95 protein-coding genes and 2 pseudogenes (1 of these 97 cut by a window edge) are annotated in these 115,343 nt (G+C 67.7%); 32 read left to right on the forward strand and 65 right to left on the reverse strand.

Going from position 1 to position 115,343, the window contains the following annotated elements:
• Positions 1-414: 414 nt before the first annotated feature.
• Together B9P64_RS17255 and B9P64_RS17260 are read right to left on the reverse strand one after the other, a co-directional pair.
• Positions 415-1,449: an AI-2E family transporter gene (locus B9P64_RS17255; protein ID WP_085317245.1), complete on the reverse strand. Its 1,035-nt coding sequence runs from the start codon at positions 1,447-1,449 to the stop codon at positions 415-417.
• Between the two features lie 112 nt (positions 1,450-1,561).
• Positions 1,562-2,560, reverse strand: a complete 999-nt coding sequence (locus B9P64_RS17260; protein ID WP_085317246.1) for a bacteriohemerythrin — start codon at positions 2,558-2,560, stop codon at positions 1,562-1,564.
• A gap of 188 nt (positions 2,561-2,748) precedes the next feature.
• Between B9P64_RS17260 and B9P64_RS17265 the strand changes: the two genes are divergently transcribed.
• Positions 2,749-4,011: an Hsp70 family protein gene (locus tag B9P64_RS17265; RefSeq protein WP_085317247.1), complete on the forward strand. Its 1,263-nt coding sequence runs from the start codon at positions 2,749-2,751 to the stop codon at positions 4,009-4,011.
• 158 nt (positions 4,012-4,169) lie between these two features.
• Here B9P64_RS17265 and B9P64_RS27055 read toward each other — a convergent pair whose 3' ends face one another.
• The 4 genes from B9P64_RS27055 to gntR all read right to left on the reverse strand — a co-directional run bounded on the left by B9P64_RS27055 (position 4,170) and on the right by gntR (position 7,884).
• Positions 4,170-4,661 (reverse strand): AlbA family DNA-binding domain-containing protein, encoded by a 492-nt coding sequence (locus tag B9P64_RS27055; RefSeq protein ID WP_217808703.1) that lies wholly within the window; start codon positions 4,659-4,661, stop codon positions 4,170-4,172.
• A gap of 194 nt (positions 4,662-4,855) precedes the next feature.
• A complete protein-coding gene (locus tag B9P64_RS17275; protein WP_085317248.1) occupies positions 4,856-6,172 on the reverse strand; it encodes an MFS transporter in 1,317 nt (438 codons plus the stop codon).
• Between the two features lie 66 nt (positions 6,173-6,238).
• Positions 6,239-6,754, reverse strand: coding sequence for a gluconokinase (locus B9P64_RS17280; protein ID WP_085317249.1), 516 nt, complete (start codon positions 6,752-6,754; stop codon positions 6,239-6,241).
• A gap of 110 nt (positions 6,755-6,864) precedes the next feature.
• On the reverse strand, positions 6,865-7,884 hold the full coding sequence (gene gntR, locus B9P64_RS28165; protein WP_085317250.1) for an HTH-type transcriptional regulator GntR: 1,020 nt from the start codon (positions 7,882-7,884) through the stop codon (positions 6,865-6,867).
• 86 nt (positions 7,885-7,970) lie between these two features.
• Between gntR and B9P64_RS28170 the strand changes: the two genes are divergently transcribed.
• Together B9P64_RS28170 and B9P64_RS28175 are read left to right on the forward strand one after the other, a co-directional pair.
• Positions 7,971-8,270, forward strand: coding sequence for a hypothetical protein (locus tag B9P64_RS28170; RefSeq protein ID WP_139826360.1), 300 nt, complete (start codon positions 7,971-7,973; stop codon positions 8,268-8,270).
• A gap of 173 nt (positions 8,271-8,443) precedes the next feature.
• Complete coding sequence (locus B9P64_RS28175; RefSeq protein ID WP_235840026.1) at positions 8,444-9,673, forward strand: 2Fe-2S iron-sulfur cluster-binding protein; 1,230 nt, start codon at positions 8,444-8,446, stop codon at positions 9,671-9,673.
• Between the two features lie 13 nt (positions 9,674-9,686).
• Here B9P64_RS28175 and B9P64_RS17295 read toward each other — a convergent pair whose 3' ends face one another.
• Positions 9,687-10,049 carry a hypothetical protein gene (locus B9P64_RS17295; protein ID WP_085317252.1) on the reverse strand — a complete coding sequence of 121 codons (363 nt, stop codon included), beginning with the start codon at positions 10,047-10,049 and terminating at the stop codon, positions 9,687-9,689.
• Between the two features lie 227 nt (positions 10,050-10,276).
• On the opposite strand from B9P64_RS17295, the gene ilvD reads away from it, so the two are divergent.
• Positions 10,277-12,133, forward strand: coding sequence for a dihydroxy-acid dehydratase (ilvD, locus tag B9P64_RS17300; protein ID WP_085317253.1), 1,857 nt, complete (start codon positions 10,277-10,279; stop codon positions 12,131-12,133).
• A gap of 117 nt (positions 12,134-12,250) precedes the next feature.
• The gene (locus tag B9P64_RS17305; protein ID WP_085317254.1) at positions 12,251-14,428 is read left to right on the forward strand and encodes a putative bifunctional diguanylate cyclase/phosphodiesterase; all 2,178 of its coding nucleotides are present in this window, start codon (positions 12,251-12,253) and stop codon (positions 14,426-14,428) included.
• Here B9P64_RS17305 and B9P64_RS17310 read toward each other — a convergent pair.
• The 6 genes from B9P64_RS17310 to B9P64_RS17335 all read right to left on the reverse strand — a co-directional run bounded on the left by B9P64_RS17310 (position 14,410) and on the right by B9P64_RS17335 (position 21,223).
• Entirely contained in the window at positions 14,410-15,255 is an 846-nt protein-coding gene (locus B9P64_RS17310) for a CPBP family intramembrane glutamic endopeptidase (RefSeq protein ID WP_085317255.1), read from the reverse strand. The two genes, B9P64_RS17305 and B9P64_RS17310, sit on opposite strands and share 19 nt — an antisense overlap.
• 21 nt (positions 15,256-15,276) lie before the next feature.
• A complete protein-coding gene (locus B9P64_RS17315) occupies positions 15,277-17,316 on the reverse strand; it encodes an acyltransferase family protein (protein ID WP_085317256.1) in 2,040 nt (679 codons plus the stop codon).
• A 262-nt stretch (positions 17,317-17,578) separates the two neighbouring features.
• Positions 17,579-17,890, reverse strand: coding sequence for a copper-binding protein (locus B9P64_RS17320; RefSeq protein ID WP_085317257.1), 312 nt, complete (start codon positions 17,888-17,890; stop codon positions 17,579-17,581).
• 14 nt (positions 17,891-17,904) lie between these two features.
• Entirely contained in the window at positions 17,905-19,278 is a 1,374-nt protein-coding gene (locus B9P64_RS17325) for a multicopper oxidase family protein (protein ID WP_085317258.1), read from the reverse strand.
• Positions 19,268-20,785, reverse strand: coding sequence for a TolC family protein (locus B9P64_RS17330; protein WP_139826362.1), 1,518 nt, complete (start codon positions 20,783-20,785; stop codon positions 19,268-19,270). Before B9P64_RS17330 ends, B9P64_RS17325 begins: the two co-directional genes overlap by 11 nt.
• Positions 20,786-20,848: 63 nt before the next feature.
• Positions 20,849-21,223: a hypothetical protein gene (locus tag B9P64_RS17335; RefSeq protein ID WP_085317259.1), complete on the reverse strand. Its 375-nt coding sequence runs from the start codon at positions 21,221-21,223 to the stop codon at positions 20,849-20,851.
• A 147-nt stretch (positions 21,224-21,370) separates the two neighbouring features.
• On the opposite strand from B9P64_RS17335, the gene egtD reads away from it, so the two are divergent.
• The 3 genes from egtD (at position 21,371) to B9P64_RS17350 (ending at position 26,514) form a co-directional block, all read left to right on the forward strand.
• Complete coding sequence (egtD, locus tag B9P64_RS17340) at positions 21,371-22,384, forward strand: L-histidine N(alpha)-methyltransferase (RefSeq protein WP_085317260.1); 1,014 nt, start codon at positions 21,371-21,373, stop codon at positions 22,382-22,384.
• Positions 22,381-23,586: an ergothioneine biosynthesis protein EgtB gene (gene egtB, locus B9P64_RS17345; RefSeq protein WP_085317261.1), complete on the forward strand. Its 1,206-nt coding sequence runs from the start codon at positions 22,381-22,383 to the stop codon at positions 23,584-23,586. The genes egtD and egtB overlap by 4 nt, the downstream gene beginning before the upstream one ends.
• A 519-nt stretch (positions 23,587-24,105) precedes the next feature.
• Positions 24,106-26,514 carry a hypothetical protein gene (locus tag B9P64_RS17350; protein ID WP_085317262.1) on the forward strand — a complete coding sequence of 803 codons (2,409 nt, stop codon included), beginning with the start codon at positions 24,106-24,108 and terminating at the stop codon, positions 26,512-26,514.
• A gap of 72 nt (positions 26,515-26,586) precedes the next feature.
• Here B9P64_RS17350 and B9P64_RS17355 read toward each other — a convergent pair whose 3' ends face one another.
• The 12 genes from B9P64_RS17355 to B9P64_RS17410 all read right to left on the reverse strand — a co-directional run bounded on the left by B9P64_RS17355 (position 26,587) and on the right by B9P64_RS17410 (position 40,624).
• A complete protein-coding gene (locus B9P64_RS17355; protein ID WP_085317263.1) occupies positions 26,587-28,026 on the reverse strand; it encodes a lipopolysaccharide biosynthesis protein in 1,440 nt (479 codons plus the stop codon).
• Positions 28,027-28,056: 30 nt separating this feature from the next.
• Positions 28,057-29,073 (reverse strand): NAD-dependent epimerase, encoded by a 1,017-nt coding sequence (locus tag B9P64_RS17360; protein WP_085317264.1) that lies wholly within the window; start codon positions 29,071-29,073, stop codon positions 28,057-28,059.
• The gene (locus B9P64_RS17365) at positions 29,070-30,413 is read right to left on the reverse strand and encodes a UDP-glucose dehydrogenase family protein (RefSeq protein ID WP_085317265.1); all 1,344 of its coding nucleotides are present in this window, start codon (positions 30,411-30,413) and stop codon (positions 29,070-29,072) included. Before B9P64_RS17365 ends, B9P64_RS17360 begins: the two co-directional genes overlap by 4 nt.
• 57 nt (positions 30,414-30,470) lie before the next feature.
• Positions 30,471-31,673, reverse strand: a complete 1,203-nt coding sequence (locus B9P64_RS17370; RefSeq protein WP_085317266.1) for a glycosyltransferase — start codon at positions 31,671-31,673, stop codon at positions 30,471-30,473.
• Positions 31,670-32,041, reverse strand: a complete 372-nt coding sequence (locus tag B9P64_RS24570; RefSeq protein ID WP_139826363.1) for a hypothetical protein — start codon at positions 32,039-32,041, stop codon at positions 31,670-31,672. The genes B9P64_RS17370 and B9P64_RS24570 overlap by 4 nt, the downstream gene beginning before the upstream one ends.
• On the reverse strand, positions 32,038-33,087 hold the full coding sequence (locus tag B9P64_RS17380; RefSeq protein WP_085317268.1) for a polysaccharide pyruvyl transferase family protein: 1,050 nt from the start codon (positions 33,085-33,087) through the stop codon (positions 32,038-32,040). Before B9P64_RS17380 ends, B9P64_RS24570 begins: the two co-directional genes overlap by 4 nt.
• A complete protein-coding gene (locus B9P64_RS17385) occupies positions 33,071-34,258 on the reverse strand; it encodes a glycosyltransferase family 4 protein (protein ID WP_085317269.1) in 1,188 nt (395 codons plus the stop codon). The genes B9P64_RS17380 and B9P64_RS17385 overlap by 17 nt, the downstream gene beginning before the upstream one ends.
• Positions 34,255-35,883, reverse strand: a complete 1,629-nt coding sequence (locus tag B9P64_RS17390; protein ID WP_085317270.1) for a hypothetical protein — start codon at positions 35,881-35,883, stop codon at positions 34,255-34,257. The genes B9P64_RS17385 and B9P64_RS17390 overlap by 4 nt, the downstream gene beginning before the upstream one ends.
• 93 nt (positions 35,884-35,976) lie before the next feature.
• Positions 35,977-36,918: a polysaccharide biosynthesis tyrosine autokinase gene (locus B9P64_RS17395; protein ID WP_085317271.1), complete on the reverse strand. Its 942-nt coding sequence runs from the start codon at positions 36,916-36,918 to the stop codon at positions 35,977-35,979.
• 39 nt (positions 36,919-36,957) lie between these two features.
• Positions 36,958-38,388, reverse strand: coding sequence for a chain length determinant protein EpsF (gene epsF, locus B9P64_RS17400; RefSeq protein ID WP_085317272.1), 1,431 nt, complete (start codon positions 38,386-38,388; stop codon positions 36,958-36,960).
• A gap of 10 nt (positions 38,389-38,398) precedes the next feature.
• Positions 38,399-39,226, reverse strand: a complete 828-nt coding sequence (gene epsE / locus B9P64_RS17405; protein ID WP_085317273.1) for a polysaccharide export protein EpsE — start codon at positions 39,224-39,226, stop codon at positions 38,399-38,401.
• 75 nt (positions 39,227-39,301) lie between these two features.
• Complete coding sequence (locus tag B9P64_RS17410; protein WP_176256865.1) at positions 39,302-40,624, reverse strand: undecaprenyl-phosphate glucose phosphotransferase; 1,323 nt, start codon at positions 40,622-40,624, stop codon at positions 39,302-39,304.
• A gap of 357 nt (positions 40,625-40,981) precedes the next feature.
• On the opposite strand from B9P64_RS17410, the gene B9P64_RS17415 reads away from it, so the two are divergent.
• Positions 40,982-42,292, forward strand: a complete 1,311-nt coding sequence (locus B9P64_RS17415; protein WP_085317275.1) for an outer membrane beta-barrel protein — start codon at positions 40,982-40,984, stop codon at positions 42,290-42,292.
• A 9-nt stretch (positions 42,293-42,301) separates the two neighbouring features.
• On the opposite strand, the gene B9P64_RS17420 is transcribed toward B9P64_RS17415, so the two are convergent.
• The 28 genes from B9P64_RS17420 to B9P64_RS17555 all read right to left on the reverse strand — a co-directional run bounded on the left by B9P64_RS17420 (position 42,302) and on the right by B9P64_RS17555 (position 72,543).
• Positions 42,302-43,426: an SLC13 family permease gene (locus B9P64_RS17420; protein ID WP_085317276.1), complete on the reverse strand. Its 1,125-nt coding sequence runs from the start codon at positions 43,424-43,426 to the stop codon at positions 42,302-42,304.
• Positions 43,426-45,465, reverse strand: coding sequence for a UvrD-helicase domain-containing protein (locus B9P64_RS17425; protein ID WP_085317277.1), 2,040 nt, complete (start codon positions 45,463-45,465; stop codon positions 43,426-43,428). The genes B9P64_RS17420 and B9P64_RS17425 overlap by 1 nt, the downstream gene beginning before the upstream one ends.
• A gap of 132 nt (positions 45,466-45,597) precedes the next feature.
• Positions 45,598-46,674: a hypothetical protein gene (locus B9P64_RS17430; protein WP_085317278.1), complete on the reverse strand. Its 1,077-nt coding sequence runs from the start codon at positions 46,672-46,674 to the stop codon at positions 45,598-45,600.
• 2 nt (positions 46,675-46,676) lie between these two features.
• On the reverse strand, positions 46,677-48,197 hold the full coding sequence (locus B9P64_RS17435) for an MBOAT family O-acyltransferase (RefSeq protein WP_085317279.1): 1,521 nt from the start codon (positions 48,195-48,197) through the stop codon (positions 46,677-46,679).
• A gap of 143 nt (positions 48,198-48,340) precedes the next feature.
• On the reverse strand, positions 48,341-50,599 hold the full coding sequence (gene priA, locus B9P64_RS17440) for a replication restart helicase PriA (protein WP_085317280.1): 2,259 nt from the start codon (positions 50,597-50,599) through the stop codon (positions 48,341-48,343).
• Between the two features lie 711 nt (positions 50,600-51,310).
• Positions 51,311-52,390 carry a uroporphyrinogen decarboxylase gene (gene hemE, locus B9P64_RS17445; protein ID WP_328589877.1) on the reverse strand — a complete coding sequence of 360 codons (1,080 nt, stop codon included), beginning with the start codon at positions 52,388-52,390 and terminating at the stop codon, positions 51,311-51,313.
• Between the two features lie 41 nt (positions 52,391-52,431).
• A complete protein-coding gene (locus B9P64_RS17450) occupies positions 52,432-53,016 on the reverse strand; it encodes an opioid growth factor receptor-related protein (protein WP_085317281.1) in 585 nt (194 codons plus the stop codon).
• Between the two features lie 108 nt (positions 53,017-53,124).
• Complete coding sequence (locus tag B9P64_RS17455; RefSeq protein WP_085317282.1) at positions 53,125-53,547, reverse strand: F0F1 ATP synthase subunit epsilon; 423 nt, start codon at positions 53,545-53,547, stop codon at positions 53,125-53,127.
• 24 nt (positions 53,548-53,571) lie between these two features.
• Positions 53,572-54,972: a F0F1 ATP synthase subunit beta gene (gene atpD / locus B9P64_RS17460; RefSeq protein WP_085317283.1), complete on the reverse strand. Its 1,401-nt coding sequence runs from the start codon at positions 54,970-54,972 to the stop codon at positions 53,572-53,574.
• A 50-nt stretch (positions 54,973-55,022) separates the two neighbouring features.
• A complete protein-coding gene (gene atpG / locus B9P64_RS17465) occupies positions 55,023-55,904 on the reverse strand; it encodes a F0F1 ATP synthase subunit gamma (RefSeq protein WP_085317284.1) in 882 nt (293 codons plus the stop codon).
• Between the two features lie 77 nt (positions 55,905-55,981).
• The gene (gene atpA / locus B9P64_RS17470; RefSeq protein WP_085317285.1) at positions 55,982-57,529 is read right to left on the reverse strand and encodes a F0F1 ATP synthase subunit alpha; all 1,548 of its coding nucleotides are present in this window, start codon (positions 57,527-57,529) and stop codon (positions 55,982-55,984) included.
• A gap of 43 nt (positions 57,530-57,572) precedes the next feature.
• Positions 57,573-58,106: a F0F1 ATP synthase subunit delta gene (locus B9P64_RS17475; protein ID WP_085317286.1), complete on the reverse strand. Its 534-nt coding sequence runs from the start codon at positions 58,104-58,106 to the stop codon at positions 57,573-57,575.
• Between the two features lie 36 nt (positions 58,107-58,142).
• Positions 58,143-58,613, reverse strand: coding sequence for a F0F1 ATP synthase subunit B (locus tag B9P64_RS17480; RefSeq protein ID WP_085317423.1), 471 nt, complete (start codon positions 58,611-58,613; stop codon positions 58,143-58,145).
• 116 nt (positions 58,614-58,729) lie between these two features.
• Complete coding sequence (gene atpE, locus B9P64_RS17485) at positions 58,730-58,972, reverse strand: F0F1 ATP synthase subunit C (protein WP_085317287.1); 243 nt, start codon at positions 58,970-58,972, stop codon at positions 58,730-58,732.
• A 65-nt stretch (positions 58,973-59,037) separates the two neighbouring features.
• Entirely contained in the window at positions 59,038-59,859 is an 822-nt protein-coding gene (gene atpB, locus B9P64_RS17490) for a F0F1 ATP synthase subunit A (RefSeq protein WP_085317288.1), read from the reverse strand.
• Positions 59,860-59,862: 3 nt separating this feature from the next.
• On the reverse strand, positions 59,863-60,207 hold the full coding sequence (locus B9P64_RS17495; RefSeq protein ID WP_235840027.1) for an ATP synthase subunit I: 345 nt from the start codon (positions 60,205-60,207) through the stop codon (positions 59,863-59,865).
• Between the two features lie 371 nt (positions 60,208-60,578).
• Complete coding sequence (locus B9P64_RS17500; protein WP_085317289.1) at positions 60,579-61,799, reverse strand: threonine ammonia-lyase; 1,221 nt, start codon at positions 61,797-61,799, stop codon at positions 60,579-60,581.
• Positions 61,800-61,801: 2 nt separating this feature from the next.
• Entirely contained in the window at positions 61,802-62,683 is an 882-nt protein-coding gene (locus B9P64_RS17505; RefSeq protein WP_085317290.1) for a ParB/RepB/Spo0J family partition protein, read from the reverse strand.
• Between the two features lie 20 nt (positions 62,684-62,703).
• Positions 62,704-63,252, reverse strand: a complete 549-nt coding sequence (locus B9P64_RS17510; protein ID WP_085317291.1) for an RBBP9/YdeN family alpha/beta hydrolase — start codon at positions 63,250-63,252, stop codon at positions 62,704-62,706.
• A gap of 13 nt (positions 63,253-63,265) precedes the next feature.
• Positions 63,266-64,036 (reverse strand): ParA family protein, encoded by a 771-nt coding sequence (locus tag B9P64_RS17515; protein WP_085317292.1) that lies wholly within the window; start codon positions 64,034-64,036, stop codon positions 63,266-63,268.
• Positions 64,037-64,107: 71 nt separating this feature from the next.
• Positions 64,108-64,842: a 16S rRNA (guanine(527)-N(7))-methyltransferase RsmG gene (gene rsmG, locus B9P64_RS17520; protein ID WP_085317293.1), complete on the reverse strand. Its 735-nt coding sequence runs from the start codon at positions 64,840-64,842 to the stop codon at positions 64,108-64,110.
• Positions 64,842-66,776 carry a tRNA uridine-5-carboxymethylaminomethyl(34) synthesis enzyme MnmG gene (mnmG, locus tag B9P64_RS17525; RefSeq protein ID WP_085317294.1) on the reverse strand — a complete coding sequence of 645 codons (1,935 nt, stop codon included), beginning with the start codon at positions 66,774-66,776 and terminating at the stop codon, positions 64,842-64,844. The genes rsmG and mnmG overlap by 1 nt, the downstream gene beginning before the upstream one ends.
• A 117-nt stretch (positions 66,777-66,893) precedes the next feature.
• Positions 66,894-67,679, reverse strand: coding sequence for a hypothetical protein (locus B9P64_RS17530; RefSeq protein ID WP_085317295.1), 786 nt, complete (start codon positions 67,677-67,679; stop codon positions 66,894-66,896).
• Between the two features lie 133 nt (positions 67,680-67,812).
• The gene (locus B9P64_RS17535; RefSeq protein ID WP_085317296.1) at positions 67,813-68,799 is read right to left on the reverse strand and encodes a branched-chain amino acid ABC transporter permease; all 987 of its coding nucleotides are present in this window, start codon (positions 68,797-68,799) and stop codon (positions 67,813-67,815) included.
• A 1-nt stretch (position 68,800) separates the two neighbouring features.
• On the reverse strand, positions 68,801-69,688 hold the full coding sequence (locus B9P64_RS17540; protein ID WP_085317297.1) for a branched-chain amino acid ABC transporter permease: 888 nt from the start codon (positions 69,686-69,688) through the stop codon (positions 68,801-68,803).
• A gap of 78 nt (positions 69,689-69,766) precedes the next feature.
• Positions 69,767-70,972 carry an ABC transporter substrate-binding protein gene (locus tag B9P64_RS17545; protein WP_085317298.1) on the reverse strand — a complete coding sequence of 402 codons (1,206 nt, stop codon included), beginning with the start codon at positions 70,970-70,972 and terminating at the stop codon, positions 69,767-69,769.
• A gap of 30 nt (positions 70,973-71,002) precedes the next feature.
• On the reverse strand, positions 71,003-71,758 hold the full coding sequence (locus B9P64_RS17550; protein ID WP_085317299.1) for an ABC transporter ATP-binding protein: 756 nt from the start codon (positions 71,756-71,758) through the stop codon (positions 71,003-71,005).
• Complete coding sequence (locus B9P64_RS17555; RefSeq protein WP_085317300.1) at positions 71,758-72,543, reverse strand: ABC transporter ATP-binding protein; 786 nt, start codon at positions 72,541-72,543, stop codon at positions 71,758-71,760. Before B9P64_RS17555 ends, B9P64_RS17550 begins: the two co-directional genes overlap by 1 nt.
• Positions 72,544-72,858: 315 nt before the next feature.
• Here B9P64_RS17555 and B9P64_RS17560 point away from each other — a divergent pair, with 315 nt between their 5' ends.
• Complete coding sequence (locus tag B9P64_RS17560) at positions 72,859-73,713, forward strand: IclR family transcriptional regulator (RefSeq protein ID WP_085317301.1); 855 nt, start codon at positions 72,859-72,861, stop codon at positions 73,711-73,713.
• Between the two features lie 12 nt (positions 73,714-73,725).
• On the opposite strand, the gene B9P64_RS17565 is transcribed toward B9P64_RS17560, so the two are convergent.
• Together B9P64_RS17565 and B9P64_RS17570 are read right to left on the reverse strand one after the other, a co-directional pair.
• On the reverse strand, positions 73,726-76,251 hold the full coding sequence (locus B9P64_RS17565; protein WP_085317302.1) for a PAS domain S-box protein: 2,526 nt from the start codon (positions 76,249-76,251) through the stop codon (positions 73,726-73,728).
• 8 nt (positions 76,252-76,259) lie between these two features.
• Positions 76,260-77,297 (reverse strand): D-2-hydroxyacid dehydrogenase family protein, encoded by a 1,038-nt coding sequence (locus B9P64_RS17570; protein ID WP_085317303.1) that lies wholly within the window; start codon positions 77,295-77,297, stop codon positions 76,260-76,262.
• 347 nt (positions 77,298-77,644) lie between these two features.
• Here B9P64_RS17570 and B9P64_RS17575 point away from each other — a divergent pair, with 347 nt between their 5' ends.
• The 4 genes from B9P64_RS17575 (at position 77,645) to fghA (ending at position 82,338) form a co-directional block, all read left to right on the forward strand.
• The gene (locus tag B9P64_RS17575) at positions 77,645-79,510 is read left to right on the forward strand and encodes a phosphoenolpyruvate carboxykinase (GTP) (protein ID WP_085317304.1); all 1,866 of its coding nucleotides are present in this window, start codon (positions 77,645-77,647) and stop codon (positions 79,508-79,510) included.
• Positions 79,511-79,639: 129 nt separating this feature from the next.
• Positions 79,640-80,269 carry an MOSC domain-containing protein gene (locus tag B9P64_RS17580; RefSeq protein ID WP_085317305.1) on the forward strand — a complete coding sequence of 210 codons (630 nt, stop codon included), beginning with the start codon at positions 79,640-79,642 and terminating at the stop codon, positions 80,267-80,269.
• A gap of 123 nt (positions 80,270-80,392) precedes the next feature.
• Positions 80,393-81,499 carry an S-(hydroxymethyl)glutathione dehydrogenase/class III alcohol dehydrogenase gene (locus B9P64_RS17585; protein WP_085317306.1) on the forward strand — a complete coding sequence of 369 codons (1,107 nt, stop codon included), beginning with the start codon at positions 80,393-80,395 and terminating at the stop codon, positions 81,497-81,499.
• Entirely contained in the window at positions 81,499-82,338 is an 840-nt protein-coding gene (gene fghA / locus B9P64_RS17590; RefSeq protein ID WP_085317307.1) for an S-formylglutathione hydrolase, read from the forward strand. The genes B9P64_RS17585 and fghA overlap by 1 nt, the downstream gene beginning before the upstream one ends.
• Before the next feature lie 28 nt (positions 82,339-82,366).
• Here the strand turns inward: fghA and mnmE are convergent, their stop codons facing one another.
• The 5 genes from mnmE to rpmH form a co-directional block, all read right to left on the reverse strand.
• Positions 82,367-83,794, reverse strand: a complete 1,428-nt coding sequence (gene mnmE / locus B9P64_RS17595) for a tRNA uridine-5-carboxymethylaminomethyl(34) synthesis GTPase MnmE (RefSeq protein WP_085317308.1) — start codon at positions 83,792-83,794, stop codon at positions 82,367-82,369.
• Between the two features lie 98 nt (positions 83,795-83,892).
• A complete protein-coding gene (yidC, locus tag B9P64_RS17600) occupies positions 83,893-85,560 on the reverse strand; it encodes a membrane protein insertase YidC (protein ID WP_085317309.1) in 1,668 nt (555 codons plus the stop codon).
• Between the two features lie 103 nt (positions 85,561-85,663).
• Entirely contained in the window at positions 85,664-85,942 is a 279-nt protein-coding gene (gene yidD / locus B9P64_RS17605; protein WP_085317310.1) for a membrane protein insertion efficiency factor YidD, read from the reverse strand.
• Positions 85,943-85,952: 10 nt separating this feature from the next.
• Positions 85,953-86,393 (reverse strand): ribonuclease P protein component, encoded by a 441-nt coding sequence (locus tag B9P64_RS17610; RefSeq protein ID WP_085317311.1) that lies wholly within the window; start codon positions 86,391-86,393, stop codon positions 85,953-85,955.
• A gap of 67 nt (positions 86,394-86,460) precedes the next feature.
• Positions 86,461-86,595, reverse strand: coding sequence for a 50S ribosomal protein L34 (rpmH, locus tag B9P64_RS17615; RefSeq protein WP_028312082.1), 135 nt, complete (start codon positions 86,593-86,595; stop codon positions 86,461-86,463).
• A 394-nt stretch (positions 86,596-86,989) separates the two neighbouring features.
• On the opposite strand from rpmH, the gene dnaA reads away from it, so the two are divergent.
• The 10 genes and pseudogenes from dnaA (at position 86,990) to B9P64_RS17665 (ending at position 101,426) form a co-directional block, all read left to right on the forward strand.
• Positions 86,990-88,477 (forward strand): chromosomal replication initiator protein DnaA, encoded by a 1,488-nt coding sequence (dnaA, locus tag B9P64_RS17620; protein WP_085317312.1) that lies wholly within the window; start codon positions 86,990-86,992, stop codon positions 88,475-88,477.
• 530 nt (positions 88,478-89,007) lie between these two features.
• Positions 89,008-90,111: a DNA polymerase III subunit beta gene (gene dnaN / locus B9P64_RS17625; RefSeq protein WP_085317313.1), complete on the forward strand. Its 1,104-nt coding sequence runs from the start codon at positions 89,008-89,010 to the stop codon at positions 90,109-90,111.
• An 82-nt stretch (positions 90,112-90,193) separates the two neighbouring features.
• The gene (gene gyrB, locus B9P64_RS17630; RefSeq protein WP_085317314.1) at positions 90,194-92,722 is read left to right on the forward strand and encodes a DNA topoisomerase (ATP-hydrolyzing) subunit B; all 2,529 of its coding nucleotides are present in this window, start codon (positions 90,194-90,196) and stop codon (positions 92,720-92,722) included.
• Positions 92,723-92,950: 228 nt separating this feature from the next.
• A complete protein-coding gene (locus tag B9P64_RS17635) occupies positions 92,951-93,727 on the forward strand; it encodes an ATPase (protein WP_085317315.1) in 777 nt (258 codons plus the stop codon).
• Positions 93,727-94,293, forward strand: coding sequence for a hypothetical protein (locus tag B9P64_RS17640; RefSeq protein ID WP_085317427.1), 567 nt, complete (start codon positions 93,727-93,729; stop codon positions 94,291-94,293). The genes B9P64_RS17635 and B9P64_RS17640 overlap by 1 nt, the downstream gene beginning before the upstream one ends.
• Before the next feature lie 2 nt (positions 94,294-94,295).
• Positions 94,296-97,679: a UvrD-helicase domain-containing protein gene (locus tag B9P64_RS17645; protein WP_085317316.1), complete on the forward strand. Its 3,384-nt coding sequence runs from the start codon at positions 94,296-94,298 to the stop codon at positions 97,677-97,679.
• An 85-nt stretch (positions 97,680-97,764) separates the two neighbouring features.
• Complete coding sequence (locus B9P64_RS17650; protein WP_085317317.1) at positions 97,765-98,505, forward strand: multiubiquitin domain-containing protein; 741 nt, start codon at positions 97,765-97,767, stop codon at positions 98,503-98,505.
• Positions 98,480-99,661, forward strand: a complete 1,182-nt coding sequence (locus B9P64_RS17655) for a ThiF family adenylyltransferase (RefSeq protein WP_085317318.1) — start codon at positions 98,480-98,482, stop codon at positions 99,659-99,661. The genes B9P64_RS17650 and B9P64_RS17655 overlap by 26 nt, the downstream gene beginning before the upstream one ends.
• Complete coding sequence (locus tag B9P64_RS17660; protein ID WP_085317319.1) at positions 99,658-100,128, forward strand: DUF6527 family protein; 471 nt, start codon at positions 99,658-99,660, stop codon at positions 100,126-100,128. The genes B9P64_RS17655 and B9P64_RS17660 overlap by 4 nt, the downstream gene beginning before the upstream one ends.
• Before the next feature lie 69 nt (positions 100,129-100,197).
• Positions 100,198-101,426 (forward strand): annotated as a pseudogene (locus tag B9P64_RS17665) (IS256 family transposase).
• A 432-nt stretch (positions 101,427-101,858) separates the two neighbouring features.
• On the opposite strand, the gene B9P64_RS17670 reads toward B9P64_RS17665, so the two are convergent.
• Complete coding sequence (locus B9P64_RS17670; RefSeq protein WP_085317320.1) at positions 101,859-102,056, reverse strand: hypothetical protein; 198 nt, start codon at positions 102,054-102,056, stop codon at positions 101,859-101,861.
• Between B9P64_RS17670 and B9P64_RS17675 the strand changes: the two genes are divergently transcribed.
• Positions 102,051-103,754, forward strand: a complete 1,704-nt coding sequence (locus tag B9P64_RS17675; protein ID WP_085317321.1) for a hybrid sensor histidine kinase/response regulator — start codon at positions 102,051-102,053, stop codon at positions 103,752-103,754. The genes B9P64_RS17670 and B9P64_RS17675 overlap by 6 nt on opposite strands.
• A 10-nt stretch (positions 103,755-103,764) precedes the next feature.
• On the opposite strand, the gene rtcR is transcribed toward B9P64_RS17675, so the two are convergent.
• A complete protein-coding gene (rtcR, locus tag B9P64_RS17680; RefSeq protein ID WP_085317322.1) occupies positions 103,765-105,474 on the reverse strand; it encodes an RNA repair transcriptional activator RtcR in 1,710 nt (569 codons plus the stop codon).
• 205 nt (positions 105,475-105,679) lie between these two features.
• On the opposite strand from rtcR, the gene B9P64_RS17685 reads away from it, so the two are divergent.
• The 3 genes from B9P64_RS17685 (at position 105,680) to rtcA (ending at position 109,773) form a co-directional block, all read left to right on the forward strand.
• Positions 105,680-107,254, forward strand: coding sequence for a vWA domain-containing protein (locus B9P64_RS17685; protein ID WP_085317323.1), 1,575 nt, complete (start codon positions 105,680-105,682; stop codon positions 107,252-107,254).
• 258 nt (positions 107,255-107,512) lie between these two features.
• Positions 107,513-108,736: an RtcB family protein gene (locus B9P64_RS17690; protein WP_085317324.1), complete on the forward strand. Its 1,224-nt coding sequence runs from the start codon at positions 107,513-107,515 to the stop codon at positions 108,734-108,736.
• 2 nt (positions 108,737-108,738) lie between these two features.
• Positions 108,739-109,773 (forward strand): RNA 3'-terminal phosphate cyclase, encoded by a 1,035-nt coding sequence (rtcA, locus tag B9P64_RS17695; RefSeq protein ID WP_176256866.1) that lies wholly within the window; start codon positions 108,739-108,741, stop codon positions 109,771-109,773.
• A gap of 477 nt (positions 109,774-110,250) precedes the next feature.
• Here rtcA and B9P64_RS17700 read toward each other — a convergent pair whose 3' ends face one another.
• Positions 110,251-110,859 (reverse strand): hypothetical protein, encoded by a 609-nt coding sequence (locus tag B9P64_RS17700; RefSeq protein WP_034411878.1) that lies wholly within the window; start codon positions 110,857-110,859, stop codon positions 110,251-110,253.
• 38 nt (positions 110,860-110,897) lie between these two features.
• Between B9P64_RS17700 and B9P64_RS17705 the strand changes: the two genes are divergently transcribed.
• Both B9P64_RS17705 and B9P64_RS17710 read left to right on the forward strand, forming a co-directional pair.
• On the forward strand, positions 110,898-111,227 hold the full coding sequence (locus tag B9P64_RS17705) for a hypothetical protein (protein ID WP_034411879.1): 330 nt from the start codon (positions 110,898-110,900) through the stop codon (positions 111,225-111,227).
• 168 nt (positions 111,228-111,395) lie between these two features.
• Positions 111,396-111,701 (forward strand): hypothetical protein, encoded by a 306-nt coding sequence (locus tag B9P64_RS17710; RefSeq protein WP_028312090.1) that lies wholly within the window; start codon positions 111,396-111,398, stop codon positions 111,699-111,701.
• A gap of 284 nt (positions 111,702-111,985) precedes the next feature.
• Here the strand turns inward: B9P64_RS17710 and B9P64_RS28180 are convergent, their stop codons facing one another.
• Both B9P64_RS28180 and B9P64_RS30645 read right to left on the reverse strand, forming a co-directional pair.
• The gene (locus B9P64_RS28180) at positions 111,986-112,381 is read right to left on the reverse strand and encodes an alpha/beta fold hydrolase (RefSeq protein WP_176256855.1); all 396 of its coding nucleotides are present in this window, start codon (positions 112,379-112,381) and stop codon (positions 111,986-111,988) included.
• A 40-nt stretch (positions 112,382-112,421) separates the two neighbouring features.
• Positions 112,422-113,129 (reverse strand): annotated as a pseudogene (locus B9P64_RS30645) (alpha/beta hydrolase family protein); the annotation flags it as partial.
• Between the two features lie 80 nt (positions 113,130-113,209).
• On the opposite strand from B9P64_RS30645, the gene B9P64_RS17720 reads away from it, so the two are divergent.
• The gene (locus B9P64_RS17720) at positions 113,210-113,419 is read left to right on the forward strand and encodes a DUF2788 domain-containing protein (RefSeq protein ID WP_085317325.1); all 210 of its coding nucleotides are present in this window, start codon (positions 113,210-113,212) and stop codon (positions 113,417-113,419) included.
• Positions 113,420-113,455: 36 nt separating this feature from the next.
• Positions 113,456-115,343, forward strand: partial view of a PAS domain S-box protein gene (locus B9P64_RS17725; RefSeq protein ID WP_085317326.1) — the 5' portion only. Its footprint extends 878 nt past the window's final position; only the first 1,888 of its 2,766 coding nucleotides appear in the window; its start codon is at positions 113,456-113,458; its stop codon lies beyond the right edge, outside the window.

A 115,343-nucleotide genomic window follows, 5' to 3' on the forward strand; every position in this document is an offset into this window, starting at 1 on the left:
CGGACGCCTGCTGCTTCAAGTGCTTCGCTTGCTCGGCTCGGCTCGGCTCGGCTCGGCTCGGCTCGGCAACCAGCCTGACAGCACCACCTCACCCAAGCCCCCACAACCCCGAGCGACGCGCCAGCGAGCCGCCAACTCTTCGCACCCTCAGCCGCGCAGCGGCCAGCCCGCTCGGAACCGAAAAGCGGCTGGGCGGGTGGCGGGCGGGGCGCTCATTCGTGAGCGCCGAGCGCAGGTGGCAGGCGCCGGTGAACGCCGCAGGCGTTCAGGTCCGCATGTCTGAAGCCCCGAAGGGGCTGAGTTGGCGGACCGGCCGGCGCCTGCTGCCGGAGCGAAGGGCAGCCGCCGCGTCCAGCGGCGGCCGCTCGCGTTTGAGCGCCCCGCCCGCCACCCGCCAAGCCGCAGCAACCTCGACTAAACGAGCCTGACCCGCACCAGCTCCGACTTCACAAACGCATACACGACCGGCGCCGCCACCAGCCCGCCAATCCCCCACACCGCCTCGAACGCCAGCATCGCCGCCAGCAGCTCCCAGGCATGCGCATGCACCCGCCCGCCGATGATCCGCGCGTTCAGGAAGTACTCCAGCTTGTGGATGAAGATCAGATAGCCGAGCGACGCCGCCGCCGTCACCGGGTGGTGCGTCAGCGCCACCAGCACGATGGCCGTGTTGCTGATGAGATTGCCCGCCACCGGGATCAGCCCGATCACGAAGGTGAAGACGATCAGCGTCTTGAGCAGCGGCAGCTGCACGCCGAACAGCGGCAGGATCGCCACCAGATAGATCGAGGTCAGCGTGGTGTTGATGGCCGAGATGCGGATCTGCGCAAAGATCACGTTGCGGAAGGCGCTGCCGAAGGCGCGCAGGCTGTGCTGGAGCGCGCTGGCCAGCGGCCCGCCGCGAAAGTCGCCCGAGGCTTCGCGCAGCGACACCATCGCGCCGACGATCATCCCGATCAGCAGATGCACCACCAGCATCCCGGCGCTGCGGCCGGCCAGTTGCAGCTCGGCGGCATGGCTGCGCAGCAGCTCGGCGCCGCGCTCGCGCAGCTCGTCGAGGCCGTCGGGCAGATAGCCGGCCCATTGCTCGGGCAGCGCGTCGCGTACCTGATCGAGCACCTCGGCGCTGCGCGAGATCACGTCGGCCATCGCCGGCCCGCGCGCAAACGCGATCAGCCCGAGCCCGGCCGCCACCAGCGCGCCGACCACCACCGTGGTCATGCCGCCGATCACGATCACCTTGCGCCGGCCGCGTCGCTGCTGCGGTCCGTGGCGCGCCAGCAGATGCACCAGCTCATGCACCAGACAGCCGGCAAACAGCGCCGCCAGCAGATGGAAATGCAGCACGAAGGCCAGTCCGGCCAGCGAAAGCCCGAAGCCGATGGCCTCGCAGCGCGTGAAACCGACCTTGCCGTCCGGCGACACTGCGGCTTGCTCGACAGGAATCATGAATGCGACCGAAAGCGCCTCGAAGGCAGGGCCGCCATGGTAGTGCCGCGGGCGGACAAGTCTGCCCAGGGCGAGGTGACGGATGTTGCCGAAGCTGTCGCCGGCGCGGCGCTCAGTGCGGCGTGAACAGCCGCGTGAGATCGCGCCTCAGCTTGATGCCGGCGAGCGCATACGGCCCGCCGTCGAGGCCGTGCTCCAGCACCTTGTCGCGCTGGCCGGCGCGCAGCATCAGCACCAGCTCGGTGGCCTGCCGATGCAGTTCGGCATTCCACATCAGCACATCCTCGTAGGCCGGATGGGTCACGAAGCGCTGGCGACCGTCGTTGGCCAGCCAGATGCCGAGCGCCGACATGTCGCTGCGGCCGACCACCGCCGGGTCGAGCTCGCCGTCGCGGCCTTCCTCGATGGCGGAGCGGAACTGCGCCTTCCAGCGCATCAGCAGCTCGACCGCGCGGGTCAGGTCCATCGCGCCGTCCTGCGGCTGGGCATGGGCGCCGCCGGGTCGCGTGACCGGCCCGGCCGCCGCCGTCGACGCGCCGGCGCGGGTCTGCGGCGCGGGCGCCGGCACCGGCGCCGGCTCGGCCGAGAACACCCGCTTGAGCCAGCCGCCAAAGCCCTTGGACGGCGCTGCCGGCTGGGTCTGGGTCGCCGTGCCGCCGAAGAAGCGCGCGAAGAAGCCGGCCCGGCTGCCGCGCACATCCTCGTGCAGATGGCGCTCGTACTCGCCGAAGTCGCGGTCGGCGCGCTGGATGTGGCTGACCAGCCAGTCGCTCAGGAAATTGACGATGTCGAGTTCGAGCGGAAAGCCGGCCTGGAGCCGCTGCTTCTCGATGCGCACCCGCGCCACGAAGTCGTCGTGCTTGGTCTTGTGCGACGGGAAATCGGGATAGCGCGCATGCAGCATGTAGCGCTCCTCGTCGGCAAAGTGCAGCACCGTGTAGTGCTCCAGCGCATCGACGATCTCGCGCACCTCGGCCGAGCTGGCGTGATGCAGGGCCGCCTCGTAGACCCGGTTCACCAGCTCGAACAGGCCGCGATGCTGCTCGTCCACCTCCGGAATGCCGACGCTGAACTCGTCGCTCCAGTGCACAAGGGCGTTGATGCTGTCCATGAAAAGCCTCGCGGAATCGAATGCGGCCGAGCATCCCGGCTTGCCGCCATATGGCGCTTGATACCGCGCAATCCGAGAAAGTCAGTCAAGTGACGGATTTCACGGAATTTGATGACAGGCGCGAGTGCCGACTTCTGCGGGCGCGCTGCTAGTCTTGCGCGCCCTCCCCTCCTCCTGACGACTGGCCCATGAGCTACTGCGCAATCGACTTCGGTACCTCCAACTCGGCGGTGGCGCTGCCTGCGGCCAATCCGGGGTCGGCGCAGCCCGGCCGGCTGGTGCCGCTGGAGAACGGCGCGGTCACGCTGCCGACCGCCGTCTTCTTCGATGCCGACAACCAGCGCATCGAATACGGCCGCGCGGCGGTCGCCGCCTACATCGACGGCATCGACGGCCGGCTCATGCGCTCGATGAAAAGCATCCTCGGCTCGGACCTGATCGACCGCACGACCGACATCGGCGGGGGGCGCGGCCTGCCTTACGTGGACATCATCGCCACCTTCCTGCGCCATCTGAAGGCCCGCGCCGAGAGCGCCGCCGGCCATGAAATCCGCAGCGCAGTGCTCGGCCGGCCGGCCTTCTTCGTCGACGACGATCCGGTGCGCGACCGCGCCGCGCAGGACGCGCTGGAGGGCGCGGCGCGCAGCGTGGGCTTTCGCGACATCGCGTTCCAGTTCGAGCCGATCGCCGCCGCCTTCGACCATGAATCGCGGCTCAGTCATGAGGAAGTGGTGCTGGTGGTCGACATCGGCGGCGGCACGTCCGACTTCTCGCTGGTGCGCGTGGGGCCGGGGCGTGCCAGTCGGCTCGACCGCTCGGACGACCTGCTCGGCCATCACGGCGTGCATGTGGCCGGCACCGATTTCGACCGCCGCGTGGCGCTGGCCAGCGTGCTGCGGCCGCTCGGCCACGGCAGCAACGGCCCCGACGGCAAGCCGGTGCCGAGCAGCGTGTATTTCGATCTGGCCACCTGGCACCTCATCAACACGCTCTACAGCCCGCGCCGGCTGGCCGACTTTGCCGGCACCAAGCATCTGTACGCCGACCGCGCCCAGCACGCCCGCCTGATGCGCGTGCTCGAAGACCAGCTCGGCCACGCCCTGCTCGGCATCGCCGAAGACGCCAAGATCGCGGTCGCTGCCGGCGGCGCAACCCAGATCGACCTGTCGCTGATCGAGCGCGAATTGAGCGTGGCCTTCGACGAAAGCCAGCTGGTGCAGGCGGTCGAAGGCGAGATTGCGCGGATCGTCGCGGCGGCGACCGAAACCGTGCGCATGGCCGGGCTGCGACCGGAGGATGTGGATGCGCTCTATTTCACCGGTGGCTCGACCGGATTGCGGCTGCTGGTGGATGGGATTTGCGCCGGGTTTCCGGCGGCCAAGGCGGTGACCGGCGACCGGTTTGCGAGCGTGGCGGTGGGCTTGGGGATTTATGCGGGGCGGGTGTTTTGACCGGGGTTTTTGACATCGACGACGCTTCAAGGTCAGTCACGTCAAAAAACTTCTTCTTTCATATCAATCGCTTGCCCGCGTACCGTTCAATTCGAATTGACAGGCGACGCCTGATTTGACGCCGTCGCGTCAAAAAACCGGCTGCTTTGACACCGGTATCAGCCGGCCAGAAAGTAGCGCGCGCTCCTGAGCCGGCCAGCGATGCGCACCGCACCGGCAGCCATCAGCTCGCTGAGTACAGAACGCAGTCGCCGACGCGGAATTTCCTCGCCGATGCGCCGGTGAACGTCGCCGATGGGCGAGCCCGGATAGCGCCCCAGGTCTTCCAGCACCAGCGCGCGCAGACGGTGATCCTCGATGCGCTTGAGCGTCGTCACTGCCGGAAAGTCGAGCGTGCGCAGCAGCTCGGGCTGCACCGCGACGTTGACCGTCAATTCGCCCAGACGCCGCCGCAATGCGTCGGGCAACTCCGGCGGAATGCGCTGCCCCTGCGGCGGCAGTTCTTCGCCGTCCCCGATGCCGATGAGCAACCGGCCGCCAAGCGCGTTGGCGAAGGCCACGCAGTCCTTGGCCAACTCGGACCAGTCGGCCGTCTTTCCGGTGACAGCGCGGAGCGACTTGCGATCTGGAAGCTGGCCTTCGAGGCTCACGCGGCGGCCTCGTCGGGCAGGGGAATGCAGGGAATGTCGAGCTGGCCGGACATGAGTTCGAAGGACGGAAGAGGGTTGACCGGGGAGTTGCTGATGTTGCCGTATCACCCTTTACCACGCCGCGCGCCAGTGGCCGCGCTTGCAGCCACCGATCCGCGTTGCCGCCGCGCAGGCCCGATTTGCCCGGCCCGCAATCACTCCCGCACCGGCTCCGGCACTGCCTCGATCCGCCCGAGCAGGAACGTGAATGCCGCCATCCCGATCAGCAGCACGATTCCCGCCACCAGAAACGCATTCGCGAATGAATTGGTCGAGCCGACGATATAGCCGGTGACGATGGGCGCCACGCCACCCATCAGATTGTTGGCGAAATTCATGATGCCGCCGACCGTGCCGGTGCCGCCTTTCGGCGCAATCAATGACGGCAATGACCAGCCGACCGGCGCGGCGGCCGCCAATCCCGACAGCGCAATTGAAATCCACACGATGGCAATCGTCGGATCGGTGGTGGTCGTGGCGCCGAATACCGCAAGGCCACAGGCCATTCCACCGAGCAGCACGCCTTTTCGCACCCGGGTTTCGTCATGGCCGCGCGCAATCAGATGGTCGATGAGCCAGCCGCCGACAATCAGATCGGCCACCGTCGCGCACATCCACGGAATCGCGGCATAGCCGGCCGATTTGAGAATGCTCATGTGCATGGTCTGCACCAGATAGCCGGGCAGCCAGGTGAGAAACAGATAAAAGGTATAGCCATAGGCGGCAAAGCCGATGGTCAAACCCCAGACCTTTTTCTGCCTGAGCAGATAGCCGAGCATTCCGACCGCGCTTTCGGCCGAAACGCCTTCGGGCGTGGCGCCACCATTCACGATGTAATCGCGTTCTTCTCGCGTGAGTTTCGGGTCGGCGCTCGGGTCGCGGTAAATGAGATAGAACGCGACGAAATAGGCAAAGCTGAGCACGGCGGTAATGCCGAAGCCCCAGCGCCAGCCCAGATGCACGACCGCCAAGGCAATCAGCGGCACGCCGATCACATTGGAGAACTTGGCGGCGGCATCGAACAGCGCAGTGGCCATGGCACGTTCGCGGCGCGGAAACCAGTAGCCGGTGGCTTTGGAGCTGACCGGAAAGCCGGGCGCCTCGGCCACGCCGAGGATGGCGCGCGCGGCGAGGATGCCGCCGAGCCCGCCGGCCAGCGCCGTGAGCGTGGAGGCCACGCCCCACAGGAAGGCGCCGATGCGGCCGATGCGCGTGACGCCGAAGCGGTCGAGCACGACGCCGGTCGGGATTTGCAGCAGCGCATAGGTCCAGAAGAAGCCGCTGAACAGCAGGCCGAGGTCGGACGCGTCGAGGCCGAATTCCTGCTGGATCTGCGGCGCGGCGACCGACAGGTTGATGCGGTCGAAATAGTTCACGAGCACGCCGATGCCGAGCAGGCCGCCGATGCGCCAGCGACGTCCGCCAGCCGGGCGGGCAGGCGCGCTCGCGCCGGTGAGGGTGGTGGTGTTCATGCGAGGTCTCCTCGGGCGGTGCCGCGTTCGGTACGGTCGGTATGTGAGCTGGAATGAGGTGCGGCGTCAGGCGGCGGCGCGCGCGGCGAGCCAGCCGAGCACCTCGTCGCGCAGCTGGTCGGGGCCGTGGCGCACATCGGCGGTGATGTGGGCTTCGTCGGTATCGGGCGGCTCCAGCGCGGCGAACTGGCTGTCGAGCAGGCTGAGCGGCATGTAGTGACCTTCGCGCAGCAGCATCCGCTCGGCGATGAGGGTGCGCGTGCCGGCGAGATGGACGAACACGAGGTCGGCGTCGCCCTGGCGCAGGCGGTCGCGGTAGGCACGCTTGAGCGCCGAGCAGCCGAGCACCATGCGCTCGCCGCGCGCGCGGCCGGCGGCCAGGCGGTCGGCCAGCGCGGCGAGCCAGCCGGCGCGGTCGGCATCGGTGAGCGCGATGCCGGCGCGCATGCGGGCCACGTTCTCGGGCGGATGAAAGCTGTCGCCTTCGAGCCAGGTGGCGCCGAGCGCGGTGGCGAGCGCCGCGCCCACGCTGCTCTTGCCGCAGCCGGCGACGCCCATCACGACCAGGTTGGGTGAGTTCATGTTTACGTTAACAATCCAAAGCCGCAAAAAAAGCGCAGCACCGAAGCTGCGCTTGTGGGAGCAGATGTTAGCGTTATCAAACGGTTTGCAATGACCGGGATTTCCCGAATTCAGGCGCTGTCGCGCAGCTTGAGCTCAAAGCCCAGATCGACGCAGGGCGCGGCCGGCGGCTGGCCGGCGATGAGGTCGAGCAGCATCCGCGCCGCCTCCAGCCCGACGCGTTCGCGCGGCGTGGCGACAGTGGTGAGCGCGGGCGCGGTCCAGGCTGCCGGTTGCAGATCGTTGAAGCCGGCAATCGCGAGCCGGCCGGGCACGTCGATGCCGCGCTGGCGCGCGCGGGCCAGCGCGCCGATGGCGAGGTCGTCGTTGCAGCAGAACACGGCGTCGCAGTCGGGCCGGGCGTCGAGGATGCGGTCGAGCATCGCGGCGCCGAGCGCCATGCTCGACGGCGCGGGATCGTCGAAGCGCAGGCCGGCGACGTCGAGGCCGGCGGCGGTGAGTGCGGCGAGCCAGCCGTCGGCGCGCTTGAGCGTGCGTTCGTCGAGCTGGGCGGCCATGAAGGCGATGCGCCGGCGGCCGCTGGCGACCAGGTGATCGGCCAGCGCGCGGCCGGCGGCCAGCTGCGAGAAGCCGACGCAATGCCGGCCGTCGTCGGCCAGGTCCATCAGGTGGACCGTCGGCAGGCCGTGGCGGTCGAGCCAGGCGCGGCAGTCGGGCGATTGCGCGAGGCCGCTCACCAGAATGCCGTCGGGCTTGAATTCGAGATGGCTGCGCAGCAGGCGCAATTCCTCGTCGGCCGAGTAATGGGTGTTGGCGATGAGGATCTGGTAGCCGGCCGGGCCGAGCACCGCGTCGATGCCGGCCAGCACATCGATGAACACGGTGTTGGTCAGCGACGGGATGAGCACCAGCACCGTCTGCGAGCGCGCCGCCGCCAGCAGCCGCGCCTGCCGGTTGGGCACGTAACCCATCTGCTCCACCGCTTGCAGGATGCGTTCGCGCAGCGCCTCGGCGACCAGCGCCGGCGTGTTGAGCGCGCGCGAGACGGTGATGGCGCTGACGCCGGTGGCTTGCGCCACCTCGGCGAGGGTGACGTGGGTGGCGGGACGCGGGCGCGGTTTGCGGGGCATGGGCGGCGGGGTGGCAAAGGGCGGCGCGATTCTGCCAGCGGGGTGGCCGGCTAGGATGCGCCGACCTTCCTCCTCCACCGCACGCCATGGCCTCGACCGACTACACCACTCTCGCCAGCTCGCTGCGCCCCGCCGACACCGCCGCCGAGCGCTGGGTGCGCCTGACCATCGGCAAGCGCGGGCCGCTCTACCGCGCCCATGTCCACGACAGCGGCGCCAGCGGCAAGCCCGAAGCCTCGGCGCTCGACCACACCTGGCAGCTCGCGCTGGTCAACATGCGCGACCGCGCCAGCGCGCGCGGCATCGCCACCGATGCCGAAGGCGCGGCGCTGCTCGCCGAAGCCATCGCCGAATGCGAGGCGGCGATGACGGCGCGCGGCGGCTGAGCCGGCGCGCCGGGTTGGCGGCGCACGCGTCGCGCCCACCGGCGACGATCCGCCCAAGCGCGAAATGCCGCACAAACTCCGCGCCCGGTGTTTGCGCTAACAGGCTGCGGACGCGGGCCCGGCTGCGCAGACTGGCGTCACATCCACAACGAGCGCACCTCCGCGCCGCCGCCATGCCGCTGCTCCGCACCGCCACTGCCGTCATCGAGACCCTGCCCGGCGAAACCGTGCTCGACGCCCTGCTGCGCCGGGGCGTCGCCCATCCCTTCTCCTGCCGTGGCGGAAGCTGCCGCAGCTGCCTGCAACGCGCCACCGCCGGCCAGCCCGGCGAGCGCGCCCAGCGCAATCTCGCGCCCGAACTGGCCGCGCTCGGCTACTTCCTGCCCTGCGTCTGCGTGCCCGAAACCGACCTCGCGCTCGCGCCGCCCGATCCGGCGCACTTCTGGATCGACGCGCTGCTGGCCGCCAAGGCGCCGCTCGCCGACGGCCGCTGCAAGCTGCAATTCGAGCCGCTGAGCGCCCTCGCCTGCCCGGTCGGCACACCGATCCGGCTGCGCAATGCCGACGGCCTCGACGGCCGCGCCCGCGCCGCCAGCGATCCGGCGCAGGACTTCTATCTGGAGCTGGTGCTCGACCGCGCCGACGACTTCGGCCGCTGGGCCATCGACGTGCTGGCCGAGGGCGAGTCGGTGCAATTGCAGGCGCTGCCGGGCGGCGATGGCCGCGCCGCCGACGCTGGCGCCTCCGATGCCGCAGCCGACGCCGCGCCGGCCCAGCCGCAGCCGCCGCACGGCCATCCCGCCCACTCCGCCAGCGCCGCGCCGCGCCATCCCGAGCCCGCGCCGCCGCCGCCCGACCCTGCGCTCTGGGCCGCGCTCGACGGCGGCCGCGTGGTGCGCGCGGTGCTCGAAGACTTCTACGACCGCGTCTATGCCGACGCGCTGCTCGCGCCCTTCTTCCACAAGTTCACCAGACAGCGGCTGGTCGAGAAGCAGTACTCCTTCCTGCACGAGCTCATCACCGGCGAGCGCGTGTACTTCGGCAACCGGCCGCGCAACTCGCATCACTGGATGGTGATTTCCGACGAGCTGTTCGACCACCGCGAGGCGCTGATGCTGGCGGTGCTGCGCGAGCACGGGCTGAGCGAGGCGCTGGTGCAGCGCTGGCATGCCATCGAGAACCACTACCGCGGCGAAATCGTGAAGCCCGCCGCCTGGCCGAAGAAGGTCGGCGAATTCGAGGCGCCACTCGACGGCTTTGGCGAGCTGCTGATGGAGGTGGGCTCGGTCTGCGACGGCTGCGGCGGCGAAGTGGCCGCCGGCGAGACGGTGCGCTATCACCTGCGCGAAGGCACCGTGTTCTGCGCGCGCTGCGGCGAGGGCGGGGCGTTGAAGGCGGCGTGAGGCGCCCCCGGCCTCACACCGCCGGCTTCATCTCGAACAGCTCGGGATGAATCTTGGGATACACGCGCAGCCAGGTCAGCGTGCCCGGCCCGAGCAGCCGCACCGCTTCCCACACCTCGGTCGTCTGCTCGTCGCCGTCGCCGGCATCGAGGGCGGCGAGCAGTCGCGCCCAGCCCGGCCAGTCGATCTTGGGCAGCGCGGCGCGCACTTCGGGCTCCAGGTTGCGCGCGGTCTCGGCCACCACGCGATACAGCCGGCGCACCTCGGCGCGGGTGAGGCGCGAGCGGCGGAACTCGGCCTCCTCGACGTTCTCGACCAGGATCAGGGCGTTCATGCAGCTATCGCGCATCAGCGACAGCATCGAGGCGGTAATCATCGGGCGGCTTCCTGTGGATTTCTGGACGGCCGCAAGAATAGGCCCGGCCGCCGCAGGGGCATGACGGGCGCTACGCCGCTGCAAGGCCCGCACACCACGCCGGGCAGCGCCGCCCGCCGCATGCGGGATACTCTCGGGTTCCCCGCGCGCCCTCGCGCGCGACCGGGCCGCCGCCGCGCCCAGCGCAAACCCGCCCGGCCCGAACCGCTCTTCACGGGATCCACGCCATGCCCCAATACCGCTCACGCACCTCGACCGCCGGCCGCAACATGGCCGGCGCCCGCGCGCTCTGGCGCGCCACCGGCATGAAGGATGACGACTTCACCAAGCCGATCATCGCCATCGCCAACAGCTTCACGCAGTTCGTGCCGGGCCATGTCCACCTCAAGGACCTGGGCCAACTGGTCGCGCGCGAGATCGAGGCGGCCGGCGGCGTGGCCAAGGAGTTCAACACCATCGCGGTCGACGACGGCATCGCCATGGGCCACAGCGGCATGCTGTATTCGCTGCCCTCGCGCGACCTGATCGCCGACTCGGTCGAGTACATGGTCAACGCCCACTGCGCCGACGCGCTCGTGTGCATCAGCAACTGCGACAAGATCACGCCCGGAATGCTGATGGCCGCGCTGCGGCTCAACATCCCCGCCGTGTTCGTCTCGGGCGGGCCGATGGAAGCCGGCAAGGTGCAGTGGGAAGCCAAGATCATCCCGGTCGACCTGATCGACGCGATGATCAAGGCCGGCGACGACAAGGTGAGCGACGCCGAAGTGGCCGAATACGAACGCTCGGCCTGCCCGACCTGCGGTTCGTGCTCGGGCATGTTCACCGCCAACTCCATGAACTGCCTGACCGAGGCGCTGGGCCTGTCGCTGCCCGGCAATGGCTCGATCGTCGCCACGCATGCCGACCGCCGCGAGCTGTTCCTGCAGGCCGGCCGCACCGCCGTCGAGATCGCACGCCGCTACTACGAGCAGGACGACGAATCGGTCCTGCCGCGCAACATCGCCAGCTTTGCCGCGTTTGAAAACGCCATGAGCCTCGACGTGTCGATGGGCGGCTCGACCAACACCGTGCTGCATCTGCTGGCCGCCGCGCGCGAGGCCGGCGTCGACTTCACGATGAAGGACATCGACCGCATCTCGCGCCGCGTGCCCTGCCTGAGCAAGGTGGCGCCGGCCAAGAGCGACGTGCACATGGAAGACGTGCATCGCGCCGGCGGGATCATGGCCATTCTCGGCGAGCTGGACCGCGCCGGGCTCATCAACCGTGACGTGCCGACCATCCACACGAAGACGCTCGGCGAGGCGATTGCCAAGTACGACATCGTCACCACCGCCGACGAGGCCGTGAAGCAGTTCTTCCGCGCCGCGCCGGGCGGCGTGCCGACCCAGGTGGCGTTCAGCCAGGAGCGGCGCTATCCCTCGCTCGACACCGACCGCACCAAGGGCGTCATCCGCGACAAGGCCAATGCCTTCAGCCAGGACGGCGGGCTGGCGGTGCTCTACGGCAACATCGCGCGCAACGGCTGCATCGTGAAGACGGCGGGCGTCGACGACAGCATCCTCAAGTTCACCGGCACGGCGCGCGTGTTCGAGAGCCAGGACGAGGCGGTCGAGGCCATCCTCGCCGACAAGATCAAGGCCGGCGACGTGGTCGTGATCCGCTACGAAGGCCCGAAGGGCGGCCCCGGCATGCAGGAGATGCTCTATCCCACGAGCTATCTGAAGTCGAAGGGCCTGGGCAAGGCCTGCGCGCTGCTGACCGACGGGCGCTTCTCGGGCGGCACCAGCGGGCTGTCGATCGGCCATGCCTCGCCCGAGGCGGCGATGGGCGGCGACATCGCGCTGGTGGTCAACGGCGACAGCATCGTCATCGACATCCCGAACCGCACGATCCATCTCAATGTCGGCGAGTCGCTGTTGTCGCAGCGCCGCTCGGCGCAGCTGGCGCGCGGCGACCGCGCCTTCAAGCCGCTGTACCGCGACCGTCAGGTGAGCGCGGCGCTGCAAGCCTATGCGGCGCTGACCACCAGCGCCGATACCGGCGCGGTGCGCGACGTGACGCAGATCCAGCAGCGCGGCTGAACCGGCGCGCGGCGCCGTCCGTCGGCGCCGCGCTCAGGTCCGGTCAAGCCCGCGCGCGCCGCGCCGTAACGCCGTTGCAGGCGTCCGATCGGCGCGCGCCGCGACCGGATCGCCCCGATGCATGGCAGTTACCACCCGCTACTCGTTCTTCTTTCGCTGATCGTGGCCACCGGCGCCGCCTACACGGCGCTGCTGCTGGCCGGCCGGCTGAGCGATGCCCGGCCGCGCCGCCAGGCGTTCTGGCTCGCCGGCGGCGCCACCACGCTCGGCACCGGCATCTGGTCGATGCACTTCATCGGCATGCTCGCCTTCGAGCTGCCGATCCCGGTCGGCTACGACCTGGGCCTGACCGCGCTGTCCTGGGCGCTGGCGGTCGCCGCGTCGGCACTGGCGCTGGGGCTCACGCTGCGCGACCGGCTGACGCCGCTGCGCGGTGCGCTCGGCGCGCTGGTCATCGGCGGCGGCATCGGCGCCATGCACTACATCGGCATGGCGGCGCTCCAGATGCAGCCAGCAATCCATTACCGGCCCGGGCTGTTCGCGCTGTCGGTGGGCATTGCGGTGGCGGCATCGGGCGCGGCGGTGGTGATCCTGCGCTGGCTGCAGCAGCGCCGGGCCGGCTCGCGCGCGGCACCGCTGGCCGGCGCGATGGCGCTCGGTCTGGCCATCACCGGCATGCACTACACGGCGATGGCGGCGGCCGAGTTCGCGCCCGGCGCGGTCTGCGGTGCGCTCGGCTCGCTGAGCGCCGACAACCTGCTGGCCACGGTGCTGACCGGCGTGATCGGCATGCTGGGCCTGGGCGCCACGGTGGCCGAGCTGGATGCGCATTCGCGCAACCGGGCCGAGGCGCATGCGCGCTCGCTGGCGCGCGCCAGCAGCCAGTTGCGCCGCATGGCCGTGCATGACGCGCTGACCGGCCTGCCCAACCGGCGCCGGCTGCTGCGCCGGCTCACCGCTGCCGCCGAACGGGCCCGGCGCGACGGCGGCCGGGTCGGGCTGCTGGTGCTCGGGCTCGACGGCTTCAAGGCCATCAACGATGCGCTCGGTCATGCCGGCGGCGACGAGCTGCTGCGCCGCGTGGCCGGCGAGCTGGCCGAGTGCCGGCCGGCCGGCAGCAAGCTGGCGCGGCTCGGCGGCGACGAGTTCGCGCTGCTCTATCCGCAGCCGCCCGCGCTGGCCGACGTGACCGCGCTGGCCGACCGGCTGATCGCCCAGGTCAACCTGCCGCGCAACATCGCCGGGCATGAGATCCGCATCTCGGCCTCGGTCGGCATTGCGCTGCTGCCCGACCATGCGGCCGACGCACGCCAGCTGCTGGTGCATGCCGATGCCGCGCTGCGCGCCGCCAAGCACGCCGACCGCAGCCGGCATTGCGTGTTCGATCCGTCGATCGCGCTGGCCACCGGCGACACGCTGCGCACCCATGCCGAGCTGATCGGCGCGCTCGGCCGCGGCGAGCTCGAACTCTTCCTGCAACCCAAGGTGACGGCCTGCGGCGCCCGCCCGGCCGGCGCCGAGGCGCTGCTGCGCTGGCGCCATCCGCGGCGCGGCGTGCTGGCGCCGGGCGAATTCCTGCCCATCGCCGAGCGCTTCGGCCTCATGAATCCGATCGGCGACTGGGTCATCGACGCCGGCTGCGCCCTGGCGGCCCGGCTGGCCCAGGCCGGCCGGCCCTGCCGCATCGCCATCAATCTGTCGCCGGTGCAGTTCAAGCAGCCCGACCTGGTGCAACGGCTCGGCGCGGCGCTGCTGCGCCACGGCATCGGCGGCGCCCAGCTGCTGATCGAGATCACCGAAAGCTCGGCCATCGAGAACCCGGCCGGCTTCGTCGAGCGGCTGGCCGAGCTGCGCGCGCTCGGCCTCGACGTGGCGCTGGACGACTTCGGCACCGGCTATTCGAGCCTGTCCTATCTGCGGCTGGTGCGGGCGCGCCAGCTCAAGCTCGACCGCTCCTTCGTGCACGACATCGCGCAGAGCGGCGAGAGCCGGATCATCGTCGGCGCCATCCTCCAGCTGGCCCATGCCATCGGCATGACCACCGTCGCCGAGGGCGTGGAGGATGAAGCCCAGGCGCGGCTGCTGGAACAGCTGGGCTGCGACGAATTGCAGGGCTATCTGTATTCGCGCCCGCTGCCCGAGGCCGAGTTCCTGCGCTGGCTCGACCGCCAGCACGAGCGACTCGCGGCCGGCCTGCCGACGCTGCAACTGCGCCCGACCCGCGCCGACGAGGCCGACGCGATGGTCGCGCTCAACGCCCAGAGCGCCCGCAGCGCTCAGCCGCGCGCCGGATAGGTCAGCAGCCCGAAGTGCGCGAGGTTGACCAGCAGATGCGCGAGCATCGCCGCCGCCAGCCCGCCGCGCCGCCAGGCCAGCCCGTAGCCCACGCCGGCCAGCCCGGCCAGCGCCACCAGCAGCGCGCCACCGGCCGCATGCGCCAGCCCGAAGACCAGCGCCGACAGCCCGAGCGCCAGCGTCGGCCGGCCGAACCGACGCTCCAGCCCGGCCAGCAGCCAGCCACGGAACACCGCCTCCTCGATCAGCACCGTGAAGGCGGCATTGCCGGCCAGCCAGAGCCAGGCCGCCTCGGGCCATTTGGGCGCCCAGCCGAGCGCGCCGGCCGCCACGCCCATGCCCAGGCAGACGGTCGCCGTGGCGGCACCCGCCAGCAGCCCGACCGCAAACCAGCCCGGCGCCGCCCGGCGCAGGCGCAGCGGCGCCCAGGCCAGCAGCAGCGCATGGGCCAGCAGGGGCGTGTCGAGATTGAAGTAGAGCGAGAACGGCAGCGCGTCGGGCGTGAAGCGCTGGGCGCCGAGCACGCGCAGATTGTCGAAGCCGGGCCAGCGATGCGTCATGAGCGCCGCCGCCAGCAGCACGAAGCCGAGCTGGGCGGCCGAGCGCAGCCCGGCGCCGGTCGCCTGCCAGCCGGCCGCGACGAGCGCCAGCAGCACCAGCGCCAGACCGGCCGGCGCATGCAGCCGCCCGGCCGCGGCCGCCAGCGCATAGCCCGCGACCGCCAGCGCCCAGCCCGCACCGCGCACGCCGACCGCGCGATGCAGCAGCGCCGGCGTGGCAGCGCCGAGCGCCAGCCACGGCGCCAGTGCCGACCATGCCGGCGTCATGCCGCGCCCGCCGGCCGCAACTCAGTGCAGCGCTGTTGCAACCGCCGCCGTCGCGGCGGCGGCCTGCGGCGGCTGACCGCCAGCCAGCGCCTGGCCCCACAGGTCGGCCAGCCAGATCGATCCGCGCCGGCCCAGATGGTTGTCGTCGGCATACAGCGACCAGCCATCCGCCGCCGTGATGCAGCGCTGTTCATCGCACAGCCGCGCGCCCACGTCGATCAGCTCGAAAGGCTTGACTGCACGCACCTTGGCCAGCACCTCGCGCGCCAGCGCCTGCCGCTTGTCGTGCTCGCTGCGCGGCAGATCGACCATCGGCGGCGTGCCGAACAGCGTCGACAGCGCCAGTGCGCGCGGGATGTCGTAGCGCTGCTCGGGGATGTGGGCGATGACGGTGATCTGCTTGTCGCCCATGGCATCGAGCGTGCGAAGCAGGCCGCGCTCGACCACATGGCGGTTCTCGGCATAGCTCGGCGTCACCGTCTGGTCGTCGCGCAGCAGCCAGGCCTGGTTGGAGGCGAACTGGCCGTAGCGCGTGCCAAGCACCGCCGCAGTCCAGCGCGCCACGATCAGCACATGATCGATCGATTGATGCGCGCGGATGAACTCGACCGCCGCCACCATGAAATCGGCGCACTTGGCGGTCGATCCATCCGAACGGACCGCGCCGATCATCGGATAGCAGCCGCTGTAGGTCAGCACATAGCCCTTGCGGCCGGCGGCGCGGGCAGCGGCGTCCACGCCGGGCGCGATCGCATCGCCAAAGCTGTCGCCGATCAGCACGAAACTGGGTTCGGCAGTGCCGGGCGCGCCGATTTCACAAAGATCGCCCGCCTTCACTCGCTCGACGGACGCGCGATCGCAAGTCAGGCGGTCGGGATTGGTGTCGAGCGCACCCGCGGCATAGTTGCGCGCCGCCGGCTCGAAGCGATCCGGGAAGCCGCGGCCGAGCTGACCTGCGATCGCGAACGCCACCCCCGCCACCATGAAGGCGGCGGTGCCCGCGAACATGCCGTTGCGGCCGATCGCAAAGCCGGCATTGGCCGAGCGGAACGGCGTCTCGATCCACTTCCACGAGGCCCACGAAAACGCCAGCACGACCGCCAGATAGACCGCAGATTCGGCCGCCGTCATCTCGCGGAACAGGATGTAGCGCGCCGCCACCAGCAGCGGCCAGTGCCACAGGTAGAGCGAGTAGGAGATGCGCCCCACGAAGGTCATGAAGGGCAGCGCCAGCAGCCCGCCCACGCGGCCGGTGCCGCCGGCGCCGGCATGCAGCAGCAGCGCCGCGCCCACGCAGGGCGGAATCGCGCGCTCGCCCGGGAAGGCATCGTGCGGCCCGTACAGGAAGACGCCGCCGGCGATCAGCGCCAGCCCCAGTGCCGACGCGATCTCGCGGCCGACCGCGCTGCGGATCGGCGGCACGATGCCGCGCGACAGCACGGCGCCGATCATCAGCTCCCACATGCGGCCGAACGGCAGGTAGAAGGCCGCATCCGCATCGGCACGCAGCTGCCAGATGGAGAAAGCCAGCGACGCCGCCGCAAGCACCAGGATGGCGGCGTTGAACTGCCGGCGCGCATAGCGCCACATCAGCCAGGCGAAGAACGGGAAGAAGACGTAGTACTGCTCCTCCACCGCCAGCGACCAGGTGTGCAGGAAGGGCTTGGTCTCCGAATCGGGATCGAAGTAGCCGCTCTTCACGAAGAAATAGATGTTGGACGAGAACAGCAGCGCCGCCGCCAGGCTCTGCCCGAGCGCCTTGAAATCGATCGGCGTGAAGAACAGCGCGAAGAACGCCACCGTGAAGGCGGCCATCGCGAACAGCGCCGGCTGGATGCGGCGGATCCGGCGCTCGTAGAAGGTGACGATGGAAAAGCTGCCGTTCTCGATCTCGGTGAAGATGATCTTGGAGATGAGGTAGCCCGAGATCACGAAGAACACGTCCACGCCCACATAGCCGCCCGGGAAACCCGAGATGCCGGCATGGAAGAGGACGACCGAGAGCACGGCCACGGCCCGCAAGCCGTCGATGTCGGGGCGGTATTTGACTGAGGAGGACATGGGTCGGGGGGCGCAGGAGGCTTTGGAGGTATCGCGGACCGGTCCGCCTGACGGCGACCGGTCCGCGCGCCCGTCAGGGACGCGGAAGTACCGGGCAAGCTATCCGAAGGCGTTTGGCCGTTTCAACGCACGGAATGCGCCGTTCCCCAACTTCTTAACGTTTACCCGCGACACCGGCCGCTGCACCGCAACATCGATGGTCGGTGCGCGCCCCACGGAAGCGACCGCCCGCCCACATCGGCAACGCGGCCGGCCCCGCCGCTCACCGCTCGATGGCCGTCACCACCAGCTCGCCGCCCGCCATGTCGGCGGCAAAGCGGACCTTGTCGCCGGGCTTGAGGCCGTCGAGCAGCGCCGGCGGGCGGGCCTTGAACACCATCGTCATCGCGTCCATGTCGAGATTGGGGATGCGTTCATGGCGCAGCGTGACGGTGCCGGCACGCAGGTCGAGCTTGCGCACCTCGCCGGCCACCAGCGGGCGCGGCGCGGGCGGCGTCTGCGCCACGGCCATGGCCGCCGGCAGCAGCGCCAAGGCGCAGATGAAATGCCTCTTCTTCGGATCGATGGCTCGCATGGAAGTCTCCTGGGTCAGTGCCGGTGTCCGCCGGCGGCGGGCTTGATGGCGTCGAGGGTGGCGGGAGCGGTCGGCGCGGGCGCCTCGACGCTGGCGGGCAGCGCGCCGGTCCATTCGCGCGCCACCGTGCCGGGCGGATGGCGATACCAGCCCGGATCGGCGTAACTGCCGCGCGGCTGGTCGTCGCGCACCTTGAGCACGGTGAACATGCCGCCCATCTCGATCGGGCCGAACGGGCCCTGGCCGCTCATCATCGGCAGGGTGTTGTCGGGCAGCGGCATGGCCATGCGCGGGTCTCCCATCTCGGCCATGCCGGCCTGGCCCATCGGCATGTAGTCGGGCATGAGCCGGCGCAGCTTGGCGAGCATGTCGCGCTGGTCCACGCCCACGGGCAGGTTCACCGCATGGCCCATCGCGTTCATGGTGTGGTGCGACTTGTGGCAGTGGAACGACCAGTCGCCGGGCAGGCTGGCGTCGAACTCGACGGCGCGCATGGCGCCGACCGGCAGGTCCACCGTCACCTCGGGCCAGCGCGCGCCCTTGGGCACCCAGCCGCCGTCGGTGCCGGCCACTTCGAGCACCGCGCCGTGCAGATGCATCGGGTGGTTGGTCATGGTCAGGTTGCCCATGCGGATGCGCACCCGCTCGCCGGTACGCGCCACCAGATGATCGATGCCGGGGAAGACGCGCGAATTCCAGGTCCACAGGCTGAAGTCGGTCATGGTCATCACGCGCGGCGTGGCGCTGCCCGGATCGATGTCGTAGGCCGACACCAGAAAGCAGTAGTCGCGGTCAACCCGCATCTGCCGTGCATCTTTGGGGTGGACCACGATGAAGCCCATCATGCCCATCGCCATCTGCACCATCTCGTCGGCATGCGGGTGGTACATGAAGGTGCCCGAGCGCGTCATGGTGAATTCGTAGACGAAGGTCTTGCCGGGCGCGATCTGCGGCTGGGTCAGGCCGCCGACGCCGTCCATGCCGTTGGGCAGCAGCACGCCGTGCCAGTGGATGGTGGTGTGCTCGGCGAGCTTGTTGGTGACGAAGATGCGCAGCCGGTCGCCCTCGACGCATTCGAGCGTGGGGCCGGGGCTCTGGCCGTTGTAGCCCCACAGGTTGGCGACCATGCCGGGCGCGATCTCGCGCGCGACGGGTTCGGCGACCAGATGGAATTCCTTCACGTTGCCGTTCATGCGGAAGGGCAGCGTCCAGCCGTTGAGCGTGACGACCGGGTTGTAGGGCCGGCCGGCCGTGGGCGCGAGCGGCGGTTGCGTGAGCGGCGAGGCTTGCGTGGGCGCCTCGGGCACGGCGGCCTGGGCCGCGCGGCTGACGGCGCCGGCGCCGAGCAGCGCCGCGCCGGCGAGGAAATGGCGGCGATCAGTGGGCATGGTTGTGCTCGGGGGCGGGTTGCGGGGCCTGGACGGAGGCGGCGGGCTGCGGCGCGACGGTGGCCGGCGCCGCGGCCAGCGGCAGCGGCCGGCCGATGGCGGCTTGCAGATCGGCCTCGGCGAGCCAGAAATCGCGCTCGGCCTCGATGGCGCCGGTCACCGCGTCGATCTGCTCGCGCGCATCGATGAGCAGGGTGAACACGTCGGCAAACATGGCGTTGTAGCGCAGCAGCTGCTCGTCGGAAATCTGGCGCCGCAGCGGGATGACCTCGTCGCGGTAGCGCGCCGCCAGCTGCCAGCCGGCGCGGTAGCGCGCATGCGCCTCGCGCACCTGGGAGCGGGCATCGACCACGGCCTGCGCGGTGCGCTGCACGCGCTGCCAGTAGCCGGCCTCGGCGCGCGCGCGGCGCGCATCGCCCTGGTCGAACAGCGGCAGCTCAAGGCTGATCTCGTAGCCGTCGGCGCGCGCCTCGCCGGGCTTGCTGCGGTTGGCATAGCCCAGCTCCGCGACATTGATCCAGCGCGTCGCGCGCGCCAGCCCCAGGTCGCGCGCGGCGGCTTCGGCATCAAGGCGGGCGGCCTGCACGTCGAGCCGGCTGTCGAGCGCGGTCTGCTCGGCATCGCGCAGGTCGAGCGCTACGGCGGGCAGCGGCGGCAGACGGTCGGGCAGGTGCGGCAGCGGCTCGGCGGCGGCGACTTGCGACGGTGCGGATGCGGCGTCGGCCACCGCTTGCGGCGGCTGGGTCGGGCCGCCCGTGCGCGGCGCCGGCGGCGTCACGTCGGTCAGCCCGATCAGCCGCGCCAGCCGTTCGCGCGTGGCGGTGGCGACCAGTTCGGCGCGTTGCAGCCGGGCGCGGGTGTCGGCCAGAAAGGCGTCTTCGCGCAACTGGGCCAGCCGGGGCCATTGGCCGGCCGCGACCATGCGCCGGCCCAGCTCGGCCGAGGCGGCGGCGGCATCGACCGCCTGGTGCGCATAGACCAGGGCCTGGCGCGCGGCCACCGCCTCGATCCAGGCGCGCCGGGTGTCGATGGCGAGCCGCACGGCGGCATCGGCCGCGACCAGCCGGGCCCGGTCGAAGCGGCGCTGCTCGATGTCGCGCCGCAGCCCGAGCGTGAGCAGGCCGACCAGGTCGAGCGTGACGCTGCGGTCGATGTCGGCGCCGGCGCCGTTGACCAGCCGCGAAAAGCCGAACGCGGGATTGCGCAGCCGGCCGGCCTGGGCGCGGTCGGCATCGGCCAGCAGCAGTTCGGCCAGATCGGCCTGAAGGCCGGGGTTGTGCGCGAGCGCCAGCGCAATCGCGCGTTCGGCGTCGAGCGGGTCGGCGCCGAGGTCGGGCGGCTCGGGCGGGTCGGTGCGCAAGGCGGGCAGCGGCTGGCCGGTGCGCGGCGCGATCTCGGCATCGAGGCCGGCCAGGGCGTCGCCGGCCTGGGGCGTGGCGCAGCCGGCGAGCGCGCCGGCCAACGCCAGCGCGGCCGCGCCGGGGCGCAGGGGAAAAAACGGGAACACGGGAAATCCTCCGGAAGATCGGTCGATGCCAGCGGCGCAAGGACGCTGGCGCGCGAGACGCAATCAGGCGGAGTGGCGGGGCGGCTTGCGCGGCGTGGCAAGCCAGGGGTCGGCATAGCCGGAAGGCGGCGGGGCGGCGGCCGCCGCATGACTGAACTGGCCGGCCGACACCGCGATGAAGCCCGGCGGCAGCACCGCCAGCCCGCAGCAGACGCCGGCAGCGCGCAAGCCCTGCGCATCGGCGGCGGACTTGCCGCCCTGCTCGACCGCCGCCGGACGGTGCGCGCGATGCGCATGCGGCGCCGGCTCGGCCGCTGCGGCCGCATGCGCCAGCGGCGCGGCGCCGGCCGGGCAATGCCGGCCAGCCAGCGCCAGCACCGCCTGGGCAGGCAGCGCGACGAGCAGCAGCAGCAGCAGGCAACGGCGCAGGAAGGTCATCGGTCGAGTATAGGTCGCGGCCGCGCGCCGGCGCCGGTGCGGCATCAAGCCGCGCCGCCGGTCGGCAAGTCGTCCTACAGCGCGTCATGTGCAGGCTGTCTAGTCTGGGTCGGAGGCCCATTCCAACCCGAGAGACGAGGCAGACCGATGCAGCCAACCGTACTGGCCCAGCGCGCGATCGCGCCGCTCATGCCGCCGCCGCGCCGCCCGGCCGAACGGCTGATCCAGCTCGGCGCGATCGACGACGCGGCGCTGGCCGACGAGCTCCAGGCCGGGCTCGAAGCGCGGCCGGCGCGCGTCTCGCCCAAGTTCCTCTACGACGAACTCGGCTCGCGGCTGTTCGACGCCATCACCCTGCTCGACGAGTACTACCCGACCCGCACCGAGGCGGCGATCTTCGCCAGCCAGCGCGCCGCCATCGCGCGCGCGGTCGGCGCCGGCTGCACCCTGATCGACCTGGGTGCCGGCGACTGCCGCAAGGCCGAATCGCTGTTTGCCGCGCTCGCGCCGCAGCAGTACGTGGCGCTCGACATCTCGGTCGACTACCTGGCCGGCGCGGTCGAGCGGCTGGCGCGCGAATGGCCGCGCATCGACGTGCTCGGCATCGGCCTCGACTTCAGCGCCGACTTCGCCCTGCCCGCCGACGTCTGCGGCGCCCGGCGCCTGTTCTTCTATCCGGGCTCGTCGATCGGCAATTTCGCGCCCGACGCCGCCGTCGCCCTGCTCGCCCGGCTGCGCGACCAGGCCGGCGCCGACGGCCAGCTGCTGCTCGGCGTCGATCTGCTCAAGCCGGTCGCCGAGCTCGAAGCCGCCTACGACGATGCGCTCGGCGTGACCGCCGCCTTCAACCGCAATCTGCTGCGCAATGCCAACCGCCGGCTCGGCGCCGACTTCCGCGCCGCCGACTGGCGCCATCTGGCGCGCTGGAATCCGACCCAGGCCTGCATCGACATGTACCTCGAAGCCCGCTACGACATTGAAGTGGTCTGGCGCGGCCGCAGCCATTTCTTTCCGCTCGGCAGCCGCATCCACACCGAGTCGAGCCACAAGTACTGCCCGGCGGAACTGCGCCGACTGCTGCGCGGCGCCGGCTGGCAGCTCGACCATCTGTGGCTCGATGCCGACGAGCGCTTTGCGCTGGCCCACGCCCGCGTCGCATGAGCCCGGCCGCGCTCGCCGAGCGCTATCGCGCGGTCCGCGCCGCCAGCGTCGCGCTGCTGCACGGGCTGTCGGCCGAGGATTGCGCCGCCCAGTCCATGCCCGACGCCAGCCCGGCCAAATGGCATCTCGCGCACACCACCTGGTTCTTCGAGACCTTCGTGCTCGAAGCCCACGAGCCCGGCTTCGCGCCCGCGCAGCCGGCGTTCCGCGCGCTGTTCAACTCCTACTACCAGGCCATCGGCACGCCGTTCGCGCGCGACCGGCGCGGTCTGCTCACCCGCCCGGCGTTCGACGAAGTGCTGGCCTGGCGCGCCGACGTGGATGCGCGCATCGCCCGGCTGCTCGGCGGCGCCGACTGCCACGCGCCGAGCGAGCTCGCGGCGCGGGTCGAACTCGGCCTTCAGCATGAACAGCAGCATCAGGAGCTGATCGTCACCGACGTCAAGCATCTGCTGGCGCAGAACCCGCTCGCGCCGGCCTGGCATGCGGCCCGCGCCAGCCGCCCACCGGCCGCCGCCGCGCCGCAGTGGATCGCCCGCCCCGCCGGTCTGGTCGAGATCGGCCATGCCGGCCCCGGCTTCGCCTTCGACAACGAAACCCCGCGCCACCGCGTCTTCCTCGACGCCCATGCGCTCGCCAGCCATTGCACGACCGCCGGCGACTATCTCGGCTTCGTGCGCGCCGGCGGCTACGACCAGCCGCAGTGGTGGCTCGCCGAAGGCTGGGACCGCGTTCGCCGCGACGGCTGGCGCCATCCGCTCTACTGGCTCGCGCCCGACGCCGGCCAGGCCGACTGGCGCGAATTCACCGTCGCCGGCATCGCGCCGCTCGACCTCGCCGCGCCGGTCGCCCATCTGTCCTATTACGAGGCCGACGCCTATGCACGCTGGGCCGGCGCCCGCCTGCCCACCGAAGCCGAATGGGAAGCCGCCGCCGCCAGCGCCGACCGCCGCTTCGCCGACCTGACCGGCACCGTCTGGCAATGGACCGCCTCGGCCTACTCGCCCTATCCCGGCTACCGCCCCGATCCCGGCGCGGTCGGCGAATACAACGGCAAGTTCATGGTCGGCCAGCAGGTTTTGCGCGGTGGCTCGTGGGCGACGCCCGCCGGCCATGCGCGAATTCCCTATCGCAATTTCTTCCCGCCCGGCGCGCGCTGGCAGATCGCCGGACTGCGTCTCGCACGCGACTGTCAAGGCTGATCGCGGCAGCGAGCACCCGCCACGCGGACCGGCGCGGGCCACCGTGCTCCGCCATCCGGTCCGGCTTTATCCGCCGCCGGTCGGCCCAAGCCCGGGAAGACCCGGAAGCGGGCAAGGCACAAATCGCCGCTTTACTAACTAGGGTAAACCCTAGTCATTACAGTTCATTTTTCTCACAATGCAGAAATGTGTCGCTTTTTAAGACCGGCAATGGTTTGTGCCTTGCAGCTTCGTTTCATGCCGACTAGCCACTGCAACAGTCACCCGGTTTGACTACGGGTGGAATTTATTCATTCCTCGCAAAACACCTAGCAGCGCCTAATCCTCATTCCTAATTCATTTGGGTTTTGCCATTCAGCACGCATTTCGCCCCCCTCGAATTCCAACTCTCTGCCCGTATAACTGCGCCCTGTTCCGATTCGCTCTTGGATGCCGCCCACCCGGCAACCGCCAGCAATACCGCGCGGCAATTGCAATTGAGCGCTCGCATATCGGCAGGATTTGGCAAGAGGAATTTCCATGTTCGAAAAGACCTTTCATCTGACGGCGGTTGCCGCTGCCTCCCTGTGCCTGATGGCACTCACCGCCTGCAGCGGCGGCTCCGGTTCCGACACCAGCGCGAGCGGCACGGCGGCCACGGCCCAGTCGGCCACCGAAGACACCACCTTCGCGCACAAGGTCGATCCGGCCGCCAACGACGTGAACACCGAGGATTCGCTGCCGAAGTTCGATGCCTCGGTCAAAGCCACCGCGGCCGCCACCGTCGACAGCACTTTTGCCGCCTACGGCGAACAATGGTTTTCGCTGCGCACGCAGAACCTGACCGTCGTGCCGGGCAGCGCGCTCGACCTGTCGGGCCCGCTGAGCGGCTACAACAGCAAGTCGATGTGCGCCAACTGGGTGCTGCCGACCGCGCCGATGCCCACCTCGGCGGCGGCCGCCACCGCCACGGTCGACGAGCTGCAACGGCGTGGCTTCAATTTCGTGCGTTTCCATCTTTTCGAATCGGGCCTGATGAAATCGAGCCCGACCGGCAATGCCGATATCGATCCGGTGAAACTCGACCGCTTCTTCCGGCTCGCGGCCGAATTGAGCAAGCGCGGCATCGGCTATAGCGCCGACGTGTTCTCCAGCTCGGGCGGCTACATGGCCGGCGGCGCCGATGCCGAATCGGCCTCGCCGTCGGGCGATGCGAAGACGCTCATCAACACCAGCGACCTGTTCCGCAACAACTGGAAAACGGTCGTCAACAAGGTTTTCAACACGACCAACCCGTATCTGGGCAAGCCGCTGCTGCAAGACAGCAGTCTCAAGCTGCTGATCGGCGTGAACGAGAACCCGATGGCCTTCATCGCCGGCTTCTCGGGCAGCTTCAACGCCGCCTACAAGCCGCTGTGGAACACCTGGCTGCAGAACAAGTACGGCAGCGACAGCGCCTGGCGCAGCGCCTGGGCCAAGGTGTCGATCGGCGGGGCCGAGAGCCTGTCCGGCGGCACGGTGAACATGCCGCCGTACTCGCCGTCGTCGAAGACCCAGCGCGAGGCCGACTTCGCCGCCTTCATCGCCGCGACCGAAACCTCCACCTCGAACTGGCAGCAGGCCTATCTGAAGGGCCTGGGCTACACCGGCAAGTTCAGCCAGTACAACGTGCGCAACAGCTGGATGGAAGTGGAGTCGCGCAATGCCGTCTCGGCCGTGACCTACAACACCTACAACGACCATCCCAGCTCGTATGGCCTGGGCGGCTCGATCAAGCACGCAAGCCTGTTCGACAACATGTTCGGCTACCTGTCCAAGGCGGCCATGCTCAACACCTACGCCAAGCCGACCTACCTAACCGAGGTGTCGGACGTGTACTGGAACAAGTACCGCCACGAGGCCGGCGCGGTCATCGGCGCGATGGCCGCGCACCAGGACTGGCAGGGCATCTGCAGCTTCGCCTCGCTGACCGACGCCACCACCTACGACACCAACGCCTACTGGGATCGCTATCGCGCGATGCAGACCTTCATGGTCTGGGGCGATCCGATCAACGTGGCCAACGACCGCATCGCGGCCATGCTGTTCCGCCGTGGCGACGTGTCGAAGGCGCGCTACAAGGTCGGCTATGTGGTGCGGCCCGATGAAATGAACGCCTACAAGTGGGGCGCCACCTGGCTCATGAGCTATGGCGGCCACTTCATCAAGCGCGCGCTGGTCAACGGCGTCGAGCTGATTCCGCCGAGCGTGACCGACGGCAACAAGAACTGGACCGGCCCCGCCGCCGACGCGCCGGCCGAAATCCGCGAGCCGAACCGCGTGACCGACGACCTGACGCCGACCGTGCGCGCCGCCTATGTCGGCAGCGCCGATCCGACCTGGTTCGAGATGGCCGCCCGCATCCGCGAGAGCGGCAAGATCGACTCGACCAACAAGACCAATGCGCCGAGCGGGATCATCCAGAGCGATACCAACCAGATCTACTACGACATCCCGAACCAGCTCATCGACGTGGCCACGCCGCGCTCGGAAGTGATCGTGATGGGCGAGCGCAGCGACGCGAAGCAGGACTTCATGAACGTGAGCCGCTCGACCCCGCATGTGACGGTGGCCGCCATGTCGCTCGACGGCGCCAACCTCACCGCGTCGAAGCGGATCCTGATGGTCCATCTGAGCAACGTGAAGGGCTCGGGCATGAAGTTCTCCGATGCCAACGAGCAGACCGTGACCAGCTGGGGCACCTTCCCGATGCTGGTGCGCGGCGCCAAGACCGACATCCAGCTCAAGCTGAGCCCGACCGCCGGCTGGAAGCTGTATGCGCTCGACCTGGCCGGCAACCGCCTGGGCCAGATGTGGACCGGCAACATCGGCGGCAAGCTCGGCGTGTCGCTCGACAACATGAACCAGTGGATCGGCCCGGTGTTCTATTACGAACTGGTCCGCGAATGATCGACGCCGGTCCGGGCCAGCCGGCCCGGGCCGCTGCGGCAAGCGAGCCCCGCCCTCACCGGCGGGGCTTTTTCATGGGCGGCGCAAGCGCATCCACAGCAGTTGCAGCCGCTGCCGGAACAGGCCCGCGCCGAGCAGCAGGCCCGTGGCGAAACCCGCGCTCAGCAGCAGCAGCTGCCAGAGCGGCACCAGGCCGCCGCCCAGACGCAGCAGCGGCAGCGACACCAGCAGACCGGCAAGCGCGCCGATCAGCCCGGGCAGCGCCAGCGCCAGCAGTTCGGCCCGGCGCGCGCCGAGGAGGGTGGCGGCGGTCGGCAGCGACACCGTCAGCGTCACCAGCCAGGGCCGCAGCGCGAAGCCGGCGGCCACGCCGGTAATGCCCCAGAAACTGCCCAGCCCCAGCAATGCAAAGCCCAGCAGCGTGCCGAGCGCGCTGTTGCGCAGCAGCCGGCGGCCGTCGCCCGTGACCACCGGCATCACGTACATGAAGTGCTGCAGGCCGAACGGCGCGCCGGCCAGCGCCAGGATCGCCAGCACGGTCGACGACTCGCCCCAGCGCGGCCCGAACAGCAGCGGCACCAGCACCGGCGCCATCAGCGCCAGCCCGATGAACACCGGAAAGGTGATGACGCAGCTCAGCTCGGTGAGCTGGTTGAACATGGCGCGCAGCTGCGCCGCGTCATGCTTGACGCGCGACAGATAGGGCACCGAGATCTGCTGGAGCGAGCCGCCGATGAGATCGTTGGCCACCACGAACAGCCGCTGCCCGATCGAGTAGATGCCGAGCGCCGCCGGCCCCATGAACTGGCCCACGATGATGGCGTCGGCGCGCACGTACAGCGCCTCGAGCAGGCGCGAGCCGACGATGCCGCGCGCAAAGATCAGCGGCTCGCGCAGCGACTCGCGCGAGAAGCGCACGAACGGATTCCAGCGCGCCACCGAGAAGGTGACGACGACGTCCATCACCGCCTCGACCAGGGTCTTGATGACCAGCGCCCAGCCGCCCCAGCCGATCCACGCCAGCCCCACGCCGACCGCGCCGCCGACCAGCATGGTGAGCATCGAGCGCAGCGCCAGCGCCTGGAAATCGAGCCGGCGCTTGAGCATGGCCTCGGGCACGCGCGCCAGCATCGCCACCGGCAGCACCAGCGACATCAGCGCCACCATGCGGTCGGCATCGGGCTGCTCGGGCAGCAGCGCCCGGCCGAGCGGCCCGGCAAGACAGAAGATGCCCAGGCCCAGCAGCGCCGCGACCGCGAACTGGCCCCAGAACACCGCCGACTGCTGCTGCGGCGTCGATTCGCGCGACTGCACCAGGTAGTCGCTGACGCCGAGGTCGCAGACCATTTGCAGCACCAGCAGCCAGGAGGCGATGAGCGTGACTTCGCCCACCTCGGCCGGGGTGAGCAGGCGCGCGAGCACGGCAAACACCACGAAGGACGTGGCGCGCGTGCCCCAGGTGCGCGCGGCGGCCCAGAAGGCGCCGTTCAGCAGGGAGCGGGAAGCGGTCATGGCGGGGATGAGCGGGCGCGCGGCGCGCGCTCAGACCCGGTAGTAGTCGCGATACCAGGCGGCGAAGCGGCGCACGCCTTCGGCCAGGCTCACGCGCGGCTGCACGCCGGTCCAGGCTTCGAGCGAGGCGGTGTCGGCGCAGGTGGCTTCCACGTCGCCGGGCTGCATCGGCAGCAGTTCCTTGATGGCCGGGCGGCCCAGTTCGGCTTCGAGCGCGCCGATGAAGTCCATCAGCTCGACCGGCTCGCTGCGGCCGATGTTGAACAGCCGGTACGGCGCCCAGGAGCTGGCCGAGCTGGGCGCGGCACGGTCGAAATCGGGATCGTGCGCGGGAATGCGGTCGAGCGCGCCGATCACGCCGGCGACGATGTCGTCGATGAAGGTGAAGTCGCGCCGCATGCGGCCGTGGTTGAACACCTTGATCGGCTCGCCGGCCAGGATGGCGCGCGCGAACAGGAACGGCGCCATGTCGGGCCGGCCCCAGGGGCCGTACACGGTGAAGAAGCGCAGGCCGGTGGTCGGCAGCGCATACAGATGGCTATAGCTGTGCGCCATCAGCTCGTTGGCCTTCTTGGTCGCGGCGTACAGGCTCACCGGATGGTCGACCGCGTCGGTGGTGGCAAACGGCATGCGCGTGTTGCCTCCGTAGACGCTGGAGCTGCTGGCATAGACCAGATGCTGCACGCCGCTGTGGCGGCAGCCTTCGAGCATGTTGAGAAAGCCGACCAGATTGGCCTGGCCGTAGGCGGCGGCGTTCTGCAGCGAGTAGCGCACGCCGGCCTGGGCCGCCAGATGCACGACGCGCTCGAAACCCTCGGCGGCAAACAGCGCGGCCAGTGCCGGCGTGTCGGCGATGTCGAGCCTTTCAAAGCGGAAGCGCTCGGCGCCGGGCGCGGCGGCCAGCGCATCGAGCCGCGCCTGCTTGAGCGCCGGGTCGTAGTAGTCGTTGAGGTTGTCGATGCCGACCACGGTGTCGCCGCGCGCCGCCAGGGTCTGGGCTACCTGCATGCCGATGAAGCCGGCCGCGCCGGTCACGAGTACCTTCATTCGGCGCTCGCCGGGCCGGTGCCGCGACCGATGCCCTCGTAGTCGAAGCCGAAGCCGCGCACGAGTTCGGGATCGAACAGGTTGCGGCCGTCGAGGATGACCGGCGCGCGCAGCCGCCGCTTGAGATCGTCGAAATCCGGGCTGCGGAATTCGAGCCATTCGGTCACGACGAGCAGCGCATCGGCGCCGTCGGCGGCGGCGAGCGGGCTGGCGGCGAACGTGAGGCCGGCGCGCTCGCCGAAGATGCGGCGCGCCTCGGTCATGGCGACCGGGTCGTAGGCGCTGACGGTGGCGCCGCGCGCGAGCAGATCCTCGATCACGACGCGACTGGTCGCTTCGCGCATGTCGTCGGTATTGGGCTTGAAGGCCAGACCCCAGACGGCGAAATGCTTGCCCGTCAGGTCTTCGCCGTGGCGGCGCACCACCTTCTGGCCCAGCACGCGCTTCTGCGCATCGTTGGCGCGCTCGACGGCGGCCAGCACTTCGAGCTGCTGGCCCTGGTCGGCGGCGGTGTGCACCAGCGCCTTCACATCCTTGGGAAAGCAGCTGCCGCCGTAGCCGGCGCCGGCGTACAGAAAGTGCGTGCCGATGCGCGGATCGGAGCCGATGCCGAGGCGCACGCGCTCGATGTCGGCGCCCATCTTCTCGGCCAGCAGCGCCAGCTCGTTCATGAACGAGATGCGGGTGGCGAGCATGGCGTTGGCCGCGTACTTGGTGAGTTCGGCGCTGCGCAGGTCCATGGTGATGAGCCGCTCGCGGTTGCGCTGGAACGGCGCGTAGAGCGCGCGCATGAGCAGGATGGCGCGCTCATCGTCGGCGCCGATCACGATGCGGTCGGGCCGCATGAAGTCGTCGACCGCCGCGCCTTCCTTGAGGAATTCGGGGTTCGACACGACGGCGAAATCGACCGGGTTGCCACGCTTGGCCAGTTCGTCGGCGAGCGCGGCGCGCACCTTGTCGGCGGTGCCGACCGGCACGGTGCTCTTGTCGACCACCACCTTGTAGTCGGTCATGAGGCGACCGATGCTGCGCGCCGCCGCGAGCACGTATTGCAGATCGGCCGAGCCGTCCTCGTCGGGCGGCGTGCCGACGGCGATGAATTGCAGCGTGCCGTGGGCGACCGCGCGGGCCACGTCGCTGGTGAAGCGCAGCCGGCCGGCCTTGACGTTGCGCGCCACCACCGCGTCGAGCCCGGGCTCGTGGATCGGAATGCCGCCGCCTTCGAGGATGCGGATCTTGTTTTCGTCGAGATCGAGGCAGAGCACGTCGTTGCCCATTTCGGCCAGGCAGGCGCCGGTGACGAGGCCGACATAGCCGGTGCCGATCATTGAAACTTTCATGGGGGCTCCCGAACGGTTGGGGTGGCGCTGCGGCGCGGCTGACGGGCCCGGCGGGCCTCAGTCGCGCGCCTGCACGGCGCGGGCGGGCTCGGCCTCGGCGCCGGCATGACCGGGCGCGAGATAGAGCCGCTGGATCTGGGCCAGGAAGGTCGGCGCGACGCGGTCCCAGCGGTAGCGCTCGCCGGCGTCGATGCATTGCGCGCGCATGGCGCCGAGCGCGGCGCGGTCGGCGGCCGCGCGCGCGATGGCTTCGGCCACGCCTTCGACGCTGTAGTCGCAATGGAAGCCGGTGCTGCCGTCGTCGACGTAATGCGTGAGCGTGCGGATGCGGTTGCAGATGACCGGCAGGCCGGCGACCAGGTACTCGAACAGCTTGGTCGGCGGATTGAACTCGAAGTGGGCATTGGGTTCGAGCAGGGTCACGCCGAGGTCGGCGCGCGCATAGGCGGCGAACACCTCGGCGCTCGACAGCAGGCCGTGCACTTCGAGCGCGTCGGCGCGGCCGGCGGCGGCGAAGGCGGCGCGCAGCGCGCCCTGGTCGGCCTCGGGCGCGCCCACGATCAGCAGCCGCACCGGCACGCCGGCGGCCAGCGCCGCGAGCACGCCGCCCACGATCTGTTCGCGGCCGCGCTCGCCGGTGAGCGTGCCGGCATAGCAGACGGTGACGGCGCCGTCGGGTGCCTGCGGCCGCAGCCGCGCCGGCAGATGGTCGACGCTGACGCCCATGTCGACCAGCTTGACCCGGCCCGGCCGCGCGCCCTGGGCGATCAGGTCTTCGGCCATGAAGCGGCTGATCGGCATCACCACCCGCGCCGAGCGCATGCCCCAGTAGGTCAGGCGCCGGAACGCGCCGGTGAACAGCCCCTTCACCGAGCCGCGCGCATGGCGCGAGAAATAGTGCGAGGGCATCTCGTTCCAGTAGATGGCGACCGGGCGCCGGCGCAGCCACAGCGCCGCCATCGACAGATGCGAGGTGAACAGGAACACCGGCGCCGGCCGCGCGCCGGCCAGATGCAGGCAGACCAGCAGGCAGTAGCGCACCAGCGACCAGTAGCTGCCGTCCGACACCGCCAGCACCTGCACCCGCGCATCGGCCGCCAGCCCGAGCCGCGGCGGATGCGCCGGGCTGCGCACCACCACATGCAGCTCGTAGTGCTGGGCCAGCAGTTCGAGCCGCTGACGGTAGATGGCAAGGCCGGGCTGGTAGTCGTAGAACCAGGTCACGACATGCAGCGGCGGCTTGGGCGGCACGGCGGTCATGCGGGCGCGCCCTCCGGGCGGCCGCGCATGGCGGCGGCGCAGGACAGGACGCGCGCCGGCAGCGGACGCGCGGCGGCAGCAGAGCAGGTCTTCACGGCAGCTCCCGGTTCGGCGATATGCGCATTGCCGTCATCGGCGCCGCACGCAATCCATTCCAGCCAGCGCGCCGCCGAATGAATGGCGGCCACGCGACTGGAATGAATCTGGAATTTCGCATGCGGCTTCGACATGGACTGCTGACTGTCATCGAATGGAACAATTGATCGAACTGCGTTCATCTGCGCCCCGGCAGTGCTGGCGCCACCAATCCCGGACTGAATTGCCAATTGCCCGGGCCGGCAAGTGGCCGAATGCAAGTCGAAACTCATCCGCGAATCGCGGCAAATTCGGACGCGGCGGGCGCCGATTGCGCCGGCGCCGTGGCCGCACCGCACCAGGTCACCGTGGCACTTTCATGCGTCCAGGCGTCGTAAAGCGCGCGCACCTTGCCGGTCGAGTTGTCGCCGATCGAATTGGGAATGCCGAGCAATACCGACAACACATGCGCATGCAGCCGATCGGTGAGCACGGTTTCGCCGCGCGACAGCAGCGCGATTCCGCGCCGCAGCCGGGCTCGGCTCAATCGCTCGTAAAGCCAGCCGAGCAACTGGTGATCGCCATCGAAAGCGCGAACGACACCGCCCATCAGATGGATTGTGCGCTGCCACAAGCGCTCTTCCCGATCTTCGTCCAGCCAATCGACCACCGGCACATCCGCGCCGACCGCCAGCGATTGATCGGCCCGTCTTTCCTTGTCGGAGCGCAGCAGCGCAATGCGCGGGCATTGCGCCGGCAGCCGCGGCAAGGGCCCGAGCATGAAGGCCAGATCGGGCACCAGCCAGGCCTCGATGCCGAATCGGCTGCGGAATTCATCGGCCGACGGCCGATCGCGCACCAGCAGTTGCACATTGGGCCGGCGCGCCAATACCTCGCGCGTGCGCTGGGCCAGGGCACCGGCCGGATCGTCGAAATGGGTGCTGACCGGCAACTGGATGATGATGTTGTCGGGAAAGGCCTCGAAGATATCGAGTCGGAAATGCTGGTGATGCACCCAGAGGCTGCCGAAATTGCCACCGCCATTGAGCAGAAAGGCGAGCCGGCGATCGCGCGCCAATTCGCTCAGGCGCGCCATGTCGGCATTGCGGCAATCGGAGTAGTAGCGCACCTTCAATCCGAGCCGGCGCACCAGCGCCAGGGCGCCGAGCCAGATGAGCGAATCGCCCACGTTCGAATTGTTGGGATAGTCGAGCAGCACCACCTCGCGCGCGCCCTGCAGCAGGCTGCGCACCCGCTCGAGCAGCTGGTCCTGCAATCGCGTCAGCAGCGCAATGTCGGCTGCGCGGTCGAAGCCTGCGGTATCAGGAAAGCTTGCCATGCTTGGCCGCCTTTCCCGCCGAATCGTCGATGGGCTGGCTGCGGCCCTGGATTGCACGGCCGGCAGCCGCTTCGACCGAAGCTTCGAATTGCGGTCGCACGCCGCTCCAGCGGTATTGGCGAGCTTCGATCATTGCCGCCTCGCTCATGGCGCCGAATTGCGCCCGATCGCGCCAGAGCCGCCGCACGGCATCGACCAGACCGTCGACGCCATACGGAAAGATCGCGCCCGAATAGCCTTCGCGCAGGTAATCGGTATGGGTGCGGATATCGCTCGCAATCACCGGCAATCCGGCCGCGAGATATTCGAACAGCTTGGTCGGCGGATTGAATTGCCAATGCGGCCGGTTTTCCCACAGGCACAAGCCGGCATCGGCTTCGTCGAGCCATTGCGGCACTTCGCGGCCCAGCACCCGGCCCTCGACGCGCACCACGTCGCCGATGCCAAGCTCGGCCACGCGCTCGCGGCAATAGTCGAGCTGCTCGGGCGAGGCGCCGACGATGGTCAGATGCGCCGGCACGCCTTCCTGCTTGAGTCGGGCGAAGGCGTCGAGCATCACGTCGCGGCCGCGCGCCGGCTGCACTGTGCCCACATAGATCACGCGCAGCCGATCGCCGATCTGGCGCACCCGGGCATGGGAATAGAAGGTTTCATCCACGCCCATCCATTCGACCCGGGTATGGCCGCCTCTCACGCCATGCGCGAGCAAATCGTCGCGCAGCGTATGGCTGATGGGCAGCACCACCGCCGCCCGATTCGAGGCGCGATACCAGAGCTTGAGCATCAGCGTGTAAATGCGCCGCTTGAGCCCGCGATTCTGGTCGCGCGGCACGATTTGCAGCGGATGCTCATTCCAGTAGAGCGCCGAGCGCGGCAATGCGGCCGACAAAAAACCGAAATGCGATCCGAGCAATACTGCCGCGTGGTAATCGAGCAGACGCACCCGCAGCCACAGCCGCCATTGATAGCGCAGCAGTCCGGGCAGATCGGCCTTTTCGGCCAGCAATATCTGGTCGAATTCCACGCCATCGAAATCGCTCGGATCGAGCGGCCGCCGCGTGAAAACCATCAGCCGGTAATTGTCGGCCAGCGCGCGCAAGCGGTACTTGAAGTCGAGCATGCCCTGACTTTCATAGAACCACGTCGCGACGACGCATAACGGTCGTGTCATTTCGACAGCTCGGCAGTCGCCGGCAGATGTGCATCGGCATGCGCGGCGGCAATGCCGCGAAAACCGCTGGAGGCGCGCACCGACTTGCGCCGGGTGCTGGGCATTTCAGGCAGGCCGCGCGCCACATGAATCGCATAGCCGATCGCGAAGTAATACAGCCATTGCGTCGGCGGATGCAGATAGACGTAGTTCTGATAAAAGTGGAACGGCACCCCGATGACCATGATGGCGAGCGCCACATGCACCTGGGCCCGGGTCTCGGGGCTCAATTGCGGATGGGCGCTGATCTTGAGGATTAGCGCAATCGTGGAAATCGGGATCAGGAAGAAGGTAATCATCCCGAGCAGCCCGAAATCCCAGAGCAGCGCCGCCGCCGTGGTCCAGTTGATGTTGAGCGGGTAATACTTGGCCGCCGCCTTGCCCATCGAAAAGGTTTCGGAAGCGCGGCTGGCAAAGATTCCATAACCGAGCCAGCGCCGCGGAATGTCGCCGCGCGCATCCTGATTCCAGAGTGCAATCACCGCGGCACGCGACAATTCGCCGGTATTGACCGACACCTGATCGGGATTGAAGGCATAGGTGAGCGACTTGGTCATGCCGTCCGATTCGCTCGCGCCAGTCACTTCCTGATTCTTGGACCAGTACATGGCCTGATAGGCAAAGATGATGGCGAGCGCAAAGCCGCCGGCCGCCACCAGCATGTAGACGAATCGGATCGGCTTCTTGCGCAGCGTGTCCCAGAAGGCGGCGGTCAGGCCCATCGGCAGAAAGGCGATTACCGCCTTCACTTCGCCGGCAAAGATGCAGGCGAGGCTGGTGCAAATGACGAGCGCGACAGCTGCAATGCGATGCACGCCCACGCGGTAGTAATTGGCCGCCAGATAGAGCGAGACCAGGCAATAGAGCACCAGGGTGGCATTCGAGCCGCCGCCAAACGGATCGCCGCCGAAGGTGCCGACGATGGAATCGAATTCGGAAGCGCCCTGAAGTCGCTGCGGCATGATGACGATGCGCTGGAATGCCACGAATGGCACCTGAATCAGCGAGCACCAGAACAATGCCTTCCAGGCCCAGGCGATGAATTTCTCACTCGCCATGCCGAGCGCCAGCACATACATCAGCGGCCAATAGCCGAAATAGGCCTTGATGCCGAGCAGCACCTGATCCATCGGCGCGCCGCCGACGACCGACGACACCAGCACCGTGACCGGAAACGCCGCCGCCACCAGCAGCACCACATTGGACAGCGTGGCGATCGGACCGCGACCGGGCCCGTCGCCGCTGCTGCCGCTGCGTTTGCGCTCGCGCGCGCCGGACAGCAGCTCGATGGGAATGCGCACGCCCAGCACCACGCCGAGGCCGGCGGCCGGCCAGTAGGCATTGGGGCCGAGCGGCGTGAAATAGACCAGCACGCCCGAGAGAAACACGCTGTAGATGAGCAGTGCGCGCATCAGCGCCTCGATCGGCAGCGCGAACGCGAACATGCCGAGGATGGCGGCGAGCACCAGCACGGCCGGCTTGATGCCGGCCACCGCCACGACCAGCCCGTAGGCGGCCGCGAGCATGAGGGCCACGGTGCAGATCACCGTGGTCAGGGTGTTGGGGAATTCGAAGGTCTTCTTCATGAGGCCGTCCGTTGCCGAGCCAGGGAACAAGCGGTGGCAACCGCCGGCGACGGGGACGCGCTGCGGGCCGGGCTCCGCGGCGCGTCCCGGCGATCAGAACTCGTTGAGCACCACGCCGACGATCTTGCAGCCGGTGTCGCGCAGGCTGGCGCTGAAATCGCGCAGCTGGGCGGCGGTCGTGCGGTCCTTGCGGGTCACGATGACCGCATGGCCGCAACGCGCCGCGATGGCGCGCGCATCCGAGCCAAAGGAGCCGGCCGGCGTGTCGAGCAGCACATACGAGAACTTGCTGACGAACTCGCGCAGCAGCAGCGAGAACGCGGGCCGCTCGATCAGTTCGAGCGGATTGGGCGGCGTGACGCCGACCGGCAGCAGCGCCAGGCTCGGAAAGCCGCGCACCTTGTGGATGACGTCGGCTTGCGTGCGGCCCGACAGCACGCCGGCCAGACCGATGCTCTTGGGGCTGGCGAACATCTCGTGCTGACGCGGCTTGCGGAAGTCGGCATCGACCAGGATGGTGCGGCGGCCGAGCTGGGCGAAGGCGATGGCCAGATTGCCGGCCACATAGCTGCGGCCCTCGCCCGGATTGGGGCTGACGATGGCGATCGGCACCTGCACCGACGGCTCGGACAGCGCGCCCGACAGCAGATGGCTGCGCACGCCGCGGATGGCTTCGGCGGCGGCCGTGAACGGCGCGGTCGCGCAGACCAGCTCGGGCGCGAGGCCCGAATCGGCGCTGCTGTCATACGGATAGTGGAACTGGCGCGCGAGCGCATAGCGCACCACGTCGGCCGAGGCATAGCCCAGCTCGATCGCGGCCTCGCCGAAGCGGATGCCGCGCGTGCGCTGGTGCGACAGGATCTCGTTGATCTGGTCGGTGCTCAGCGCGGCGACTTCCTTGAGGATTTCGCCAAGCGGCCGGTCGCGGATCTCGGGCTCGGCCGGGGCCTGCTCGGGCACGGCGTCGCGCGCCACGATGGTCTCGACGCCCTGCTGGCCGCCCTCGGCGGGCGTGGGTCGCGTGTGGATGTTCATGGGGTCTGAGTTCCTTGATCGTTTCGCGGGTGCTTGAGGTCAGCGGCCCAGCAGGCCCTTGCCCGATGCCCCGCCCGGCAGGGCGACGGCGGGCGAGCCCTGGAGGCGGGCGCTGGCCGGCGGCAGCACGCCGAGGATGGGCGCATCGACGAAGTCGGCGGCGTCGTAGACCGTGCGCACGCGGCGGTCCGACAGTTCGACCAGGATGGCCACGCACAGCGCCAGCAGCGCGCCGCCCACGACCGACACCAGGATGTTCAGGAACACCTTGGGCTTGGACGGGCGATCGGGAACGCTGGCGGCATTGAGCACGGTGGCATCGGTGATGCTGGCCTGGCTCTGGATGTTGCTTTCGGCGAAGCGTTGCAGCGCCATGTCGAAGACCTTCTGCGCGCTGTCGACTTCACGCGCCAGCACCGACAGGTCGTCGCGCTGACGGCCGAGTTCGAGCACCTTCTGGCGCTGGTTGTCGACGGCGCGGCGCATTTCGGCTTCGCGCTGTTCGCTGGCCTGGCTGGCGCTGCCCATGCTGCTCGACAGCGAGCGCAGTTCGCGTTCGAGGCTGTCGCGGGCGGCGGCCAGCTGGGCGGCGCGCAGCTGATAGGACGGATGGTTGGGGCCGTAGGCCTTGGCCACCTGATCCAGCTCGCTCTGGGCGCGGGCAACCTCGCCGCGCAGCTGGGTGATGATTCCGGAGGTGGCGATCTCGGGGATCGCGGCACCGGCACGGCCGCCCTGGGCCGCACGCGAACGCGCATCGGCCGACGAGCCCTGGGCCAGCGAGAGTTGCGACGACAGCTCGGCCAGCCGCGCGCTCTCGATGTCGAGCCGCGCATCCGAAGCGGCGATCTTGTTCTCCTGCTGATAGGCCGACAGCTTGGACTGGGCGCGTTCGAGGTCGCCGCGCAGCGTCTTGAGCTGCTCGTTGAAGAACTCGGCGCTCTGGCGCGCCGGCTGGGTGCGCATCTGCGTGGTGAAGCCGCGATAGGCGTCGGCGTAACCGTTGGCGATCGCCGCGGCGGTTTCGGGATCGGGCCAGGTCACGCTCACGGTGAGCAGCTGGCTGTCCTTGGCGGCGGCCACGTCGGTGCGCCGGCCGAGCAGATCGGCGGCGAAGTCTTCGGGCGAACGCACATCGGTCGCGTCGGCCAGTTCCTGCTTGATGAGCGGTTCTTCAAGCAGGTTGAGCTTGCGCACCACCTGGGTGGCGATGCGCTTGCTTTGCAGGATCTGGGCTTGCGTGGCCATGTAGGTGGCCGCCAGCGCCGGCGTGACCATGGCCACCGAGGCGCCCGCGCCGCCGCCGAGCACATCGGCGCCCTTGGGATCGACCACGAAGTTGACCGAGGCGGTGTACTGCTTCGGCATGATGAGCGACAGCACGGTGGTCACGCCGACGACGGTCGCGAACACCGCAACCGCGATGGTCCAGCGCGCGCGGATGACGGTGAGGAGTTGGAAAAAGTTCATGGCCTCGCTCTCAGAAGACGCTTTCGCGCACGTAGATCACGTCATCGGCCTGGATGACGGTGGTGGGGCCGACGCCGGGGACGTCGGTGGTGCGGCCATCGGCATCGCGGCGGGCAACCCGCACGCCGCGCTCGGTACCGCGCAGCGTGATGCCGCCGCCGGCCGAGATCGCCTGCTGCACGGTCATGTTGCGTTCGAGGCGGAAGGCGCCCGGACGGTTGACCTCGCCATAGATGTAGAACAGCGGCGCGCGGCGCACGTAGACCACGTCGCCGGCCACCAGCTTCACGTCCTGCACCGGATTGGCGCCCGGCAGATAGCGGGCTTCCAGGTCGTAACCGGTGTTCTTGGTCGTGCCGTTCTCGGTACGGCTCAGCACCACCACGTCGGCCCCGGCCGGCGTCACGCCGCCAGCCACCGCGACGATATCGGAGAGGCTGTAGTCGAGATCGAGCGGATAGCGGCCCGGACGATTCACATTTCCCAGCACCGACACCAGATGCGAGCGGTACTCGGTGACGTTGACCAGCACCTGCGGCGCCTTCACGTACTGACCGTCCTGGAGCTTCTTCGCGATCAGCGCCTCGACCTGGCGCGGCGTCAGGTCACGCACGCTGATCTCGCCGATCAGCGGGAAGTTGACGGTGTCGAGACCGCTCACCCGGGCGTCGATCGACAGGTCGGGGTTCTGGAACACCACGATGCGCAGCAGGTCGCCCGAGCCGAGCAGGAAGCGCTCGTCCGCATGGGTCTGGGCCTGGCTTGCCGTCCCGAAACCGATTGCCAGAACGAGGAGGAACAAGCTCACCAGCCGGCTGGTGAAATCGCGATTGCGCATGGAAATTTGCATGGGAAAGAGGAGTGGGTTGGACCTGCGATGGCGGAGCGCTCGTGGCAGCCCGCGACCGCAGCATCAATAGGCGTTGGTGCGGTTGGTGAACACGGCCAGCGTCTTCCAGACGATGAACAGATCGAAACCGAGCGACCAGCGCCGCAGGTATTCGAGGTCGTACTCGATCCGCGCCTGCATCTTGTCGAGGGTTTCGGTCTCGCCCCGGAAGCCATTGACCTGAGCCCAGCCCGTGATGCCGGGCTTGACCTTGTGCCGAATCATGTAGCCCTTGATGAGCTTTCGGTACTGCTCGTTGTGTGCAACCGCGTGCGGACGCGGTCCGACGATGCTCATCGTGCCGATCAGCACATTGAAGAATTGGGGCAGTTCGTCGAGCGACGTGCGGCGCAGGAAACCGCCGAACGGCGTGATGCGCTTGTCGTTGCGCTGCGCCTGCTTCACCTCGGCGCCGTTCTCGGTGACGGTCATGCTGCGGAACTTGAAGACCATGATCTCGCGCCCGTCCAGCCCGTAGCGGCGCTGGCGGAAGATGACCGGACCGCGGCTGCTGAGCTTCACGCCGATGGCGACCGTGAGCAGGATCGGGCTGATCATGAGAATGATCAGACTCGCCAGCACGATGTCGCTGATGCGCTTGATGATGCCGTTCAGCCCGACGAAGGGCGTCTCGCACACGGCCAGCACCGGCACGCCGTTGATGTCGTCGATGCGCGCCTGGATCAGGTCGAACATGAAGATGTCGGGCACGAAGTAGATGGACGCGGTGGTGTCCTTCATCTCGTCGAGCAGCGCCAGCAGGCGCGGCTGATGCGCCATCGGCAGCGCGATGAACACCGCCTCGATGGCGTTCTTCTTCACGTACTCGGCCACGGTGTCGATCGAGCCGAGCAGCGGGCCTTCCTCGAGCGGCGGCTGACGGTCGCCGGTGCGGTCGTCGAAGAAGCCCATGAACTGGAAGCCGAGCGTCGGCTCCTCGCGCAGGTTGCGCGCCAGCTTGCGACCTGAATCGTTGGCCGCGACGATCACCGACTTGCGGAAGCCGTCGATGGCGAGCAGCTGCGGCGTGAGGCGCGGAATGATGTTGTGCGCCGCATAGAGCGCCACCGGCGTGATCGCGAACCAGATCGCGAGCATCAGCGGATCGAAGTGCCAGATGAAGCGCGTGGCCCAGCCGAAGAACAGCATCAGCCCGAAGGTGACGCACCAGCTTGCGCAGACCGACACCATCAGGCCGCGCTTGATCTTGCGCATCGAGACCTCGCCCGGGAAAGTGAGCGAGAACGCGATCATTGCCAGCACCAGTTCGGCACCGCCGAAATGCCGGCCCGCCAGCAATGCCGAGATGAGCAGGCTCAGCACGACGATCGTCGGTTCGACCGACATCCGGACCAGGCCGATGAACGACGCTCGACCGCGCGAAAACGCGACTTGTGGGCTCTGAAGGATCATGGGTTCGTGGGGGCGTGCAGTTCGTTCACCATACTGGGATGGGCCTCTGGGCAACGCTTGAGGATGCACGACTAGTGCCATCCAGTTCAAACGTTCGGCCCCATGGGTTTCAAGGTCTGCCGCAGCCGACCATCAACCTGCAAGCATCCACCGTGCAACGGCTGTCGGGCTTTTCAATCGTCGATTGGAGCGACAGGCGTGTAAATTCGGGCGCCGAAACGCCGCCCGTCCCTCCCGGTGGGCGCTTACGGTCAACGAAAGCACAGCCTGATGAAATCTCGGGGACAGCCGATGAACTCGCCCTCCGTGCCGCGCGGCCTCGTCCGCCTGGCAATTGCCACCGCCGCGCTGGGACCAGGCTGGTGCATCACAGCCCAATCGCAGGCGCTGGTGCCGTTCGATGCGACGCCCGAACGCACCGGCATCACCTACTCGGCCGGGATGACCGTCTCGTCCGACAACAACATCCTCCGGCTGCCCGACGGCGTAACGCCGAACGATCGCAACTCGTCGCTCGGCGCCAAGCGCGCCGACATCACCTACGCGCCCTATCTCGACGTGAATGCGCGCGCCAACGTGAGCCGCCAGCGCTTCGTGGTCGATGCCAACGTGCGCTACAACGCCTACCGCGACTACACCCAGTTCAACAGCACGCTGGTCAACGGCAGCGCCACCTGGTTTTGGCAGCTGGGCAACGAGTTCGACGGCACGCTCATCTATGGCCGCGACGAGACCCAGACCGCCATCGCGAACCAGTCGCAATCGCTGTCGGCGCTGGTCGCCGGGCTCAACCAGCTCCAGACCGACCGGCTCGACTTCGTCGGCAACTACCGGCCGCGCCCCGACCGCCGGCTGACGCTGAGCGCCGGTCACCGCGAGTCGACCAACTCGTCGAGCTCGCTGCGCACCAACGACAACAAGATCTCCACCGTGGGCGTGCAGGCCGGTTACATCAACGGCCGCAACGACGACTTCTATCTGTACGGCACGCTGACCGACGGGCAATACCCGAACCGGGTCATCCTGGTGACCGCGCCGATCGACAACAGTTACACCCAGCGCGAATTCGGCGCCGGCCTCATCTACCGGCCCGGCGGCTTCACCGAAGCCCAGACCAGCATCGGCTGGGCCCGGCGCCATCACGATCAGGTGCCCGAGCGCGACTTCTGGGGCCCGGTCGCCTCGCTGACGCTGCGCTATCAGTTCACCGGCAAGCTGCGCGCCGAGCTGACCGGCGGGCGCAGCGTGAGCGGCACCGATGCCTACGACCGGGTCTATTCGCTGACCTCGTCGCTCGACGGCAAGCTGAGCTACAGCGTCACGCCCAAGGTCACCGCCAATGTCGAGAGCATGTGGCGCCGCGACGATTACCGCGGCGATCCCAACAGCATCCAGTCCAATCTCACCACCCGACCGGCGCGGCTCGACAACTCGCTCCAGCACACGCTGGGCCTGGACTGGCTGCCCTATGACCGCTGGCAGGTCGGCTTCCAGCTCCAGCGCGTCACGCGCAGCTCCAACCTGCTCAATACCGACGGCACGCCGCTGTACGACTACAAGGCCAATGTCGTGATGGTCACGACGCAGTACCGCTTCCGCTGATCGGCTGGCTCAGCCCAGCCCGGCCAGCCGGCACACCAGCGGCGCGAGCAGCAGCAGAAACGGCAGCGACCATGCGTGGAACAGCCAGCCGCTGCCGTGGCGGCCGGCCAGCCTGAGCGCGATCAGATTGGCCAGCGAGCCGGGCGCCAGCCCGAAGCCGCCCACGTTGACCGCGATTGCAAGCGTTTGCCAGTCGTCCGTCAGCCGGGCCAGCAGCAGCGCCGCCGGCACATTGCTGATGAACTGCGACGTGGCGATGCCGAGCCAGTAGAGCCGCGCCGGCGCTTCGACCCCGAGTCCGGCAACGGCAGCGCGCACCGGCTCCAGCCCGGCCAGCAGGCCCAGATCCACGAACATCAGCGCGAAGACCAGGATCAGCCCCCAGTCGGCGCGCGCCAGCAGGCGCCGCCGCAGGAGCGCGAACAGCCCGATCACCAGCGCGCAGGCCAGCGGCGCGCGATGCAGATGGGTGAGCAGCAGAAACGGCGGATAGAGCGCGAGCGCGCCGAACAGCAGCGGCCGGTCGAGCGCCGGCGCCGCGCGCCCCGCCGCGAGTGCCAGCCCCCTGCCCCTGAAAGCGATTGCGGCCAGCGCCAGCAGCAGCGCGCAGGCCAGTGCCACCATCGGCAGCATCGCGAGCATGTAGGCGCCGAAGCCCACGCCGCTGCGCTGCCACAGGAACAGATTCTGCGGATTGCCGATCGGCGTGAGCGCCGAGCCGGCATTGACCGCCAGCGCCTCGAACACCACCAGTCGCGCCACCGGCAACTGCGCCAGCCGGCCGAGCCCGAGCGTGAACGGCACCAGCACGAACAGCGCGACATCGTTGGTCAGCACGGTGGACAACAGCGCCGCCGCCGCGACCAGCCCGAGCGCCAGCGCACGCTCGGTCGGCAGCCGCGCAATCAGCCGCTGGCCGGCCAGATGCAGCCCCTGACTCAGCTCGACGCCCTTGGTCAGCACCAGCAAGCCCGCCAGCGCGGCCAGCGTGTCCCAGTCGATCAGCCCGGGCCAGCGCGCGACCGGCAGCGTGCTGAGCCAGCCGAGCGCCGGCAGCGCCGCGAGCAGCGTCAGCAGCACCGGATCGCGCAGCAGCCGGCCCGCACTGCGCGCCAGGGCGCTCGGCGGCCGCATCACTTGCCGAGCATCGCCTTGAGGTCGGCGAACATCGCGCGCGTGTCGCGCTTTTCCTCGGGCTTCTTCTGCTGCTGCGGCGCGTCCAGCCCCATCTCGGCGATGAAGCGGCTCGGCTCGCAATTGATCGCCGACGCCGCCTTGCCGCGTCCGCGCTTGCGCCGCCGGCACAGGCTCACATGCAGCGAGCGCTGGGCCCGCGTGATGCCCACGTACATCAGCCGGCGCTCTTCCTCGATGCGCGCGACGCCTTCGGGCTCTTCCTCGCCCGGATCGTCGGGCCGGGTGTGCGGCAGCAGCCCTTCCTCGACGCCGACGAGGAAGACATGCGGAAACTCCAGCCCCTTCGACGCATGCAGCGTGGACAGCTTGACCGCGTCGAGGTCCTTGTCCTTGCCGTCCATCATCGAGATCAGTGCAATCGTCTGCGCCACCTCGATCAGCGTGCGCGCCTGGTGGAATTCATCGGCGGCCGCGCGCTTCCTGATCCACTCGACGAACTCCATCACGTTGCTCCACTTGCCCTGGGCGGTGCGCTGGTCGTGCTGGTCGTACAGATAGGCCTCGTAGTCGATCGCCTTGAGCAGCTCCAGCACCAGCGCGCCGACCTGCTCGTCGCCGGTCTCGCGCTCGGCGCGATAGGTGATGCGGTTGATGAAGTCGCCGAACTCGCGGATGTCGTCGAGCTTGCGGCCGAGCCGCTCGTAGGCGCCGGGCAGATAGGCCGCCTCGAACATCGACACCTTGCGTTCGCCGGCATAGCTGCCGAGCGCTTCGAGCGTGGTCGGGCCGATGCCGCGCTTGGGCGTGGTGATCGCGCGGATGAAGGCCGGATCGTCGTCGCCATTGGCCAGCAGCCGCATGTAGGAGGTGAGGTCCTTGATCTCGGCGCGCTCGAAGAAGCTCTGCCCGCCCGACAGCACGTAAGGAATCTTCTCGTTGCGCAGCGCCTGCTCGATCACGCGCGCCTGATGGTTGGAGCGGTAGAGCACGGCGTAGTCGCGGAACTCGGCGCGGCGCTCGAACTTGTGGCCGATGAGGCGCAGCGCGATTTCCTTGGCTTCTTCCTCGTCGGTCTCGTAGACCTTGAGGCTGATCGCGTCGCCGATGCCGTGGTCGCTCCACAGCTTCTTTTCATACACCTTGGGGTTGTGCGAGATGACCGAATTGGCCGCCGCCAGGATGCGCTGGCTGGAGCGGTAGTTCTGCTCCAGCTTGATGACCTTGAGCTGCGCCCAGTCCTTTTCCAGTTGGTGGATGTTTTCGAGCGAGGCGCCGCGCCAGGCGTAGATGCTCTGGTCGTCGTCGCCCACCGCCGTGAAGGCGCCCGACGAGCCGGCGCGGCCGGCCAGCAGCTTCATCAGCGCGTACTGGCAGGCGTTGGTGTCCTGGTATTCGTCGACCAGCAGATAGCGCAGCCGGCCCTGCCAGTGCAGCAGCCGCGCATGGTTCTCGCTGAACAGCCGCACCGGCAGCCGGATCAGATCGTCGAAGTCGACCGCCTGATAGGCGCGCAGCGTGGCGTCGTAGCTGCGGTAGACGCGCGCCGCGATGATCTCGTCCTCGGTGCGCGCCAGCTCGTTGGCCGGCTCGGGGTCGACGAGGCCGTTCTTCCACAGCGAGATCTGGTTCTGGACGCTGCGGATCTGCTTCTTGTCGGTGGTGGCGAGCTGCTCTTGCAGGATGCCGTAGGCGTCGCTCGAATCGAGGATGGAGAAGCTGGGCTTGAGCCCGAGATGCTGGCCCTCGGCGCGCAGCAGCCGCACGCCGAGCGAGTGGAAGGTGCTCACCACCAGCCCGCGCGCCGACTTGCCTTCGGTCTTGAGCAGGCCGTCGGCGCGCTCCTTCATCTCGCTGGCGGCCTTGTTGGTGAAGGTCAGCGCGGCGATCTCGCGCGCCTCGTAGCCGCTGCCGATCAGGTGCGCGATCTTGGCCGTGATGACGCGCGTCTTGCCCGAGCCGGCACCCGCGAGCACCAGGCAGGGACGATCGATCGTGACGACAGCTTCTTGCTGCGGGGCATTGAGCGGGAAGGACATGGAGGCGCGCTTCTGGTTGGCACTCAGCCGCGGATGCGTCCCGGCGGGGCGCGCGACTGGCCGGGCGAGTCTAGCAAGCCGGGTTTGGCGCCCGCCGCCGAAAAAGCCGACCGGCGGCAGGCTGCGGCGCCGTCAGTGCCAGACGCCCCGGGCGCGCAGTTCGCGCTCGATTTCGCGCGCCACGATGCGATGGCCTTCCTCGTTCCAGTGCACATCGCGCGGCCAGAAGTCGAAGCGGCGCGGCTGGCTGGCGTATTCGGCGCGAAAGATCGATTCGAGCTCGATCACGCCAAAGCCGGCCGCTCGCGCTGCGGCGGCGAACTCGGGCAGACAAACGGTATCGGCGGCCGGCGACGGCTTTCCGCCCGGATAGAGCAGCGACCGCTGGCTGTCGAAGACGAGCACCACCTGGGCCGGCACCAATCCGGCCTCGCCCGGAAAGGTTTCGAGGAAATGCCGGTAAATCGGCCGGCATTCGTCGGGCGACATCGGCGCATAGGCGCCGACCACTGCCGCCGGCTCGTGATCGCCGGGCCGGCCGCCCTTGAACACCGGCGTCTGGCCCATCTTGAGATTGCCGCGCAAATAATTGAACAGCGAGGAATGCATGACCGCCGCCTTGACCGGCGAACGCCGCGCTTCGGGCGGCAGATATTGCGGTGGCAGCCATTCCTCGCCATTGCGGCGGTAATTCTCGAAGCCCGTGACCGGCAGCATCGATTCATAAATGTCGTTGCGCGACACCAATACCACTGCGCCCTGCGGCGAATAATGGCGCCGGGCTTCGGCCGCCATGCGGGTGTAAGTCGGCAATTGCGCGCCGCTGGCGCCCAGGTTGTAGATCGCCGGATTGTCGGCGCGCCGGCCGTTGAGCAGACCGTCGATGGTGCGGTCGTCCGGAATCATCATCGCCTGGATATAGCTGTCGCCGAGCAGCGCGACCATCGGCGTGCCGGGCTGGTATTCAAGCGCCGAATGAAAGCCCATGCGATTGATGCGCAGCCGATTGGCTTCGGACAAATCCCATTCGGTCGAATAGGTGGTGGTCACATCGGGTTCCAGACGCGGTCCGCGCCATTCGGGCGTGGCCAATGCACCCCAGGCCACGCGATTGACCGGCAAGGCCGAAAACACCGCCTCGCCCGCCAGCACGGCGGCAATCAGGCCGGCGCCAAGCGCAATTGAAATCTTGATCGCTGAGCGAAGCATGGTCAGAAGTTGAAATAGATGAATTCGGAAACGCCACGCGCGCTGGTGAGAAACACCGCAAAGGCGCACAGCGGCACGACGGCGCCGACAATGAAGGCGGCGCGCCAGCCCAGGCCGCGATTGAGCCCGGAGAAATGGCCGCGCACATATTCGGAAATGGCAATGCTGTTGGGCAGCGCAACGGCAATCAGCAGCAATGCCGCCGTGAGGCCGAGCTGGCGCAGCCCGCCCACCGCCGGCGCATCGACGCAGGCCTGCACATAGCCGCAGCGCAGATAGTCGGCGGCGCTGCCGAGGCCGTTGGCGCCAGCCATGCCCTTGAGGATTTCAAGCGCCACCTCGACCCGCGACGCCCGGAAGAAGACCCAGGCCACGACCACTGCCGCCATGGTCAGCGCCCAGGCGGCGACGGCGTAGGCGCGGCTGCGGAACAGCGGCGCGGCGCCCTTGAGCGGGCCGTCCTTGGCCGCGCGCCAGGCGTGGTTGAGCATGAGATAGGCGCCATGCAGACCGCCCCAGATGACGAAAGTCCAGGCCGCGCCGTGCCACAAGCCACCGAGCAGCATGGTGAGCATCAGATTGACGTAACGCCGCGCCTTGCCCCGGCGATTGCCGCCGAGCGCGATATAGAGGTAATCGCGCAGAAAGCTCGACAGCGAGATATGCCAGCGACGCCAGAAATCGACGATGTTGCGCGCCTTGTACGGCGAATCGAAATTGAACGGCAGCTTCACGCCAAACAAGAGCGAAATGCCGACCGCCATGTCGGAATAGCCGGAGAAATCGAAATACAGCTGGAGCGAATAAGCGATGGCGCCCATCCACGACACCAGCGCGCTGGGTGCAGCCGCATATTGCTGATCGAACAGCACTGCCGCATAGGGCTGAATGCCATCGGAGAGCAGCACTTTCTTGATGAGGCCGAGCGCCACCAGAATTGCGCCCGAGGCGATCACCTCGCCGCGCACGCGATAGGTTTCCTCCTTGGCGAACTGCGGCATCATTTCCGCGTGATGCAGGATCGGACCGGCAATCAGATGCGGGAAATAGGTGACGAACAGCAGGTATTCGAGAAAGCGGCATTCCTTCACCTTGCCGGCGGCGGCATCGACCAGAAATGCAATCTGGGTGAAGGTGAAAAATGAAATGCCGATCGGCAGCAGAATATGCGGCACCGGCAAACCGACTGAAAACACGTCGTTGACCGATTGCGCAAAGAAACCGGCGTACTTGAAGATCGACAGCAATACCAGATCGCCCGTGACGCCCAATGCCACCCAGCCACCGGCCGATCTACCCGCCCCGACCCGCGCCAGAATGCGCAGGCCGCAAAAGTAATTGAACAGGATCGAGCCGAGCAGGATGAATAGCGCGCTCGGCATCCAGTAAGCATAAAAGGCGAGCGAAGCGCCGACCAGCAGGCTGTTGACCAGCCAGGCGCGACGAAACCGTGCGAGCAATCTGAACAGCAGATAGACCGCCGGAAAGAACACAAAGGCGAATTCAGGCGAATTGAATAGCATTCAGATAGCGGAGTGAAAGCAGCAATACCAACGCCGAATAGAAGCGCAGCGTCCCCAATGAATCGTGGGAAATTCTTGCACAGGGCTTTGGAATTGTTGCGATGCAGTGCGAATGACCGGACAACCGGTATTGGCCGCCCGCGTCAGATGTCGATCGGATCGACTTCGAGATGCCAGCGCACCGTGGGCGTGCCGGCCCGGGACTGGCGGCCGACCAGCTGCTGACCGCCAAAGGCGGCGATCCAGCGCGGCAGAAAGGCTTGCAGCCGGGCGCGCTGGCCGGCCTCGACCAGCAGTTGGGCGCGCTCGACATTGGCGATGCGCACCACGCTCATCGGCACCGGATCGAACACGCCGATGCTGTCGTCGCCGAGCGACTGGGCGCAGTCGCGCGCGGCGGCCAGAAAGCCGACCGCATCGGCGAGGTTGCGGCTTTCGGCGCGCAGCACGGCGTGATGGGTGTAGGGCGGCAGTCCGGCGGCCTGGCGCTCGGCCAGCTGGTCGCGCGCGAAGGCGGCGTAGTCGTGCGCGACCAGCGCGGCATAGAGCGGATGGTCGGGCACGCCGGTCTGGACCAGCACGCGGGCGCGCGGCGTGGCGGCGCCGGCATCGGCGGGCTGTACCGCGCGGCCGGCGCGGCCGGCCACCTGCATCAGCTGCTGGAACAGCCGCTCGGGCGCGCGGAAGTCGTGGCTGTAGAGCGCGGCGTCGGCGCCGAGCGCAACCACCAGCGCCACGTTCTGGAAGTCGTGGCCCTTGGCGACCATCTGGGTGCCGAGCAGCACGTCGGCTTCGCCGGCATGCACCTGCTCGAACAGCGCTTCGGCGCTGCCCTTGCGCCGGGTCGAGTCGGCATCGATGCGCAGGATGCGGGCGTCGGGCAGGAGTTCGGCGAGCGATTCCTCGATGCGCTGGGTGCCGCGGCCGAAGGGACGCACGTCCTGGTTGCCGCAATCGGGGCAGGCGCGCGGCACGCGCTGCTCCAGCCCGCAGAGATGGCAGTGCAGCCGACGGTCGGCCTTGTGCCAGACCAGATGCGCCGAGCAGCGCTGGCAGCTGGCGGCCCAGCCGCAGGACGGACAGGACAGCACCGGCGCATAGCCGCGCCGGTTGAGGAAGACGAGGCTCTGGCGGTGGGCGGCCAGGCAGTCGGCGAGCGCGCGCTGCACGTCGGGGCTGAGGCCGCTGGCGGCTTCGTCGAGCAGGCGGAGGGGTGGCGCCTGGGGCCCGGCGGTGGCTTCGGTGGCTTCGGACGTTGGCGTTGGCGTTGGCGCTGGCGTTGGCGCGGGTGCTGGGGGCGCCACTAGCACGGCGCCAGCCGGACGCGCACCGCCGACGATGCAGATCTGCGGCAGCTCCGCGCCAGCGCGGGCGCGCAGCGGCAGGTCGAGCCGGCGATAGCGGCCGGCCTCGGCATTGGCCCAGGACTCGAACGACGGCGTGGCCGAGCCGAGCACCACCGGCGCGCCCAGCTGATGGCCGCGCCACACCGCCAGATCGCGCGCCGAGTAGCGCAGGCCGTCCTGCTGCTTGTAAGAGGCGTCGTGCTCCTCGTCGACCACGATCAGCCCGAGCCGCGGCATGGGCGTGAAGATGGCCAGCCGGGTGCCGAGCACGATGTCGGCGTCGCCGGCCGCAGCGGCCAGCCAGCCGCGCAGTCGGGGCAGCTCGGCCAGCCCGCTGTGCAGCGCGACGATGCGGCGGCCGGGCAGCGCCGCTTCCACCCGCGCCAGCAGTTGCGGCGTGAGATTGATCTCGGGCACCAGCAGCAACGCCTGACGCCCGAGCGCGAGCGCCTGCCGGGCCGCCGCGAGATAGACCTCGGTCTTGCCGCTGCCGGTGATGCCGTGCAACAGCAGCGGCGTGCCGGGCGCGCTCAGCCCGCCCGCGATCGCATCGACCGCCGCGCGCTGATGCGGATTGAGCCGGGCATCGGGATCGGTGGCTGACTCTGCTTTCTGCGGGCTTTCAGTCGAGGGCGAAGTCGGCTTGCCGCGTCGGCGTGGCGCTGCGGCGGGGGGCCGCAACAGCCGGTCGAGGCGCGGATTGCTCCAGGTGCCGTCCTCGCCCTGGCGGTACTGGGCCGCTGCGCGCAGCGATTGCGGCAGCGCCTGCAGGGCCGATTCGCCCTCGCCACGCTGGTAATAGCGCGCGGCAAATGCGATGAGCGCGAGCCAGTCCTCGGGCAGCGGCGGCAGCGCATCGATCACCGCCACGCAATCGCGCAGCCGGGCCGGATCGACGCTGGGCGTGTCGGCGAGCCCGAGCACCACGCCGACCACCTGACTGCGCCCGAACGGCAGCAGCACCAGCGATCCACGTGAAACATTCACGCCCGGCAGCGCGCGGTATTCGAAGCATTCGCGGCTGGGCAGATCGAGGCCGACGCGCAGGATGGTCATCCGCCGCCTCCGGCAGTTGCCGCGAGGCGCGGGACGATTCTGTGGATAACTCTGTGGAAGTGTCTGTGCGCTGGCCGCCGAAGCGATGGCAAATCAAGGGCTTGCGTCACCGCGCTCAAGTAAGGCGATGAATAAAACCCAAGCAAAACAATGGGTTGCAAGTCAAGCCGGCTTACATCGCGGTTTCCGGTCGGCCCGGCTGCGAAGTTGCGGAAATGTGCATAAGTCAAGTCCGGAACTGCCTGTCCCAGCCATGCCATTCGCCGGATGACCGGACGCTGCAAAACGCCAGACCGCCTTGACCTGGGTCTATCAGAGCGACACGAAAGCATGCTGGCGCGACCCAAAACCGGCGACCGACCGGCGCGCGGGCCGGCCGCAGCCGCACTGGCGTAACACGTCGTCACCAATCCACCAGCGCCGGACTGGACTGGCCGGCTTGACGCCGGCCGAGTGACCGCTCCAGACCTCGGGCCGCAGTGCCAGCGCATCAAAGCTGTGGATAACTTTGTGGACACAGCCGGCAGGCAAATCGAAAACGCCGTCAAATCAGTGGCTTGGCGCGGAAGTGCAAAACCGGTTTTTCGCACAATTGCAGAAGAATCAACGACTTGCGTCAGATTCCTCGCCCGGCGGCCGGAGCCGGGCGATGTCGGCACAAACTTGCGGAGATGTGCATAAGTCAAGTTCTGCAATTCGCATCTGGCGAAATCAGCTGCCGTTCGCCCGAATACGCCGACCGTAGTCGTGAACCGCATCGACCAGCGCCGTCACCGCTTCGGGCGGCGTGAATTGCGAGATTCCGTGACCGAGGTTGAACACATGGCCGACGCCGGGTTCGACGATGCCAAAGCTTTCGATCACCTTGGCCACCTCGCCGCGAATCTGGTCGGGGCTGGCGAACAGCGCATTCGGATCGAGATTGCCTTGCAGCGCGCAGCGGTCACCGATGCGGGCGCGCGCCTGACCGAGGTTCACGGTCCAGTCGAGCCCGACCGCATCGCAGCCGGTCGCCGCGATCTGCTCCAGCCACAGCCCGCCGCCCTTGGTGAAGACGATGGACGGGATGCGCCGGCCGTCCCATTCCACATGCAGCTTCTGCACGACGCGCTTCATGTAGGCGAGCGAGAAGCGCTGATACGCGCCCTCGGCCAGCACGCCGCCCCAGGTGTCGAAGATCATCACCGCCTGCGCGCCGGCCTCGATCTGCGCATTGAGATAGGCGGCGACCGCCTGCGCATTGATGTCGAGGATGCGGTGCAGCAGGTCGGGCCGCGAGTACAGCATCGTCTTGATGGTGCGGAAATCGTCCGAGCCGCCGCCCTCGACCATGTAGCAGGCGAGCGTGAACGGGCTGCCCGAAAAGCCGATCAGCGGCACGGCGGCATCGCCGCGCGCCGCCAGTGCGCCGCGAATTTCCTTCACCGCGTCGAACACGTATTGCAGCTTGGCCATGTCGGGCACTTCGAGTGCCGCCACGGCGGCCTCGTCGCGCAGCGGATGCGCGAAGCGCGGGCCTTCGCCCTCGGCGAACGACAGGCCGAGGCCCATCGCGTCGGGCACGGTGAGGATGTCGGAGAACAGGATCGCGGCGTCGAGCGCATAGCGGTCGAGCGGCTGCATCGTCACCTCGCAGGCCAGCGCCGGCGATTGCGCCAGCGCCATGAAGCTGCCGGCGCGGGCGCGCGTGGCGCGGTACTCGGGCAGATAGCGACCGGCCTGGCGCATGAGCCACACGGGCGTGGTGTCGGTCGGTTCGCGCAGCAGGGCTCGGAGAAAGCGGTCGTTCACGGCGGTCGGCGCCCAGGGCGCGGTGAGAGGTTGGCGGCCGGTCAGGCCGGCAGATCGGGCTGCACCGCAACGGCGCGCGCCCAGTAGCCACGGACATGTTCGTCGATATGCCGGCTGGCTTCGGCCGGCATGTCGGTCAGCGCCTGGTGAAAGGCTTGCGCCACCTTCGGATGCCCGGCCCAGACCAGCGCCGCGAGCATGCGCGAGATGCGCCGGAAATTGTGGTTGTACGGCGTGGCCCACTGCCCAGCCCGGCGCACGATCTCGGGTCCGCAACGCAATGCCGGCACGATCAGCGCCGGATCGAGTCGCGCCGCCAGATCGAGTCCGGCCAGCGCCACGAAATCGCCATCGGCGACGAAGCCGAAATAGCTCGTGATCTGCACGAAGCCTTGCAGCATTCCGCGCGTCAGGCCCGGGCGCTGGCGCAGCTCGGCGATGTCGGCGGCGGTCAGCGGCGGCGCCTCGAGATTGAACGCGCTCGGCTCCGGCAACGGAAAAAGCCATTGCACGAAGTCATGCACATGCTCGATGCGGTAGTCGTCATAGCCCAGGATTCGGCCGATGAGCCGACCCTTGTGATCGCCGCCGCTGCCGGCGTGATAGGCGATGAGCGCTGAATCCATGAACCGAGTGTAGAGCCGGGCGGCGCTGCTGCATCGCCGGAAACGACGACGGGCAGCCCGGAGGCCGCCCGTCGAAATCCGCCGGCAGCCGCGTGGGCTGCCCGGTCTTCAGTGACGCTTGTTGCGCAGCTTCTGGATGGCCGCCAACTGGGCCGCCATCACCGCGAACTCCGACTGCGCCTTCGCGTAGTCGATGTCGCTGGCCGCATTGGCCATGGCTTCTTCCGCGCGCTTCTTGGCGTCAGCCGCCTTCGCTTCGTCGAGGTCGTGGCCGCGGATCGCCGTATCGGCGAGCACGGTCACGACGCCCGGCTGCACTTCGAGAATGCCGCCAGCAACGAAGACGAACTCTTCCTCGTTGTTGTCGGCGCGCTCGATGCGCACCGCGCCCGGACGGATCCGGGTGATGAGCGGCGTGTGCTTCGGCAGGATGCCGAGCTCGCCGGCTTCACCGGGCAGCGCGACGAACTTCGCCTCGCCCGAGAAGATCAGCTGTTCGGCCGAAACGACGTCGACGTGAATCGTGGACATGAGCTAACCCTTAAGTTGGGACGCTCAGGACAGCGTCTTGGCCTTTTCGAAGGCTTCGTCGATCGAACCGACCATGTAGAAGGCCTGTTCGGGCAGGTGGTCGCACTCGCCGTTGACGATCATCTTGAAGCCGCGGATGGTTTCCTTCAGCGGGACGATCTTGCCCGGCGAGCCGGTGAAGACTTCGGCCACGTTGAACGGCTGCGACAGGAAGCGCTGGATCTTCCGGGCGCGGGCCACGGCCTGCTTGTCTTCGGGCGAGAGTTCGTCCATGCCCAGGATCGCGATGATGTCGCGCAGTTCCTTGTAGCGCTGGAGCGTGACCTGCACGCCGCGGGCGACCGCGTAGTGCTCTTCGCCGACGATCTGCGGATCGAGCTGGCGGCTGGTCGAGTCGAGCGGGTCGACGGCGGGGTAGATACCCAGCGCGGCGATGTCGCGCGACAGAACGACGGTGGCGTCCAGGTGCAGGAAGGTCGTGGCGGGCGACGGGTCGGTCAAGTCATCCGCCGGAACGTAGACGGCCTGGATCGAGGTGATCGAGCCGGTCTTCGTCGAGGTGATGCGCTCTTGCAGCTTGCCCATTTCTTCGGCCAGCGTCGGCTGATAGCCCACGGCAGACGGCATGCGGCCCAGCAGCGCCGACACTTCCGTACCGGCCAGCGTGTAGCGATAGATGTTGTCGACGAAGAACAGGATGTCCTTGCCTTCGTCGCGGAACTTCTCGGCCATCGTCAGGCCGGTCAGCGCCACGCGCAGACGGTTGCCCGGGGGTTCGTTCATCTGACCGAACACCATCGCGACCTTGTCGAGAACCTTCGACTCTTCCATCTCGTGATAGAAGTCGTTGCCCTCGCGAGTCCGCTCGCCCACACCGGCGAACACCGAGAAGCCGCCGTACGACTTCGCGATGTTGTTGATGAGTTCCATCATGTTCACGGTCTTGCCGACACCGGCGCCACCGAACAGACCGACCTTGCCGCCCTTGGCGAACGGGCAGATCAGATCGATAACCTTGATCCCGGTGGGCAGCAGTTCGACCGACGGCGACAGCTCGTCGAACTTGGGCGCCTTCTGGTGAATGGCGCGCACTTCGCCGCCCGGGATGGGGCCGGCCTGGTCGATCGGGCGACCCAGCACGTCCATGATCCGGCCGAGCGTGCCCGTGCCGACCGGCACGGTGATGCCGGCGCCGGTGGCGGCGACCTTCATGCCGCGCTGCAGGCCGTCAGACGAGCCGAGCGCGATGGTGCGGACGACGCCGTCACCCAATTGTTGTTGAACCTCGAAGGTCAGGCCCGGCTCGGCGAACTTGGAATCGTTCGCTTCGAGCGTCAGCGCTTCGTACACCTTCGGCATTGCATCACGCGGGAACTGGATGTCCACAACCGCGCCGATGCACTGGACGATCTGGCCCGTAGCCAATACAGCACTCATCGTCTTTCCTTTCCTTGGAATATTGAATCCGGTCCCGATCAGCCGATCGCAGCAGCGCCGCCGACAATTTCGGAGAGTTCTTTCGTGATCGCAGCCTGACGCGCCTTGTTGTAGGTGAGCTGGAGCTCGCCGATCACACTCTTCGCGTTGTCCGAGGCAGCCTTCATCGCGACCATGCGCGCCGATTGCTCGGACGCCATGTTCTCGGCCACGGCCTGATACACCAGCGCTTCGAGGTAGCGCACAAGCAATTCATCGACGACCGACTTGGCATCGGGTTCGTAGATGTAGTCCCAGCCGTAGGCAGCCTTTTCGGCTTCCGTCTGCGCGAACTTGTCCGACGTGAGCGGCAGCAGCTGCTCGATCACCGGCTCCTGCTTCATCGTGTTGATGAACTTCGTGTAGCAGAGGTAGACCGCGTCGATCTCGCCGCGCTCGTAGGCGTCGAGCTGGACCTTGATCGGACCGATCAGCTTTTCGAGGTGGGGCGTGTCGCCGAGCTGGGTCAGCTGCGACACGACCTTGCCGCCGACCCGGTTCAGGAAGCCCAGGCCCTTGTTGCCGATGGCCGTGAGCTGCACCTTGACGCCGGCCGCGTCGAACTCGCGCAGCTTGGCCAGGGTGATGCGCAGCACATTGGTGTTCAGGCCACCGCACAGGCCCTTGTCGGTCGTGACCACGATCACGCCCGCATTGCGGACGGTCTCGCGACGCACGAGGAAGGGATGCCTGTACTCGGGATTGGCCTCGCTCAGGTGCGCGGCGATGTTGCGCACCTTGTCCGCGTAGGGGCGGGCCGCACGCATGCGTTCCTGCGCCTTGCGCATCTTGGACGCGGCGACCATTTCCATCGCCTTGGTGATCTTGCGCGTGTTCTGGACGCTCTTGATCTTGGTACGGATTTCTTTGGAGCCCGCCATATCGAATCCCCGGGAGTGGCTTACACAATCAGTCGGTGCCGACCGCGCTGGTGCACGGCCGACGCTTCACGCGCTGATCAGTAGGCGCCGGTCTTCTTGAAATCCTTGACGGCCTCGTGCAGCGCCTTTTCGGAATCTGCGTCGAGGTTGTTCTTGGCTTCGACGGTCGACACCAACGCGGCGTACTTGCTCTTCACGAATTCGCGAAGCGCCTTTTCGGCATCGAGCGCCTTCTTGACTTCGATGTCGTCAAAGTAGCCGTTGTTCACGGCGAACAGCGTCAGCGCCTGTTCCCACACCTGCAGCGGCTGGTACTGGGCCTGCTTCATCAGTTCCATGACGATGCGGCCGCGTTCGAGCTGCTTGCGGGTCACGTCGTCGAGGTCCGAAGCGAACTGGGCGAAGGCCGCGAGTTCACGGTACTGGGCCAGGGCCAGACGCACGCCGGCGCCGGTGTCCTTGCGCTTCATGATCTTGGTCTGGGCCGCACCACCGACGCGCGACACCGAGATACCCGCGTTGATGGCGGGACGGATGCCGGCGTTGAACAGGTCGGTTTCCAGGAAGATCTGGCCGTCGGTGATCGAGATGACGTTCGTCGGAACGAAGGCCGACACGTCGCCGGCTTGCGTTTCGATGATCGGCAGCGCGGTCAGCGAACCGGTCTTGCCCTTGACGGCGCCGTTGGTGAACTTCTCGACATAGTCGGCGTTCACGCGGGCAGCGCGTTCGAGCAGGCGGCTGTGCAGATAGAACACGTCGCCGGGATAGGCTTCGCGGCCCGGCGGGCGGCGCAGCAGCAGCGACACTTGACGATAGGCCCAGGCTTGCTTGGTCAGGTCGTCATAGACGATCAGCGCGTCTTCGCCGCGATCGCGGAAGTACTCGCCCATCGTGCAGCCCGAGTAGGCGGCCAGATATTGCAGCGCGGCCGATTCCGACGCCGTGGCAGCCACGACGATGGTGTAGGCGATGGCGCCGGTTTCTTCGAGCTTGCGCACCACGTTCGCGACGGTCGAGGCCTTCTGGCCGATCGCCACGTACACGCAGAAGATGCCCTTGCCCTTCTGGTTGATGATCGTGTCGACAGCCACGGCGGTCTTGCCGGTCTGGCGGTCGCCGATGATCAGTTCGCGCTGGCCGCGTCCGACGGGAACCATCGAATCGATGGCCTTCAGGCCGGTCTGCACCGGCTGGTCGACCGACTGACGCTCGATGACGCCCGGCGCGACCTTTTCGATCACGTCGGTGAGCTTCGCATTCAGCGGGCCCTTGCCGTCGATCGGCTGACCGAGCGGGTTCACCACGCGGCCGAGCAGTTCGGGGCCGACGGGCACTTCCAGGATGCGGCCCGTGCACTTGACGGTGTCGCCTTCCTTGATGTGCTCGTAGTCGCCCAGAATCACCGCGCCCACCGAGTCGCGCTCGAGGTTCAGCGCGAGGCCGAACGAGCCGCCGGGAAACTCGAGCATTTCGCCCTGCATGACATCGGACAGGCCGTGCACGCGCACGATACCGTCGGTCACCGAGACGACCGTGCCTTGGTTCTTGATTTCCGCCGAAGCGTCAAGGCCCTGGATCCGGCTCTTGATCAGTTCGCTGATTTCGGAAGGATTGAGTTGCATCGTCACTCTCCGTATTTGAATCCTGGGGCTGGCGCCGGGTGGCTCAGGCCGTCAGCGAGGTGCGCATCTGTTCGAGGCGCGTCTTCACGCTGGTGTCGAGCACTTCGTCGCCGACCGCGACGCGCACGCCGCCGATCAGCGACGGATCGACCGTCACCTTGGCGCGCAGCTTGATCGCGAACTTGCGTTCGAGCGCGGCAACCAATTCGGCCACCTGGGCGTCATCGAGCGCAAAGGCGCTCGTGATGTCCGCGTCGGCGATGCCTTCATGGGCGTTCTTGAGAAAGGCGAACTGACGCGCGATCTCGGGCAGCAGTGCGAGCCGACCGTTCTCGATCAACGTGCGCAGCAGGCCCACGGCATTGCCCGGCAGCGAACCGCCAAGCACACCGCTGAAGAGGTCGAACAGCTGGGTGTCGGTCGTGTGCGGATCACCGACGATCGCGACGACCTGGGGGTCGGCAGCGATGAGCGCCAGTTGGCTCACGGTGTCAGCCCACTCTTGCAGGTTGCCCTGCTTCGCGACCTGGAACAGCGCCTCGGCATAAGGCCGGGCGATCGTCGAGATTTCCGCCATGGATCGATCCTGAACGAACGGTTGGACGGAAATCCGTCAGAGCTGGGCCTTGAGCTGCGACAGCAGATCGGCGTGTGCCTGGGCGTTGATTTCCTTGCGGAGAATCTGCTCGGCACCGGCGACGGCCAGCGCGGCAACCTGATCGCGCAGGGCAGTCTTGGCGCGATTGGCTTCTTGTTCGATCTCGGCCTTGGCGGCAGCGAAGAGGCGTTCACCTTCGGCCTTGGCTTGCGCCTTGGCTTCGTCGATCAGCGCTTGGGCGCGCTTTTCGGTCTGGGCGACGATCTCGGCAGCGCGCTGACGGGCTTCGGCTTCGAGCTTGCCAATGGTGACTTGAGCTTCCTTGAGACTTTCCTTGCCCTTGTCGGCGGCAGAGAGTCCTTCGGCGATCTTGGCACGGCGTTCGTCGAGCGCCTTGATAAGGGGCGGCCAGACGAAGGTCATCGTGAACCAGGCCAAGGCGAAGAACACCAGGCACTGGATGATGAGGGTCGAATTCAGATTCACGGTATTCCTCGCGGCGTCGACGGCCCCGCGCATCTGGCGCGGCCGCAATCCAAACTGAAACAGTGGCTGGCGGACCTATATCGGTGGCCCGCAAGCCTCTCGTTTTTCGCTCTGGATTAGCCCTGGAACGGGTTGGCGAACGCGAACATCATCGCGATACCGACACCGATCAGGAAGGCGGCGTCGATCAGGCCGGCCAGCAGGAACATCTTGGTTTGCAGCGTGTTCATCAGCTCGGGCTGGCGAGCAGCGGCTTCGAGGTACTTGCCACCCATGAGGGCGATACCGATACAGGCGCCGATGGCACCCAGACCGATGATCAGACCGCAAGCGAGAGCGACGAGAGCGACGTTGGTCATGATGACTCCTTGGTGGGAAAGTTGGGATTTGTGGAAACGAGATTGGAAAGCGGCCGATCGTGGAATCAGTGCCCTTCGTGCGCCTGGCCGATGTACACCAGCGTCAGCATCATGAAGATGAACCCCTGCAGCACCACGATCAGGATGTGGAAGATCGCCCAGATCAGGCCTGCAACGAAGTGCATGCCCCAGAGCGCAGGAATGTTGGTCGCGCCCATCAGAGCAATCAGCATGAACACGAGCTCACCGGCGTACATGTTCCCGAACAGCCGCATGCCGAGCGAGACCGTCTTGGCGGCGTACTCGATGAGGTTGAGTAGGAAATTGGCGGGAGCGAGCGCGATGCCGAAGGGGGCGGCGAAGAGTTCGTGGATGAAGCCGCCCGCGCCCTTGATCTTGATGCCGTAGTACAGCATCAGGATGAGGATGCCGAGAGAAAGGCCGATGGTGCCGTTCAAATCGGCCGACGGCACGATGCGGTGATAGTGGATGCTGTGTTCGAGGCCAAGCCATTCGATGACGCGGCCCGGCAGATCGACGGGCAGGAAGTCGAGCGAGTTCATCAGCACGACCCACACGAAGACGGTGAGGGCCAACGGTGCGATGAAGCTGCGATCACCATGCACGATCGACTTGGCTTGCTCGTCGACCATCTCGACCATCATTTCCACGAACGCCTGAAAGCGTCCGGGAACGCCTGCGGTGGCCTTGTTGGCGGCCAGAAACAGGATGGTGATGGCCGCGAGGCCGGTGACGATGCCCCAGAAGACCGTGTCGAGATTGATGACCGACATGTCGACGATGAAGCCCTGATGCTTCGACGACAGATGGGTCAGGTGGTGGACGATGTATTCGGATGCTGTCGGAGCGTGCTGTTCGGCGGCCATTCGCTACTTCCTGATCAACAAGACGACAAAGACGCTTTGCAGCGCCGCGATCATGCCGGCGATATAGGCCGGCCACGACAAATCCCGAATCCCTTTCGCGACGGCGAACAGCAAGACGATCGTGAGCAAGACCTTCACGAACTCGCCGATGAGAAAGCTGGCCGGATTGGCACCGCCAGGACGACGAACCGCGAGTGCAAGCCGCAACGCGAAAAGCGCATTGGGCAACACGCAAGCAAGCCCCGCGAGCCCGGCCGAGATCAGCGCGCGCACGCCGCCGATCGCTCCAGAGCAAAGCGCGACACCCAGGGTCACGGCCAACTGCGCGAGAACGATCTTCAGAGGCAATTCATCGAATCCTTGCGGCGCCTGCGCACCGTCTGTGCGGTGCTGATGGGCCCGCTTCCTGATCGGCCGCAGGACAAACGCGTCCGCTTGTGGCGGGAGAGCGCGTTCGGCTGCTCGTGAGTGTCGGCCCTGGCGATCCTCGGGGAACTACTCCCGGAAAAGCACTGATTGCCGTACAGAGAAGGGCGATTCAGAAAACCGGCTGATTTTACGTTTATCAACAATTCGGCGTCAAACCGGTGCGGAACCTTTGTTGGCATTTGTGCATGCAAGCATCGTTGCGGTGCAGCAAAGACAAAAAACGCGTTTTGTCAGTCGGATGAAAGCAAAACGCGGGCGATTCTGCCCCATTCCCGGCGTTCACGTACGGTTTATTCGGGCCGCAAACCGAAACCGGCTGCTTCCAGCGCGCGCCGCAATTCGGCCACATGGGCCGCGTCACGCGTGCGCAGCACGAGCTCGACCTCGGCGGTCTGGGCCGGCAGCGCCGAAAAAATCCGGCGATGCTCGATCTGCTCGATGTTGGCGCCGAGTTCGGCGACCCGCCGGGCCACGGTCGCCAGTCCGCCCGGCACATCGCGCACCGCCACGACGATGCGCGCGAGCCGTCCGGAGCGAGCCAGTCCGCGTTCGATGAGGTCCGCAAGCAGACGCGGATCGATGTTGCCGCCGCACAGCACCAGCCCCACGCGCCGACCGGCAAAGCGCTCCCGGTGCCGCAGCAGGCAGGCGAGCCCGACCGCGCCTGCGCCTTCGACCACCGTCTTCTCGATCTCCAGCAGCATGACGATGGCCTGCTCGATGTCGCCCTCGTCGACCAGCAGCACATCCCGCACATGGCGCGCAACCAGTTCACGCGTGATGACGCCCGGCGACTTGACCGCAATGCCGTCGGCGATGCTGGCGTCGCCATAGGTCGCGGACTGGCCATGGCGCAGGGCCCACATCGACGGGAAGCGCGCCGCCTGCACGCCGAACACTTCGATGGCCGGATTCAGCGCCCTGGCCACGCCGGCCATGCCGCCGATGAGCCCGCCGCCGCCGATCGGCACGACCAGCGTGTCGAGCGCCGGCACGGCGTCGAGCATTTCGAGCGCGATCGTGCCCTGCCCTGCGATCACCGCCGCATCGTCATAGGGATGGACAAACACCAGCCCGCGCTCGGCGGCGATGGCATTCGCGGTGTCGCGCGCGGCGTCGAAGTTCTCGCCGGCCAGCACCACTTCGGCGCCGAATTCGCGCGTGCCGTCCACCTTCACCTGCGGCGCGTAGACGGGCATGACGATGGTCGCCGGGATGCCGAGCCGCTGCGCGTGATACGCCACGCCCTGCGCATGATTGCCGGCCGAAGCCGCGATCACGCCGCGCGCGCGCTCCTCGCCAGTGAGCGACGCCAGCTTGACCAGCGCGCCGCGCTCCTTGAACGCGCCGGTGAATTGCAGATTCTCGAACTTGAGCCAGACCTCGGCGCCGACGATGCGCGACAGCGTGCGCGAGTGCAGGCAGGGCGTGCGCACGATCTGGCCGTCGAGCAGCGCGGCGGCGGCACGCACCACATCGAGGCCGACTGCTGCGACATCAGGCGCGCTCATGGTCAGCGCTCGACGCGCAGCCCTTCGATGATGCCGTCGAGCTGTTCGTAGCTCGCAAAGTCGATGACCAGCTTGCCCGCGCCCTTCTGCCCGACACGGATCTCGACCTTGGTCGCGAGCGCATCCGACAGCTCTTCCTCCAGCCGCACCAGATCGCGGTTGCGCGCCTGGGCCTTGGCATTCGCCTTCGGGTCGTCCGCCTGCTGGCTGCGGGTCACGAGCTTTTCGGTGTCACGCACGCTCAGGCGCCGCGCCGTCACCTCGTTGGCGAGCTGGATCTGCGTCGCCGCATCGACCGCCAGCAGTGCGCGCGCATGGCCCATTTCCATGTCGCCGGCGAGCAGCATCTGCTGCACCGGCTTGGCCAGATTAAGCAGCCGCAGCAGGTTGGACGTGGCACTGCGCGAGCGGCCGATGGCCTTGGCCGCCTCCTCATGCGTGAGGCCGAATTCGCGGATCAGCCGCTCGACGCCCTGCGCTTCTTCGAGCGGATTGAGGTCCTCGCGCTGGATGTTCTCGATCAGCGCCATCGCGGCGGCCGACTCGTCGGGCACGTCCTTGAGCAGCACGGGCACCTTGTCGAGCCCGGCCAGCCGCGCGGCGCGCGCGCGCCGTTCGCCGGCGATGATCTCGTAGCGCCCTGCCCCGACGGCGCGCACCAGGATCGGCTGCATCAGCCCTTGCGCGCGAATGCTGTCGGCCAGCTCCAGCAGCGCGCCCTCGTCCATGCGGGTGCGCGGCTGGTACTTGCCGGGCTGGAGCAGGTCGAGCGCGAGCTCGCCGGGCTGATCGGTGGCTGCGTTGTCGCCGAGGCCATCGCTTGCGCCCGGTCCGAGCAGCGCTTCGAGGCCGCGGCCCAGTCCCTTGAGTTTCTTGGTCGCCATGTGGATGCGTGTGGGGTGGATCAGTCGTCGCGGGCCGAGGCCCAGGCGGCGAAGAGTGCCCAGCCTTCGGGCCAGTCGCCGAGCGCGCTGTCGGCATTGATGTGGCCGAGATTGCCGACGCTCGCAAACTCCGCGCCCCAGCGCGTCGCCAGCATGCCGGCGCGCATGAAGCCGCAGTAGGGGTCGTCGGTCGATGCCACGACCAGCGCGCGAAACGGCAGCGATCCGGCCGGCAGCGGCGCGAAGCCGCGCACTGCGTCGGGCGCGCTCGGGCGCTCGACATCGGGCGGCGCCACCAGAAAGGCGCCGGCCGCACGGCCCAGGAACTGTCCGCGCTGCGCCGCCCAGTGCGCCACCAGCGCGCAGCCCAGGCTGTGCGCGATCAGCATCGCCGGCGTGTCGTCCTCGGCCAACGCGCTGTCGAGCGCGGCGGCCCAGGCATCGGGATCGGGCGCATTCCAATCCGCCTGCTCGACGCGATCCGCGCCGTGCGAGTGTTCCCAGGCGGTCTGCCAGTGGGACGGACCCGAGCCCTGCCAGCCAGGCAGGGTGAGCAGGCGCAGCGGCATGGATGGCTCCGGTTCAGAGCGCCTTCACGCGCTCGACGAGTTCGGCGCCGAAGGCCACATAGGCCTGGGCACCCTTGCTGGCGCGGTCGAAGCAGACGCCGGGCAGGCCATAGCTTGGCGCCTCGGCGAGCCGCACGTTGCGCGGAATGATGGTGTTGAACACCTTGTCGCCAAAGTGCTGAACCAGCTGCTCGCTCACGTTCTGCTGGAGCGTCATGCGCGGATCGAACATCACCCGCAGCAGGCCGATGATCTTGAGCTGCGGGTTGAGATTGCGGTGCACGGCCTTGATCGAGTTGACCAGATCGCTCAGCCCTTCGAGCGCGAAGTACTCGCATTGCATCGGCACCACCACGCCGTCGGCGGCGCACAGGCCGTTGAGCGTGAGCAGCGACAGCGACGGCGGGCAGTCGACCAGGATGAAGTCGTAATCGCCCTGCACCGGCGCCAGCAGCGTCTTGAGGCGCGATTCGCGCGCGTCGAGACCGACCAGTTCCACCTCGGCGCCGGCGAGGTCGCGGTTGGCCGGCAGCACGTCATAGCCGCCGGCCTCGCTGCGCACGCGCACGCCGGCCACGTCGGCGCTGCCGATCAGCGCCTGGTACACGGTGGCGCCGAGCGCCGACTTGTCGATGCCCGAGCCCATCGTGGCATTGCCCTGAGGATCGAGATCGACGAGCAGCACGCGCTGGCCGAGCGCCGCGAGCCCGGCGGCAAGGTTGACGCTGGTCGTCGTCTTGCCGACGCCGCCCTTCTGATTGGCAATGCAAAAAGTCTTGGCCATGGGGTGTTGCGGGAGGAAAAACGGGGCCGGAAGACGGCGGGATGGGTGATGCGCAGGGTCGGCAATGGTACTCAAGCGCGCTGCACTGCGTCATGACCGGCTGGCGGCGCAAGCCAGACCAGATGCCGTTCAGCGGTGAGTTCGGGCACTTCGAGGCGTTGAGTGCCGAGATGGCGCAGCCCGGCGGGCAGTTCGGCCAGCTCGGCTTGCGGGTCGATGCCCTTCATCGCGGCCCATTCGCCTTGCGGTCCGAGCAGCGCGGCAGTGAGGCTCACGAAGTCGAGCAGCGAGGCGAAGGCGCGCGAGACGACGACGCGCGCCGGCGCGAGGTCGCGCCCCGGCAGCAGCGCCTCGACGCGCGCGTGATGCGCATGCAGGTTGGCGAGGCCGAGCGCGCCCTTGGCCTGGGTCACGAACGCGGCCTTCTTGCCCACCGCATCGACCGTGTGCACGACGACGCGCGGCAGGCAGATGGCGAGCACCACGCCCGGCAGGCCGCCGCCCGAGCCCACGTCGACCACGGTGTCGCCGTCGGCAAGGCGAGCGGCGAGCGGCGGCACGACGGCGAGGCAGTCGAACAGATGCAGCACGAGTTGCTCGGCCGGATCGCGCACGGCGGTGAGGTTGTAGGCGCCGTTCCAGCGCGACAGCAGCGCGAGGTAGTCGAGCAGCGCGGCTACCTGCGCCGGCGCGAGCGTGAGGCCGAGCGCTAGGGCGGCGGCGTCGAGGCGGCGCTCGAAGTCGGGGCGCAGGCTGTCGAAATCGGCGCTGCGCGGCTTGGCCTTGCGCGAGGTCTGGCCGGCCATCACGCGACGCTGCGGCGCGGCGCGCTCTTCTTGAGATGGACCAGCAGCAGCGAAATCGCCGCCGGCGTCACGCCCGAAATGCGCGATGCCTGACCGATGGTCTCGGGCCGGTGGCGCGCGAGCTTCTGGCGGATTTCGATCGACAGGCCGGGCACCGCTGCGTAGTCGAGTTCGGCCGGCAGACGCGTGTTCTCGTTCGAGGCGTTGCGCGCGACTTCGTCGGCCTGGCGGTCGATGTAGCCGGCGTACTTGATCGCGATTTCCACCTGCTCGCGCATCTGGCGGTCGGCTTCGAGCGCGCTGCTGCCGGGCTGGCCGGGCGCGAAGACCGGCGCATCGGCTTGTGCGGCGGGCAGCGTCATGAGCGCGGCGTAGCTGACGTTGGGGCGGCGCAGCAGATCGGCCAGCCGGTATTCGCGCTCAATCGGCGTGCCGAGGATGTCGGCGATCTGCGCGGCTTCGGCCATGCGTGGATTTACCCAGATCGACTTCAGCCGTTCGGTTTCACGTGAAACAGCGTCGCGCTTGCGATTGAAGGCGTCCCAGCGCGCATCGTCGACGCAGCCGAGCTTGCGGCCGATCTCGGTGAGTCGCATGTCGGCGTTGTCCTCGCGCAGGCTCAGGCGGAACTCGGCGCGCGACGTGAACATGCGATAGGGCTCGGTGACGCCGCGCGTGATGAGGTCGTCGGCCATCACGCCCAGATAGGCCTCGCCGCGCCCGGGCGACCACGCTTCCCTGCCCTGCGCCTGCAAGGCCGCATTCACGCCAGCCAGCAGCCCTTGCGCGGCGGCTTCCTCGTAGCCCGTGGTGCCATTGATCTGGCCCGCGAAAAACAGCCCGCCGATGGACCTGGTCTCGAAGCTCGACTTCAACTCGCGCGGATCGAAGTAGTCGTACTCGATCGCATAGCCCGGCCGCAGCAGATGCGCGTTTTCAAGTCCGCGCATCGAGCGCACGAGGTTGAGTTGCACATCGAACGGCAGGCTGGTGCTGATGCCGTTGGGATAGAACTCGTGCGTGGTCAGTCCTTCGGGCTCAAGAAAGATCTGGTGCGATGCCTTGTCGGCAAAGCGGTGGATCTTGTCCTCGATGCTCGGGCAGTAGCGCGGACCCACGCCCTCGATCACGCCGGTGTACATCGGCGAGCGGTCGAGGCCGCCGCGGATGATGTCGTGCGTGCGCTCGTTGGTGTGCGTGATCCAGCACGGCAGCTGCGCCGGATGCTGGCTCGCCGAGCCGAGAAAGCTGAACACCGGCACCGGGTCGAGATCGCCGGGCTGCTCGGTCATCACGCTGAAGTCGATGGTCCGCCCGTCGATGCGCGGCGGCGTGCCGGTCTTGAGCCGGCCCTGCGGCAGCTTGAGTTCCTTGAGCCGCGCCGACAGCGCCACCGACGGCGGATCGCCCGCGCGCCCGCCCGCATGGCTGTTGAGGCCGATGTGAATCTTGCCGTCGAGAAAGGTGCCGGCCGTCAGCACCACCGTGCGGGCGCGAAAGCGGATGCCGCTTTCCGTCACCGCGCCGGCCACCCGATCGCCCTCGACCATCAGGTCGGCCGCCGCCTGCTGGAACAGCATGAGATTGGGCTGGTTCTCGAGTCGGCGCCGGATCGCCGCCTTGTAGAGAATGCGGTCGGCCTGGGCGCGGGTCGCGCGTACCGCCGGTCCCTTGCTGCTGTTGAGAATGCGGAACTGGATGCCGCCCTCGTCGGTGGCCGCCGCCATGGCGCCACCCAGCGCGTCCACTTCCTTCACCAGATGACCCTTGCCAATGCCGCCGATGGACGGATTGCAGCTCATCTGCCCGAGCGTTTCGATGTTGTGCGTAAGCAGCAAGGTGGCGCAGCCCATGCGGGCGGCGGCCAGCGCGGCTTCGGTGCCGGCATGGCCGCCACCGATCACGATCACGTCGAATTCCTTGGGATAGAGCATGGGAGGTCACCTGCGGCAAAACGAAAGTATAGGCGGATCAGTCACTTAGCCCTTGCCAGCGCAAGCCGGCAGGCGGTCTTCGTTTCACGTGGAACAGTGCGGCGGCTTGCCGCGATCTCAGAGATGCAGCAGCGTGACCAGCGCCGACACCGCGCCGAACAACGCCGCCAGCGCCAGCAGAAACAGGAGCACGCCGGTCGTCAGCCCATTGTTGCCACGCGGACGCGCGATATGTCGCACCTGCGGCGGCTCGGACCATGCCGGCCGGCTGCTGCGTCGACGCCCTGCGCCGAGCGATCTGCCAAAGCTGGCTTCGAGCTGCTGGATGCGCTGATCGGCGTCGTGGCGTTCGCTGCGCTCGCGCTGGAGCCGGCGCGCCTGGATGTCGGCGCGGATGCGCGCGCGCGCAATCTGCTCCAGCTCATCGGTCGGCACCCGGCGCACCGGCTCGCTGGCCCCGCCAGCCTTGAACAGTGCCGACAGCGGAATCGCCTCGCCCGCCACCACCGGCGGCGGACTGCCGACCCAGACCGAATCGGCAAAGGCGCGCATGCGCATCGATGTGCCCAGTTCATCGCCCGTGACCACCTGCGACACCGGATCGGCCTCGTTCTGCCGCAGGAAGTCCTGGGCCACCGCGACCGGAATGTTCTCGACCGGCGGCAGCGTGGCATCCGGCTCCAGCAGCAGCTCATAGATCAGCCGCAGATCGACCAGCCGCTGCACCGCGCGCCGCACCCGGTCGGCCGACAGACTTGGCAGCTTGAGGATGAGTCGCTCGACGCTGACCGGCTCGGAAATGACGATCAGCACCAGCCGCTCACTCTGGGTAAGGCGGCCGGACTTGCTGAGGATTTCCTTCGTGCCGTCGGCGGTGCGACCGAAGAGGTGGGCGTCGTCCAAGGATGCGTGAAGTGGTTCCGTAAACCTGCGCATCCTAGGCGCTCACACGGGTTACCGAAACCTTGAACACCGGTTGTCCGAGCAGCGGTGAAGCGGGTTTCTCCGCCGGTAGCCGCCCGTGACGCCCATCACGCTAACGGGCGCTCTTCGAGAGACGGGCTGCCAGCGCATCGGCCTCGCCCACCACGCCGCGCCGGAAAGCGAGCACGCAGATCACGAAGATCAGGCCGGTGACGATCTGCACCGATTCGCCGAGCGAGTTGAACCAGTCCACGCCGGTCAGCGACGCGAGGCCGGTGCCCAGGTCGCCCACCTTGTTCTCCAGCGCCACGATCAGCACCGCGCCGAGGATGGGCCCGACCAGCGTGCCCATGCCGCCCACCAGCGTCATCAGGATCACCGCGCCCGACGTGGTCCACAGCAGGTCGGTGAGCGTGGCAAAGCCGAGCACCGTGGTCTTGATCGCGCCTGCCAGCCCGGCGAGACCTGCTGACAGCACGAAGGCCAGCAGCTTGAAACGATCGACCTCGTAGCCGAGCGAGATGGCGCGCGGCTCGTTCTCGCGGATGGCCTTGAGCACCTGCCCGAACGGCGAATGCACGATGCGATGGATGAACCAGAACGCCGCCGTGAACAGCCCCGCCACCACGTAGTAGAGCTTGATGTCGCTCGCCAGATCGATGCCGAGAAAGCTGCCGCGCGGCACCGATTGCAGTCCGTCCTCCCCGCCCGTGAACGGTGCCTGCAGGAAGATGAAGAACACCATCTGCGCCAGCGCGAGCGTGATCATCGTGAAGTAGATGCCGCTGCGCCGGATCGCCAGCGTGCCGAACACGAAGCCCAGCGCCGCCCCGGCCAGCGCGCCGAAGGCCAGCCCCACCGGCGCCGGAAAGCCCCACACCTTCATCGAATAGCCGGCCGCATAAGCCGCCGCGCCGAAGAAGGCTGCATGCCCGAACGACAGCAGCCCGGTGAAGCCGATCAGCAGATTGAACGCGCAGGCGAACAGCGCAAAGCACAGCGCCTTCATCACGAACACCGGATACACGCCCAGCACCGGCATCAGCGCGATGAGCGCAAACAGCGTGAAGTAGCCAACGAACCTGGTCTGCGAGCCCATCTCAACGCTCCTTGCCGAACAGCCCGGCCGGCCGCAGCAGCAGCACGATGGCCATGATCACGAACACGACCGTGTTGGCCGCCTCGGGATAGAAAACCTTGGTGAAGCCCTCGATCACGCCAAGCCCGAGACCGGTGAGGATCGAGCCCAGGATCGAGCCCATCCCGCCGATCACCACCACCGCGAACACCGCCACGATCAGGTTGCCGCCCATCAGCGGCGACACCTGCAACACCGGCGCCGCCAGCACGCCGGCAAACGCCGCCAGCGCGACGCCAAAGCCATAGGTGAGCGTGATCATCAGCGGCACGTTCACGCCGAAGGCCTGCACCAGCCGCGCGTTCTCGGTGCCGGCGCGCAGCGTGGCGCCGAGGCTGGTCTTCTCGATGATGGCCCAGGTGGCGATGCAGACCACCACCGACGCCAGCACCACCCAGGCGCGGTAATTGGGCAGGAACATGAAGCCCAGATTGGTCGCGCCACGCAGCGCATCGGGCACCGGATAGGTCTGGCCCGACACGCCGTACACCGAGCGGAACACGCCCTCGACGATGAGCGTGATGCCGAAGGTGAGCAGCAGCCCGTAGAGATGGTCGAGCTTGTAGAGCCAGCGCAGCAGCAGCCGCTCGATCACCATGCCGAAGGCGCCCACCACCAGCGGCGCCAGCACCAGCATCACCCAGTAGTTGAGGTTGAAGTAGGTGAGCCCGATCCACGCCACGAAGGCGCCCATCATGTACAGCGCGCCGTGGGCGAAGTTGATGACGTTGAGCATCCCGAAGATCACGGCCAGCCCGAGCGACAGGATCGCGTAGAACGAACCGTTGACGAGCCCGAGCAGCAATTGCCCGAGCAACGCGGGAAGCGGAACGCCGAAGAGTTCGGTCATGGCGATCTCGTTGCGGAAGAAGGAAGAAAAACGGGCCGGCAGGGCATGCCCTTTCCGGCCCGCGTTCGGCTCAGCGGCTTACTTCCAGGCCGCGCACTTCGATTCGGCCTTGCTGTTGTAGGCCTTGTCGCCCGGCACCACCGCCACCTGCGTGAGGTAGTCCCAGGGCTCCTTCGACTCGGCCTGCGTCTTGACCTGGTACAGGAACATGTCGTGGACGACCTTGCCGTCGTCGCGCACCACGGCGTTCTTCACGTAGAAGTCGTTGATCGGCGCCGACTTGAGCTGCTTGAGCACGGCATCGGTGTCGTCGGTCTTGGCGGCCGCCACGGCCTTGAGATAGTTGCTCGCCACCGAGTAGTCGGCGGCCTGCACCGACGACGGCATCTTCTTCATCTTCTCGAAGTAGCGGCGCGACCAGGTGCGCGACTCGGGCGACTGGTTCCAGTACCAGCTGTCGGTCAGGTACATGCCCTGCGTGGCCTTGAGGCCGAGCGCGTGGATGTCGGTGATGAACATCAGCAGGCCGGCCAGCTTCATCGTGCTGGTCACGCCGAATTCGTTGGCCGCCTTGATCGCGTTGATGGTGTCGCCGCCCGCATTGGCGAGGCCCAGGATCTGCGCCTTGCTCGACTGCGCCTGCAACAGATAAGACGAGAAATCGCTGGCCGACAGCGGATGCTTGACGCTGCCCGTGACGGTGCCGCCGTTGGCCTTGACCACGTCGCTCGTGTCCTTCTCCAGCGACTGGCCGAAGGCGTAGTCGGCGGTCAGGAAGAACCAGCTCTTGCCGCCCGCCTTGGTCACCGCCGAGCCCGTGCCGTAGCCGAGCGCGCGCGTGTCGTAGGCGTAGTGCAGCGTGCTGGCCGGCGCGCAGTCCTCGTTGGTGATGCGCGTGGAGCCCGAGCCCACCACGATGAACAGCTTCTTCTTCTCGGCCGCGACCTTGCTGATGGCGAGCATGGCGGCGGAGTTGGTGCCGCCGACGATCATGTCCACGCCCTGGGTGTCGAACCACTCGCGCGCCTTGCTCGCGGCCACGTCGGCCTTGTTCTGGTTGTCGGCGCTGATGAACTCGATCTTCTTGCCGGCCACCGAGCCGCCCGCATCCGCGATGGCCATCTTGATGGCTTCGGCGCCGCCCGGGCCGTCGAGGTCGGCGTACAGGCCGGACATGTCGGTGATGAAGCCGATCTTGACGGTGTCGCCCGATATCTGCGCCTGCGCGCCCTGTGCGACGCCCAGCGCGGCAAGCGTGGCGATCGCAACGTGCTTGAGTTTCATGCTGTCTCCTTGGTCACATGAAAACGAACGTCAGACCCCGAGCAGCTCATGCAATGTGGCTTGCTTCGAGGGCAGTTCGGCGGCCGCGAATTCCATCGCGATCGCGCCGTGCTCCATCACGTAGAAGCGGTCCGCCAGCGGCGCCGCGAAACGGAAGTTCTGTTCCACCATCAGCACGGTGAAGCCCTTGGCCTTGAGCGTGGTGATGAGCCGCCCGAGCGCCTGGACGATGACCGGCGCCAGGCCTTCGGAGATTTCGTCGAGCAGCAGCAGGTTGGCGCCGGTGCGCAGGATGCGGGCCACGGCCAGCATCTGCTGCTCACCGCCCGACAGCCGCGTGCCGGGGCTCTTGGCGCGTTCCTTGAGGTTGGGGAACATCGCGTAGATCTCGTCGATGCTCATCGGCTTGCCGTCGGTCGGCAGACGCGGCGGCAGCAGCAGGTTTTCCTCGGTGCTCAGCGACGCGAAGATGCCGCGCTCCTCGGGGCAGAAGCCGATGCCGAGGCGCGCGATGCGGTGCGTGGCCAGCGCAATCGTCTCGACGCCGCCGACCTTGATCGAGCCCTTGCGCGCGCCGGTCAGACCCATGATCGCGCGCATGGTCGTCGTGCGACCCGCGCCGTTGCGGCCCAGCAGCGCCACCACCTCGCCCTGGCGCACCTGCATGTTCACGCCGTGCAGGATGTGGCTCTCGCCATACCAGGCGTGCAGGTCGGCGATGTCGAGCACCAGCGGGCGCGACGCGGCGCCATGCGCGGCCGCCATCTGTTCCACCACGGCATCCATCAGTGCGCCCCTTCGAGTTCCACTTCGGACGTGCCCATGTAGACCTCGAGCACCGCCGGATCGCGCGACACCTCGGCGTAATCGCCCTCACACAGCACCGCGCCGCGCGCCAGCACCGTGATGCGATCCGCGATGCTGGAGATGACGTTCATGTTGTGCTCGACCATCAGGATGGTCCGGCCCGCACTCACCTTCTTGATGAGCTGGGTGACGCGATCCACGTCCTCATGGCCCATGCCCTGGGTCGGCTCGTCGAGCAGCATGAGTTCGGGCTCCATCGCCAGCGTGGTGGCGATTTCGAGCGCGCGCTTGCGGCCATAGGGCAGATCGGCCGTGAGCGTCTTTGCAAACCCTTGCAAATCGACCTGTTCGAGCAGCTCCAGCGCGCGCGCATCGAGCACCTTGAGGCTGCTGGCGCTCTGCCAGAAGCGGAACGACCAGCCGGTATTGCGTTGCAGGCCGATGCGCACGTTCTCGAGCACCGTCAGATGCGGGAACACGGCCGAGATCTGGAACGAGCGGATCACGCCGCGCCGCGCAATCTGCGCAGGCTTGAGGCCGGTGATGTCGTCGCCGTTGAACAGGATGGTTCCACGCGTGGGTGCGAGGAACTTGGTCAGCAGGTTGAAGCAGGTGGTCTTGCCGGCGCCATTGGGGCCGATGAGCGCATGGATGTCGCCGCGACGGACCTTGAGGTTCACATCGTTGACGGCGATGAAACCGCGAAACTCCTTGGTCATGCCGCGAGTTTCGAGGATGCAATCCTGGGGATGTCCGTTGGCCATCGCCTTACTCCTCTCAAGCGTCCCGACGGCGCGGGCCTTGTGGACTCCGCGCCGTCGTTCCGTGCGGCAACACCGTCATCGATGCCGCCGCTGTCTCCCAACTCTGTCTCTTTGCTATGGCGGATTCCGCTCTCTTTTTTCACTGCCCTTTCGGTGCAGTGCGGGGCGAATCATGCGGGACGGGTGGGGCACTGACTCTGCGGACAAACACCAATGTAGATACAACCTATTGAACCGCGTTCAACCGGCTGGATAGATTGCGGCGCCGCGCATGAGTGCGTCCGCTCGCGGGCGCGGCAAGGAAGGAGCTGGACCATGTCCGTCCTCGTACCGGCGCTGGAACGCGCCGCCGCCATCCTCGATCTGGTCGCCGCTTCGCCGCACGGCATGACCGTGGCCGAACTCGCCGAACGCCTCGCCCTGCCACGCAGCTCCACGCACAACCTCTGCGGCACGCTCGCGCATGTGGGCCAGCTGCATCGCGAGACCGGCGGCCTCTATCGCATCGGCCCGGCCATCGCGCGCTATGCCGAAGCCTTCACCGAGCAGACCGATCTCACGCGCGAATTCGGCCTGGCGCTCGACCGGCTTGCCGAGCGCGACGTGGCCTATCTGCTCGCCACCGTCGACCAGTGCGACACGGTCTACCTCGCGCATCGCAACGGCTCGCATCCGATCGGCCTCAACTTCCGCACCGGCATGCGGCTGCCGGCGGCGTTCACCGCCACCGGCAAGGCGATCCTGTCCACGCTGCCACCCGACGAAGTGCGCCGGCTGCTGCGCGGGCGCTGGCCGCGCGCGCTCACGCGCAACAGCGTCGAGAGCCTCGATGCGCTGCTGCTCCAGCTGGAAGACATCCGTGCGCGCGGCTGGTCGGTGGATGCCGGCGAGGTGCGCGACGGGCTGCTGTTCTACGGCGCGCCGGTGTGCGCGGCCGGCAGCGCGCGCGCGGTTGGCGCGGTGTCGGTCAGCCTGTTCGAGAACGAGCCGGCCACGGCCCAGCGCGAGCGCGCCACGCAGGCGGTGCTGCGGCTCGCGGCCGAGATCAGCGCGCGACTGGGCGGCAGCAGCGCTGGCGCCGCGCGCGCGCCCGCAGCCGCATCCAAGTCCGCGATGGCGGCAAGCCAGGGCGACGCGGCAAGCCCCGCGCGCCGGCGCCAGCGGCGCTGACGCCGGCGCGGCTCAGCCGCCCTTGCGCGCGATCGCCGGCGGGCTGAGCGTGAGCCGCGTGACCACGCAGGCGCCGTCGTCGAACAGCTGCAACTGGCTGCCCCGGCGCGGCAGCAGCGACTTGATGAGCCCCAGCCCGCTCGTGGCTCGTCCGATGCGCGCCAGGTCGAAGCCTTCGGGCAGCCGGCCCTCGTGCGTGAGCGTGACCACCACGCGATCCTCCTCGGCGGCGAAGTGCGCCAGCACCGGCGCCTGCGGCCGGCGATGCTTGACCGCATTGGTGCCCAGTTCGTTGAGCACCAGCGCCAGCGGCACCGCCTCCTGCTCGGGCAGCACCACGTCGGCCAGCCAGTCGCCGGTCTCGGTGACGGCAAACCGCATGTCGTAGAGCGAGCCCACATTGCCCACCACCGCCTTGGCCATCGCCAGCAGCGGCAGCGCCTCGCGGGCGCGCATCTGCAGGCCGTGCACCTGCGAGATCGCCTGGATCTGCCCGACCACCTCGGTGAGCATGTCGGCCAGCTGCGGCCGGCTGCGCGCGGTCTGCTGCAACAGGCCGGCCACGCCTTGCAGATTGTTCTTGATCCGGTGATGCACCTCGCGCACCAGCAGGTCGCGCTGCTCTTCCAGCGCGCGCACCCGCTCCTCCTCCGAATGGCGCTGCTCGGTCACGTCGTCGACGATGGCGAGGTTCATCAGCCGTCCGTTGGCAAGCTGGCGCCGATACAGCCGCAGATGGCCGACGCGCCGACCCTTGAGCGGATTGAGGATGCGGAAGTCGACGCCGCCCTCGGCCTCGTCGTCGTACTCGCGCTCCACATAGGCGCGGATGCGCGCGTGATCGTCGGGATCGACATGGCACAGCGCGCCGAAGACATCGTGGCGCAGTGTCTCGGGGCTGGCGCCGAAGATGTCGGTGTACTGGCGCGCGTTGATGTAGAGCATCTCGCCGCTGCCGGCATCGCCGATGTAGAACACGCTGCCGATGTTCTCGGCAAACAGCCGGAAGCGCTCCTCCGACTCGCGCAGCGCCTGCTCCGATTCGCGCTCGCGCGTCACGTCGACGATGGCGGCAATGGTGGCGCAGCTGTCGTCGCGGCCGGTGTCGAGCCAGCTGCCATGCACCACGGCCCAGAAGCGGTTGCCGTCGCCGCGTCGCAGCCGGCAGTCGAACTGATAGGGCCCGCGCCGGCCGTCCTCGCGCGCGAAGCGCGCACGCAGCCGCGCGAACTCGTCCGGATCGTCGAACAGCGCCTCGACCTCGGCGCCATGCATCGCGCCCGGCGACTGCATGAAGAGGCGTTCGAAATGCGGGTTTGCGCGCACGATGCGGCCATTGGCCACATGCACCAGCCCCAGCACCGCGCTGTCGAACACCAGCGACAGCTCGCGCAACGCATTGCGCAGCGCCTTCTCGATGGCGCGCTGCTCGGTGATGTCTTGCAGGCACACGACCGCGCCGGCGCTGCGCCAGTGGGTGTTGCCGATCGGCGCGCCGTACACCCGGCACAGCAACGGCTGGCCGTCCTTGCGACGCAGCCGGCATTCGAGCGTGAAGGCGCGACCGGTATCGAGCGCGGTCATGGCGGTGGCGGCCAGCGAGCGCACCTCGGCTTCCGACTCCACCAGCCGGGTCCAGTCGATGAGGCGCAGCTCGCCGGCGTCATAGCCGAGCAGCGTGCTCATGTGCTGGCTGATGCGCACCGGCTGCATGTCCTTGAAGAACACGATGCCGAGCGGCGCGCTCTCGACGATGGCACGGGTCTCGGCAAACGAGTGCAGCAGCGCCTGCTGCTGTTCCAGCTCGGCGCTGCGATCGCGCGCCAGCGCAAACACGGTCGGGTCGCCGCCCAGCGCCGAGAAGGCGCAGAACACTTCCACCGGCAGCAGGCTGCCATCCCGGCGGCGCAGCCGGGTCTGGTAGTAGTGGCCGTGGGTCTGCATCAGCCGGGCCCAGGTGATGCCGAAATTGCTGCGCGGCGAATCGGCGTCGAGCTCGAAGATGTCCATGCCGAGCAGCTCGGCGCGGCCGTGGCCGAGCGCCGCCTGGGCGGTGGCGTTGGCATCGACCACGCGGCCGTCGCGGTCGTAGCGCAGCACCAGCAGGCCGGCCGATTCGAGCGCCTCGCGCAGCGCATCCACATGCTGGCCGAGCATGCGTTCCTCGGTGGCGTCAGTGGCATGCAGCAGCAGGCCGGTGGCGCTGCCGGCGGCGTCGCGCAGCACGCGCCGGTGCAGGCTCAGCCAGCGCCGCCGCTGCGGGCCTTCGTCCCAGGTGAAGGCTTCGCGCGACTGGTCGCGGCCCGGGCCGTCGAGCAGGCGGCGCGCGGTCGCCTCGATCTGGCTCGCCATCGGCTCGGGCAGCGCCTGGCTCGGCCGACGTCCCAGCGCGACCGCAGCCGGCACGCCGGTCAGCTCGGCCATCGCCGAATTCCAGACCCGCAGCCGCAGCTCGGCATCGAGCAACGCCGTCGCGATCGGCGACAGCTCGAAGGCGCTGGCATGCGCGCCGAACTGCTTGGCCGAGTCGCTGTCCATCGCCGGCCTCAGCTGCGTTGCCGGGCCGTCAGGGCCTCGGGATTGACCAGCTTGGGATGCATGCGCGCGCTGTCGTTGGCCAGGTAGGCGAGCAGATTGTCGAAGGCTTCGCCGAAGTAGCGCTCGTAGCTGTCGCGCTCCACATAGCCGATGTGCGGCGTGCAGATGGTGTTTTCGAGCCGCAGCAGCGGATGGCCCTGCAGGATCGGCTCCGACTCGAACACGTCGAGTGCGGCAAAGCCCGGCCGGCCGTTGTTGAGCGAGCGCAGCAGCGCATCGGGCTCGACCAGCTCGGCGCGGCTGGTGTTGACGAACAGCGCGGTCGGCTTCATGCGCTGCAAGTCCTCATGGCCGATCAGGCCGCGCGTGGCCTCGACCAGCCGCAGATGCACGCTGAGCACATCGCTGTCGGCAAACAGGCTGTCGCGCGAGGCCGCCGCCAGATAGCCGTCGGACACCGCCGCCGCGCGCGACTTGTCGCTGCCCCAGACCATCACCTTCATGCCGAAGGCGCGGCCATAGCCCGCCACCAGCCGGCCGATGCGGCCATAGCCCCAGATGCCGAGCGTCGAGCCGCGCAGCACCCGGCCCAGGCCGTGATTGGGCGGCATGGTCGCGCCGCGCAGGCCCGACTGCTGCCACGCGCCGTGGATGAGCTTGCCCACGTATTGCGGCAGCCGGCGCTGGGCCGCCAGCACCAGCGCCCAGGTGAGTTCGGCGGCGGCGGTCGGATCGCCCTGGCCCTCGAACACGGCAATGCCGCGCGCGGTACAGGCGGCGATGTCGAGATGGCTGTCGGGGTCGCGGCCGACCCGGCCGGTCTGCGAAATGACGCGCAGGTTGGGCAGCTTGTCGAGCACGGCGGCATTGAGCCGGGTGCGCTCGCGGATCAGCACGAGCGCCTCGGCATCGCGCAATCGCACGCTCAGCTGCCCCACGCCCTTGACGGTGTTGGTGAAGATCTTGACGGTGTGTCCATCGAGCCGCTTGAAGCAGTCGAGGTGACGCACCGCGTCCTGGTAGTCATCGAGTACGGCAATGTTCATGACTGCAATGGTCGTGGATGCGTGTGAAAAGCGAAAGCCGAGGCGGGCCAGGGCCGGCCGATTGCGTTCCACAATGCGGCATTGCGCATCGTGATATGCGCAATGCCGCCGCACGGCCCCGCGCCCTCCCCTCGCCAGTCCGGGTGATGGACCGCCGCAATCCGCTGGTTTCCCCTGCGTGGCAGCTGCCGGAAGTTGCCAGCCGTGACGGCCCGAACGACCGGTTATGTTCATCGGCTCAAGAAAAGCAATAACGACTGCGCGCGAACGCATGCGGCCAGCAGCGGCGCCGACCGAGCGCCGCCGGCCCGGGATTTCGTCAATGTGATGTGAGGGAGAGGCACTTCATGAATCAAGCAGACAGCGCCCGTCTGGGTGTACCCGACTATGTCCGCAACCCGAAACTGGTGGCCTGGGTGCAAAGCATCGCGGCGCTCACCAAGCCCGATTCGGTCTACTGGGCCGACGGCTCGGAAGAGGAATACGACCGACTCTGCGCGCAAATGGTCGACAGCGGCACCCTGCGTCGCCTGAACGACGCCAAGCGCCCCAACAGCTACCTCGCCTGGTCCAGCCCGAGCGACGTGGCGCGCGTCGAGGACCGCACCTTCATCTGCAGCGACACGCCCGAAGGCGCCGGCCCGACCAACAACTGGACCGATCCGGCCGAGATGCGCGCGACGCTCAAGGGCCTGTTCGACGGCTGCATGAAGGGCCGCACGCTCTACGTCATCCCGTTCTCGATGGGCCCGCTCGGCTCGCCGATCGCGCACATCGGCATCGAGCTGACCGACTCGCCCTACGTGGTGGTGAACATGCGCTCGATGACGCGCATGGGCCGCGCCGTCTACGACGTGCTCGGCACCGATGGCGAATTCGTGCCCTGCGTGCACAGCGTGGGCAAGCCGCTGGCCGAGGGCGAGGCCGACGTGGCCTGGCCGTGCAACGACACCAAGTACATCGTCCACTTCCCCAACACGCGCGAGATCTGGTCGTTCGGCTCGGGCTACGGCGGCAATGCGCTGCTCGGCAAGAAGTGCTTCGCGCTGCGCATCGCGTCGAACATGGGCCTGAAGGCCGCCGAGCAGGACGGCACCGGCTGGCTCGCCGAACACATGCTCATCCTCGGCGTCACCTCGCCCGAGGGCCGCAAGTACCACGTCGCGGCGGCCTTCCCGTCGGCCTGCGGCAAGACCAACTTCGCGATGCTGATCCCGCCCGCCGGCCTCGGCGGCTGGAAGGTCACGACCATCGGCGACGACATTGCGTGGATCAAGCCGGGCGCCGACGGCCGCCTGCGCGCCATCAATCCCGAAGCCGGCTATTTCGGCGTGGCCCCGGGCACGAACGAGAAGACCAACTTCAACTGCATGGCCTCGCTGAAGGCGAACGTGATCTTCACCAACGTCGCGCTGACCGACGACGGCGACGTGTGGTGGGAAGGCATGGGCCCGGCGCCCGCGCACGCGATCGACTGGCAGGGCAAGGACTGGACGCCCGAGATCGCCAGGGAAACCGGCCGCAAGGCGGCGCACCCCAATGCGCGCTTCACCGTGCCGGCCGGCCAGAACCCGGTCATCGACGAGGCCTGGGACGACCCCGAAGGCGTGACCATCGACGCCTTCATCTTCGGCGGCCGCCGCAGCACCACGGTGCCGCTGGTGACCGAGGCGCGCAGCTGGGACGAGGGCGTGTACATGGCCGCGACGATGGGCTCGGAAACCACCGCCGCCGCTGCCGGCCAGCAGGGCGTGGTGCGGCGCGATCCGTTCGCGATGCTGCCGTTCTGCGGCTATCACATGGCCGACTACTTCGCGCACTGGCTGCGGCTGGGCGCCAAGCTGCAAAGCACCGGCGCCACGCTACCGCGCATCTTCTGCGTCAACTGGTTCCGCACCGACGAGAACGGCAAGTTCGTGTGGCCGGGCTTCGGCGACAACATGCGCGTGCTCAAGTGGATGATTGCCCGCATCGAAGGCCAGGCCGGCGCCGGCACCGAGCATGTGTTCGGCGTCACGCCGCTGTACGACGACCTCGACTGGAGCGGCCTCGACTTTTCGCGCGAGCAGTTCGGCAAGGTGACCAGCATCGACCGCGACGGCTGGCAGCAGGAATTCGCGCTGCATGCCGAGCTGTTCGCCAAGTTGCAGGACAAGCTGCCGGCACGGCTCGAAGAGATCAAGGCCGACTTCGAGAAGCGGCTCGCGGCCTGACCGCAGCCTGAACCACGGCGCCCGTGCAATGCGGGCGCCGGCCGCAGCGCCCGCGGGTTTGCGATGGCAGCCCGCGCGGCGAGCGGCTTAGACTGGCGGCTCCGATTTCAATCAATTCCCGCACGCCAAATGCATCTTCTCTCCATCTCCGCCGGGCGCGCCGCGCCGCTCGAAACCGCGCACGGCAAGGTCATGTCGGCCTATGTGAAAACGCCCGTCGAGGGTGGCCGCTCCACGGTGCGCCCGCTCGGCATCGAGGGCGACGAGCAGGTCGATCTGTCGGTGCATGGCGGCCTCGGCAAGGCGGTGTACGTCTACCCGTCCGAGCATTACGCGCTGTGGAACACCATGCGGCGCCAGGCGCTGCGGCCCGAGGGCCGGGTGATGGAAGCCGGCGTCATTCCCTATGCCGAGCTGCCCGATCTGCCCTGGGGCGCGCTGGGCGAGAACCTGACCATCGCCGGCCTGCTCGAAAGCGAAGTCTGGATCGGCGACCGCATGCGCTTTGGCGAGGTGGAGCTGGTGGTGACCGAGCCGCGCCAGCCCTGCTACAAGTTCGCGGCGGCGATGGGCTTCAAACATGCACCCAAGATGATGGTTCAGGCCGGCGTCTGCGGCTGGTATTGCGAGGTGCGGCGCAGCGGCGAGCTGGCGGCGGGCGAAAGCTTCGAGCTGATCGCCGGCGACCGCGTGCTCACCATCACCGAGCAGTTCGCGCTCACCACGCGCAAGCAGCGCGCGGGCTTCGGGCTGGCCTGAAAGCGGCCGCACACCGCGCGGCTGGGGTCTCGGGTCAAACCCGCAGCGCGCGCCCAAACGCAATGAATGCGGAATCGCGCCGGTAGAGTTGCGCCTCTTTCAATCCGCCGACGAGCCCCCCGCATGAAGACCAAAGCAGCCGTCGCCTGGCAGGCAGGCGCACCGCTCACCATCGAAACCGTCGATCTCGCCGGCCCGCGCGCCGGCGAAGTGCTGGTGGAAGTGAAGGCCACCGGCATCTGCCATACCGACTGGTACACGCTGTCGGGCGCCGACCCCGAAGGGCTGTTTCCGGCCATCCTCGGCCATGAAGGCGCGGGCGTGGTGGTGGACGTGGGCCCCGGCGTCACCAGCCTGAAGAAGGATGACCATGTCATCCCGCTCTACACGCCCGAATGCCGGCAGTGCAAGTTCTGCCTGTCGCGCAAGACCAATCTCTGCCAGTCGATCCGCGCGACCCAGGGCAAGGGCCTGATGCCCGATGCGACCAGCCGCTTCTCGCTCGACGGCAAGCCCATCCTGCATTACATGGGCACCAGCACCTTCAGCAACTACATCGTGGTGCCCGAGATCGCGCTGGCCAAGATCCGCAGCGACGCGCCCTTCGACAAGGCCTGCTACATCGGCTGCGGCGTGACCACTGGCGTGGGCGCCGTGGTGTTCAGCGCCAAGGTGGAGGCCGGTGCCAATGTGGTGGTGTTCGGCCTCGGCGGCATCGGCCTCAACGTGATCCAGGGCGCGAAGATGGTCGGCGCCGACAAGATCATCGGCGTGGACCTGAACCCGGAACGCGAAGCGATGGCGCGCAGCTTCGGCATGACGCACTTCGTCAACCCGAAGGAAGTCGACAACGTGGTCGACGCGATCGTGCAGATCACCGACGGCGGCGCCGACTACAGCTTCGAGTGCATCGGCAACACGAAAACCATGCGCCAGGCGCTGGAGTGCTGCCACAAGGGCTGGGGCCAGAGCTTCATCATCGGCGTGGCGGCGGCAGGCGAGGAAATCTCGACCCGGCCGTTCCAGCTGGTGACCGGGCGCGAATGGAAGGGCTCGGCCTTTGGCGGCGCGCGCGGCCGCACCGACGTGCCCAAGATCGTGGACTGGTACATGGAAGGCAAGATCCGCATCGACGAGCTCATCACGCACACGCTCAAGCTCGAAGACATCAACAAGGGTTTCGAGCTGATGAAGAGCGGCGAGTCGATCCGTTCGGTGGTGCTGTACTGATGGCCATCACCACGCTCTCCGAACACGCGTGCTTTGGCGGCACGCAGGGCTTCTATCAGCACGAATCGAGCGTGATCGGCCTGCCGATGCGCTTTGGCGTCTACCGCCCGCCGCAAGCGGCGCTGGGTCCGGTGCCGGTGCTGTTCTATCTGGCCGGCCTCACCTGCACCGAGGAAACCTTCGCGATCAAGGCCGGCGCCCAGCGCGTGGCCGCGCGCCTCGGGCTGATGCTGGTGACGCCCGACACCAGCCCGCGCGACACCGGCGTGGCCGGTGCCAGCGATGCCTGGGACCTGGGCCACGGCGCCGGCTTCTACCTCGACGCCACGCAGGAGCCGTGGGCGCAGCGCTGGCGCATGGGCAGCTACATCAACGAGGAGCTGCGCGCGCTGGTGCTGGCCGAGTTCCCGGCCGATGCAGCGCGCGCGGGCATCTTCGGGCACTCGATGGGCGGGCATGGCGCGCTCACGCTGGCGCTGAAAAACCCCGCGCTGTGGCGCAGCGTGTCGGCGTTCGCGCCGATTGCCGCGCCGTCGCTGTGCCCCTGGGGCGAGAAGGCGTTTGGCGCCTATCTGGGCGCCGACCGTGCGCCATGGGCGGCGCATGACGCGTCGGCGCTGATCGAGGCCGGCGCGCGCGCGCCGGCGCTGCTGGTCGATCAGGGCCTGGGCGACAAGTTCCTGGCCGAGCAGCTCAACATCGACCGGTTCGAGGCGGTGTGCGCTGCGGCCGGCCAGCCGCTGACGCTGCGGCGCCATGCGGGCTACGACCACGGCTACTTCTTCATCGCGAGCTTTGTGGAAGAGCACCTGGAGCATCACGCGCGGACGCTGGGGTGAGGCGGAAGGTGGCCGCGGCTTGCCGCGGTCACTTTCCAATGCAGAACGCCGAGAAGATTTTCCCAAGCAAGTCATCGGCCGTGAACGCGCCGGTGATGCTCGCCAGCGCCTCCTGAGCGAGGCGCAGCTCCTCGGCAAACAGGTCGAGATGCGCATCGTCGAGCGGCGGCGCGTGGCTGCCGGCCACGCCGTCGCCGCCAGTCACATTGGCGCGCGCCTGCGCCAGATGCTCGCGCGCAGCCCGCAGCGCCTCCAGGTGACGCGAGCGCGCGGTGATGGTCCCTTCCTGCGCCTGCGGCACGCCAACCGCCGCCAGCACCCGCGCGCGCAGCTCATCCAGCCCCAGCCCCTGGCGCGCGCTGATGAACACCGCATCCGCCGCGCCCGGCTCCGTCGGCGCGCCCGCCAGATCGACCTTGTTGAACACCCGCAGCACCGGCACGCCGGCCGGAAAGCGCGCCGCGATGACCGCATTCTCGGCAACGTCGGCGGTCGTGAGGTCATGCACATGCAGCACCAGATCGGCGCGCTCGATGGCCGCCCAGCTGCGCTCGATGCCGATGGCTTCCACCGCGTCCTCGGTCGCGCGCAGACCGGCGGTATCGACGATGACGAGCGGAATGCCGTCGATGGCCAGCGTCTGCTCGACCCGGTCGCGCGTGGTGCCGGCCACCGGCGTCACGATCGCCACCTCGGCGCCTGCAAGCGCATTCAGCAGGCTCGACTTGCCCGCATTGGGCACGCCGGCCAGCACCACGCGCAGACCGTCGCGCAGCAGCGCGCCATGACGCGCGCGCGCCAGCAGCGCATCGAGTTCGGCTTCCACGCGCGCCAGTTGGCCAAGCGCGTCGGAGGCTTGCAGAAAGTCGATCTCCTCCTCGGGGAAATCCAGCGTCGCCTCGACCAGCAGCCGCAGATTGGTCAGCCGCTCGACCAGCGCATGGATGTCGGCCGAGAAGCGCCCGTCGAGCGAGGCGGCGGCGCCGCGCGCGGCGGCCTCGGTCTGGGCCGAGATCAGGTCGGCGACCGCCTCGGCCTGGGCCAGATCGAGCTTGTCGTTGAGGAAGGCGCGGCGCGTGAATTCGCCCGGCTCGGCCAGCCGCAGCGGCACGCCGGCGGCGCGCGCGATGTCGAGGCAGCGCGCCACCAGCATGCGCAGCAGCACCGGGCCGCCGTGCGCCTGCAACTCCAGCACATGCTCGCCGGTGTAGGAATGCGGCGCGGCGAACAGCAGCGCGATGCCGCGGTCGATGGGCTGGCCGGCGGCATCGAGGAAGGCACCGTAATGCGCATGGCGCGGCGCCGGCGCCCGGCCGACGATGGCGCGCACGAGCCAGTCGAGCGCGGCCGCGCTGCCATCGGCATCGCGCCCGCCCGAGATGCGCACCACGCCGATGCCGCCCTGGCCCGGCGCGGTGGCAACGGCAATCACCGGATCGTCGTCGTGAAGAGGCATAGCGAGTACTCCAAATGACGACGGGCCGGAGGCTTGCGCATCCGGCCCGTGCGGGCTGTCGTTGTCAGGCGCCGCAGGGCGCCATCAGGCCATCGCGCTCAGGCGCGGCCGAAGATCGGCTTGCCTTCGATGGTGCGCGTGATCTGCCATTGCTGGGCGATCGACAGGCAGTTGTTGACGACCCAGTACAGCACCAGCCCGGCCGGGAAGAAGAACATCATCCCGCCGAAGATCAGCGGCATGAACATCATCATCTTGGCCTGCACGGGATCGGGCGGCGCCGGATTGAGACGCTGCTGGATGAACATGGTGCCGACCATCAGCGCCGGCAGGATGAACCACGGATCGCTCGCGGCCAGATCGTGAATCCAGCCGATCCACGGCGCGTTGCGCATTTCCACCGCCGCGCCGAGCGTCCAGTACAGCGCCATGAAGACCGGAATCTGCACGACGATCGGCAGGCAGCCGCCGAGCGGATTGATCTTCTCGGTGCGGTACAGCTCCATCATCGCCATCTGCTGCTTCTGCTTGTCGTCGGCGTATTGCTCGCGCAGCTTTTGCAGGCGCGGCGTGACGGCACGCATCTTGGCCATCGAGCGATAGCTCGCGGCCGACAGCGGATAGAACACCGCCTTGACCAGCACGGTCAGCGCGATGATGGCCCAGCCCCAGTTGCCGATCAGCGAGTGGAACTTCTGCAGCAGCCAGAACAGCGGCTTGGCCACGACGGTGAGCCAGCCGTAGTCCACCACCAGATCGAGGCCCTCGACCTTGAGCTTGTCGTTGAGCGCTTCGAGCGACTTCTGATCCTGCGGGCCGACGAAGAGATTGCTCTCGACGGTCTTGGTCGTGCCCGGGGCGATGGCGCCGAGCGGCTGCACGGCGGCGATCGAGTAGAGGTTGCTGTCGACCTTGCGCGCGCGGAATTCGCGCTCGCTGCCGGCCTGCGGAATCCAGGCGGTCACGAAGTAGTGCTGCACGATCGAGATCCAGCCGTTGTCGGCCGGCTTGGGCAGCTCGACCTTGTTCTTCTCGATGTCGGACCAGCTCAGCTTCTTGAAGTGGGTCTCGGCGCTGTAGAGCGCGGGCCCGCTGAAGGTCGAATAGAAGCGCGATTCGCCGGCCGGCTTGCCGTCGTCGCGCGTGATCTGCAGGTAGAGCGACGGCGACACGGGCTGCTCGCCGGTGTTGACCACCTCATGGCGCACCGCGATGTCGTAGGCGCCGCGGCGCAGCGTCCAGATTTCGCGCAGCTTGACGGCGCCGCTGGCGGCTTCGAACACCACGTCGAGCTTGTCCTGGCCGGGCGCGAGCGCGGTCGGGCCTTCGACCCATGCAAACGGCGTGCGGTGGTTGGGCAGGCCTTCGCCGATCAGGCCGGTCTGCGCGAGGTAGACGCGCTCGCCCGGGCGGTTGTCGAGCAGCACGATGTTGCGGGTCTCGTCGACCGCGTCGCGCTGGCGCAGCAGCTCGGCGCGCACCAGCTGGGCGCCGACGGTGTCGAATTGCAGCGCGAGCACATCGGTCGTGATGTCGACCTTGCGGGTTTCGATCGCCGGCGCCGGCTCGCCCGACGGGACGGCGCCGGGCGTGGCCGTGCCGTTGGCGGCGGTCGGCACATCGGCATGGCCGGCGGCGGGCACGGGCGCCGTAGCGGTCGGGCCGCCGAACAGCGTGCCTTGGCCGCTGTGCTTGAGCCAGGCTTCCCAGAGAAGGAGAAGGGAGATCGAGAAGACCACCCAGAGGATCGTGCGGCGGATATCCATGAAGTCTCGGACAGGGCACGCGGGCGCTATCGGCCGGCGCGCTTGTGGGGCTTTCGGGACGCGCGGGGCGCGTGCGGAGCGCGGATTGTAGCGGTGCGCCCTGTCAGTGCCGGGACGGCGCGGCGGGCTTCGTCGGACGGTTGCGCCAGTCGTCGGGAACCGGGTCGTGGCCGCCTTCGCACCACGGATGACAGCGCAGCAGACGGCGCGCGCCGAGATAGCTGCCGGCTGCCGCGCCGTGCCGCTCGATCGCCTCGGCGGTGTACTGCGAGCAGCTCGGCACGAAGCGGCATTGCTGCCCGATCCACGGGCTGAGCCAGAAGCGATAGCCGCGAATCAGCGCGAGCAGCAGCCGGCTCGGCAATGAGAGGAGGAATCGCATCGCGCGCCGCTCAGGCCGCGTCGGACGCGACCGGCAGGGACGCCGGCGGGCGCACATGGCGCGCGAGCAGCTGGTCGACCTCGCCGCGCAGCACATGGCGAAAGCTCACGCGGTCGGTGCTCTTGCGTGCCTTGACACTGTCGGCACCCAGCTCGCGCCGGGCGCGGAAGACGTAATCGCCGGGCCGCAGACCGCTGTCGATGGCAGCACGCAAAGCCTCGCGGGCAATGCGGCGCGCGAGATTGCGGTCGACCGCGCGACGCACGGCCTTGCGCCCGATCACGCAGCCAAAACGCCAGTCGGGGACCGGTGCCGTGAGGTGTTCGGGAGGAGCGGGACGGTCGGCTGCCGCGAGCACGAAGAGATCGAAATGAACCGATCCGCCGGCGCGACGCCGTTTCATGACGGCCGAGAAGGCCGTCGGGCCGACGAGTGCGCAAAAGCGCTTCATCGCACCGAATTTGAGCTGGACGACCTGGGCGCAGCGCCTGTCGGCGCAGGCCGCAAGACAGCCAAACTCAGACGGCCAGGCGCTTGCGGCCCTTGGCGCGACGCGCGGCGATGACGGCGCGACCGCCCTTGGTGCGCTGACGCACGAGGAAGCCGTGAGTGCGCTTGCGACGGACGACCGAAGGTTGGTAGGTGCGTTTCATGGCGAAATCTCGCTGAATTGGACTCTGGGGAACCCGGCATTCTTCGGGGGTTTTGTCCATCTGTCAACAAGCTACTGCCCGAGCCCGTCCGGCAGACCAATCTCTCGCGCTGAGCAAACCTGTGGATAACTTGTGGCCCGACCGGTAGAATCTGCGGTCTCTCCAGCGTCGCGGCTCGCCTGCGCACGACGGGATCGGCAAGGCTTCACCGGGCAATCGGCCCGAGAGTCGGCCGGTTCATCCGTCGGCCCGGCATGCATGTCCCGCCCGCCGCGCAACCGCTTCGAACACGAACCCATGAACCCGGCCTGCCCACGGCATGCCGCGCGGACGCAATGGTCGCCCGCCCTTCGGCCCCGACCCCATTTCCTCGCCCGCAATCGACACCTCCTCTATGCAAGCTTTTTGGGATGAATGCCTGCGCCGGCTCGAAGAAGAGCTGCCGCCGCAGCAATTCAAGACCTGGATCAAGCCGCTCAGCGTGCAGGCGCTCGACACCGACAACCGTCGTGTCGAGATCGCCGCACCGAACCGCGTGAAACTCGACTGGGCGCGCTCGCAATTCGCGGGGCGGCTGTCGGAACTGGCGAACGAGCTGCTCGCCGGGCCGGCCGAAGTGCGCTTCGTGCTCGCCGGCGCCATCGTGCGGCCGACGTCGACCGCAGCGGCCGCCGCGCAGGCAGCGCCCGCCGCCAGCCCGCCGCCCGCGCCACAGCGCCCGGCCGTGGCCGCGCCGGCGGTCGTCACCACGCGCCGTGGCGGCAGCGACGACGACATCGTCGACCCGGACGCGCACGAAATGCCCGCGCCCGCCGGCCTGCACTCGCCGGCCGACCATCACGATCCGAGCCCGGCGCACGAGCGCTCGCGCCTGAATCCCGACCTCATCTTCGACAACCTGGTCACCGGCAAGGCCAACCAGCTGGCGCGCGCCGCCGCCAACCAGGTGGCCGAGAACCCGGGCGTCTCGTACAACCCGCTGTTTTTGTACGGCAGCACGGGCTTGGGCAAGACCCACCTGATCCACGCCATCGGCAATGCGGTGCTGGCCAATTCGCCGGGCGCGCGGGTGCGCTATGTGCACGCCAACCAGTACGCCAACGACGTGGTCAAGGCCTACCAGCGCAAGAGCTTCGACGAGTTCAAGGCCTACTACCAGTCGCTCGACATGCTGCTGATCGACGACATCCAGTTCCTGGCCAACAAGACCCGCACGCAGGAAGAGTTCTTCTATGCCTTCGAGGCGCTGGTGGCCGCGCGCAAGCAGATCATCATCACCAGCGACACCTATCCCAAGGAGCTGACCAACATCGAGGACCGGCTCAAGTCGCGCTTCGAATCGGGGCTCACGGTGGCGATCGAGCCACCGGAGCTGGAGATGCGGGTCGCCATCCTCATCAAGAAGGCTGACCTGGAGGGTGTGGATATCTCCGAGGAAGTGGCCTTCTTCATCGCCAAGCATCTGCGCAGCAATGTGCGCGAGCTGGAAGGCGCGTTGCGCAAGGTGCTGGCCTATTCGTCGTTCCACGGCCGGCAGGTGACGGTGGAAGTGGCCAAGGACGCGCTGCGCGATCTGCTCGCGGTGCGCAGCGGCCAGATCACGGTCGAGAACATCCAGAAGACGGTGGCCGACTACTACAAGATCAAGGTCGCCGACATGTACTCCAAGCGCCGGCCGACCAACATCGCCAAGCCGCGCCAGATCGCGATGTACCTGGCCAAGGAACTCACGCAGAAATCGCTGCCCGAGATCGGCGAGCTGTTCGGCGGGCGCGATCACACGACCGTGTTGCATGCGGTGCGCAAGATCGCCAACGACCGCCAGAACGACACCGAACTCAATCACGCGCTGCATGTGCTGGAGCAGACGCTGAAGAGCTGATCGGTCGGCAAAGCTGTGGAAAAGCTCGGCAGCGTTTGTGCTCAACCGGCGGTTCGGGCGTTTGGCCGGTTTGTTGTCCCCAGCTGCCCACAACCCGCAGGCGCGCAATCACGCCGCTTGTACCTGACTCCAAGGCACTGATTTGAAAGATGAAAGCCGATTTGTCCACAGAAAAGTCGGTCGATCATCATCAAGGTCAATTCAATAAAAGAACTTCAGGAACAAGACCATGACCGGCCCAAAACCCCGTCATTGCAGACCAGATGGCGCTTGCCGATGCGCGCATTGCCCGACCGGCATCGCAGCCAAAATCTGTGGAAAAGCCGGGCGCCATTTGTGAGCAAACGGCGGTTTGAAAGAAACCGCCAAAAACAGTCCCTGGCTGTCCACAAGGCGCCGGACTGAAGGACGCAGGCTTCTGCCTACAAGCAACCCCTTGATTCGATGACGGAAACGCTGGTTATCCACAGAAAACGCGACCGATCATCATCACTTTCATTCAGTCATAGAAACTTCTTCAAGGAAAAACCATGCAGCTCGTCCAGACCCAGCGGGACACCCTGTTGCGCCCCTTGCAGATCGTCAGCGGCATCGTCGAGCGGCGGCATACGCTGCCGATCCTGGCCAACATCCTGGTGCGCAAGCAGGGTGAGGAAATCGCGTTCGTCGCGACCGACATCGAGATCCAGATCACCACGCGCGCTGCCATCGGCGCCGGCAAGGACGACGCGAGCACCACGGTTGCCGCGCGCAAGCTGCTCGACATCCTTCGCGCGCTGCCGGGCGGCGACGTGAAACTCACGCTGGCCGACAAGAAACTCGGCATCGACAGCGGCAAGTCGCGCTTCAAGTTGCAGACGCTGCCGGCGGAAGACTTTCCGGTCGTCAATACGCCAGACAAATTCATCGCGTCCTTTTCCATGCCCGAAAAGACGCTCAAGCGGCTGTTCGCTCAGGTGCATTTCGCGATGGCCCAGCAGGACATCCGCTATTACCTGAACGGTTTGCTGCTGGTGACGGGCGCGGGCCGGGTATCGGCCGTGGCGACCGACGGCCACCGGCTGGCATTTGCCACCCATGAAATCGAAGGCGAAGTGCCGAAGGCCGACGTCATCATTCCGCGCAAGACGATTCTCGAATTGCAACGCCTGCTGGGCGACGGCGAAGAAGCCGTCAAGATCGAGATTGCGCAGAACCAGATCCGATTCACGTTTGGCGAAATCGAACTCATCAGCAAGCTGGTCGAGGGCAAGTTTCCCGATTACCAGCGCGTGATTCCGAGCGGCTATACCAAGAACTTTGCGATTCGCCGCGAAGAACTGCTGCATTCGCTGCAACGCGCAGCCATTTTGACGAGCGACAAGTTCAAGGGCGTGCGGCTGTCATTGCAGACTGATGCGCTGTCGATCAGCTCGACCAATGCCGAGCAGGAAGACGCGCTCGAAGAACTGGAAATTGCCTGGACGCATGAGCCGCTCGATATCGGCTTCAACGTGAGCTATCTGCTCGATGTGCTCAACAATCTCAAGAATGAAACCGTGCAGGTCGCGCTCGGCGATGCCAATTCATCGGCGCTGCTGACCCTGCCCGAGGATGAAAGCTTCAAGTACGTGGTAATGCCGATGCGCATTTGAGCATCGACCTTGCAATGACAAGGCCCGCGCCGGCCCGGATTCAATTCGGCGACACCGCAATACCAGTGATTGGGAAACCAGCATGACCGACGCCCGACAACCCGAAGAACAAGCCTCCGACAACACGCAATCCGCCGCAAGCCGCGGTTATGGCGCCGAATCGATCCAGATCCTTGAAGGATTGGAAGCCGTGCGCAAGCGACCCGGCATGTATATCGGCGATACCTCGGACGGCACCGGTCTGCATCATCTGGTGTTCGAAGTTGTGGACAACTCCATCGACGAGGCGCTGGCCGGCTATTGCGACGACATCGTCGTGACCATCCATACCGACAATTCCATTTCGGTCACCGACAACGGGCGCGGTATTCCGACGGGCGTGAAATTCGACGACAAGCACGAGCCCAAGCGCTCGGCGGCCGAAATCGCGCTGACCGAATTGCATGCCGGCGGCAAGTTCAACCAGAACAGCTACAAGGTGTCTGGCGGGCTGCACGGCGTGGGCGTGAGCTGCGTGAATGCGCTGAGCAAATGGCTGCGCCTGACGGTGCGCCGCGACGGCAAGGCCTATTTCATGGAATTCCGCCAGGGCGTGCCGCAGGACCGCGTGCTCGAAACGGTGGATGGCGTGGAAATCTCGCCGCTCAAATTGCTGGGCCCGACCGAAATGCGCGGCACCGAAGTGCATTTCCTGCCCGATGACACGATCTTCACCAATGTTGAATTTCAGTACGAAATCCTCAACAAGCGGCTGCGCGAATTGTCGTTCTTGAACAATGGCGTGCGCATCCGGCTGGTGGATCAGCGCCAGAACAAGGAAGAAGACTTTGCACTGACCGGCGGCGTAAAGAGCTTTGTCGATTACATCAATCGCGCCAAGACGGTGCTGCATCCGACCGTGTTTTATGCCACCGGCGAAAAGCTGCTCGACAACGGTCTGACCATCACCGTGGAAGTGGCGATGCAATGGAACGAGAGCTATGCCGAGCAGGTGCTCTGTTTTACCAACAATATTCCGCAGCGCGACGGCGGCACGCATTTGACCGGCCTGCGCGCGGCCATGACCCGCATCATCAACAAGTACATCGAGGAACATGAATTCGCCAAGAAGGCGAAAGTGGAAACCGGTGGCGATGACATGCGCGAAGGTCTGGCCTGCGTATTGAGCGTGAAAGTCCCTGAGCCCAAATTCAGCAGCCAGACGAAAGACAAGCTGGTGTCGAGCGAAGTGCGCGGCCCGGTGGAAGAAATCGTCGCCAAGGCGCTCGAAGACTTTCTGCTCGAAAAGCCGATCGACGCCAAGATCATCTGCAACAAGATCGTCGATGCGGCGCGGGCGCGCGAAGCGGCCCGAAAGGCGCGCGACATGACGCGCCGCAAGGGCGTATTGGATGGCGCCGGCCTGCCCGGAAAACTGGCCGATTGCCAGGAAAAAGACCCGGCCAAATGCGAGCTGTATATCGTCGAGGGCGATTCGGCGGGCGGCTCGGCCAAGCAGGGGCGTGACCGCAAGTTCCAGGCAATTCTTCCGCTGCGCGGCAAGGTATTGAATGTGGAACGCGCGCGTTTCGACAAGCTGGTGAGCAGCGAGCAGATTGCGACGCTGATTACCGCAATGGGCACCGGCATTGGCACCGGCGGCGGAACGGACGATTTCAATCCGGACAAGCTGCGCTATCACCGCATCATCATCATGACCGACGCGGACGTGGACGGCGCGCATATCCGCACGCTGCTGCTCACGCTGTTCTATCGGCAAATGACGCCGCTGGTGGAACGCGGCCATATCTATATCGCTCAGCCGCCGCTTTACAAGGTGAAGCACGGCAAGGACGAACGCTATGTAAAGGACGATGCCGAATTCGACGCGCACATGCTCAAGCTGGCGCTGAATGACGCGGAATTGATTCCGGCCGAAGGCGCAATTGCCATCAGTGGCGAAGCGCTCGGCGAATTGTCACGCAAGCACTTGGTGGCGCAATCGGTGGTGCGGCGGCTGTCGCGGCTGATCGATGAAAAGACGCTGCATGCAATTGCCGATGGCGTGCGGCTTGATCTGGACAGCCTGGCCGGCGCCGAAGAAAGCGCCGCCGCATTGCGCGCGGTATTGGGCAATGGCACGGTGCATGTTTATGCCCAGCTCAATGTCAAGACCGAAAAGCATCAGCTGCGAATCGAGCGGGTGATTCACGGCAATGTGCGCGTGAGCGTGATCGATGCCGACTTTGTGCATGGCGCCGATTATTCGACGCTGGCCGATGCGGCAATGACTTTCCGCGATCTGGTCGGCGAAGGCGCAAGGATCGCGCGCGGCACCGGCGAAAAGCGCAAGGAAGCCGGCGTGCGCGATTTCCGCGAGGCAATGGCCTGGCTGATGGTCGAAGCGCAGCGCGGCGTGCAGGTGCAGCGCTACAAGGGCCTGGGTGAAATGAATCCCGAGCAGTTGTGGGAAACGACGATGGACCCGACCGTGCGGCGGCTGTTGCGAGTGCAGGTTTCGGATGCGATTGCGGCGGATGAAATCTTTACTACGCTCATGGGCGACGATGTGGAGCCGCGCAGGGAGTTTATTGAGCGGAATGCGTTGTCGGCCGGCAATATCGACGTTTGATTGTTGTCGGGTGACACGGATAGTGAAATCCGTGCCAAGTAAGTGAAAGATTGCTGACGCAGTTGTTGAAAGATTCCTAGAGGGGGCTGCGGCGCCAGACATGGCGTGAGAGGTTGGACCCAGAAGCGCTTCTAGCTGGCTCCACATAGACGGAGACCGGCGCCCCTCTGGTTAGATTTGGGAGAGCTCTCACCGAAGAGCCACCGCGCACGATAACGAGGAATAGTCGTGTCACGCCCCCTCCGCAAGTACACGCTTGACGGCGTTCTCTATTGCCGTCGCGCATTAGTTGAAGCAGAGCTAGTCGATCTAGCCGCCACCAGCCCTCAGGAACTGGAGGCACGCGCTGCTGCAAGGAAAAGCAGTGCGCCAGGTTTTGTATCGTCTGAGGCACTGCTGTACTTCATCCGCAACGCGCCTGCCGGCGCTCACCGCGACAAGCTCACACACGCGCTTCTTGACCGCGTTGTTCAGCTGGCTAGGCCGACTTCCAGGTCGGGCGGCGCCGTCGCGTCGCTGACCGAGAAGAACATCCAGGAGGAAGTCGTCGACCGCTTCGTCGACCTGCTGCTCAGCGACCGGTTGGAGTACGAGGAGCGTCTCGATTTCTACGAAGTCAACTTCAATTCGGCCGTCGCAGGTGATCGCTACGACGCAAGCGACCGCCATTGGAAGCATGAGAATCGGACAGAGGAGCTTGGCACGAACGATGATGATGTGCCCAAGCATGTCCACGAAGCCATGGGCGAGTACGACCCATTCAACGCCGACGCGCTCGACGAAAAAAATTACTGGTTGCTCCTCGATGAAGCGATTGACAACCTGCCTGAATTCCAAAGGAGGATCGTCGTGATGCTGCGCCAGGAAGTCCCCATCGAGTCGAGCGACCCCTCAGTTAGCTCTATCAGCAAAGTGCTGGGCAAGACCCCGAAGACCATCGCTACGCACCGGGATAAGGCTTTCGCATCGTTGCGGCGTCGTCTCGAGAGCAAGGGGAGGCTGTGATGACCAGAAATCATGCAATCCCAGCAGAAGACGTCCTCAGGGCCTTTGCTATGGACTTTGAACCTGGCGCCGGCGTCCTTCAGCGCTACCTTGCTAAGTACCCTGAGCACGCAATCGCGTTGGTCGATCTTTCCAGAGAACTTTCTCGTGAGATTGACGACGACGATCCGCCAAGCGCCGCGGAAGTAGCGCTCGTTTCTTCACGTATGGAACGGCTTCGAGAGAGCAGTGTGTCCCTGGAGACCCTTCAAGCTGCTCCAGCGAAGACCTTCACACAGGCGTTCGATGTACTTGCCCTGCCGTTGCAGGTTGGTGTTGCATTCCGCGAACGTCGAATAGACGTAACGACCTTACCCCGACGCATGGCCTCGACTGTGGCGGAGGCGTTGAAAACATCGACAGAGACGCTTCTCTCGTATCTCACGCTTCCTCCGATGGTCTCAGCAGTCCGCGCTAAGAAGTCGACCGTCAAGCCAACAGCACCTGAGAAGGTGTCATTCGAGACGGTCTTGCGAGACGCTGGTCTCGACGAACATCAGATTTCGAACCTGCTCCGCGAGGAGTAGTCATGGACCCCATAGAGCTGGGGAGGCAGCACGCTCGGCGACTGCATGACGCGGCCGTTCTGAGTGGACGCAATCCGTGGTCACCGTATGAATTTGCTGTCGGCATAGCCAAGGACCTCGGCATCAAGGTCGAAAGCTGCGCTCCAGGTGGCGCGCTCCTCGATGGAGGGCGAGCCAACTTTGATCCCGACGTCCCCCTCATCGTCCATGAGAAAAAAGGGTTGCCCTTCGAACAGGCGTTCCTGGTAGCGCACGAAATCGGGCACGCACAACTGGGTGACGGCGAACAAGAGGCTGAGCCTGCGGCGAACATCGACCCGGCCCGTACCTCGGAAGCGGCACCTGTCGGGATGGACCGCGTCGTCGACTACAGCCGACGCCAGCGAAGGGAGGTCCAGATGGACCTCTTTGCGCGGGAGCTTCTTCTTCCTCGGCACGTAATTGTCGATCAGCATGTAGCCCAAAGCCAAACCTGCTCCGACATTGCGGCGCGCCTTGGGGCCCCGTTCGAAGTCGTCGCGCAGCAGATGCTGGACGCCCTGTTGCTCCCAGCCTTTCCGAACGTCGTCGCGGCGGAACCGGTCGAAATACCGCTGAACGACAAGCAGAGAACCGCGGCCGAACACCGTGGCGCTGCGTTCTTGCTCCAGGCCGGTCCAGGTACGGGGAAGACGCGCACACTGGTGGCCCGTGTCGAGGGCTTGCTCGACGATGGCGTTGACCCCAGGCGCATCCTCCTCCTTACCTTTTCGAACAAGGCTGCCGGAGAGATGGCAGAGCGGCTTGCGCAAAAGCGCCCACAGCAAGCGGCCGCGCTGTGCATTGGTACGTTTCACAGCTTTGGCCTGGACATCCTCAGGCGGTTCAACGACCGGTGTGGGCTACCTGCGGACCCTCGGCTGATGGACCGCACCGAGGCCGTTGAATTGCTCGAAAACGAGTTCCCTCGGCTCGGCCTTAAGCGCTACCGAAATCTGTACGACCCCTCTCAGACAGTGGCCGACATCCTGACCGCGGTCTCCCGTGCTAAGGACGAAGTCACTGGCCCTCATGCTTACCTTGCCCTGGCTCATGACATGCGCGCAGCGGCGACCGACCCAGCCGCCCTCGAAGCCGCTGAGAAGGCGGAAGAGGTTGCCAAGGTCTACGCGTTCTACGAGGAGCTCAAGGCCACGGCGGGGAGCGTCGATTTCGGTGACTTGGTCATGCAGCCAGTGCTCCTGCTAGAGCGCGACGAGGAGGTCAGGACCCAGCTGCAGGGCGACTATGACCACATCTTGGTCGACGAGTACCAAGACGTGAATCGAAGCAGCGTGCGGCTGCTCACGGCCCTCAAACCCACCGGGGAGAACCTGTGGGTGGTTGGGGATGCCAAGCAGTCCATCTATCGCTTCCGGGGGGCCTCGTCGTTCAACATGGCGCGGTTCGGCCACCAGGACTTCCCAGGAGGGGTCCGAGACAGCCTGGACATTAACTACCGCTCCACCTCGGAAATCGTCGGCGCCTTCTCGACCTTCGCGGCCACCATGAGTGCAGCGGATGGGCCTACGGCGCTCAAAGCCGACCGCGGCGCCGGTGGCGCAAAGCCAGAAATCATCACGGTCGGTGGTGGCGCACTCGTGACGCCGGCGCTCGTCGACAGCATTGAGCGCTTCCGGACAGCAGGCTTCCGCTATCGCGACCAGGCGGTTCTCTGCAGAGGCAATGACAGGCTGTCCGACACCGGCCAAGAGCTTGAGCGTGCCGGCGTGCCCGTACTGTTCTTGGGCAGCCTTTTCGAGCGTACCGAGATAAAGGACTTGGTTGCGGTGCTGACGCTCCTCGTGGACAGGCGTGCAATGGGCCTGATTCGCACCGCTTGCTGGCCCGAGTTCGCGATGACGCTTGAAGACGCAGTGCGCGTGTTTGGGCACTTGCGCAATGTAGAGGTTGAGCCTGGAGCATGGCTGCAAGGAGCACCCGACGTCACGCTAGGCGGGCAGGCCGCCTTGGCTGCACTTGGCGTTGCGCTGGACGGTTTCACTGCCACTTCTCAACCCTGGACGGTGCTGGCGACCCTATTGCTCGACCGGACCAGAATGGCTGCGCGCATTGCCGCGTCGTCCAGCGTTCCCGACCAGGCCCAAGGCATCGCCATCTGGCAGTTCATGAACTTCGTGCGGGTCCAGCCCAACGGTCAAGGTCTCCCGATCCAGCGCCTGGCGGACCGCGTCCGGAGGCTTCTACGTTTGCGCGACGACAGGGACCTCAGGCAACTTCCTGCGGCGGCCCAGGGCATCGACGCGGTGCGCCTGATGACTATCCACGGGTCAAAGGGCCTGGAGTTCCCTGTCGTCCACATGGTCGGTGTGAATCAGGACTCGATCCCGGGCGCCATCCGGCCCTCCAAGTGCCCGCCGCCGAACGGCATGGTCACAGGCGGGGAGGGCAGCCCAGATGAAATTGCCCGAGCCGCGCACAACGAGGAGCAGGAGTGCCTCTTCTACGTGGCAATGTCGCGAGCCAGGGACCGTCTAGCGTTCTACGCCGCCACGACGAAGTCCAACGGCTCCTCCAGGCTGTTGTCCAAGTTCCTCGAACGAATCGGCGGCGTGAAGCCAGAGCTCGTCACGCCATCGACGGTATTGCCGCCGGCCCCGGATGTCGCGCACATACCGGTGAACTTCTCAGGTACGCCGCGCTTCAGCGCTGAGGCGATTGCCCTCTACGAGGGGTGCGGGCGGCGGTTTCTGTACACGCACCTGCTGCAGGTCGGCGGCCGCCGACGAGTGAGCGCCTTCATGTTGATGCATGAGGCCATCCGGGACGTCTATAGGGCCGTCATCGCCCAGGGCGCCATTTCGGCTGGCCAGTGCGACACGCTAATCGCGGAGGCATTTGTGACCCATGGTCTTCATGACCACGGCTACGTTGAGGAATTCCGTGGCATGGCCTCGGCGATGCTTGGCTACTTCCTGGAGTCGCGTGCTGGCGCCTTGGTAGAAGCTCCCACTGCGTTGCGAATCACCTTTGACAACCATGAGGTTGAGGTCAGGCCTGACGAGGTCTTGGTGCGCAATGGGGTTCGAACGCTGCGGCGGGTCAAGACCGGGCACGCCACCAGTAGTGCAGGCAGGGACGTCGGAGCCGCCGCGTTCGCACTTGCGGCCCGCGCCGCCTTCCCGGACGCAATCGTGGAGTTGGTATACCTGGCCGACGCCGCTGCCCGACCGTTGGTGCTGACGACCAATCAACTGACCAAGAGTCAGGTCAAGTTGGGCGGCATCCTGGGCAACATCCGTGCTGGCAACTTCCGGGCAGAGGCGTCAGACATGACGTGCCCCAACTGCCCGGCGTTTTTCGTGTGCGGCGCTGTGCCGCAAGGCACCTTGCTGAAGTCTTTCTAAAAAAGTTTACCGGCGACGTCAGGTCGGTCCGATTGAGTGGATGTAGGGCAGCAGTGGAGCTGCCTACAGACTCCAAAAGGAACATATGAACTACGACGACGTTGGTGAAGCGATCCGCGAGGGTCGTGCCCTGAAGGAGGCTTCGGCCTACCGCATTCGGTTTGCCCTGGAAGGGCTGACCTTCCGCAACATTGATGTGCCGGACCCGGTTCCCACCGGTCGGCAAATCCTGGCCAGCGCGGGCCTGGACCACCGCGCTGACTACATTCTGTTCGCCTACCTGGACACGGGTGACTTCGAGGACGTCCGCCTCGATGAGACCTTCGACCTCCGCGGCAAGGGCGCCGAACGCTTCATTGCGTTCAAGTCTGACCGCGACTTCAAGTTCTCACTGAACGACCGCCAGCTGGCCTGGGGCCGCGCCGACATGCTGGGCAGCATCCTGTACGACCTCGCCGACGCGGCGCCGGACGAAGCCGTGTTCCTGGAAGTTCGCGGCGGTGAAGACCGCCTGATCGACCCCGACGAGCGCATCAACCTCGAAGCGCCCGGCATCGAGCGCTTCATCACCGCGCCCAAGCCGGACACGGGCTACGTCATCTTGGTCAACTCTGAAGAGAAGTCCGTGCCGGACAAGCATGTCACCTTCGAGCAGGTGGTCAAGCTGTACTACCCGAATGCGGGCAGCGAGACGAACGTCAAGTTCTCGATGACCTACCGCAATGCGGCCTCGCTCCCCCACGCCGGCGAGCTCGGCGAGGGCGGCTCCGTCGAAGTCAAGAAGCAAGGGACGATCTTCAATGTCACCCGCACTGTTCAGTCTTAATCCCGACCTCGCCCGCCTTCGTTCGGAGGGCTACTTCATGCGCATCCAGGGCAGCCTCCTGGTGATGCTGGAAGTGCCCTACGTCAACGCGCAGCGCGAGGTGCGCTTCGGCACGCTGTCGTCGGCCCTTGACTTGGCCGGCGACCGAACCCGCAAGCCTGAGACGCACGTCATCAACTGGGACGGCGACTTCCCCTGCAATGCCGACGGGACGCGGCTGCAGGGCATCTCGCATGCGGAGCCGAACACCGACCTTGGCCACGGGCTCAAGGCACGTTTCAGCTTCTCCAGCAAGCCGAACGATCTGGGCTACCCGGACTACTACGCCAAGATGTCGACCTACGCGACCATCGTGTCCGGGCCGGCTGCGGTGCTGCTGCCGGGGATCAGCCCGCGCGTGTTCCGCGGCGGCGACGAGGAAGAGGAGGCCAGTGTTTTCAACTACCTCGATACGGCCTCCAGCCGCGTCGGGATCGGCGCGCTGGCCGCTAAGCTGGAGCAGGAGGTCGTGGCCGTCATCGGCCTCGGCGGCACCGGTGGCTACATCCTCGACTTCGTCGCGAAGACGCCGGTGAAGCAGATCCGCCTTTTCGACGCAGACGATTTCCTGTCGCACAACGCCTTCCGTGCGCCTGGTGCACCGTCGCTGGATGAGCTGCGAGACGCGCCCAAGAAGGTGCACTACCTGAAGGACATTTACGGACGCATGCACCGCTTCATCGAAGCGCACCCTGTCGAGATGAAGGCGGAGACGCTCGGCCTGTTGGACGGCATCACATTTGCGTTCCTCAGCATGGATGCTGGCGACGAGAAGTGCGCTGTGGTGACCAAGCTCGAGGCGCTGGGCGTGACGTTCATCGACGTCGGCATGGGCTTGGAACTCACCAACGGCAGCCTGGGCGGCATCTTGCGCGTCACCACAAGCACGCCAGAGAAGCGCGAGCACGTTCACCAGGGCCGCATTTCCTTCGCGGGCGGTGGTGGTCAGGACCTTTACGCGTCCAACATCCAGGTTGCCGACCTGAACGCCCTGAACGCGTGCTTGGCAGTGGTGAAGTGGAAGAAGCTCCGAGGCTTCTACCGCGATCTGGAAAACGAACACCACAGCACGTACACCACAGATGGCGGCATGCTGCTCAATGGAGATCAGACATGATGCGTCACCAGACCTTGGAGCATCGCTTCGTCCGCAATGTCCCTCGCGAGCTGGATCCCGGCATGCTGTACATCTCGGTGGACTACGCAACCGCAGTTCACTCGTGCTGCTGCGGCTGTGGCGACCGAGTCGTGACGCCGTTTACGCCGACAGATTGGCGCATGACATTCGACGGTGAGTCGGTCTCGCTTGATCCGTCGGTGGGCAACTGGAACCAGAAGTGCCGGTCCCACTACGTGATACGCAGGAACCGCGTTCTGGAGGCCGGCCCTTGGTCTAACGCCCAGGTCGAAGCAGAACGTCGTCGAGACAAAAAGGCCAAAGCCGCCTATTTCGGCAAGACGGCAGACGTCCAACCCAGCGTAGTTTCCCAGGTGGATGACCGTGCGCCCAGCACAGCTGTGCAAGAGACGAACCACTCGTCGCAGAGCGTCTGGGCACGGGTAAAAGCGTGGCTCACTGGTTGAGCAGAGCGGCGGCGGCGGCCTGTCAGAAATTCTGTGTTCACTGCATAACCTCCCCCTGAAGGAGCCGCCATGCCCCGCAAACCCAGAACTCCCAAAGCCGCCGCCCCGGCGCTGCCCTCAATCCCGCCCGAACTGCTTGATCAATTCGCGAACGGCTCGATGAGCGTAAAGCCATCAACGCTGCCTCGATGGCCTTCAAGAAGGCATTGATCGAACGCGCGCTCGGCGCCGAATTGAGTCACCACCTCGGCTATTCCCCGGGCGCCGCCAAGCCGGCCGACAAGCCCAATCAGCGCAACGGCAAAAGCGCCAAGACCGTCCTCACCCAGGACGGCCCGGTTCGCATTGAAGTCCCGCGCGACCGCGACGGCAGCTTCGAGCCGATCCTGATCCCGAAGCACGAACGCCGCTTCACCGGCTTCGACGACAAGATCATTGCCATGTATGCGCGCGGCATGACGATGCGCGAGATTCAGGGCTTTCACGCCGAGCAATACGGCACCGAGGTTTCGCCGGAATTCATCAGCTCGGTGACCGATGCCGTCATGGCCGAAGTCACCGCCTGGCAGGCGCGCCCGCTGGAACCGATGGTTCCCGTCGTTTTCTTCGACGCCCTGCGCGTGAAGATTCGCGAAGACGCCGTCGTGCGCAACAAGGTGATTTACCTCGCGCTCGGCATCCGGTCCGACGGCACGCGCGACATTCTCGGGCTGTGGATCGAAAGCACCGAGGGCGCGAAGTTCTGGATGAAGGTCTTCGACGATTTGAAGACGCGTGGCGTGCACGACATCCTGATTGCCGTAACCGACGGGCTGAAAGGCATAGGCGATGCGCTCAGCGCCGTGTTCCCGGCGACGACCTTGCAGACCTGCATCGTCCATCTGATTCGCAACAGCCTCGATTACGCGAATTAGAAGGAGCGCAAGGCGCTGGCGGCGGCGATCCGGCCGATCTACAGCGCACCGAGTGCGGAGGCGGCCGAGGCGGAATTGCTGGCGTTCGAGGCCGGACCGTGGGGCATCAAATTCCCGACGGTCGTCGCGGCCTGGCGCCGCGCCTGGGATCGGGTGATTCCGTTCTTCGCCTTCCCGCCCGAGATTCGCAAGATCGTCTACACGACCAATGCGCTGGAGAGCGTGAACGCGCAGCTGCGCAAGATCATCAAGACGCGCGGCCACTTCCCGAGCGACGACGCGGCCAGCAAGCTGCTGTGGCTGGCGCTACGCAATATCACGGCGGATCGGTCGCGCGCCGCGCATGACTGGAAGGCGGCGATGAATCAGTTCGCGATTCTTTAGGCGGAGCGGTTCATGCAGCCGGGGCGGGGGATGTGAGGCTTGCGCTGGAACGTCGATGGAATTGATTGCTCATCGCTGTGAACACGAAATTGATGACCCGCCCAATGAAAAATTCTTCGTATTGGCTTTTCCAGAGGACTGCCACGCCGCGACCCACATCGCCATGCAGCGCCTCCATTTGTTTCCGACTCCGTCACCCCCTCCCTGGCGCTACCGTCCCCTCCATCGCCAACCCCGCCCCGAACCCGCCGTGACTCCTGCCGCCCTTCCGCAACGCGGCTCGTCCCCCGATCACCGGAACGGCGCGCCGGCGGACCGTTCCGTGGCCGGGCCAGCCACACCGCCTTCCCCCCGCCCCGACCTCCTCGACGCCCTCGACCAAGGCTTCTGCATCATCGAAGTCCTGTTCGACGCCGCCGACCGGCCGGTCGATTACCGCTCTTTCTCGACATCAACCCCGCGTTCCGCGCCCAGACCGGCCTCGACGATCCGGTCGGCCGCTGTATCCGCGAGCTGGCGCCGACGCTTGAGCCGTTCTGGTTCGAGATCTACGGCCGCGTCGCGCGCAGCGGCCAGGCGGCGCGCTTCGAGCACGAGGTCGCCGCGCTCGGCCGCTGGTACGAGGTGCATGCGATTCCGGTCGGCGCGCCGGGCGAGCATCGCGTGGCGGTGTTCTTCAACGACATCAAGCGCCAGCGCGAGGCCGAGGACGCGCTGCGGGCGTCGGAAGCGCGGCTGCGCACGCTCATCGAGGGCATTCCGCAGCTGGTGTGGCGCGCGGTCGGCGAGGGCGAATGGACCTGGTCGAGCCCGCAATGGACGAGCTTCACCGGCCAGTCGGCGGACGACGCGCTCGGCCTCGGCTGGCTCGACGCGGTCCATCCCGACGACCGCGACAACGCTCTCGCCGCCTGGCGCATGGCGGCCGCGCGCGATGGCTACGAGACCGACTTCCGGCTGCGGCATCCGGCCAACGGTGGCTGGCGCTGGTTCCAGAGCCGCGCCAAGGCGCTGCGCGATGCGCGCGGGCGCGTGATCGAGTGGCTCGGCAGCTCGACCGGCATTGACGACCAGATCCGCGCGCGCGAGGTGCTGATGCGCGGCAGCGAGCAGCTGGAGGCGCTGGTGGCCGAGCGCACCGCCGATCTGAGCCAGGCGCTCGACACGCTGCGCGAGCAGGCGGCCGAGCGCGAGCGCGCCGAGGCCAAGCTGCGCCAGGGCGACAAGCTGCGCGCGATCGGCCAGCTCACCGGCGGCATCGCGCACGACTTCAACAACATGCTGCAAGGCATCACCAGCTCGCTGGCGATGGCGCGGCTGCGGCTCGGCCAGGGGCGCCCGGCCGATCTGCCGGGCTATCTCGACCGCGCCGAGAAGGCCGCGCAGCGCGCCGCCGCCCTCACCTACCGGCTGCTGGCCTTTGCGCGCCAGCAGGCGCTCAAGCCCGAGCCGGTCAGCTTCGACACCGTGGCGCGCGACATGGAGGACATGATCCGGCGCACCGTCGGCCCGGCGGTGCAGGTGGAACTCAAGCTCGCCGACGGCGCCTGGCTGGTGATGTGCGACCGCAACCAGCTCGAAAGCGCGCTGCTCAACCTGTGCGTGAACGCGCGCGATGCCATGCCCGACGGCGGCTGGCTCACGGTGAGCACGGCCGAGCTGGTGCTGGGCGGCGGCGACGTGGAGCGCGCCGACGATCTGGAGCCGGGCCGTTATGCGTCGATTGCCGTGTCGGATACCGGCGCGGGCATGACGCCCGAGGTGCTGGCGCAGGTGTTCGAGCCCTTCTTCACGACCAAGCCGCTCGGGCGCGGCACGGGGCTGGGGCTGGGGCTGAGCCAGATCTATGGCTTCGTCAAGCAGTCGGGCGGGTCGGTGCGCATTTCGACCGAGCCGGGCCAGGGCACGACGGTGCGGCTGCTGCTGCCCTTTCACGGCTTCAACCAGAACCTCGGCGGCGGCAGCCAGCCCGAGACCGGCCGCACGCTGCTGCTGGTGGAAGACGAGCCCGATGTGCGCGAACTGACCGCCGAGCATCTGCGCGAGCTGGGCCATCGCGTGCTGGAGGCGAGCGGCGCGGCGGCGGCGCTGCGGCTGGTGCAGACCGGCGCGCGCATCGACCTGATGGTGAGCGACGTGGGCCTGCCCGGCGGCATGGACGGCCGCCAGCTGGTGACGGCGGTGCGCGAGCTGCGGCCGGGGCTGCCGGTGGTGCTCATCACCGGCCATGCGGGCAACGAGCCGATCACGGCGGTGGAGCTGCTGCGCAAGCCCTTCGAGCCGGATGCGCTGGCGCGGCGGGTGGCGCAGATGCTGGGGCTGGGCTGAGCGCGCGGCGTCAGCCGGCCAGCCGCTCCCAGTCGAGGTCGAAGCGCGCGAGGTATTTGCGCAGCCGGTCGGCGTCGTTGACGACGCTGCGGCGCGCGCGGCTGGCGCCGAACAGGCGGCGCCCGGCGTCGGACAGCGTGCGGGCGTCGCGGCAGACGGCCACCACGGCGGCCAGTTGCGCGCGGTCGAACAGGTCGAGTTCGGCGAAGGCGGCGTCGCCGAGCAGCGTGGCGAGGTCGACCGTGGCCGCGTGGGCGTGGATGGCGGCGTCTGGCGGGGCGCTGGCGGGCTCGGGCGCGCCTGGGGCGGTCAGGGCCGCGCGGAGGGGCGCGGCGGCGTCTGGCGGGGCCGTGGAGCCGTTTGCGGGCGGGCTCGCGCCCCACAGCCAGCGCAGCCGGGCAATCTCCGCCGCCACCAGCGCCTCGGAGATGCGCCCGCCGTCGGCCAGCGTGGCCAGCCGCGTCACGCTCGCGCCCAGGTCGCGGAAGTTGCCGCGCCAGCTCGCCTCGGCCGATTGCGCGAAGCGCAGATAGCGCGCCCGCGCCTCGACGTTGAAGCGCACCGCGCGGCCGTTTTCCTGCGCTGCCAGCGCGAGCAGATGCTCGACATTGGGCTCGATGTCCTCCGGCCGCTCGGCCAGGCCGGGCAGCGCGTAGGTCCACAGGTTGATGCGCGCGAACAGGTCGTCGCGAAAGCGCCCGGCCGCCACCTCGGCGCGCAGGTCGCGGTTGGTGCCGGCCACCAGCTGGAAGTCGCTCGACACCTCGGCATCGGCGCCGACCGGGAAGAAGCGCTTCTCCTCGATCGCCTTGAGCAGCATCGCCTGCTCGTCGCGGCCGAGTTCGCCGATCTCGTCGAGGAACAGCAGCCCGCGATGCGCGGTGCGCAGCAGCCCGGCGCGGTCGCTCGCGGCGCCGGTGAACGCGCCCTTGCGATGGCCGAACAGCGCCGACGCCGCGCCGTCGCCGCGCAGCGTGGCGCAGTTCACCTCGACGAAGCCGCCCTCCAGCTGATGGCGCGCCTTCTTCAGCTCGAACATGCGGCGCGCCAGATGCGACTTGCCGGCGCCGGTCGGCCCGACCAGCAGCACCGGCGCGCGCGAGCGCACCGCGACCCGCTCGATCTCCTCGATGAGCGCGTTGAAGCGCGCATTGCGCGTGGCGATGCCGCTCTTGAGGAAGGCCACCGCATCGCGCTGCTCCCGGTGGAAGCGCGCCGCGATGCGGTCGTAGCGCGACAGGTCGAGGTCGATCAGCGTGAGCGTGCCGGCGGCGCCCGCGCGTTGCCGGCGCGGCGGCGCGCTCTGCAGCAGCACGCCGGGGAAGAAGCGCGCCTCCACCAGCAGGAACAGGCAAATCTGCACGACGTGGGTGCCGGTGGTGATGTGGGCGCGGTAGTCCTCGCGCTCGGGGTCGAAGGGGTAGGCGCGCACCCAGTCGTAGAGCGCCGCATAGACCTCGCCGAAGTCCCACGGATCGGCCAGCTCCAGCTCGTGCAGGTTGACGGTGGTCTCGGGCGAGATGGCGGCGATGTCGGCCGCGACGCGCCGGGCCAGCGCGATGGCGCTGCGCGAATGCAGCAGCTCCAGCCGGTCGAGCACCTGATCCTCGTGCTGGGCCAGCGACACGGTCGGCCGCCATTTCTCCCAGCGGCCCGGATTGCCGCCCGCGTCGAGCTGGGTGCCGAGGAAGCCGATCACGACGTTGGGTTTGGCGGCCATGCGCTTTCCGGATAGATCGACTAGCGAGAATTCTAGTGTGGCCGGAAAACTGATGGCGGCCGGTGCGGCGCATGTTGGCGCTTTAGCGGATATTTCATTGTCGATTCAATGACTTGCGCATTGGCTGGCAAGTGCGGCCTCGGTCCGGCACGCCGGTTGCAAAGACAGGCCATCCGCAGCAACAACCCGCAGCCCGGAGGCCGCCATGATCGACACCGCCCTGTTCCGCACCCGCCCCGGCGCTCTCGCGCCGGCCGCCGATGCGCGCAATGCGATGGGATCGCCGGCCTATGCCTACGGCGCGCGCCACCGGCTGGCCCAGCTCGCGGTCACCGGCTGCCTCGGCGCCACCTGGCATGCCGACGCCGACACCCAGCTCGACACCGTGCTGGCGCTGGCCGCCGAGGTGGACGCCGAATTCATCGCCCGCACCGCGCTCTACGCGCGCCGCTCGGGCCGCATGAAGGACCTGCCGGCGCTGCTGGCCGCCGTGCTCGCGGTGCGCGATGTGCAGCTGCTGGCGCGCGTGTTCGACCGCGTGATCGACAACGGCAAGCAGCTGCGCAACTTCGTGCAGATTTTGCGCAGCGGCGCCGTGGGCCGGAAGTCGCTCGGCAGCCGGCCCAAGAAGCTGGTGCAGCGCTGGCTGCTCGAAGCGAACGAGACGCGGCTGCTGCATGCGGCCGTGGGCAATGCGCCGTCGCTGGCCGACGTGGTGAAGATGGTTCACCCCAAGCCCGCCGAGGCCTGGCGCGCCGCCTGGTTTGCCTGGCTCATCGGCAAGCCGCACGACGCTGCCGCGCTGCCGCCGGCGACGCTCGCCTTCGAGCGCTTCAAGCAGGCGCTGGCCGAGGGTAGCGACGCCGAGCCGCCCGAGCTGCCGTTCCAGCTGCTCGACGCGCTGCCGCTCACGACGGCGCAGCGGGCCGCCATCGCGCGCCGCGCCTCGTGGCAGACGTTGCGCCAGGGCCTCAACACGCTGGCGCGGCAGGGTGTCTTCGCGCTCGACGGCATGGCCGACGCGGTGGCCGCGCGGCTGCGCGATGCCGAGGCGATCCGGCGCGCCGGCGTGCTGCCCTATCAGCTGATGGCGACCTATCTGGCGACCGGCGCCAACCTGCCCGAGCCGGTGCGCGCCGCGCTGCACGACGCGATGGAAGTCGCGCTCGGCAACGTGCCGCGCATCCACGGGCGGGTGGTGGTCTGCCCCGACGTGTCGGGCTCGATGGCCTCGCCGGTGAGCGGATGGCGCGGTTCGGCCACCTCGACCATGCGCTGCATCGACGTGGCGGCGCTGGTGGCGGCCGCGCTGCTGCGGCGCAACCGCAAGGCGCGCGTGCTGCCCTTCGAGCAGAAGGTCGTGGGCATCGCACTCGACGCCTCGGCGCCGGTGCTGGAGAACGCGGCGCGGCTGGCGGCCATCGGTGGCGGCGGCACCTGCGTCAGCGCGCCGATCGAGCTGCTGAACGCGCAGCACGCCAAGGCCGAGCTGGTGGTCATCGTGTCCGACAACGAATCCTGGGTCGATGCGACCCGGCGCGGCGCCACCGAAACGATGGCGCAGTGGAATGCGCTCAAGCGGCGCTGTCCGCAGGCCCGGCTGGTCTGCATCGATCTCCAGCCCGGCGCGACCACGCAGGCGCTGGAGCGCGCCGACGTGCTGAACGTGGGCGGCTTCTCGGATGCGGTGTTCGACCTGATCGCCGCTTTTGCCGAAGGCCGGCTCGGCCCGGAGCACTGGGTCGGCACGATCGAGGAGGTGGCGCTCGATGCGCAGTGAAATCAACTCAAGGAAGGCAGCACCGATGAAGATGCACATGAAATACAGCTAACCGGTTTCCGATCGGTCGAGGGCGAATGCTGGTGGAACTACAGCCTCCTACGCTCGTGGTCGCGGGTTCGAGTCCCGTCGGTCCCGTCACTGTGGGACCGTAGTTCAGCTGGTAGAACACGAACGTTTCACCGACCCTTGTCGCCTTCTTCCGTGAGGATTTTTCGGCAGGAACAAGACGGCGGTCACGCCGCAGAAAGCAAGAAGATGGATACGCAATACAACTTTGAAGAAGAAGACGTGCACGGTGGCGTGCCGCTGCGCATGTGGACGCGCGGCGTGCCGGTGGAAGCCGAGGCGCGCAAGCAGTTGACCAATGCCGCGCGGCTGCCGGTGGTGTGGCCGCACATCGCGGCGATGCCCGACGTGCACCTGGGGATCGGCGCCACGGTCGGGTCGGTGATTCCCACGCTCAAGGCCATCATTCCGGCCGCCGTGGGCGTCGACATCGGCTGCGGGATGATGGCCTGCAAGACCACGCTGCGCGCCGAGGACCTGCCCGACAATCTCGCGCCGCTGCGCGCGGCCATCGAGCGCGCGGTGCCGCATGGCCGCACGCCCGGTGCGCGCGACGTGGGCGCCTGGAGCAAGACGCCGGGCGCGGTCGATACCGCCTGGGCCACGCTTGAGCCCGAGTTCACCGAGCTGTGCCGCGACCATCCGCGGCTGAAGAACACCAACAACCACAAGCAGCTCGGCACGCTCGGCACCGGCAACCATTTCATCGAGGTCTGCCTGGATGAAGCGGGCGCGGTGTGGTTCATGCTGCATTCGGGTTCGCGCGGCGTGGGCAATGCCATCGGCACCATGTTCATCGAGCTGGCGAAGAAGGATGCGCAGCGCAACGACGTGCATCTGCCCGACCGCGATCTGGCCTATTTCGAGGAAGGCGCGCAGTACTTCGGCGACTACGTGCGCGCCGTGGGCTGGGCGCAGAAATTTGCGCGCGTGAACCGCGAGGTGATGATGCGGCGCGTGATCGAGGCGGCCAAGACGGTGCTGTGCAAGAACTTCCAGAGCCACATCGAGGCGGTGAACTGCCATCACAACTATGTGCAGCGCGAGCGCCACTTTGGCCAGGACCTGTACGTGACGCGCAAGGGCGCGGTGAGCGCGCAGGAAGGCGAGCTGGGGATCATTCCGGGCAGCATGGGCGCGCGCAGCTTCATCGTGCGCGGCAAGGGCAATCCGCAGAGCTTTGCGAGCTGCTCGCATGGCGCCGGCCGCGCGATGAGCCGGGGCGAGGCCAAGCGCCGCTTCACGCTGGCCGATCACCGTGCCGCGACCGAGGGCGTGGAGTGCCGCAAGGACGCCGACGTGATCGACGAGATCCCGATGGCCTACAAGGACATCGACGCGGTGATGGCGGCCCAGACCGATCTGGTCGACGTGGTGCACACGCTGCGCCAGGTGGTTTGCGTGAAGGGATAGCCATGATCGAGATCGACGGATCGGCCGGCGAAGGCGGCGGCCAGATCCTGCGCAGCGCGCTGTCGCTGGCGATGTGCACCGGGCAGCCGGTGCGCGTCACGGCGATCCGCGCGCGGCGCTCGCGGCCGGGGCTGATGCGCCAGCATCTGGCCTGCGTGCAGGCGGCCCAGGCCATCTGCGACGCGACGGTGGAAGGCGCGCAGGCCGGTTCCTGCGCGGTGAGCTTTGCGCCGGGCGCGGTGCGTGGTGGCGAGTACCGGTTTGCCATCGGCACGGCGGGCAGCTGCCTGCTGCTGTTGCAGACGCTGCTGCCGCCGCTGCTGCTGGCGACTGAGCCGAGCCGGCTGCTGCTGTCGGGCGGCACGCACAACCCGATGGCGCCGCCCTATCACTTCGTCGAGCGGGCGTTTGCGCCGCTGCTGCGGCGGCTCGGTGCCGGCATCGAGCTGAAGATTCATCGGCATGGCTTCTTTCCGGCCGGCGGTGGCGAGATCGAGGTGGCGGTCTGGCCGCCGGCGGCGCTGCTGCCCTTCGACCTGACCGAGCGCGGCGCGCTGCGCGAAGCCTTCGGCGAGGCGCTGGTGGCGGCCGTGCCGCGTCAGGTCGCGCGGCGCGAGCTGGATGCGCTGGCGCGCGCCTTCGGCTGGAGCGAGGCGCAGTTGCAGATTCCGTCGCTGCGGGCGAACGAGGGGCCGGGCAATGCGGTGCTGGCCACCTTCGCGTGCGAGCACGTCACCGAGCTGTTCACCGGCTTTGGCGAGAAGGCCGTGTCGGCCGAGCGCGTGGCCGGGGAAGTGGTGGCGCAGGCGCGGGCGTGGCTTGCGAGCGGCGCGGCGCTCGGGCCGCAGCTCGCCGACCAGATCGCGCTGCCGCTGGCGCTGGCCGTGGTGGCGAGCGGGCGCGCGGCCAGCTTTACCTGCAGCGAGGTCACGCCGCATGCGCGCAGCAATTTCGCGGTGATCGAGCGCTTCCTGCCGATCGATTGCCGCATCGAGGCTCAGGGCGCGGCGCAACTCGTGAGCCTGCTGCCGGGCTGATCCTGCGCTCGGAAAGGGCGCGCAAGGCCGTCTGCGGGCCGGTAGGCGGCCGTGGCGGGCGGGGAGTTGTCCACCGCCCGCGCACCGGCTTTTCCCCTTGGCAATCCACCGGCTTCGACTGTGGTTTTCCACGAGGGTATCCACCGGTCTTCCACGAGGCTGGACACCGCTTTTCCTCAAGGCTGGACTACTGGATATGCCACTGGATATCCGGCGGTTGTCCAGAAGCTTGTCCACAGGCGCTGGCGCGCGCTATTCACAAAGTTTTCCCCAGAGCGGACGCGCGGTGAAAAGGCTTGCAAGGCGATGGCGTGACCGTTCATCGCCGCGAGTTCCGGCGACAAATCCTGTGGATGGATTTCCGCCAGAAACTTTTCCACAGGATGTGGATAGGTTTGACGGCCTTGGGGCGCGCGCCGGAAGCGATGAACAGCCGGCTGGCGCGAGGTACGTGATCGGTCGGGTGCGGCCGGGTTTTCAGCCTTCGGCCGGCTTCGCGAGCGCGGCCTTCACCCGCTCGAAACGATCGGCGGCGGCGGTGATCTCGACGGCGCGGCGGCGCATGAGGTCGAGCATTTCGCCGAGCAGCGCCGACTCGTCGGCCTCGACCACCTGCTCGCCCACGAGCCAGCAGGCCAGCGCCGGCTCGTCGCGGCCGAGGGCGCGCGCGGTGTCGCGCTGCCAGTCGGTGCCGAACAGCAGCCGCGCCGAATCGCGGAACAGGTCGCGCGCCGTGGGCAGCTCGGCCGGTGCGACGCGCGGCGCGGGTGGCGTCACGGGCGCCTGCGGCTCGACCAGGCTGCGCGCGCGGGCGCGACGCAGGGCGGCGTCTTCTTCGAGCGTGGCCTCGGCCAGACGGGAAACCTCGGGCAATACCGAGCGGATCATTTCGGCGGCGGTGAGCGGCACCGTCCAATGCCGCTTTTCCGAAACCCAGCGCGCCTTCGGCACCCAGCGCAGGATGCGTTCGAGCGTGTCGGTGAATCCACATTTGATGAGAATTGCGTCATCCGTGATCTCGATCCACGGATTGGGCGGGAAAGGATTTGCCGCCAGCAGGGCGCGCGCTTCTTCGAGGCTTGGCATGATGTCGCCTGCACTTTCAACAATTGGGAGCGATCATCATGAGCACATCGCCCGCCGCAGGCAAACCCGACGCCGATGATTACCTCGAACTCTTCGGCCGATATGGCAAGGATTTCGGGCCGGTATATCTCGAAGCCGAAGACCAGACTTACCGATTGCTGTTCGAGCAGATCGTGCGATTGCTGATCGAGCCTTCGCCTTTCAATCTGAGCATGCCGCAGGAATTCCGCATCACGGCGCAACGCTGGCTCAATGGCGACGACGAAGTCCAGCGCCACATGCGCGAACCGCAGATGCGGCATTTCATGCTCAGCGATTTCTACGACTACGTTCATCTGCGCAAGACGATGGGGCACGCGCCCTGGTGACGGGGCTGCGACCGCGCCATGACGGGCGGAACGCCCTCGCCCGCCTTGCCGGCCACGCCCTGAGCCACGGCGCCGGCGATCCGCGTCGCCCGGCCCCGAAATTGCTGAAAGCCATACCGCGCGCAATTCCCTGTCGCGTTTGTCGGGTTTCATCCCGTGGAGAAGACCATGGCTTTCGACATTTCTAAGGAATGGGGCGATGCCGATGTGGCGGCATTGCTCGGCTCGGTGGAAGACGATCGTGACTGGCGGCTCGAAGTCGGCAAGGACGCAATCGTGTCATTGCACGACATGACCGTGCCGACCGGCACCGAATATGACGCGACGATGCATTGCTTCTTCGAGATGTGGTCGCAGGGGACTGATTGGGTCGGCCCCGGCGCGGCGTCCGACAAGAAACTCGTCGCCACCATCGCCAAGAAATTGCGCGAGAACTGGCCGAATCTCGTCGCGGGTCAGACGCTTTACGCCTGATTCACGCGCGCGGCCGTATCGGATTTGCTGGCGCGGAATCGAGCCTGAATGGCTCTGGCTGCCGGGCAATCGGCTTTCATTTCCGTCCGAACCGAATTGCGTGAATTGCCGCAATGCAATCGCATTGCCCGCGCAATTGGACCCGATTCGCGCGGTCGCGGCGCGGCCGGCCTGATCCGGGCCGCGTGCCGACCAGCCTTTCCCGCCCCTGGCGGACCGCGCGCGTCGCGCCGTTCACCGAACAAGGGGCGCCGCCGGCAGGGCTTGCGCCGTGTGGCCGTGCCCTAGCGCACCGCCGCCGTCGCGCGCACGGCGGTCGCGCGCGCGCCCACCCAGCGGCCGACCAGATTGAGCATCTCGGGCGCGAGCGTTTCCTCGATGAAGGCGTACTCCGACGGCAGGCCCTTGTCGGCGGTCTGGAACAGGTGGTTGAGGCCGGGCAGCTCGGCGATCGTGGTGTCGCGGTTCGATGCCAGCGCGCTGCGGATCGCGCCGAGGTTGAGCGGACTGGGCACCTGCAGGTCCTTGCTGCCGCCCAGCGCCAGCACCGGGCAGCGCACGCGCGCCAGCGTCGGCGCCGGGTCGTAGGCCAGGAAGTAGCGGAACCAGGCCGAATAGATGCTCGACGACTCGCGCCGCGCCTGTTCGGCCGGCATGCCGCCGGCAGCGAGCGTGCGCATCAGCTCGGCGCGCGCCTGGCGCAGGTCGGGCTGGCGCGCGCGCCGCGTCCTGCACCGCGCGCGCCACGGTCAGCGCCTGCTCAACCTCGGTCGGCGTGGCGCCCGCGGCCTCGTTGATGGCGCGCACCTGGGCCAGCACATCCTCGCCGCCGCGCACGCCCACGCCGGCCATCAGCACGATGAAGGCGATGGCCGGATCGCGGCTCGCCACCATCGGCGCGATCAGTCCGCCCTCGCTGTGGCCGATCAGGCCGATGCGCGCGCCGTCGATCTCGGCCCGCGTGCGCAGCCAGGCCACGCCGGCTTCCACGTCGAGCGCCAGATCGGCGGTGGTGGCCTCGCGCAGACCGGGCTGGGAGCCGCCCACGCCCCGGTCGTCGACCCGCAGCACCGCGATGCCAAGCCGGCTCAGGTGATCGGCCAGCACCAGGAAGGGCTTGTGGCCGTAATAGCTCTCGTCGCGGTCCTGCGGCCCCGAGCCCGAGATGAGCAGCACCGCCGGATGCGGCCCCGCGCCCTGCGGCACGGTGAGCGTGCCGGCCAGTTGCAGATGCGAGCGCGCATTGACGAACACCACATCCTCGCTGCGATACGGGAACGGCGGCTCGGGCGTCTGCGGCCGGCGCGCCGGCGGCGGCTCGCCGTGCGGCACGCCGGTGCGCGGCAGTTCCTGCGCCGATGCGGCACTGCACAATAAAAGTGCGACAAACCATCCGAACAGCAGGCGAAGGCGGTGTGGCGAGGACATGAGCGGCTTTCAGCTGGGAGGAGTTGAAAACGCTCGCGCCATGGGCGCGGCGTAGCATCGGCGCTTTTCTGGAGGTTCTCGTGTTCGGCTATACCGAAGAACAAATCGCCGGCTTCGGCCTGACCTGGGGCGTGGGCGGCTTCATCGTTCTCATGCTCGCGATCATCTGGAACCTCGCGCGTGAGTCGAAGGCAGGCAAGTTCGGCACCATCGTGCTGTTCATCGTGCTGGCCTTCGGCATCCTCGGCTTCGTCGCAAAGAACGTGCTGCAGTGGGTCATGCATATCTGACCGCCTGATTCCAAAGGAAATTCCGTTCCCCGCCGCGTGATCGCCACCCCTGCCCCCGCCGCCGGCCCGAGTGCCGCCCGCCTTGTCGCGCAATGGCTTGCGATTGCCTGCGCCTATTACGTCACCGGCCGGCTCGGGCTGGCCGTGCCTTACGTCGGGACGCACATCACCCTCATCTGGCCGCCCACCGGCATTGCGCTGGCGGGACTGCTGCTGTGGGGGCCGCGCATGTGGCCGGCCGTCTGGCTCGGCGCGCTGGCGGTCAATCTGGGCATCAGTGCCAGCCCCTGGCTGGCGGCCGGCATCGCCTGCGGAAATGCCGCCGGTCCGGTGCTGGGCGCGTGGATGTTGCGGCGCAGCGGATTCGACCCGGCCTTCGAGCGGCGCAGCGATGTGCTGCGCTATCTGGGCCTCGGCGTGCTGCTGGCGATGATGGTCAACGCCAGCAACGGCGTGGCCCAGCTGGCGCTGCACGGGCTGGTCGATGGCGCCGCCGCGCCGCGCGCCTGGTTCTACTGGTGGTGCGGCGACGCGGTCGGCGCGCTGGTCTGCGGCGTGCCGCTGCTGGCGGCGACGGCGCGGCCGCCCTGGCGCCGCGACCTGCGCGCGCTGGCCGAGGGGGGCGCCGGCCTGCTGCTGCTGCTGTGGCTGGGCTGGGTGCTGTTCTTCGGCGCGGTGCCGGCGCTGCAAGGGCTGACGCTGCCGCTGGTCTTCGTGCCCTTCCTGGTGCTGATCTGGGTCGCGCTGCGCTCGGGCGTGGCGCTGGCCTCGCTCGGCGGGCTGCTGCTGTCGGCGCTGGCGGCGCTCGGCACGGCGCTCGGCCAGGGGCCGTTTGCCGGCGCCGATACCCATGTGAGCCTGCTGTCGCTGTGGGCCTACATCGCCACGCTGGCCACGGCCATGCTGCTGCTCACCGCGCTCACCGCCGAGCTGGCGGCCAGCGAGGCGCGGCTCGGCATCATCAACGACGGCCTGCGCGATCTGGTCTGCCAGCACGACATCGACGGCCGCTACACCGTGATGCTCGACACCTGCGAGGCGCTGCTCGGCTATCGCGCCGAGGAGCTGCTGGGCCGCTCGCGCTACCAGTTCATGCATCCGGCCGACGCGGTGCGGGCGCGCGCGGCGGTCGACACCATGATCGAGCGGCGCGAGCCGAGCCCGCCGGTCGAGTACCGCTACCGCCATGCCGACGGCCGCTGGGTCTGGCTGCAAGGGCTGTCCACGCTGGTCTTCGATGCCGCCGGCGGCGTGCGGGCGGTGCAGGTCACGGCGCGCGACGTGAGCGCACGCAAGGCCGCCGAGGCGGCGCTGATGCGCAGCGAGGCGGTGCATCGCAGCGTGGTCGACACGCTGCACGAGGGCATCCTGCTGCTGCGCGGCGACGGCAGCATCGTCTCGGCCAATCCGCGCGCCGCCGCGCTGCTGGGCTTTGCCAGCGATCTGCCGCCGGCCTGCCTGAGCGACCTGCTGGCGCGCGCCGAACTGCTGCGCGCCGACGGCCAGCCGCACCGGGTCGCGCCGGCCGAGCTGCTGCATTTCGAGACCCGCCCGGCCTTCCACAACCGCGTGGTCGGCCTGCGCCGCAGCGGCAGCGAGCTGCGCTGGCTCGATGTGAACGGCGCGCCGGTGGCGCTCGATGCCGAGGGCGCGCGCGGCTTCGTGCTGTCGTTCGCCGATGTCACGGTGCAGCGCGAGCATCAGCGCGCGCTGGAGCGGCTGGCGTCGCGGCTGGCGCTGGCCTCGGCCGCCGCCGGCCTCGGGCTGTGGACGGTGGACGGCCAGGGCGGCCGGGTCGAATGGGACGACCGGGTGCGGGCCCAGCACGGCCTCGCGCCCGACGCGCCCACGCCCGATCTCGACGGCTGGCTTGCCAGCTTCCATGTGGAATCGGTCGCCGGCGCGCGCCGGCTGCTGGTCGAGC

The organism is Derxia lacustris (genome assembly GCF_002105195.1).
Classification (GTDB): domain Bacteria; phylum Pseudomonadota; class Gammaproteobacteria; order Burkholderiales; family Burkholderiaceae_E; genus Derxia; species Derxia lacustris.

What these genes read in the sequence shown, in the direction of transcription:
- B9P64_RS17660 (WP_085317319.1), top strand. Translation starts at nt 99,658, where the DNA reads ATGATGCGTCACCAGACCTTGGAGCATCGCTTCGTCCGCAATGTCCCT.
- B9P64_RS17640 (WP_085317427.1), top strand. Translation starts at nt 93,727, where the DNA reads ATGACCAGAAATCATGCAATCCCAGCAGAAGACGTCCTCAGGGCCTTT.
- egtD (WP_085317260.1), top strand. Translation starts at nt 21,371, where the DNA reads ATGCAGCCAACCGTACTGGCCCAGCGCGCGATCGCGCCGCTCATGCCG.
- B9P64_RS17560 (WP_085317301.1), top strand. Translation starts at nt 72,859, where the DNA reads ATGTCCGTCCTCGTACCGGCGCTGGAACGCGCCGCCGCCATCCTCGAT.
- rsmG (WP_085317293.1), bottom strand. Translation starts at nt 64,842, where the DNA reads ATGGCCGGCCAGACCTCGCGCAAGGCCAAGCCGCGCAGCGCCGATTTC.
- B9P64_RS17420 (WP_085317276.1), bottom strand. Translation starts at nt 43,426, where the DNA reads ATGCGGCCGCCGAGCGCCCTGGCGCGCAGTGCGGGCCGGCTGCTGCGC.
- B9P64_RS28175 (WP_235840026.1), top strand. Translation starts at nt 8,444, where the DNA reads ATGCCGCTGCTCCGCACCGCCACTGCCGTCATCGAGACCCTGCCCGGC.
- B9P64_RS17580 (WP_085317305.1), top strand. Translation starts at nt 79,640, where the DNA reads ATGCATCTTCTCTCCATCTCCGCCGGGCGCGCCGCGCCGCTCGAAACC.
- B9P64_RS17385 (WP_085317269.1), bottom strand. Translation starts at nt 34,258, where the DNA reads ATGACACGACCGTTATGCGTCGTCGCGACGTGGTTCTATGAAAGTCAG.
- mnmG (WP_085317294.1), bottom strand. Translation starts at nt 66,776, where the DNA reads ATGCTCTATCCCAAGGAATTCGACGTGATCGTGATCGGTGGCGGCCAT.
- atpG (WP_085317284.1), bottom strand. Translation starts at nt 55,904, where the DNA reads ATGGCGGGCTCCAAAGAAATCCGTACCAAGATCAAGAGCGTCCAGAAC.
- dnaN (WP_085317313.1), top strand. Translation starts at nt 89,008, where the DNA reads ATGCAGCTCGTCCAGACCCAGCGGGACACCCTGTTGCGCCCCTTGCAG.
- atpA (WP_085317285.1), bottom strand. Translation starts at nt 57,529, where the DNA reads ATGCAACTCAATCCTTCCGAAATCAGCGAACTGATCAAGAGCCGGATC.
- B9P64_RS17575 (WP_085317304.1), top strand. Translation starts at nt 77,645, where the DNA reads ATGAATCAAGCAGACAGCGCCCGTCTGGGTGTACCCGACTATGTCCGC.
- B9P64_RS28170 (WP_139826360.1), top strand. Translation starts at nt 7,971, where the DNA reads ATGGCCTCGACCGACTACACCACTCTCGCCAGCTCGCTGCGCCCCGCC.
- B9P64_RS17670 (WP_085317320.1), bottom strand. Translation starts at nt 102,056, where the DNA reads ATGCACCTCGTACCAGCGGCCGAGCGCGGCGACCTCGTGCTCGAAGCG.
- rtcR (WP_085317322.1), bottom strand. Translation starts at nt 105,474, where the DNA reads ATGGCCGCCAAACCCAACGTCGTGATCGGCTTCCTCGGCACCCAGCTC.
- B9P64_RS17380 (WP_085317268.1), bottom strand. Translation starts at nt 33,087, where the DNA reads ATGGCAAGCTTTCCTGATACCGCAGGCTTCGACCGCGCAGCCGACATT.
- B9P64_RS17425 (WP_085317277.1), bottom strand. Translation starts at nt 45,465, where the DNA reads ATGTCCTTCCCGCTCAATGCCCCGCAGCAAGAAGCTGTCGTCACGATC.
- B9P64_RS17255 (WP_085317245.1), bottom strand. Translation starts at nt 1,449, where the DNA reads ATGATTCCTGTCGAGCAAGCCGCAGTGTCGCCGGACGGCAAGGTCGGT.
- B9P64_RS17710 (WP_028312090.1), top strand. Translation starts at nt 111,396, where the DNA reads ATGGCTTTCGACATTTCTAAGGAATGGGGCGATGCCGATGTGGCGGCA.
- B9P64_RS17510 (WP_085317291.1), bottom strand. Translation starts at nt 63,252, where the DNA reads ATGCCGCTGCGCCTGCTCACCCTGCCTGGCTGGCAGGGCTCGGGTCCG.
- B9P64_RS17505 (WP_085317290.1), bottom strand. Translation starts at nt 62,683, where the DNA reads ATGGCGACCAAGAAACTCAAGGGACTGGGCCGCGGCCTCGAAGCGCTG.
- epsE (WP_085317273.1), bottom strand. Translation starts at nt 39,226, where the DNA reads ATGCGCAATCGCGATTTCACCAGCCGGCTGGTGAGCTTGTTCCTCCTC.
- dnaA (WP_085317312.1), top strand. Translation starts at nt 86,990, where the DNA reads ATGCAAGCTTTTTGGGATGAATGCCTGCGCCGGCTCGAAGAAGAGCTG.
- yidC (WP_085317309.1), bottom strand. Translation starts at nt 85,560, where the DNA reads ATGGATATCCGCCGCACGATCCTCTGGGTGGTCTTCTCGATCTCCCTT.
- B9P64_RS17655 (WP_085317318.1), top strand. Translation starts at nt 98,480, where the DNA reads ATGTCACCCGCACTGTTCAGTCTTAATCCCGACCTCGCCCGCCTTCGT.
- B9P64_RS17545 (WP_085317298.1), bottom strand. Translation starts at nt 70,972, where the DNA reads ATGAAACTCAAGCACGTTGCGATCGCCACGCTTGCCGCGCTGGGCGTC.
- B9P64_RS17700 (WP_034411878.1), bottom strand. Translation starts at nt 110,859, where the DNA reads ATGCCAAGCCTCGAAGAAGCGCGCGCCCTGCTGGCGGCAAATCCTTTC.
- B9P64_RS17415 (WP_085317275.1), top strand. Translation starts at nt 40,982, where the DNA reads ATGAACTCGCCCTCCGTGCCGCGCGGCCTCGTCCGCCTGGCAATTGCC.
- B9P64_RS17265 (WP_085317247.1), top strand. Translation starts at nt 2,749, where the DNA reads ATGAGCTACTGCGCAATCGACTTCGGTACCTCCAACTCGGCGGTGGCG.
- B9P64_RS17705 (WP_034411879.1), top strand. Translation starts at nt 110,898, where the DNA reads ATGAGCACATCGCCCGCCGCAGGCAAACCCGACGCCGATGATTACCTC.
- B9P64_RS17650 (WP_085317317.1), top strand. Translation starts at nt 97,765, where the DNA reads ATGAACTACGACGACGTTGGTGAAGCGATCCGCGAGGGTCGTGCCCTG.
- B9P64_RS17325 (WP_085317258.1), bottom strand. Translation starts at nt 19,278, where the DNA reads ATGCCCACTGATCGCCGCCATTTCCTCGCCGGCGCGGCGCTGCTCGGC.
- B9P64_RS17390 (WP_085317270.1), bottom strand. Translation starts at nt 35,883, where the DNA reads ATGAAGAAGACCTTCGAATTCCCCAACACCCTGACCACGGTGATCTGC.
- B9P64_RS17360 (WP_085317264.1), bottom strand. Translation starts at nt 29,073, where the DNA reads ATGAAGGTACTCGTGACCGGCGCGGCCGGCTTCATCGGCATGCAGGTA.
- B9P64_RS17610 (WP_085317311.1), bottom strand. Translation starts at nt 86,393, where the DNA reads ATGAAGCGCTTTTGCGCACTCGTCGGCCCGACGGCCTTCTCGGCCGTC.
- gyrB (WP_085317314.1), top strand. Translation starts at nt 90,194, where the DNA reads ATGACCGACGCCCGACAACCCGAAGAACAAGCCTCCGACAACACGCAA.
- ilvD (WP_085317253.1), top strand. Translation starts at nt 10,277, where the DNA reads ATGCCCCAATACCGCTCACGCACCTCGACCGCCGGCCGCAACATGGCC.
- fghA (WP_085317307.1), top strand. Translation starts at nt 81,499, where the DNA reads ATGGCCATCACCACGCTCTCCGAACACGCGTGCTTTGGCGGCACGCAG.
- egtB (WP_085317261.1), top strand. Translation starts at nt 22,381, where the DNA reads ATGAGCCCGGCCGCGCTCGCCGAGCGCTATCGCGCGGTCCGCGCCGCC.
- B9P64_RS17500 (WP_085317289.1), bottom strand. Translation starts at nt 61,799, where the DNA reads ATGAGCGCGCCTGATGTCGCAGCAGTCGGCCTCGATGTGGTGCGTGCC.
- B9P64_RS17315 (WP_085317256.1), bottom strand. Translation starts at nt 17,316, where the DNA reads ATGTCCTCCTCAGTCAAATACCGCCCCGACATCGACGGCTTGCGGGCC.
- B9P64_RS17565 (WP_085317302.1), bottom strand. Translation starts at nt 76,251, where the DNA reads ATGGACAGCGACTCGGCCAAGCAGTTCGGCGCGCATGCCAGCGCCTTC.
- B9P64_RS17410 (WP_176256865.1), bottom strand. Translation starts at nt 40,624, where the DNA reads ATGTCGGTCGAACCGACGATCGTCGTGCTGAGCCTGCTCATCTCGGCA.
- rtcA (WP_176256866.1), top strand. Translation starts at nt 108,739, where the DNA reads ATGATCGAGATCGACGGATCGGCCGGCGAAGGCGGCGGCCAGATCCTG.
- B9P64_RS17320 (WP_085317257.1), bottom strand. Translation starts at nt 17,890, where the DNA reads ATGCGAGCCATCGATCCGAAGAAGAGGCATTTCATCTGCGCCTTGGCG.
- B9P64_RS17645 (WP_085317316.1), top strand. Translation starts at nt 94,296, where the DNA reads ATGGACCCCATAGAGCTGGGGAGGCAGCACGCTCGGCGACTGCATGAC.
- B9P64_RS24570 (WP_139826363.1), bottom strand. Translation starts at nt 32,041, where the DNA reads ATGAGTTTCGACTTGCATTCGGCCACTTGCCGGCCCGGGCAATTGGCA.
- mnmE (WP_085317308.1), bottom strand. Translation starts at nt 83,794, where the DNA reads ATGCCTCTTCACGACGACGATCCGGTGATTGCCGTTGCCACCGCGCCG.
- epsF (WP_085317272.1), bottom strand. Translation starts at nt 38,388, where the DNA reads ATGAACTTTTTCCAACTCCTCACCGTCATCCGCGCGCGCTGGACCATC.
- B9P64_RS17395 (WP_085317271.1), bottom strand. Translation starts at nt 36,918, where the DNA reads ATGAACATCCACACGCGACCCACGCCCGCCGAGGGCGGCCAGCAGGGC.
- B9P64_RS17355 (WP_085317263.1), bottom strand. Translation starts at nt 28,026, where the DNA reads ATGACCGCTTCCCGCTCCCTGCTGAACGGCGCCTTCTGGGCCGCCGCG.
- atpE (WP_085317287.1), bottom strand. Translation starts at nt 58,972, where the DNA reads ATGACCAACGTCGCTCTCGTCGCTCTCGCTTGCGGTCTGATCATCGGT.
- B9P64_RS17450 (WP_085317281.1), bottom strand. Translation starts at nt 53,016, where the DNA reads ATGGATTCAGCGCTCATCGCCTATCACGCCGGCAGCGGCGGCGATCAC.
- B9P64_RS17435 (WP_085317279.1), bottom strand. Translation starts at nt 48,197, where the DNA reads ATGCTATTCAATTCGCCTGAATTCGCCTTTGTGTTCTTTCCGGCGGTC.
- atpB (WP_085317288.1), bottom strand. Translation starts at nt 59,859, where the DNA reads ATGGCCGCCGAACAGCACGCTCCGACAGCATCCGAATACATCGTCCAC.
- rpmH (WP_028312082.1), bottom strand. Translation starts at nt 86,595, where the DNA reads ATGAAACGCACCTACCAACCTTCGGTCGTCCGTCGCAAGCGCACTCAC.
- B9P64_RS17540 (WP_085317297.1), bottom strand. Translation starts at nt 69,688, where the DNA reads ATGACCGAACTCTTCGGCGTTCCGCTTCCCGCGTTGCTCGGGCAATTG.
- B9P64_RS17275 (WP_085317248.1), bottom strand. Translation starts at nt 6,172, where the DNA reads ATGAACACCACCACCCTCACCGGCGCGAGCGCGCCTGCCCGCCCGGCT.
- B9P64_RS17570 (WP_085317303.1), bottom strand. Translation starts at nt 77,297, where the DNA reads ATGAACATTGCCGTACTCGATGACTACCAGGACGCGGTGCGTCACCTC.
- B9P64_RS17350 (WP_085317262.1), top strand. Translation starts at nt 24,106, where the DNA reads ATGTTCGAAAAGACCTTTCATCTGACGGCGGTTGCCGCTGCCTCCCTG.
- B9P64_RS17370 (WP_085317266.1), bottom strand. Translation starts at nt 31,673, where the DNA reads ATGACCGCCGTGCCGCCCAAGCCGCCGCTGCATGTCGTGACCTGGTTC.
- B9P64_RS28180 (WP_176256855.1), bottom strand. Translation starts at nt 112,381, where the DNA reads ATGCGCACGCTCGCTGCCGGCGGCATGCCGGCCGAACAGGCGCGGCGC.
- B9P64_RS17335 (WP_085317259.1), bottom strand. Translation starts at nt 21,223, where the DNA reads ATGACCTTCCTGCGCCGTTGCCTGCTGCTGCTGCTGCTCGTCGCGCTG.
- B9P64_RS17685 (WP_085317323.1), top strand. Translation starts at nt 105,680, where the DNA reads ATGATCGACACCGCCCTGTTCCGCACCCGCCCCGGCGCTCTCGCGCCG.
- B9P64_RS17555 (WP_085317300.1), bottom strand. Translation starts at nt 72,543, where the DNA reads ATGGCCAACGGACATCCCCAGGATTGCATCCTCGAAACTCGCGGCATG.
- B9P64_RS17690 (WP_085317324.1), top strand. Translation starts at nt 107,513, where the DNA reads ATGGATACGCAATACAACTTTGAAGAAGAAGACGTGCACGGTGGCGTG.
- B9P64_RS17365 (WP_085317265.1), bottom strand. Translation starts at nt 30,413, where the DNA reads ATGAAAGTTTCAATGATCGGCACCGGCTATGTCGGCCTCGTCACCGGC.
- B9P64_RS17260 (WP_085317246.1), bottom strand. Translation starts at nt 2,560, where the DNA reads ATGGACAGCATCAACGCCCTTGTGCACTGGAGCGACGAGTTCAGCGTC.
- gntR (WP_085317250.1), bottom strand. Translation starts at nt 7,884, where the DNA reads ATGCCCCGCAAACCGCGCCCGCGTCCCGCCACCCACGTCACCCTCGCC.
- B9P64_RS17295 (WP_085317252.1), bottom strand. Translation starts at nt 10,049, where the DNA reads ATGATTACCGCCTCGATGCTGTCGCTGATGCGCGATAGCTGCATGAAC.
- B9P64_RS17550 (WP_085317299.1), bottom strand. Translation starts at nt 71,758, where the DNA reads ATGGATGCCGTGGTGGAACAGATGGCGGCCGCGCATGGCGCCGCGTCG.
- B9P64_RS17280 (WP_085317249.1), bottom strand. Translation starts at nt 6,754, where the DNA reads ATGAACTCACCCAACCTGGTCGTGATGGGCGTCGCCGGCTGCGGCAAG.
- B9P64_RS17585 (WP_085317306.1), top strand. Translation starts at nt 80,393, where the DNA reads ATGAAGACCAAAGCAGCCGTCGCCTGGCAGGCAGGCGCACCGCTCACC.
- B9P64_RS17430 (WP_085317278.1), bottom strand. Translation starts at nt 46,674, where the DNA reads ATGCTTCGCTCAGCGATCAAGATTTCAATTGCGCTTGGCGCCGGCCTG.
- B9P64_RS17305 (WP_085317254.1), top strand. Translation starts at nt 12,251, where the DNA reads ATGCATGGCAGTTACCACCCGCTACTCGTTCTTCTTTCGCTGATCGTG.
- B9P64_RS17455 (WP_085317282.1), bottom strand. Translation starts at nt 53,547, where the DNA reads ATGTCCACGATTCACGTCGACGTCGTTTCGGCCGAACAGCTGATCTTC.
- B9P64_RS17535 (WP_085317296.1), bottom strand. Translation starts at nt 68,799, where the DNA reads ATGGGCTCGCAGACCAGGTTCGTTGGCTACTTCACGCTGTTTGCGCTC.
- B9P64_RS17310 (WP_085317255.1), bottom strand. Translation starts at nt 15,255, where the DNA reads ATGACGCCGGCATGGTCGGCACTGGCGCCGTGGCTGGCGCTCGGCGCT.
- yidD (WP_085317310.1), bottom strand. Translation starts at nt 85,942, where the DNA reads ATGCGATTCCTCCTCTCATTGCCGAGCCGGCTGCTGCTCGCGCTGATT.
- priA (WP_085317280.1), bottom strand. Translation starts at nt 50,599, where the DNA reads ATGACCATCCTGCGCGTCGGCCTCGATCTGCCCAGCCGCGAATGCTTC.
- B9P64_RS17515 (WP_085317292.1), bottom strand. Translation starts at nt 64,036, where the DNA reads ATGGCCAAGACTTTTTGCATTGCCAATCAGAAGGGCGGCGTCGGCAAG.
- B9P64_RS17475 (WP_085317286.1), bottom strand. Translation starts at nt 58,106, where the DNA reads ATGGCGGAAATCTCGACGATCGCCCGGCCTTATGCCGAGGCGCTGTTC.